We start from the raw sequence: 113,651 nt of genomic DNA on the forward strand, positions 1-113,651 counted from the left end.
TAGGACTGGAACACCATGGCAAGGCCACGGCGGGCGGGCGGCGCCTTGGTCATGTCGACGCCATCGAGCAGGATGGCGCCACCCGTGGTGTCTTCGAGGCCGGCGATCAGGCGCAGCAGGGTGGACTTGCCGCAGCCCGAGGGGCCAACGAAGACGACGAACTCGCCCTCCTTGATGTCGAGCGAGATGTCCGGAATGATCTGGACTTCGCCGAAGGACTTCTTGACGTGGGAGAGGGAGATCGAGCCCATTGGTTTAGTCCTTCTGCTTAAGCGTGGCAGGGCGTTCAAACGCCCACCGAGCGGCACCTCCCCCTTGACGGGGGAGGTTGGGTGGGGGTGTTGGGAGCCACGATATCGAGGGCAAACCTCCCCCCACCCTGACCCTCCCCGCGAGGGGGAGGGAGTCGACTGCGAATTCAGCGGCTAAGGTGTTCATCATTTCACCGCCCCAAAGGTCAAACCACGCACCAGTTGTTTCTGGCTGAACCAGCCCATGATCAAAATTGGAGCGATGGCCATGGTCGAGGCCGCCGAAAGTTTTGCGTAAAACAGTCCCTCGGGGGCTGAAAAGCTGGCGATAAACTGCGTCAGGGGTGCGGCATCCGAAGTGGTCAGTTGCAGCGACCAGAACGCCTCATTCCACGACAGGATGACGTTCAACAGCATGGTCGAGGCGATACCGGGCAGCGCCATCGGCGTCAGCACATAGAGGATTTCAGAACTTAGGCTCGCGCCATCCATCCGGGCCGCCTCAAGGATTTCAACAGGGATTTCCTTAAAGTACGTGTACAGCATCCAGATCACAATCGGCAGGTTGATCAAGGTTCCGATGGCAACTAACCCGGTGCGGGTGTCGAGCAGCCCCGTCACCTTGAAGCCCAGATACAGCGGGATCAACACGCCGACAGCGGGCATCATCTTGGTCGATAGCATCCACATCAGCAGATCTTTGGTCCTTTTGCCGGGAACGAAGGCCATCGACCAAGCCGCCGGGATTCCAATGATCAGAGCCAACACGGTGGAGCCGACCGAGATCACCACCGAGTTCATAAAGAACTTGCCGTAGCTGTTCTGGGTCTGCACCGCCTGATAGGCTTCGGTTGTCCAAGGTGAGGCCAACATCGCGAACGGCGATTTAATCGCATCGCCCTCGGTGTGAAAGCTCATCAGAAAGATCCACAGGATCGGAAAGAAGATCAGAAAGCCAACCAGCCATGCGCCGATTGTGACGATGACTTTGCTCTTGGTCGTTGTGCTGCGTGCCATGATTTTTCCTCACGCGTCCAGGTTCTTGCCAATCATCCGCATCGCGAAGAAGGCAACGATATTGGCCAGAATGACCGCGATAATGCCGCCGGCAGAGCCAGCGCCAACATCGTATTTGACCAGCGACTGCATGTAGACGAGGTAGGAAATCGTCGTCGTCGCCGTGCCGGGGCCACCTGCGGTGGTCACATAGATCTCGGCGAACACGGCCAGCAGGAAGATGGTCTGAATCAAGATCACAACTGTCACGGCGCGGGTCAGATGTGGCACTGTCAGGTAGAAGAACCGGCTCAGCACGCTTGCGCCATCCATCTCGGCGGCCTCTTGCTGCTCGCCATCCAAGGATTGCAGCGAGGTCAGCAGGATCAGCGTCGCAAACGGCAGCCATTGCCACGCCACGATGCCGATGATCGACAGCAGCGGCGCTTGTGACAGAAAATCAAACGGCTGAAACCCCAAACCCTTGGCAATATGAGCAAACATGCCGTTCACCGGGTTCATGAACATGTTCTTCCAGACCAGCGCCGAAACCGTGGGCATCACGAAAAACGGAGCGATCACCAGCACGCGGACGATGCCTTGGCCCCAAAACGGCATGTTCATCAGCAGGGCCAGCAGGATGCCGCCCACCACGGTGATGAACAAAACTCCCAGCACAATCGCCAGCGTGTGCAGAATGGATGCAATAAAGGTGCGGTCGGTCAGGAAGTAGTAATAATTGTCAAATCCGGCCCAGGTTGTTGGCTTCGGCACCAACAGTTTATAATCCAGAAAACTGAAATAGATCGTGGTGACAAGAGGCACGATCATCCACAGAAACAATAGGACGACCGACGGCGCGACCATGAAGCGTGCGGCAATACGCGAATGCTGGGTGGCCATTTTGAACCTCCTCCGTTGCAAAGTTTGGGAAAGGGCGCGGTCGTCTTGAAGCGACTTGTGCGTCAGTCTGCGCAAGAAGCGCGAAAAAGCGGGGCCACCCTTGGGAGATGCAGCCCCGCCTTCGTCGCTGGTTACTTGATGTAACCGGCTTTGGTCATTTCCGTCGTGGTCAGCTCTTGTGCAGCTGCCAAAGCGTCAGCCGCCGTGGTGGTGCCTGCAAGCGCTGCCGAGAACTGCTGGCCCACTTCGGTCGCAATGCCCGCAAACTCTGGGATTGCGACGAATTGCACGCCAACATACGGCACCGGATCGACGGTCGGATGCGTCGGATCAGCCGAGTTGATGCTGTCCAAAGTCATCTTGGCGAACGGCACCTTTTGGTATTCCGCGTTCGCATAAAGCGAGGTGCGGGTTCCCGGAGGCACGTTTGCCCAGCCTTCTTTCGACGCCACCAACTCGGTGTATTCTTTGGAGGTAGCCCAAGCAACGAATGCCTTGGCCGCGTCCACTTTAGCCGTGCCAGCCGGAATGGCCAAAGACCATGCCCACAGCCAGTTGCCGCGCTTGCCCAGACCGTTATCTGGTGCCAAAGCGAAGCCCATTTTGTCAGCCACGGTGCTGTCTTTGCCGGTCACGAACGATGCCGCAACGGTGGCATCAATCCACATACCGCAATGACCTTGCTGCGTCAGAGCGAGGTTTTCGTTAAAGCCGTTGTTCGACGCGCCGGGCGGGCCGTAGTCGTTCATCAGATGCAGATAGAAGGCCAAAGTATCAGCCCAAGGCTTTTGATCGAACTGCGGCTTCCAATCCATATCAAACCACTTGGCGCCGAACGAATTCGACATCGCGGTCAGGAAGGCCATGTTCTCGCCCCAGCCGGCTTTGCCACGCAGACAAATACCATACTGCTCTTTCGACTTGTCGGTCATCGCAGCGGCCGCTTTGTCGATGTCAGCCCAAGTTGGCGCGTCTGGCATGGTCAGGCCAGCGGCTTCCATCAGGTCTTTGCGATACATCACCATCGAAGATTCGCCGTAGAACGGGGCCGCGTAAAGCTGGCCATCCACGGTCAGACCGCCTGCGATAGCGGGCAGCAAGTCGGCTTGATCCCATGCAGCGGGCAGATCGTTCAGCGGGACAAGCCAGCCAGATTTGCCCCAGATCGGAACTTCGTAGGTGCCAATGGTCAGCACGTCGAACTGACCACCTTTGGTGGCGATGTCGGTGGTGACTTTCTGGCGCAGAACGTTTTCTTCCAGCGTGACCCACTCGACTTTGATGTCGGGGTTCTTGGCGTAGAAATCGTCCATCAGCCCTTGCATACGGATCATGTCGCCGTTGTTCACGGTGGCAACGGTGATCGTGGTTTCGGCCGATGCAAGACCCGCAAGGGTAAGCAGAGCCGTCGCGCCAAGCAGCGCGCGAAGCGTCATGTTCATTGGTATCCTCCCAGATCAGCGATTGAGCATTTCATCGCTTAGTGAGTAATTGCTCACAAAAAGGTGTAATCCGTCAAGCCCCTTTTTCCGCCGCATCTGCAAAGATTATAGGCGGTTTAGCAACGCCCTTGCGGTCGGTTCATCTGTAACCAAGCCATTGATAATACGAGACTTCAATGCGCCCGCAATCGCCGGGACCTTCGATGCACCCGCAGCAATTCCGATGGATGGCCTGTCTAACCCCGGCGCGACCCGAACACCGCCTGTGCGTGTGTTGGTGCCAACGTCGAGGTAAATGCCCCTTGAGTCGAACACCCAACCCGCGACTTCCCCCACCGCCCCTGCCGCCTGCATCTCGTCCAGCTCGGCGCGCGTGACGAATCCGTCCTTCAACAGCGGCGCATCATTGCTCATCTGCCCCACGCCAACAAAAATCACATCCGCCGCCCGCGCCAGATCGACCACCTTTTTCACCGGACCCAAAGCATGAAACGCCGCGTTTTCCTGCGGCGTCGGGCTGATCACTGGCACCAGCATCGGGTAGTGCGGCGCGCGCACCTTGTCCGAAATCCGCATCACCACGTCAAAGAATGACGCCGAGCCATCCGGCGCGATGTTACCGATCAGCGACACCAGACGGTGCTGATCGGCATCCATCGGCGAGACCGCATCGACCATGCCACGCATCGCCCGCCCGGTGCCCAAGCCAATCACCGAAGGCTCTGGCATCCGCAAGAACCGCTCCAGTTCCGCCGCCGCCGCTGGCCCGATCGCCCGCACCCCGTCGGCCCCCGGCCCAAGACTGGGCGCCACCCGGCAGCGCAGCAGACCGAAGCGCCGGGTCAGCTCGGCCTCCAGATCCAAGCACGCCCCAATCGGATGGTTCAGCCGCACATGGATCAGCCCTTCCGCCATCGCCCGGCTGACCAAGCGTTGCGCGCGCTGGCGCGACACCCCCAACTCGGTCGCAATCTGGTCCTGCGTAAGCCCGCCGACGTAATACAACCAGCCCGCACGGGCAGCTTCATCGTTCAGCGTCGGTTCTGGTTCGGTCCGGCTCATGTGCGCCCCTTCAGGTCGGGCGCAATGTCGTAGAACGCGGCGAAGGATGCAAACCTCAAGTGCGGGCGCGCATCTTCAGGCTCATCCAACGCCCGATCCTTCAGATGACTGCCGCCGGTAAACCGCCACACCACCATGCCCGCGGCCAGCCCTGCGCGAATACCGGTCAAACTGTCCTCGATCACCAAACAGCGCGCCGGGTCCGCCGCCATCGCACGCGCCGCATATAGGAATAAATCCGGCGCAGGCTTGCCGCGCGCCACAAGCGTCGAGGTGAACAGCTTTGGCCCTGCCAGGTGCCCCAACCCCACCATGTTCAAAGACCGCGCCGCCCGTATCGGGCTGGACGAGGTCGCAATGCAATAGGGCACGCCCATTTGCGCAATCACCTCCGCCACCCCCGGCATGATCTTCAGATCGCGTTCAAACCGCTCTAACAGACGCGCACGATACTGCTCCTCAAAATCCGGCGGTAATGTCAGGTTGAACTCCTCACGGATCGTATTCATCACGGTGGGATAGCTGCGCCCCAGAAAATGCCGCGCCACATAGGCCAGATCAATCTGCACGCCACGCTCGGCCAAAGCATCAATCAACATCTGCGCCGAGATGATCTCGCTATCAATCAGCACCCCATCACAATCAAAGATCACCAGATCAAACATCAAAACAGCGCAGCCAATCTTGCCGTGTCGATGCCCGGCACTGTTTGCCCTGTGGGTTTGACGCTGGCCACATCCTCGCCCGCGACAATGGCATTGATCACCGCCTCCTCCACCGCCTGCACGGCCGCCAGATACAGCGGATCAATCGCCTCGCCGTTGATCTCGGTTTTCGTCAGCACCGCCCCCGCCCGCTGTGGCATCGGGCCGGGGTTCGCCGTGGAAAGCGCCAGAAAAATATCGCCTGAAGAATTGCCGCCCGGAGTGCCGCCGCGCCCAATCCCCAAAGCCGCCCGCTTCGCCACCTGTTTCAACGACAACCCCGACAGCGGTGCATCGGTGATCAGCACCACGATGATCGAGCCCATTTCCTTCTGCGGCAGCCCCCGGTCAAACACCCCCTCCGGCATCAACTGGCCAATCGGCTTGCCCAACACCTGAAAATCCGGCCTGCGCCCGTGATTGGCCTGCACCAGACAGCCCATCGTGTATCCCTGCCCGCCAATCTCAAACACGCGTGAGGCCGTCCCCGTTCCCGCCTTGAACTGATAGGCAATCATCCCATTGCCGCCGCCAACCGAGCCTTCGGCAACCGGCCCACCCTTGGCAGCCCACAAAGCCGCCACAGCGTGATCGGAGGTGACATGCAAGGCGTTGATGTCGTTCAGGATACCGTCATAGGTTTCGGCCACCACTGGCATCGCCCAACCGTGATCTTTGCTGAAAAAATCGACGTAGTGCTCGATCATCCACTGCGTCACTCCATGATGTACCGCCCCCACGCCGTGGGTGTTGGTGATACACACCGGGCCAATCATATAGCCCGCATCATCAATCCAATGCGTGCCGGTCATCTCGCCATTGCCGTTCAGCGCGTAGTGCCCCGCCCAAACTGGAACCGGCACGCCCGCATCAGTCCGAGGCCGGATCGCCGTCACCCCGGTGCGCATCTTCAACGCCGGATCGGTCAAGGTGGTAAACCCCACCGTCACCCCCGCCACATCGGTGATCGCATTCAACGGGCCAGGGGTGCCCGGAAACGGCAGCCCAAGATCACGCGCACGGGGTTTTCTCATCAAAGCCTCCTACTGCAAACCATCAAGCACAGTGTAAACACATTCAACCAACACCTTGCGGCGTGGATCAATCTCGTCATCAAAGCCAAGCATGTGGTTGGTGGTGTACCCCATGCCAAACCCCGCCGCCGGATCAGCAAAGCCAAAACAGCCGCCCCAGCCCGAATGGCCAAAACTGCCATCCCGCGCGCCCTGCTGCATCAAACCAAACCCCGCGCCATAGGCGACCGGAGTTTCCGTCGCCGCATCCATCCCGATACGGCGCAGCTTGGTAGCCTCTGCCAAAGCCCCCGGCGACAGCAGCTTAGACGACCCTGAAACCAGATCGCCATAGATCAGCGCCATCGCCTTAGCCGTGGCCTGCCCATTCGCCCCCGGAATTTCCGCCGCCCGCCAGCTGCGCGTGTTCGGCTCGGTGGGCTGGATCGTCGGATTCTGCCAAGCACTCGGATACTGCCCCGCCAACACCACAGCGATGCCATCCGTCACCCCGTGGCCTTCGATAAGCTCAGCCACACGCGCCTCCTCCACTTCAGGCAGCCCGACAAACATGTCCGCTCTCAACGGCCCCGCAATCTGATCGCGTAAAAATTCCCCAAACCCCTGCCCCGAAACCCGCCGCAGCGGTTCCGCCACCAGCACCCCCAACGAAATCGCATGATAGACCGACCGACTGCGCGGCGGCCACAACGGTGCCATCGCAGCCAGTGCCTGCGCATAGGGTGCCCCCGCATAAAGCCCCGCCAGATCCATCGGCACCGAAAGCCCGTCCAAGCCGCCCTGATGTGACAAAGCCTCACCCACCGTGATGTCGCCCTTCCCATTCGCGGCAAACTCTGGCCAATAGCGCGCCATCGGTTGATCGTAATCCACAAGGCCCCGATCCACCAACATCGCCATCGCCACCGCCGCGATGCCCTTGGTGCAGGACCACACGTTCACCAAAGTATCTTGCTGCCAATCCCGCGTCCCCGCCACATCCGCAGAGCCGCCCCACAACTCGGCCACCAAAGCGCCGCGATGCACCACCGAGACCGAGCCACCATGCTGCCCAAGCGCAAAGCAATCGCGGAATGCCTGTCGTAACGGCGCAAACTCTGCCGTCGTGAAACCGTGAACCTCGACATCCGTCATCGCAGCACCTTCCCATCTGATATGACGACAGCATAAGCAGACAATCCCGCCCGCGCCACTTCACCCTGCGACCCGAAATGTCGGTTTCCTCCGGCGATACGTCGAACAATAAAGCCGATTCCCGCACAACCCGCCCATTTTCTGCACTGCAGCATGTCGGATCGCCCATAAACACAGCACAGCCGCTTGGGCCCGGCAATTATCGGCGGCTTCCCGCGCAAGATCGTTGCCGCAAACGTCACCCCGGCCTTTGCTGCATCTGCTTGGGTCTACTCAAGCAAAGGGTGTGCGGCAGCGATTGGTTTGGACGGCCTCGCCACCGCACGATTGCAACAAAAGCTGCCCTCTCAGTATGGACGTTCTTCCCTTGAATGGAAGCGCCAGAGCGGGCCCAACAGGGGACATAATATGAAACTGACCAGACGCTCGCTTTTGGCCTCGGGCATCGCCGCAATGGCGCTGCCGCGGATGGCCTTCGCTGCCGGTGAAACCATCAAGATCGGAGTTCTGCACTCGCTCTCCGGCACGATGGCGATTTCGGAAACCACGCTGAAAGACACCATGCTGATGCTGATTGAGGCGCAAAACGCCAAAGGTGGTCTGCTGGGCAAGCAGTTGGAAGCCGTGGTGGTCGATCCCGCTTCCGACTGGCCGCTGTTCGCCGAAAAAGCCCGCGAACTGCTGACTGTTTCCAAAGTTGACGTGATGTTCGGCTGCTGGACTTCAGTGTCGCGCAAATCCGTGTTGCCGGTGATCGAAGAACTCAACGGACTGTTGTTCTACCCGGTGCAATACGAAGGCGAGGAATCCTCGAAAAACGTGTTCTACACCGGCGCTGCGCCAAACCAACAGGCGATCCCGGCGGTGGATTACTATCTCGAAGAACTCGGCGTGAAAAAATTCGCGCTGCTCGGCACCGACTATGTCTATCCCCGCACCACCAACAACATTCTTGAGGCCTACCTTGTCTCGAAAGGCATCGCCAAAGAAGATATCTTCGTCAACTACACCCCGTTCGGCCATTCCGATTGGTCGAAAATCGTCGGTGACGTGGTGGCCTTGGGTGCCGATGGTAAAAAGGTCGGCGTGATTTCCACCATCAACGGCGACGCCAACATCGGCTTTTACAAAGAACTCGCAGCAGCAAGCGTCACGGCCGATAAGCTCCCGGTCTGCGCGTTTTCGGTTGGCGAAGAAGAACTCGCGGGTCTGGACACCTCGAACCTCGTCGGCCATCTGGCAGCCTGGAACTACTTCATGTCCGCCGATACCCCGGAAAACAAAGCGTTTATCGAGCAATGGCATGCCTATATCAAAGACGAAAAGCGCCCGACCAACGACCCGATGGAAGCCCATTATATCGGCTTCAACATGTGGGTTGCAGCGGTCACCGCCGCTGGCACCACCGATGTCGATGCAGTCTCGGATGCAATGATCGGCCAGAAATTCCCAAACCTGACCGGCACCGTGGCCGAGATGCTGCCGAACCACCACCTGACCAAACCCGTGCTGATCGGCGAAATCCGCGCCGACGGCCAATTCGACATCATCAGTCAAACCGAGCCAGTTCCGGGCGACGCATGGACCGATTTCCTGCCGGAATCCGCAGTGCTGGAAGCCGATTGGAAAGACCTGAAATGCGGCATGTATAACAAAGAAACTAAAACCTGCGTGCAGTTGAAGTCGAACTACTGATCAAAGCGGAGGGGCCAACAGGCCCCTCCCCTCCTCCCCCAGCGCCCCTGCTGCCAATAGACGGATTACCCATGCGCATCCTGCTGGCTTGCCTTCTGGCACTCCTATTCGCCGCCCCGCTGCGCGCCGAAACCGCCGCCGAAATCCTCTCCGCCAATGCCGCTTTGGTCGAGAAAGCCTCGCGCCAAACCATCGCCCCGGTGATTGACGCCTTGGGCGCCAGCGGCGACCCCACGGCTGCACAAGTGCTCGAAGCATGGGGCAACAAAGCCCTCGGCATCCGCAAATCCGACGGCATCTTCTTTCTGATCACCGCTAATGACGGCGGCTACGCCCTGACTGATCTGATCGGTGCTCCGGCAGGCCAAGCCGCCAAATCCGACATCACCGAGCTGAAACCCAACGCAGGCGTGCGCGGCATGATCGCCACCGCCTTGGTGCAATTCACCCTGTCGGACCCCGACGCACTGAAACGCGCCGCAGCCTTAGAATCCATCGCCAAAGACCCCAAACCCGAGGCTCTAGCTCCCCTCCGCGCCGCCATCACCAACGAATCCGACGCCAAGCTAAAAGCCCAAAAACAGCGATTAGAACGCCTGCTCACCCTGCGCTTTGAACCCGACTCCGCCGCCCGCATCAAAGCCATCGACAGCTTCGGCGCAGACCTCGGCCTTGACCTGCGCGCTGCGCTTAACCCGCTGCTCGCCACCACAAAACTCGCCGCCGCCGAAACGCCCACGACAAACATCGCCCGAGAACTCAAGCCCGGCCGCGACCTGACGGAAATCGAAGCCTACGACCTGCTCGTTTCAGCTAACCTAGCCCCCGCCCGCCTGACGATTGAGGCCGCCCGCACCGCCCTGATCGCCAACCTGGTGAACGGCGCAGTTGCTGGCGTCCCCCTTGCCGATCTCAACACCCAAGCCGCCCGCGACCGCGCCTACACCGCACTTGAGGCCGCAGGCACAGTCCCGCAAGCTGCCACCGATGACGAGGCAGCCGCTGCCCTCAAAGCCCACCACTTCTACGATATCTACACCGAGCCTGACGCCGCCGTCACAACCGCCGCCGCGAGCGCTCTTCAATACATCGGCCACAAAGTCGCAGCCATGCAGGCCGCTGACCTTGCCCTCGACGGCCTTTCCCTCGCCTCGATCTACTTCCTCGCCGCCATCGGCCTTGCAATCACCTTCGGCGTCATGGGTGTGATCAACATGGCCCACGGCGAGTTCATCACCATGGGCGCCTACACCGGCTACGTCGTGCAACTCTACGTCCCCAATTACACCGCCTCGATCCTGATCGCGCTGCCGCTGGCTTTCGCCGTCACCTTCGCCGTGGGTGTGACGATGGAGCGCTTAATCATCCGCCACCTCTACAAACGGCCCTTGGAAACCCTGCTCGCCACTTTCGGCATCTCGATCGCCCTGCAACAAATCCTGAAAAATGTCTTCGGCACCCAAGCCCGCCCGCTGACCTCCCCGGCATGGCTCGACGGCGCGCTCAACCTCAATGACGTGGTGTCGATCAGCTACATCCGCATCGCCATCTTCGTCTTGGCCCTGTTGTTCCTCACCTTCTTCCTTTGGCTGATGAAGCGCACCCGCCTCGGTCTCGAAGTCCGCGCCGTCACCCAAAACCCGACCATGGCCGCAAGCATGGGCATTAACCCCGACCGCATCAACATGCTGACCTTCGGCTTAGGTTCCGGCATCGCAGGCATCGCTGGCGTCGCCATTGGCCTGTTCGCCAAAGTCACCTCCGAACTCGGCACCGACTACATCGTGCAGTCCTTCATGACCGTCGTGGTCGGCGGCGTCGGCAACATCTGGGGTGCGCTTGCCGGAGCCACGATGATCGGCGGGCTGCAAAAGATGATCGAGTTCCTCAACCCCTCGAACACCCTCGCCGCCCAAACCTATATGATCCTGTTCATCATTCTGTTCATCCAATTCCGCCCGAGAGGCATCATCGCCCTCAAAGGCCGCGCGGCAGGAGATTGATCATGCCCCCCTCCCTTACCCATTCATCTTGGCAAAAATACTCCGGGGGTCCGGGGGCTGGCCCCCGGCCTGTGACGAAGGATACCCCATGACCCGCTCTTTCCTCATCCGCACCCCGTCGCTCTTGATCTTCATCGCCTGCCTCGCGCTATTCACTATCGGCGTTACCCTCGCCGCCCACTACGGCCTGATGTCGACCTCCTTCGTGAAAACCCTCGGCAAAACCCTCTGCCTCTGCCTCGCCGCCCTCGCGATGGATTTGATCTGGGGCTACGCAGGCATCCTGTCCCTCGGTCACATGGCGTTTTTCGCCCTCGGCGGCTACATGATCGGCATGTGGCTGATGTATGCCCGCACCGAGGAAATCGTCGTCGCCTCGCTGCTAAACTCCGGCCTCCCCGCCACACCCGAGGAAATCCAGCAAGGCATCGCCTCCCAAATCTTCGGCGTCGTCGGCGCGTCCGATCTGCCAACGATCTGGAGCTTCGCCCACAGCCTCCCCCTGCAACTCGCCCTAGTAGTAGCCCTCCCCGGCCTCTTGGCCCTGATCTTCGGCTGGCTCGCCTTCCGCAGCCGCGTGACTGGCGTTTACCTCTCGATCCTGACCCAAGCGATGACCCTCGCTCTCGCGCTCTACCTGTTCCAAAACGACTCTGGCCTGCGCGGCAACAACGGCCTCTCCGGCCTGCAAAACCTCCCCGGCCTGGATGCCGTCAGCCAAGACAGCATCAGCCTGTGGTTCTTCTGGGCCTCTGCCGCAGCCCTCGCCCTCGCCTACCTTACCCTATCTTGGATCGTCTCTGGAAAATTCGGCTCGGTCATCCGCGCCATCCGCGACGATGAGGCCCGCGTGCGCTTTCTTGGCTACTCAGTTGAGGGCTACAAGCTGTTCGTCTTCACCCTCACCGCCATCATCGTCGCCCTCGCAGGCGCGCTCTACTACCCGCAAGCCGGCATCATCAATCCCGCCGAACTCGCCCCCATCGCCTCAATTTACCTTGCCGTCTGGGTCGCCATCGGCGGGCGCGGCCGCCTTTATGGCGCGGTCATCGGTGCCGCCGTCGTCTCCCTGCTGTCAAGCTGGTTCACCGGCGGCCGCGCCCCCTCGATCCCGCTGGGCTTTATGACAATCAACTGGGTGGATTGGTGGCAAGTCCTGCTCGGCGCCGCCTTCGTCTGCGTCACCCTGTTCGCGCCCAAAGGCATCGGCGGCTTGTTTGACTACTTCACAGGCCTCCACACACCCGACCGCAAAGGCGCTCCCCTCGGTCCCGACCAAGGCTCCTTGCAAGAGAAGGAAGCCATTGAATGAGCCAACTTCTCGAAGTCTCCGGCGTCACCGTCAGCTTTGATGGCTTCCGCGCCATCAACAACCTGACCTTCTCGATTGGCCCCGCCGAACTCCGCGCCATCATCGGCCCCAACGGTGCGGGCAAATCCACCTTCATGGACATCGTGACGGGCAAAACCAAACCCGATAGCGGCACAGTTACCTTTGGCGAGAAATCCGCCTCTCTCCTGAAACTGTCCGAAGCCAAGATCGCCCGCGCAGGCGTAGGTCGCAAATTCCAACGTCCGACCGTGTTTGAAGACCAAACCGTCACCGAAAACCTTACCCTCGCCCTGAAAGCCGCCCGCAGCCCGTGGCGCGTGTTGGGCTGGCGCAGCAAACCCGCCGACCATAGCCGCATCGAAGCCCTCGCGCAGCAAGTCGGCCTCGCCGATCACCTGCCGCGCAAGGCAGGCGAACTCAGCCACGGCCAAAAGCAATGGCTGGAAATCGCCATGCTGCTGGCGCAAGAACCCCGCCTGCTATTGGTCGATGAACCCGCCGCAGGCATGACGCTGGCCGAGCGCGAAAAGACCACCGAACTGCTGGTCGATATCGCCAAGACCCGCGCCGTGGTGGTGGTGGAACACGATATGGAATTTGTCCGCCGCCTGAACTGCCGGGTGACGGTGCTGCACGAAGGCTCGGTTCTGGCCGAAGGCTCACTGGACCATGTGACCAAAAACCAAGACGTGATTGACGTTTATTTAGGGCGCGGATGATGATCAAAACAACTGGCCTCACCCTGCACTACGGCGGCAGCCAAATCCTGCATGGCATCGATTTTGAAGCCAAAGCAGGCGAAGTCACCTGCATCATGGGCACCAATGGCGTCGGCAAAACCAGCTTCCTGAAAGCTCTCGCAGGCACTCATATACGTTCCGCTGGCACCGTTGAACTCGATGGCGAAACCTTGGGCAAACTCCGCCCACAAGACATGGCCCAGCGCGGCCTCGCAGTCGTGCCACAAGGCCGGATGATCTTCCCCCTCCTCACCGTCAAAGAAAACCTGGAAACCGCCTTCGCCCTGCTCCCCAAACCCGACCACAAAATCCCGGCAGAAATCTATGACCTGTTCCCCGTCCTCCGCGATATGACCGCCCGCCGTGGCGGCGACCTGTCCGGTGGCCAACAACAGCAACTCGCCATCGCCCGCGCCATGATCATGCGCCCGAAAGTCCTGCTGCTGGACGAGCCGACCGAGGGTATCCAGCCCAACATCATCCAACAAATCGGCCGGGTGATCGAATACCTGAAAGGCAAAGGCGATATGGCGATCATCCTTGTCGAGCAGTATTTCGACTTCGCCTACAACCTCGCCGACCATTTCTATGTCTTGCGCCGGGGCTCGGTTGCCAAATCCGGTGCCCGCGCCGATTTCAGCCGCGAAGACCTGCGCGCTGAAGTTTCAATCTAGCCGGGAACCAATCCCAACCCCCAGCGTTTTGCCAACAGGCTTGACAACATGCCCGCCAGCCGCCCCTTTGGGCTTGGCCAATTCTGTTCCAAAGGGGCACTTATGTCTGGGGCTGATCTGACGCCACTTCCCTCCCATGCTGGCGGTGCCGCCCGCATCACCATCGGCCAGTTGACCGCCGTTGTCGGCGTCGCGGCTGTGCTGTTCGTTGCTCAAGATGTGTTCGTGCCGCTCGCCATCGCCATGCTGATCACCTTCGCGCTGTCGCCACTTGTCACCACCCTACGCCGTCGCGGCCTGCCCTTGCTGTGGGCGGTGCTGATCGTCGTCGCTTTGGCGTTCAGCCTGATCGCAGTGTTCTCCTTCGTGGTGGCCAGCCAGTTGGCGCAACTGGCGCAAAATCTGCCGATCTTTCAGGCCAACATCATCCATAAGGTTGAGGGCTTAAAGTCCACGGGTGGCGAACACGGCCTCGCCTCGCGCCTCTCCGACATGATCGCCGCGATCAACACCGAAATCGGCGCAGCACTGCCCACTGGCGTCGATAAGCCAATGCCGGTTGAAGTCATCCAATCCTCCAACGCATTGGCTTTCCTTGAAAATCTGGTTATTCCCCTAATCAGCCCAATCGCCACCGTCGGCCTTGTCATAGTCGTGGTGATCTTCATGCTGCTGGAGCGCGAAGCCCTGCGCGACCGCTTTATCAGGCTGGTCGGCACCAATGACCTCTACCGCACCACACAAGTGCTGGAAGAAGCTGGCGGCCGCGTCGCCAATTACCTGCTGGTGCAACTGCTGGTCAACGTGATCTACGCCATTCCCATCGGCGTTGGCCTGTATATCATCGGCGTCCCCAACGCCGCCCTCTGGGGCATGCTGACGCTGATCCTGCGCTTTGTGCCTTATATCGGCTCGGTCCTCGCCGCCGCCTTCCCGCTGTTTCTCGCCTTCGCCGTATCCCCCGACTGGTCCGCCGTGCTGTGGACCGGGGCGCTGTTCGCCAGCATTGAACTCATCACCTCCAACGTCATCGAGCCTTGGCTTTACGGTTCGCGCACCGGGGTCAGCCCACTGGCCATCATCGTCGCGGCCATCTTCTGGACCTTCCTCTGGGGCCCCCTCGGCCTGATCCTCTCAACCCCGCTCACCGTTTGCTTGGTCGTCTTGGGCCGCCACATCCCGCAATTTGCCCTGTTCGACATCCTGTTCGGCGACGAACCCGTGCTGGCCCCCCATGCCAAACTCTACCAACGCATGCTGGCAGGCGACGCGATGGAGGCCACCTTTGGCGCGACCGAAGCCCTCGAAGAACTCGATGTGGTGGATTATCACCAGACCGCGATGATCCCCGCTTTGCTGCTGGCACAAGACGACAGCGAACGCGGCGTGCTGACCCCCGAACAGCAAGACCGCCTCGCCAAAGTGGCGCTAGAGGTGGTGAAAGACCTGCAAGCCGAGATGGAGGCCGAGCGCGACGCGCCCGCAGACACCGCGCTGCCCGGTCTGGGCCTGCGGGTGCGGGTGATCGGCGGGCGGTCCTCGCTGGATGACGTTTCCGCCGCGGTGCTGGCGCAGGTGCTGCAGACCGAAGGTGCGGCCGCGCAGTTCTCACCGCATCTCGATCTTGCCCCCTCCCGGCTGGCAAGCCTCGATACCGAAAACGCCGATTGCCTGCTGCTGTGCTACCTAGATCCGCGCCCCGCCCGCGCCTCGCTGCTGCACATCCGCCGCATCAAACGCACCGCGCCGCATCTGCGCGTCGGGGTGGTGATTTTGCAAATGCCCGCCGATCTGGCCGACAGCGCCTCGGGTCTGCGCCATCTGCACGCGGTGTCCCCGGCAAAGCTAACCGAGGCCGAAGACATCGGTGCCGATTTCGCAGTCACCGGCCTAGAGGCCGCGATGGATGCCATCTGGCTGCGCAAGCCCCCCAAGCCGATCCCTGATGCCAATAAACCCATGCCGCGCGTGGTCGCCCGCCGCCGCCGCCAGACCACAGCCTAAGAGGACGCCATGTCAAAACCCGATCCCGATCAAGACCTTGCCCGGCTCGAATCCCAGATCGCCGCGTTGCGTGACGACATCGCGCATATCGTGACAACCTTGGGCGATCTCAGCCAGACCAGCGCGGAAACCCTCCGCGCCAGCCTCGCCGCCCGTGCTGAGGCTTTGCGGCAAGACGGGGCGGCGCGGCTGGCCGATGTGGGTGGCAGTGCCGAGGCGAAGCTGGCCGAACTCACCGACCACGCCCGCCGCAATCCGTGGCAAGCGCTGGCCGTGGCAGGCGGCATCGGCCTACTACTGGGTCTGCTGTGGGGACGTCGCTAAATGCTGGCCCTCATCAGCCTCGCCGCACGCCTTGCGCTGGCCCACGCCGCACGCCGCATGGCCCAAGCCTCTGCCCTGTTCGCCGCCGCCGTGGTCTTTGCCATTATCGCGCTGATCGGCTTTGCCGCCGCGCTGTGGATATGGCTGGCGCATCTGCTTGGCCCGATCCAAGCGGCTTTGCTGGTCGGAGGCTGTGGCGTTGTGCTGGCGCTGATCTTCGCCCTGCTGGCGCGCGCCAAATTCCGCACCGCCAGCCCGCTGCAATCGCCAGCAGCCCAAGCCCTGCTGGCCGAGCTGAAATCCCACAACGCTGAGGCCAGCCTGTTCACCTTGCTTGGCCCAGCCTTGGGTGCCGCGCTGCTGGGGATGTTTCTGGGTGGGAAGCCGAAGGAATAGCACGTTAGGCATAGGAACCCGAACCGATAGAAAACTCTGCGGGGCAGAGTTTTCCGGTTCGTTGCTCACAAGGCGGAACGCCGTTGAGCAAGGGGTGTCGTGCAACAAACTGGCACGGGAAATCGGGGCGCGCCTGACTGGGCTGGCGCGGAAACGCGCCTGCCGAGGGCAGGCAGGCGCGGCCCGATTTGTTTTCGAACAAATCGGGCAGACCCCTTAAACCGCCAGCGACACCTTGCCCATCGGATGCGAGCAACAGGCCAAGATATAGCCCTCGGCAATATCGTCATCCGAGATACCGCCGTTGTGCACCATATGCACATCGCCGGAAAGCTTCTTCACCTTACAGGTCCCGCACAGCCCGAACGTGCAGCCCGACGGGATGTTCAGCCCCGACCGCTTTGCAACAGCCAATACCGTATCCGTCTCATCACAAGCCGCAACCACACCGCTATCCGCAAAGGTGATTTCAGCCACCGCCCCATCAACCGGAGAGATATCATCCAGCACTGGCGCTTCAGCCTCGGTCAAAACCGCCAGCCCAAAGCTTTCCTGATGATAGCGCGCCATGTCATAGCCAAGGCTCTGCAACATCTCGCGCACCGCCTGCATGAACGGCTCTGGCCCGCAGCAGAACACTTCGCGCTCCAGATAATCCGGCGCCATCAGCCCCAGCATGATCTGGCTCAAGCGCCCCCGGAACCCCGGCCAAGCCCGGAACGGATCAGATTCCTCAACCGTGAAACGCAACTGTAACCCCGGCACGCGGTTGGAAAACTGCTCCAACCGCTCGCGGAAAATGATCTCAGACGGGCGACGGGCGGCATGCACGAACACGATGTCCGGCATCTGCCCCGAATCCCACGCCCAAGTCGTCATCGACATCATCGGCGTGATGCCCGACCCAGCCGAGATCATCAGATATTTCTGCGCCGGATGGCGGTGAAAGCTGAAAATCCCTGCCGGCCCAAATGCCTTGATCTGCATCCCCGGCTTCAGATGATCCAACATCCAGCGCGTGCCGATAGACGTGCTTTGCGCCTTCACCGTGATCGAAATCGACAACGGCCGCGAGGGCGAGGACGAAATCGTATAGGTCCGCTGCACATTGCCCTTGGCCCCCTTCTTCGGGTCCACGGGCAGATCTAACGTGATAAACTGCCCCGGCTGGTAATCAAACCAAGCCCCGTTCGGCGCGCGAAAGGTGAAACTGGCGGTGTCGTCATTCTCTGGCACCACCATCGCACATTCCAGCATCTGGCTGTCATTCCACGGTGCGACTTCCCAGTTCAGGCTTTTCTTCGCCATGATCTACTCCGCCGCCAGCGCGGGTTTGGGCGCCGTCCGCGCGGTCATCGTGTTGCAATACCAATCGACAAACTGAATCACGCCTTCTTCTTGAATCGTCGAATAGGGGCCAGGCTCATAGGCAGGCGACAGAATACCCTTCTGGTTTTCTTCCACCACCTGACGATCCTCGTCATTGGTGTGCATCCACACGTCGGTCAGGCGGGCCAGATCATAATCCACACCCTCAACCGCATCCTTATGCACCAGCCAAGTCGTCGTCACCTGCGTTTGGGTGGCGGAAATCGGCAGCACCCGGAAGGTGATCGCATGATCGCCAAGGAAGTGGTTCCAAGTGTTCGGATAGTGGTAAAACAGCAAACTGCCCGCATCATTGAACGGCATCGTTCCCAAGCGCTTGGCCACCGCCGCCTTGGTGTCCATCGTGTAGCTTTCGGCGTTGTTCAACAACGGCACCCGCGCCAACCGCCACTGCATCGCCGCATCATGAGTGAACCGAGACGGCAACCCCGCCGCCTCACACCGCGTCCAATGCGCCAAAATCTCGGGGCTGGCCTCATTCGGCCCATTCATCGCACCGATCTTCGGATTGTCCGAGAACGTCCGGCACAACGACGGATGCGCACCGCCACAATGATAACACTCGCGGTTGTTCTCGATCACCAGCTTCCAGTTGCCGTTCTCGACGATGGTCGAAGAAAACGCCACTTTGGCATCCTTCAGACCCGACGGTGCCAGATACTTCATCGCGGTCTTGGCCAATTCCGCAATCGGGGGCGGCACCTGTGCAAGGCAGATAAACACCATGCCGCCCAGATCGACGCAATGCAGCTTCTTCAAACCATGCTCGGCCGGGTTAAACCCCTCCTGCATATCCCGCGCATATTGCAACTTTCCGTCCAGATCATAGGTCCACTGGTGATACGGACAGACCAGCTTCGGCCCCGAACCCGTCTCTTTGGCGCACAACCTTTGCCCGCGATGCCGACACACGTTGTGAAACGCCCGGATCATGCCATCATTGCCGCGCGTCAACACCACCGGATAGGCGCCGACCTGCAGGGTCATAAACGCCCCGGCCCTCGGCAAGCCTGCGGCAGGGGTGGCAAACAACCACTCGCGGTAAAAGATCTGCGCCAGATCGGCGTTGTAAACGCCCTCATCGCAATAAAGCGCATGGCTCAGAGCATAATCCTTGCGGCGAGCGCCCAATTCAGCGTGGATTTCGGCGGGGTTCAACATCTGGCACCTCGTAGGTCCACGCCTCCCGCGGGGACAGTTGCATTGGCTGACCGGAGCATTCCGGCCGGGCTGGTCGTCTCGGTGCAAGGCTGGTTTCCGGGCTGCGAAACTGGGCCAAACCGCCCCGCCGTGACACCTTCCCAGAGTATAAACCCCAGTGGCCTCCTGTCACAGCTTAAGTTTCCTCACCGTTGCGGGGGCAGCGCCGGCATTGCACCGGCTTCCCAATTCTCCATCCTTGCGAATGACACCTTGCAAAGCTCATAAATCACGGCCCCGCGTGTCGCGATAGCTTATTTGCGACCCCTGCCGATACGCCAAAGACGCCGCATGTTTTCACCGCGGATGCCAAGCCCAAGCGCCCGATTCGCAGGCAGCCCGCAGATGATCAAACCCGGAAACGACAAAGGCCCAACCGTTTCCGGTCGGGCCTTAAGTTGTGGTGGTGAGCCGGACGGGACTCGAACCTGTGACCCGCTGATTAAAAGTCAGCTGCTCTACCAACTGAGCTACCGGCCCACAACTGTTGCGCTGATTAGGTTGCGGGCCGGATGGGGTCAAGAGACAAAACGCGAGCCTCTGGCAAAAAGCTGCGCTGCGGCGTATATGCAGGCCATGGAAAACGCCGTGAACAGCCCGAAAACCCCAAGTGCCATTGCCTTCATGAAGATGCATGGCGCAGGAAATGATTTTGTGATCATCGACTCGCGGGGCCGCGAGGCTGTGGTCACGAAAGAATTGGCGCAAGCCTTGGGCGACCGTCACCGTGGCACCGGCTTTGACCAACTGGCCGAGATCAGCGATTCGCAAACCGCCGATTTCGCTTTGGATTTCTGGAACAGCGACGGCAGCCGCGCAGGCGCCTGCGGCAACGCCACCCGCTGCGTCTCCGATTACATGATGAATGAACTTGGCCGCGACGCCCTCACCCTGACCACCGAGCGCGGCCTCCTCCACGCGATCCGCCTCGCCGATGGCCGCGTCTCGGTCAATATGGGGTCCCCCCAACTAGACTGGTCAGAAATCCCGCTGTCGCACGCGGTTGACACCCTAAACCTGCCCCTTCCCGGCAATCCCGCCGCCGTGGGCATGGGCAACCCGCATTGCGTGTTCTTCGTCAAAGACGCCGAGGCGATCAACCTGACCATCGAAGGCCCCGGCACCGAGCATCACGAACTTTTCCCGCAGCGAACCAACGTCGAATTCGCCCATCTGATCGCCCCCGACTATCTGCGGGTGCGGGTATGGGAGCGTGGCGCAGGCATCACCCTCGCCTGTGGCTCTGGCACCTGCGCAACCGTGGTTGCAGCTCATCTGCGCGGCCTCACCGGGCGCTCTGTAACGGTCGAGGCTGACGGCGGCACCCTGCACGTCGATTGGCGCGAGGATGGCGTCTGGCTGACCGGCCCCACAGCCCATATCTTCAACGGCACCCTCACCCCCGCCTTTCTGGCAGCCCTATGAACGCCCCGATCTTCGCCACCCTCGGCTGCCGCCTGAATGCCTATGAAACTGAGGCGATGAAAGAACTCGCCGCCGCCGCAGGCATCGAGGGTGCCGTGGTGATCAACACCTGCGCCGTAACCGCCGAGGCCGTGCGCAAAGCCAAACAGGAAATCCGCAAACTCGCCCGCGAAAACCCCGGCGCACAGATCATCGTCACCGGCTGCGCCGCCCAGACCGAGCCCGAAACCTTCGCCGCCATGGCCGAAGTCACCAAGGTCATAGGCAATACCGAGAAGATGCAGGCGGCAACGTGGCAAAGCCTGAAAGCCCCCGACCTGATTGGCATCACCGAAAAAGTGCAAGTCGACGACATCATGTCGGTGAAAGAAACTGCAGGCCACCTGATCGACGGCTTTGGCCGCCACCGCGCCTATGTCCAAGTGCAAAACGGCTGCGACCACCGCTGTACCTTCTGCATCATCCCCTACGGTCGCGGCAATTCGCGTTCCGTCCCCGCTGGCGTGGTGATCGAACAGATCAAACGCTTGGTCGATAAAGGCTTCAACGAAGTCGTCCTGACCGGAGTCGATCTCACCTCATGGGGTGCAGACCTGCCCGCCACCCCGCGCTTGGGCGATCTGGTGATGCGTATCCTGCGCCTTGTCCCAGACCTTCCCCGCCTGCGGATCTCCTCCATCGACAGCATCGAAGCCGATGACGCCCTGATGGGGGCCATCGCCACCGAGCGCCGCCTGATGCCCCACCTGCACCTGTCGCTTCAAGCAGGCGACGACATGATCCTGAAACGCATGAAGCGCCGCCACCTGCGCGACGACGCCATCCGCTTCTGCGAAGATGCCAAAAAACTCCGCCCCGACATGATCTTCGGTGCCGACATCATCGCAGGCTTCCCGACTGAAACCGAAGATATGTTCACCAACTCGCTGAAACTGGTTCAGGATTGCAACCTCACCTTCCTGCACGTCTTCCCATTCAGCCCCCGCAAAGGCACCCCCGCCGCCCGCATGCCGCAACTGCAAGGCCCCGAGATCAAAGCCCGGGCCGCCCGCCTCCGCGCCGCAGGCGATCTAACCCTATCCCGCCACCTCACCGCCCAAGTAGGCCTGACCCACCGCATCCTGCTGGAAGGCCCCCGCCTGGGCCGCACCGAACAATTCACCGAAGTCAGCTTTGAAGCGGATCAACCCGAAGGCCAAATCCTTACCGCCACCATTCGTGGGGTGACGGGGAAGCGTTTGTTGGCCTAAGCGCACGGTGGGTTGAAAACCCACCCTACGCCCTTCCTGACAAGCCGCTTGCGCCGCGGATGTTGTAAGCCTCCGGCGGGGATATTTGAGCAGAGAGGATGACCAAAGAGTTCTCCCTGCTCTAACAATTTCACATTGGCCTAAATATCCCCGCCCGAGGCTTCCCCAGTCGCTGCAAACGCCGCGCCAAAAGTAAACGAAAAGTTAAGGACCACCATCTAACCACTTGATTTCAGATAAATAGAACCTCTGTTCACGCGGGGACACCCCTCAAATTCGAAACCCCTCCGGAATCATGTCTCGCCCCTCCAGCACCAAATCCACCATCACTTCGGCCACTTTCGGCGCCATCCCAAACCCAATCTTAAACCCGCCATTAGCAACAAAATGCCCCGCCCGTCCCGGCCAAGCCCCTAATAAAGGCGCCCGAGTCTTTGCCCGAGGCCGCACCCCCGCCCATCTCTCCACCACCTCCGCCCCCGCCAGCACTGCCAAAGCCGCCACCGCCCGCGCGTGCAACGCCTCGACCTGATGATCCACCCCCAGATCATCCCAGACCACCTCAGACGTAGACCCCACCGCCACCGTTCCATCGACATGTGGCACCACATGCAGCCCATCGACAAACAACTGGGGCAACCCCTGCGCCGGGTAGCGCAGCGAAATCGCCTGTCCCTTCACACCACCGCCGACAACCCGCCCCAAATCCAAGCCCAAAGCCTCCAGCCCCGCCACCCCCGTCGCCCAGACAACAGGCCCAACCTCCGCAGCCTCCCCGACCACAACCTCCCCCCCCGCGCCCTCAATCGCCGCGACCAGCGCAGCGCAGCCCATCCGGGGATGCAACCGCGCGCTCAAATTATCCTCCACCAACCACCCCGACGGGCTAACGGGCTCCCACGCCGCCCCCGTCGCAGGAACCACCCGCCACTCAGCCGCCCCCCGCCACAAAACTTCCGCCGCCTCCCCCCGCGCCCGCGCCAATTCGACCGCCGCCTGATCCACCAGAGGCTGCAATCGCCCAACCCGGCCGTAGCCGGAAACCAACCCCGACGCCGCCTCCACCGCCCTCCACCAGCCCGCCGCCATCAACAAACTGTCCAACTGAAACGCCTTCTTCACATTCCAGTTCTCCGGCACATGCGGGCTCAGCGCGCCCACTACGCCACCCGAAGACCCCGCCCCCACCGCCACAGCCTCGATCACCCGCACCACCGCCCCCCGCCGTGCGGCTTCCCAAGCCACCGACAGCCCGAAAACCCCCGCACCGCGCACCGTCAGATCAACCCTTGCCATTCCGCCCTGCCTTGCCCATGGTCCGCCCGATCAAGGGCATATGACAATGACCACTCCCTCACAATCAGCCCTGACGTGGCAAGACGGCGCAATCCCGGTCTCGACCCGCTTCGACGACCCGTATTTCTCCAAAAACGATGGCCTGTCCGAGACTCGCCATGTATTTCTGCAAGGCAACGACCTGCCCGCCCGGCTGACCCCCGGCTTTCACGTAGCTGAACTCGGCTTTGGCACCGGACTGAACCTGCTCGCCCTGTCGCTGATCACAAAAACCCCCACACGCTTCACCAGCTTTGAAGCCTTCCCTCTCGCCACCGCCGACATTGCCCGCGCCCTTGAGCACTTCCCCGAGGCCCGCGCAATAGCCGACCCTTTCCTCTCCGCCTGGAGCCTTGGCCAGACCCGCTTCCAACTCGGCCCCATCACCGCAGAAATCATTCTCGGCGACGCCCGAGAAACTCTCGCCGCATGGCCCCACAAAGCCGACGCATGGTTTCTCGATGGCTTTTCGCCTGCGAAAAACCCTGAACTCTGGTCGCCCGAAATCCTGACCGAAGTCGCCCGCCACACCGCCCCGCAAGGCACCTTCGCCACCTACACCGCCGCAGGCCATGTCCGCCGCGCCTTGCAAGACGCAGGCTTCCAAGTGGAACGCCGCCCCGGCCATGGCAGCAAAAAACACATGTCCGCAGGAACCCTAAGATGAACAACCGCAAAGGCATCCTGCTGATGATCGCCGCCATCGCGGCCTTCGCCGTGCAAGACGCGTTGTCCCGCTTGCTCGCGGGCAACTACAACACGCTGATGGTGGTGATGATCCGCTATTGGGTGTTTGCCGCCTTCGTGATCACCCTTGCCTTGCGCCGCCCCGAGGGCATCCGCGCCGCGCTGCGCAGCCGCCGCCCCGCAGCCCAAGCCCTCCGCGCCACGCTGCTGGTGGTGGAAATCTGCGTCATGGTCTATGCCTACACCCTGATCGGCCTGATCAACGCCCATGCGGTCTTTGCCGTGTGCCCGCTGATCGTCGTCGCCCTCTCTGGCCCGATCCTTGGCGAGAAGCTCACTTGGCAACGCTGGGCCACCGTCGGCGTCGGCCTGATCGGCGTGTTGATCATCCTGCGCCCCGGCCAAGGCGTGTTCTCTTGGGCCGCGCTGCTCCCCCTCATCACCGCACTGTTCTTCGCCGCCTACAGTGTGCTGACCCGCCTCACCGCACGGGATGAGGCGTTTTTCCCCAGCTTTTTCTGGCCCGCTTTCTTGGGAGCTATCATGATGACCGCTCTCGGCCTGCCGCAGTGGCAACAGATCGAGGCCCAAGACTGGCCGATCTTCGCCACTTATGCCACGATTTCCATCCTGTCGAACTGGCTGTTGCAAAAAACCTACCAAGTCGCCGAGGCCTCTGCCGTGCAACCCTTCGCCTATCTGCATTTCGTGTTCATCGCCTTGCTTGGCATCACCTTCTTTGACGAAGAACTCGCTCTTCCGGTGCTGATCGGCGCGGGCCTCATCATCGCGGCAGGCATCTATTCGCTGTGGCAGACCCGGTCGGCCCCTAAGGTATCCCTATGAAAACCGAACAGAACCTGAAACTTGGCATCTGGCTGATGGTGGCCAGCGCGGTGGTGTTCGCGCTACAAGACGGCATCTCGCGGCATTTGGGCGGCTCTTACAACGTCTATATGGTGGTGATGATCCGGTTCTGGGTGTTCGCCACCTTCGTCGTAGCCCTCGCCGCCCGCAGCCCCGGTGGGATCCGTGCCGCCACCCGTACCCGCTTTGCCCCCCAGCAAATCACCCGAGGCGTGATCTTGGTGGCTGAGGTCTGCGCCATGGTCTTCGCCTTCATCAATCTGGGCCTGATCCAAAGCCACGCGGTCTTCGCCTGCTATCCCTTGCTGGTCGCCGCCCTCTCTGGCCCGGTGCTGGGTGAGAAAGTCGGCTGGCGGCGCTGGACCGCCATCGCCATCGGCTTTGTCGGCGTGCTGATCATTCTAGAGCCCGGCTTTGCCGTGTTTTCACCTTGGGCGCTGATCCCCTTCATCAGCGCCTTCATGTTCGCGCTTTACGCCCTGCTCACCCGCTTTGTCGCCCGCAAAGACCCGGCCTCAGTGTCATTCTTCTGGACAGGCGTGATCGGAGCCGCCGCGATAACCCCGATTGGCCTATGGCACTGGCAACCGATGCTGCTGCAAGATTGGATCTGGATGGGCGCCCTCTGCTGCACCGCGATCATCGGCCACTGGCTGCTGATCAAAGCCTATGCCGTGGCCGAGGCCTCCGCAGTGCAACCCTTCGCCTATCTGCAACTGATGTTCATCGCCCTGCTCGGAGTGTTCCTGTTCGGAGAAACCCTCCGCCCCAATGTGGCCATCGGAGCCTGCGTCGTCGTCGCCGCCGGCCTGTTCACCCTCTGGCGGCAACGGGTGAAACACCAAGAACCGCCGCAGATTTAAAGCGACGCCCCCCCAAACCCACGCCGCCCCGGACCTGATCCGGGGCCTCAAACTTGCGCAACACAAGGTCGCGCCCAATCTCGGGAGGACGCGCCAACAGAGGTTCTAACCGGTTTATCCCTCACCCCCCCGGAATTTCCGCTGGCACAGTCCCAATAGCGCCCTCCTAGCGAGAGTTCGGGCGGGGTTTATTTTTGAATTCGGACAAAAAGGTTTATAAGGTGCGCTCCGGGCTATACCAGACGTGACGATGTGCCTAAAATTGAGTTTCTGGCGTTAGCTTCGCTGAAGGTTCAACATGTGCACCTAATTCGCGCAGATGGTTAACAACCTCCAACACCTCACAAACCACCCCAATCATATGGCCCCTTCCCATACCAAAAATGGCCGCTTTCCGGGTCGTTAGCCTTTCGTAAATCGGCCAATGAACAAAGCGATCTCAACCACTAGGAACTGCCACCTACCGCCCCGTCAATTCCGCCGAAATCCGCACTGGCCCCACCACGCCTTTTAACTTAGCGCGGTAGATCACCACCCCCTCCGCCACCCGCATCACATAGGTGCGGGTCTCGCCAAACGGGATTATTTCAACCCAATCCACCACATCGACGCTATCGTTGCGCGGATCACCAAACTGCTCAATCCATTTGGCTGGCCGCCCCGGCCCGGCATTATAGCCCGAGGCGATCAGCGCCACCGCTGGCCCGAATTTCTCAATCATATGGCTTAGATAAATCGACCCCATCCGCACATTGAACGGCGGATCGCTGATCAACCGCCCCGCAGATGAAGTCTCCCCCAGCCCCTTCGCCACATGCTCTGCCGTCGCAGGCATCACCTGCATCAATCCTCGCGCCCCCGCCCTGCTTTGCGCCGACGGATCAAACTCACTCTCACGCCGCGAAATAGACAACGCCAAGGCACGGCTAACCGCCAGCCCATTCGGCACCATCGCAGGCACCGGATAATAGGCACGCGGCAAGATCACCCCGCGCTCTGCCGCCTGCTTGGCCACCAGCAAAGCGATATGCGGCTCATCCATCCGCAACGCCAAATCTGCAAGCTGTTCCAAGCCCTTAGCATCCAAACCTTCCGCCACTTGCAGGAAAAACCGTTTCGCCAAAGTCCGATCGCCAGCCTCAGCCAACGCCATCCCCGCCGCCAAGACCGAACTGCCCGCAAACCCCGAAGTCCGCCAGCCGGGCGTCGCCTCTCCCACATTCACCAGCGCAGGGTCCAGCGGCAGACCAATCTTCTCTGACGCGAGCATCCCATAATAAGCCGTCTGATTGCGCGCCGCCCGCGCATAGGCCGCATCCGCCCCGGCGTGATCGCCCTTGGCTTCCAACGCCCGGCCCATCCAATATTCCGCCCGCGCGACGGAAATCGGAGTCGCCACAGCTTCCTTTAAATGCTTGAAATGCTTGATCGCCACATCCGGCTCACCCAGCTTCCGCAAAGCTATGAAGCCCGAGAGAAACTCCAGATCAACATAATCATTGCCCTTGCTCATCTGATGGTTCGCCGCCACCCGCAGCGCCAGCTTCGGCTCGCCCTGCCGCAGCAAGACCCGCGCCAAATCCGCCCGTCGTTTGCCCCATGCCTCAGGATCGCCCAAGCCTGCGGCCGTCTTGCTGCGCTCAAGGATCAGCGTCGCGGCATCGTCATAGCGATCCGCCCGCATCCGGTAATCAAACCGCGCAAACGCCAACCCCGGATCACCCAGTACCGCCTTCGGCACCGCCTCGACCAGATCCACCGCAGCCGCACTGTCCGCCTGCAACGCCATCCGCGCCCGCGCCAAAGCCTGCCAGTCTTTTGAGACCCGCGGCAGCATCCGATCGGCCTCAGCCTTGCGCCCGCCGTCCCACAGGATCCGGTCCAGCCGTACCTCATGCGCCACCGCCAAGGGTGCTCCCATGATGGCCAGCATCGCGGTCTCATCCGCCGCCTCAAACTTCAGCGTGGTCCAAGCCCGAAACGCCTCGGCTTCGGCATCACCAGACCGCCCCAAGGCGACCAAAGCCGTGACCAACGCCACCGCCCCCGCCCCGGTCTTAGGCCCCCCCGCCCCAAAATACGCCACCACCCGCGCCGGATCGGTAGAGCGCGCCACCGCGACCTCCCCCTTTTCGCGCAACAGCGGCAGCCCCGGCCAATCCGGGCGGCGCGCGATAAATCCCTCGTAATCCCCCATGCGGCCCTGACCGTCGCGCAGCCATTGCCATAAGATCACATCGCCGCCGATCGCCCCCGCCCCCTGCGCCGCCGTGAGTGCAGCAGGCCAATCCTTGGCCTCCGCCGCTTTCAACGCGACCGTAAAGGACGCGGCCTGATCGGCCCGCGCTATAGGAGACATCACCAGTGAAACGCCGATTATGACCGCTTTTGCGATCTTGCTTATTCTGCTCATCCGCCTATTTTGCCCCAACCCCCGGATTCTAACAACCCAAAACCCCGTGAACCCGGCAAATCGCCGCCCATACTTGGCAAAACGCCGATCCCCGGTTAGGTAGGCAACGCTTACACAATAGCGATTCCAGATCGCCCTTCCAGAGGAGACGCGCACCATGATCACAGGGTCCATTCCCGCACTGGTTACGCCGTTCAAGAACGGTGACCTCGATCTGGTGACGCTGAAGAAGCTGGTCGAGTGGCATATCGCCGAAGGCTCCACGGGCTTGGTTCCGGTCGGCACCACCGGCGAAAGCCCGACGCTTTCCCATGAGGAACACCAGAAAGTCATCGAAGTGGTGGTTCAAACCGCCGCTGGTCGCGTGCCGGTGATCGCAGGGGCGGGCTCAAACAACACCTCGGAAGGCATCTCGCTGATCCGCTTCGCCGAGAAAGTCGGCGCGGATGCAGCCCTGGTGGTGACGCCCTATTACAACCGCCCGACCCAAGCCGGGCTGGTGGCGCATTTTACCGCTTTGCATGATGCGTGCCAACTGCCGATCATCATCTACAACATTCCCGGCCGCTCGGTTGTCGATATGTCGCCCGACACGATGGGCACATTGGCAAAGCTGCCGCGCATCATCGGCGTGAAAGACGCCACCGGCAAGATCGAGCGCGTCTCGATGCAGCGCGCCACCTGTGGTGCCGATTTCATCCAGCTTTCAGGCAATGACGACACCGCCTTGGGCTTCAACGCCCACGGCGGCACGGGCTGCATCAGCGTGACGGCCAACGTCGCCCCCCGTCTGTGTGCAGAATTCCAGGCCGCCACCCTCGCAGGCGACTACACCAAAGCCCTTGCTTACCAAGACAAACTGATGCCGCTGCATGAGGCGATTTTCCTTGAGCCCGGTCTGGTCGGCGCAAAATACGGCCTGTCGCTGCTCGGCCTTTGTGCCGAAGATGTCCGCCTGCCGCTGGTCAGCCTGACCGACCCCACCAAAGCCCGCATCAAAGCCGCGATGCAGCACGCGGGCCTGATCTAACGCTTTCACATTGGCCTAAATACTCCCGCCGGAGGCTCCTGAGGCCAGCCTCGGATGCCTCCGGCGGGAGTATTTCAAAAAGAGCAATTCAGCAGAAAGCCCCAATGACCCCCAACCTGCGCGGCAGCCTTTACATGACCGCTGCGATGGCGGGCTTCGCGGCAGAAGATGCATTCCTGAAGGCCGCCAGCCAGTCCATTCCGGTGGGCGAGGCGATTTTGATCATGGGGCTGATCGGCATTGCGGTGTTCTCAGCCCTCGCGATGCGCGCAGGCAATCCACCCATTCCGCGTGCGATGTTCACTGGCACGATGGCGCTGCGTTCAGGCTTTGAGATCACCGGGCGGCTGTTCTATGCCCTTGCCATTGCCCTGACCCCGATTTCGCTCGCCTCGGCGATCCTGCAAGCCACACCGCTCGTGGTGGTTCTGGGCGCGGCCGTGATCTTTGGCGAAACCGTCGGGCTGAAGCGCTGGCTGCTGATCGTGCTCGGCTTCATCGGCGTGCTCATCATCCTGCGCCCCGGTCTTGACGGCTTCTCGGCACTTTCCCTGCTGGCGCTCGTCGCCATGCTGGGCTTTGCAGGCCGCGATCTTGCCACGCGGGCAGCACCCCCGGCACTGTCGAACGCCCAACTCGGCGTCACCGGGTTCATCATGCTAACCCTTTCCGGCGTGATCATCACCGCCGTCACCGGCAAAGCCGTCCTGCCCAACCCGCCAACCCTGGGCCTGATCGCCGGAGCCGCCACTTTCGGTATCGCCGCTTATGCCGCGCTCACCACCGCCATGCGCTGCGGCGAGATCGCCGTGGTCACACCGTTCCGCTACACCCGGCTGCTGTTTGCGATGATCCTTGGCATCACGGTGTTTGGCGAGCGCCCCGATGCCGCCACCCTCACCGGCGCTGCGATCATCGTGGCATGCGGCGTGATCATCCTTGGCCAGACCCGCCGCCGCGCCTAATTTCAGCGCGCCCGACTGGACTCTGCCAAAGCGAACCCCTATTTCCAGCATATTATGGTAGAAAAATCAGACCCAAACTCTAAACTGATCGCCGAAAATCGGCGCGCCCGCTTCGATTTTGCCATCGAATGGGATTTGGAGGCTGGCATCATGCTGCACGGCTCCGAGGTGAAATCCCTGCGCAAGGGCGGCTCGAATATCGCCGAAAGCTATGCCTCGGTTGAAGGTGGCGAGTTGTGGCTGATCAACGGCTACATTGCGCCCTATCTGCAAGCTGTGATGTTCCCGCATGATGAGCGCCGCCGCCGTAAGCTACTGGTAAACAAAAAGGAATTGTCGCGCCTGTGGAACGCCGTCGGCCGCGAAGGCATGACCATCGTGCCGTTGAAAATGTATTTCAACGAGCGCGGCATGGTGAAGCTGAAGCTTGGCGTCGCAAAGGGCAAAAAGCAGGCCGACAAGCGCGCGACCTCAGCCAAGCGCGATTGGGATCGGCAGAAATCACGCATTATGAAAGAAGGCATGAAGGCTAAGCTTTAGCATTCTGCTGAAAACATTGCCTAAATGCCTAGATTCTGGCATAACTTCCCTTATCCGGTCCTAGACCTCCGGGTCCAGAAATGGCCGGGAAATGTCACGCTCCAACGGCGGGCATCAAGTAGGGAAGGAAGAAGTATCATGGATATGAACTTTATCATCCAGCTGATCGCGGGTGCTTTGGGCGGCAACGCGGCAGGTGCGGTGCTGAAAAACCTGAATCTCGGAACTTTGGGCAACTCGATCGTCGGGATTCTCGGCGGCGGTCTGGGCGGCCAGATTCTTGCCATGGTGGGTGGCGCAGGGGCAACTGTGGCGGCCACGGGGGGCACCGATATGGCTGCGATCATCACCTCGGTGGTTTCAGGCGGCGTGGGTGGTGGTGTGCTGGTGGCGATTGTCGGCGCGGTCAAGAACGCGATGGCGAAAAGCTAATATTCTTGCGCGGGCGTGCCATTGCGCGCCCGCGCTCTCTTGTTTGACAGCCTGCTTGGGTTTAACTGCAGCAACATCCCCGCCGAAATCCCGCAGCCCGAGGCCCCAGATGACCCCATCCCCCGCCGATGATCCGAAAACCCTGGTCAGCACCGCTTGGCTGGCCGCGCACCGCGCCGACCCTGATTTGCGGCTGATCGACGCCAGCTGGTATTTGCCCGACTCAGGCCGCAGCGCGAAGGCCGAGTATCAGACCACCCATATCCCCGGCGCGCGATTCTTCGACATTGATGAGATCACCGATCACCGTTCTGCTCTGCCGCACATGGCGCCGCCGCCCGAGAAATTCATCTCGCGCCTGCGCGCCATGGGCATCGGCGACGGCCATCAGGTGGTGATTTATGACGGCTCCGGGCTGTTCTCTGCCGCCCGCGTCTGGTGGACCTTCCGCCTGATGGGCAAAACCGATGTCGCCGTGCTGGACGGTGGCCTGCCGAAATGGCGCGCCGAGGGGCGTGAGATCGAAGACATGCCCCCCATCGTGCGCGACCGCCACATGACCGTCTCCCGCCAGAACCATCTGGTGAAAGATGTCACCCAAGTGGCCCACGCCGCCAAACTGGGCGAGGCCGAGATTATCGACGCCCGTGGCGCGCCCCGCTTCAAGGGCGAAATCCCCGAGCCCCGCCCCGGCCTGCGCGCGGGCCATATTCCGGGGGCAAAAAATGTGCCCTACAGCACGCTTCTAAACCCCGATGGCACGATGAAATCCCCCGAAGCCCTGCGCGCGGTGTTCGAGGCCGCAGGGGTGAACCTCGCCAAACCCGCGATCACCTCTTGCGGCTCAGGCGTGACGGCGGCGATCCTCAGCCTTGCGCTGGAACGCATCGGCCACCGCAACCATGCGCTCTACGATGGCTCTTGGGCCGAATGGGGCATGTATGACGACCTTGCGGTCGAAAAAGGACCTGCGGGCGTAGGCCTGCAAACTTAGGATAAGCGATGTTAGAGACCCTAAACCCGCAGCCGCAGGACAAAATCCTGCAACTGATCCAGCTGTATAAAGACGATCCCCGCGACACCAAGATTGACCTTGGCGTCGGCGTCTACAAAGACGCCACGGGTCTGACCCCGGTGATGCGCGCGGTCAAAGCCGCCGAGAAAAAGCTGTGGGAGGTGGAGACCACCAAGACCTACACCGGCCTTGCAGGCGAGCCCGCCTATAATGCCGCCATGGTCAAATTGATCCTCGGTGATGGCTACACCGACTGCGCCGCGTCGGTGGCCACCCCCGGCGGCACCGGGGCAATCCGTCAGGCGCTGGAACTGATCAAACTGGCCTTGCCAACCGCGACCGTCTGGCTGTCCAACCCAACTTGGCCGAACCATCCGTCGATCATCAAATACCTCGGCATGAAGATGGCCGAGTACCGCTATTTTGATGCCGCCACCCGTGGCATCGACTTTGCGGGCTTGATGGAAGATTTGGCAAAAGTGCAAGCAGGCGACGCTGTGCTGCTGCACGGCTGCTGCCACAACCCAACGGGGGCGAACCTGAACGCCGATCAATGGGCCGAGGTCGCGAAACTACTGCTGGCAAAGGGCGCTATCCCCTTCGTTGACCTCGCCTACCAAGGCTTCGGCGACGGGCTGGAGCAAGACGCCGCCGCCACAAGGATGATCGCCCAGACCTTCCCCGAAGTGCTGATCGCCGCCTCATGTAGCAAAAATTTCGGCATCTACCGCGAACGCACGGGCATCCTGATCGCCCTAGGCGACCCAGCCCGCCGCGCTGTGACACAAGGCAATCTCGCCTTCCTGAACCGGCAAAACTACAGCTTCCCGCCCGATCACGGTGCGCGGCTGGTGACGATGATCTTGGAAGATGACGCTTTGCGCGCCGACTGGAAAGCGGAGCTGGAAGAAGTCCGCCTCAACATGCTGACCCTGCGCCAAAGCCTCGCGGATGAACTGCGCCGCGCCACCAACTCGGATCGGTTTGATTTCGTCGCCTTCCATCGCGGCATGTTCAGCCGCCTTGGGTTGACCGAAGCGCAGGTCAACACCCTGCGCGATCAGCACGGCATCTATATGGTTGGCGACAGCCGTATCAACATCGCGGGTTTGAACGCCAAAACCGTGCCTATCCTCGCCAAAGCCATCGCCCAACTCACCGCGTAACCGGAAAATCCAATTTTCCGTACATGATTTTCGGCTTCGAAATGAAAACGGCCCGCAGGGGGAGGATCCTGCGGGCCGTTCTTCTATCAACCCCCTTCGGGGAGGAACCGCCGGCGGTTGCCGTTCTTAGCCGTGATAAGCCGCTTCGCCATGCGCGGCCAAATCAAGGCCCTGACGCTCGGTATCCGCATCCACGCGCAGACCGATGGTCATGTCGATCAGCTTGTAGATGATGAACGAGATCACGCCGGACCACACCAGAGTGATCGCAACCGCTTCGATCTGGATCAAGACCTGTGCGCCGATGGAATAGTCGTCACCTTTGACGCCACCCAACGAACCCGCCGAGAACACCCCGGTGAGCACCGCACCGATGATCCCGCCGACGCCGTGGATGCCAAACACGTCCAAGCTGTCGTCATACTGGAACTTGTTCTTCACCACGGTGACGAAGAAATAGCAGCCCAGCACTGCAAGCACGCCCAGTGCAATCGCGCCCATCGGGCCCACCGTGCCACAAGCCGGGGTGATTGCGACCAGACCGGCCACCATACCCGAAGCCGCACCCAGCATCGACGCTTTTCCGCGCTGAATGCCTTCCAACAACGACCAAGCCAGCGTCGCCGCAGCGGTGGCCACAAAGGTGTTGATCATCGCCAGCGTCGCACCGCCATTGGCTTCCAGATTTGAGCCCACGTTGAAGCCAAACCAGCCAAACCACAGCATCGACGCGCCGATCATCGTCATCACCATCGAATGCGGTGCCATGTTTTCTTTGCCATAGCCAACCCGCTTGCCGATCACAAGGCAACCAACCAAAGCCGCGATGCCTGCGTTGATATGCACAACCGTGCCGCCCGCAAAGTCAATCGCACCCATCACAAACAACAGGCCGGACGCATCCCAAACCATGTGCGCGATCGGAAAGTACACAAAGGTCACCCACAAAGCGCAGAACGCCAGCACGGCGGTGAACTTCACCCGCTCGGCAAAGGCGCCGATGATCAGGCCGGGGGTGATTGCGGCGAAGGTCATCTGGAAGGCGATGAACACGTATTCCGGAATAACATACCCCGCCGAGAACGTGGCTGACATGCTTTCCGCCGTGACACCCGACAAGAACACCTTGCCGAAACCACCCCAATAGGGCGAGGTGCCGCCGCCGAAGGTCACCGAATAGCCGTACAGCACCCAGATCACCATCACCATGCAGGCGATCAGCGTGGTCTGCATCAGGATCGACAGCATGTTCTTGCTGCGCACCAAGCCGCCATAAAACAACGCAAGGCCGGGGATCGTCATGAACAGCACCAACGCGGTCGAGGTCATCATCCACGACACATCGCCCTTGTCCATCACTGGGGCTGCGGCAACAGCCACCGCCTCAATCACCGGCGCCGTGGCATCCGTTGCAGTCTGCGCCAAAGCGGGCAAGGCCGCCATGATCGCCGCTGCGCTCAGTCCTAATTTCTTCAGCATGTTCTGTCCCCTCTCACAGCGCATCGTCATCGACATCGCCGGTGCGCACCCGCAGGGCGCTTTCCACATTCAACACGAAAATCTTGCCGTCGCCGATCTTGCCGGTGCGGGCGGTCTTGGTGATCGCTTCCACCACCGCATCGGCCAGCGCATCGGTCACTACGATTTCCAGCCGCATTTTCGGCACGAAGTTCACCGCATATTCTGCACCGCGGTAGATTTCGGTATGGCCCGACTGCATGCCGAAACCCTTGATTTCTGTCACCATCATCCCCTGCACGCCGATCGCGGTCAGCGCTTCGCGGACCTCGTCCAGCTTGTAGGGCTTGATGGCAGCTATGATCATTTTCACGGTGCACCCCTTTGTTTCCCAAGGCCCTTAAAGGCCCTCACCCGTGATCAGGCGGCCTTCGCACCTGCAGCACAAGTTTCAGATGGCGTAAAAATTGGGCGCAAGGGGCGATTGCCTAAAATTTAATCCCTCACCCCTGCCTGCGATGTAAATTTAAGCGGCAAGGAACCGCGAATCGGCAGCGCCGCCGCTTCGCATTTCCGGGTGAACCGAGTAGACTGGCAAAAACCGCTTAAAAAGGCAAAATCAGGCATGGCGACATCGGGCAAAGGCGGCAAATCGCTGGTGGCAGACCGGCGGTACATCGCGCAGAAAGCGGCGACCACAGGCGGGCGCGGCACCCCGCCGCCGCGCAAACCAGCGCCACGCAAGGCAGCCCCCGAGCGTTCAGGCAATCTGCTGACCCGCTTCATCTTGGGCATCTGGCGGATCATCTGGGGCACATTCTGGCGGGTTGGCGCGGTCTGCGGCATGGTGCTGGCGGGCATCGTGTTCTACTTCTACCAGCAACTTCCCCCGGTGAACGCGCTGCTCGACGATCGGGCCAAGGGCTCGGTCACGCTGCTGGATCGCAACGATACCGTGTTTGCATGGCGCGGAGAAACCTTCGGCGGTCAGATCACCGCTGACACCGTCTCGCCCCATCTGCTGCACGCCGTGATCGCGACCGAGGACAAGCGGTTTTACCAGCATTTCGGCGTGAGTCCGCGCGGCATCGCCAGCGCGATCAGCATCAACTTGGCCGCTGGCCGTGGTCCGTTGGAGGGCAATGGCGGCTCGACCATCACACAACAGGTGGCCAAACTGCTCTGCCTCGGCGTGCCCTATGACCCCAAGCAGTGGAAATCTGAGGCCGACTATGAAGCAGACTGTCGCGGCGGTGGCGTAAAACGCAAGCTGAAAGAAATCCCTTATGCCCTTGCGATGGAATCAAAATACTCCAAATCCGAAATCCTGACGATCTACTTCAACCGCGTCTACTTAGGTGCTGGCGCGCGGGGCTTTGAGGCCGCAGCCCAGCGGTATTTCGGCACCTCTGCCAATGACCTGACCCCGGCCCAAGCCGCAATGCTGGCGGGTTTGTTGAAAGCGCCATCGAAATACGCCCCCACCAATAACCTCAAACGCGCGCAAGACCGTGCCAATGTCATCATCGACCTGATGTTGGAACAAGACTATCTCACCACCGAAGAAGCCGCCGAGGCCCATGCGCACCCGGCACAGCTTTCTGACGCGGCGCAGACCAAATCCGGCGGTTTCTTCGCCGATTGGGTGATGGAATCCGCACCTGATTTCCTGACCTCGACCACCACCGAAGACGTGATCATGCGCACCACGCTGGATCAAAAGCTGCAAAAGGATGCCGAAGACGCCCTCGCATGGGTGTTTGACAACAAGGTCGCCAAAGGCTCGAAAGCCCAAGCCGCGATTGTGGTGATGAGCGCGGACGGCGCCGTGCGCGCCATGGTCGGCGGCCGCAAAACCGAAAACGCAGGCGCCTTCAACCGCGCGACACAGGCCCTGCGCCAGACCGGGTCCTCGTTCAAACCCTTCGTCTATGCAGCCGCACTTGATCTCGGCTGGTCACCTTCGGATTATGTAGAAGACGCGCCGCTAACCCTGAATATCCCCGGCTCTGGCGCTTGGACGCCTGACAACTATGACAAAAAATTCAAAGGCTTGATCACCCTGACCCAAGCCTTGGAAGAAAGCCGTAACATCCCCGCCGTCCGCGTCTCAGAGGTGGTCGGGCGTGAGGCGGTCGCAAGGGTCGCCAAAGGCTTTGGCATCCTGAACGACATCGCCCCCGGTCCGGCGCTGGCGCTCGGGGCCTCGGAATCCACCCTGATTGAGATGACAGGCGCTTATGCCGGTATCCTGAACGGCGGCTCTTCGGTGACGCCTTATGGCCTTGTCGAACTTAAACTGAAAGGCGAAGCAGACAGCCTGATGGGCGCAGGCGGCGGTATTGGCGAGCGGGTGATTTCAGAAAACGCCGCCAAACTGCTTACCTTCATGATGTCCAAAGTTGTCGAAAGCGGCACCGGCACCAAGGCCCGCCTTGAGGGCCGCCCCGCCGCGGGCAAAACCGGCACCACCTCTGCTGCGCGCGATGCGTGGTTCATCGGCTTCACCGCCGATTATGTCACCGGCGTCTGGATCGGCTATGATGACAACACGCCCTTGAAAGGTGTCACCGGCGGCGGCCTACCCGCTGAAATCTGGCACGAGGTGATGACGCGCGTTGAAGATGGCGTGCCCGTCACCGAACTGCCGCTGATCGTGCCCGAATACCGCAAGCCACCAAATGCTGGCAATGCCTCGAACCAGCCGGTGGATCCGAACGCTGAATTCCCGCAAGATCCCGCGATGCAGCAACAACCTGCGGAACCCTCGGTGCCGCTGATGAATCCCAGCGATGATCAGGTCGAGGCTTTGCTGAAAGACATCCTGAAAAGCGGGAATTAAAGCATTGCCGCTTTCTGACACGTGAGCTGGGCCGCAAAAATCATTCCCCGCGGGGAATGACTTGTGTTTTCGGCGACATTTTACAGTATTTTCCACAACATGTTGTGGTTGTGTGGCTGCGCGTTTTCCCTCGACTTGGCAGATCAGACTGTGGCCTGCTGAAAGACAGGTTGAAAAATGGCCATGAACCATCCCACGCCGCCCCGGATCAAGTCCGGGGCGGCGTGGGATGGTTGGGCGGGTAAAAGCATCAAACGATGGCAGCGCAATGAAAAGAGCGCCCTCGACAACCGGGGCGCTCTTTATTCTTTGCAAAAACTATCCGATCAGGTGGTTTTCAGAGCAGCGGTCAGTTTGTCGACATCACCGCCGCGCTTGTCCAGCATCGCGCCAATCTCAGTGCGCTCGGACGCCAGCATGTTCACACCTTCGATGATGATGTTGAAGAACAGATTACGGCCCGATTTATCCGAGACATGCCAACGCAGATCGAATGGCGCTTGCCCCTTCAGATGGGCGACCGAGATCACCTCGTAATAGCTTTTGATCGGGCGCGCGTCAGTGACTTCAATCGAGCCGCCAATGAACTCGCGGAAGCGCGCGCCATATTTGCGGCTGATATAGCCCTGAAACGCTTTGGTGAAGCTGGCCATCTGCGCGGCAGAAGCCTTTTTGGCAGCCACGCCCAAAGCCGAGCGGGCAATCGTCGGAACGTCAGCGTAACGGCTGAATATCCGCTCAAAATCGCCATACATCGCAGTCTGCGATTTACCGCTGGCGATCGTGGTGTTGATCTCAGCCACCGCTTTGCCGATCATGTCCTTGGCATCACCCACCGTCAAAGCCAGCGACGGCAGCGGCAAAGCCAGCGCCACCGAACCCAAGGCAAAGCCAGCCGCAAAGCGGCGACGCGACATCATGGAATGGTTACTGTGCATAGGGATCCTCAAAGCTGTCATCCGTTGGGGCTTGTCCCAGCGTGTAGTGTCGGTTTTGCAGATACAGCAGGCGGGCCTGCGCATAGGGGTCTGCACTGTCATATAGGATCGAATCCACCGTATCGCTATGGCGCGCGCGTGATCCAATCTTATCAATCACCTTTGCGCCCGTCACATAGTCACTTTCCGGTGATTTGATCAGGAATCGCAGCGGATTGATCGCATAATCCACCGCGATGCCGACGGTGTCACGCGCGGTCGACGGGCCAAGGATCGGCAACATCTGATAATTGCCCTCGGCCACACCCCAGACATACAGCGTCTCGCCAAAGTCGGTTTCCTGCGCAGGCAGTCCCAAAGCCGTCGAGGGGTCAAACAACCCACCGATCCCCGCCGTGGTGTTCACACCAAACCGCAAGGTATTGCGTGCCGCCCGCATCAACCGGCCTTGCAGCACGTTGTTCACAATATCGCCGGGGGTATCCAAGTTTGCCGCGAAATTGTGCACTCCGGTCAGAATAGGCCCACGCCCGCTGCCCGCCACACCCGAAATCGGCTGCAACACCGCCTTATCGACCCCAACGTTGAACGCGAACACCTTGCGATTGAACGCCTCACCAGGATCACCGACCTCACTCGAAACCGGCGCTTTGGCACAGCCCGCCACCGCGAGCGTTAATGCAATCCCAACACAACCAGCGCTAAATCGGCTGATTGTTTTAGAAAGAGATGGAATCACTTGCGCCATACTTCTACATTCCCGCCGAGGTTCACGCGTCACACATAGATTTTGCTACTGAAAGACAAGCGATAAGCGGCCCGGCGATTTAAGACAACGGCCAAACGTGGCCAAGGGGTGACGCTGGATGATTTCCGCCGAACCTTTTGGCAATAAAAACAGGCTGCGGCACAAAACAGGCAGCGGGCAGAAACGGAGATGGCGATGAGCCAAACAGACAACCGTCGTGGCGAAGCAGAGCTTCGCGCGGCACGGGCAGATCAACGTGGCCTATTATGGGCCGTCGCTTTGTTCTCGGTCTTCGCAAACGCCCTGCAACTTACCGGCTCGCTTTACATGCTACAGGTCTACGACCGTGTGCTGGGGTCGCGCTCTGTGGCCACCCTTGTCGCGCTTTCGGTGCTGGTGACCTTCCTGTTCCTCGCCCTTGGCATCCTTGACAACGTCCGCGCCCGCGTCATGGCCCGCATTGGCGCCAAAATGCAGGATCGCTTGGATCGCCGGGTGTTCTCCGCCGCGATGCGCCGCCTGACCCTGCAACCGAACGAGCCCACCGCCATCGCCGCCCAGCGCGATCTTGAGGCAATCCAGCGGCTTTGGGCCTCGCCTGTCCTGCTCGCCCTGTTCGACCTGCCGTTCATGCCGCTGTTTTTCATCGCGATTTACATTTTTCACCCCTATCTGTTCCTGCTTTCGCTTGTCGGCGGCATCATCTTGGTGATCGTCACCATCCTGAACCAACGCCTCACCCTTGCGCCCCTGACCCGCACCAACAACCTTACCCTCGGGGCCGAGCGGATGTCCGACCTGATCAAGGGCGAATCTGAAACCGTGCAAGCCTTGGGCATGACCACCGCCACCTTTGATCGCTGGCAAAAAGCCCGCGGCGCGGCGCTCGCCGCCAGCATCAAGGCGGGTGACCTTGCGGGCAGCTTCGGCGGCATCAGCAAAACCTTCCGCGTCTTCCTGCAATCGGCGATGCTGGGCCTTGGCGCATACCTTGTGCTGCAAGGCGAGCTTTCCTCGGGTGCGATGATCGCAGGCTCCATCCTAATGGGCCGCGCTTTGTCGCCGATCGAACAAGTCATCGGTCAATGGGCCATCATCACCCGCGCGCAGGAAGCCAACCGCCGCCTGTCCGACCTGTTGACCAAAATGCCCGAAGAACCGCCGCGCACCGCTTTGCCGCACCCTAAGGCCATTCTCGAAGCACAAAACCTCACCGTCATTCCGCCGGGCGAACAACAAGCCGTGCTGCGCGCCATCAACTTCCGGCTGGAACCCGGCCAAGCCCTTGGCGTGATCGGCCCGTCAGGCGCCGGCAAATCCACCCTCGCCCGCGCGTTGATTGGCGTGTGGAAGCCCGCAGGCGGCAAAGTCCGCCTCGATGGCGCAACGCTGGATCAATACGACCCCGACATCCTTGGCAGCTACATCGGCTACCTGCCGCAGCGCATCACTCTGTTTGACGGCACGATTGCCGAGAACATCGCCCGCCTGCAAGACCACGCCGATGCCGCCAAAATCGTCGATGCCGCCAAACGCGCCGCCGCGCATGAGATGATCATCAAACTGCCCGAGGGCTACGACACCCGCATCAGCCAGATCGGCGGTCGGCTGTCTGGTGGCCAAATCCAACGCATCGGCCTAGCGCGTGCTTTGTACAACAACCCGGTGATCCTTGTGCTGGACGAGCCGAACTCGAACCTCGACAATGACGGCACCGTGGCATTGAACACCGCGATCCGCACCACCAAAGAGGCAGGCGGTGCGGTGCTGATCATGGCCCACCGCCCCGCTGCCATTCAGGAATGTGAACTGCTTTTGGTGCTGGAAGACGGCATGCGCCGCGCCTTCGGCCCCCGCGATGCCGTGCTGCGTGAAATGGTGAAAAACCACAGCCAGATCACCCAAGCGACAGCACCCGGAGGCGTATCATGACCCACCTTCCCGCTGAACGCCCGCATGGCACAGAATTGCAAAAAATCGACGCGAAAAACCCGCCCTCCAGCCTCGCCCCGGCTTGGTCCGCCCGCCGCCCGGTGATCATCGGTCTGACCACCGTGGCGCTGTTGGTGTTCGGCTTTGGTGGCTGGTCACTGACCACCGAAATCGACGGTGCCATCGTCGCCAATGGCCAGCTAGAGGTTGAAAAGAACAAACAGATCGTCAACCACCCCGATGGCGGCGTGGTCGCCGAAATCGCGGTGAAAGAGGCGCAAGCCGTGAAAGCGGGCGATCTTCTGATCCGCCTCGACGGCAGCCTCCTGCAATCCGAACTCGCCATCGTCGAAGGTCAGTTGTTTGAAATGCTGGCGCGCAAAGCCCGTCTGGAAGCCGAGCGTGACGACAAAGACGCGCCCAGCTTTGCGGGTGAAATCTTCGAACTTGCCAAAACCCGCGCCGATGTCGCCGAGCAGATCGAAGGCCAGCGCAACCTGTTTTTCGCCCGCAAAGAAAGCCTCGCGCGGCAAGGCGATCAATTGGTCAAGCGCGGCGGTCAAATCGCCTCGCAGATCGAAGGCATCAATGCCCAGATTGACGCGTTGAAACAACAGCTTGCCCTGATCGAACAAGAACTGATCGCGCAGCAAACCCTGCTTGACAAGGGCCTCGCGCAATCCAGCCGCGTGCTGGAATTGCAGCGCAACAAGGCTTCGCTGCAAGGCAGCATGGGTGAGTTGATCGCCTCCAAAGCCCAAGCCGAAGGCCGGGGCACCGAAATTGATCTGGAAGTGTTGCGCTTGGCCGCCGTGCGCCGCGAAGAAGCCAGCACCCAGCTGCGCGACTTAGGCCCACAAGCGCTGGAACTGGTCGAACGCCGCCGCGCTTTGATCGAACGCATCGCCCGGTTGGACATTCGCGCCCCGGTGTCGGGTCTGGTTTTGGGCCTGCAGGTCACTTCGCCGCGCTCGGTTCTGCGCGCAGCGGAACCCGTGCTTTACATCATCCCGCAAGACCGCCCCTTGGTGATCACCGCGCAAATCCAGCCTATTCACATCGACGAAGTCCATGTCGGCCAACGCGTGCGATTGGCTTTCCCGGCGTTTTCGGCCCGCACCACGCCCGAAATTTTCGGCCATGTCGCCACGATCTCGGCGGATGCTTTGATCGATCAGCGCACCCAAGCCGGCTATTTCCGCGCCGAGATCCTGCTGGATGCCGGTGAGCTGGCCAAGCTGAAAACCCAAACCCTGCTGCCCGGCATGCCGGTAGAAGCCTTTATCGAAACCGGCGCGCGCTCGCCGATGAGCTACCTTTTGAAGCCGTTCACCGATTACTTCAAACTGGCGTTCCGCGAGGGCTGAGTTATTGCAAGCTGTCGCTGTGCTGCATCAAAGCCGGGGGTTTCACACCCCCGGACCCCGGTGGGATATTTGAGCACAGAGGATGACCGAAAGACTGGGATTTGCGCTGAATATACGGTAAATCGTTAAAGATCCCTTAACGGCACCATATCAACGCATTGATATAAAACACATAAAAAAGGTCCCGAGTTGGGACCAAGCAAGCCTTGCCCCCGCCCCCGCCCACAGGTAGCCTGCCGCAAAACCCGTCAGGAGCCGAAAATGTCCAGCATCGAATCCCGCCTCGCCGAGCTTAACGTCACCCTCCCCGACGCCCCCGCCCCGGCTGCGAACTATGTCCCCTTCGTGCAGGTCGGAAACCTCGTCCATATCTCGGGCCAGATCAGCCAAACTTCGGCTGGCCTGATCAAAGGCAAACTTGGCGCCGATGTGACGGTTGAGGCTGGGGCCGAAGCCGCCAAAGCCTGCGCGATCTCGCTGCTGGCGCAGCTGAAGAAAGCCTGCGGCGGCGATCTTTCCCGCGTCGTCCGGGCGGTGAAACTGGTCGGCTTCGTCAACTCCACCGCCGATTTCACCGACCAACCCAAGGTGATCAACGGCGCATCCGATTTCCTCGTCGCAGCCTTGGGTGACGCAGGCCGCCACGCCCGCTCCGCCGTTTCAGCCGCCTCGCTCCCCTTCGGCGTCGCGGTGGAAATCGAAGGCATCTTCGAGATCAACTGATGCGCGTCCCCCTGCCTGCGGCCTTCCTGACCGCCCCCCTCGCTCACCGCGCCTATCATGACCGTGGTTTGGGTCGCCCCGAGAATTCTCGCGGCGCGATCATGGCTGCGATCACGGCAGGCTACGGCATCGAGATTGATCTGCAACTCTCCAGCGATGGGGTCGCACTGGTGTTCCATGATGAGGCGCTGGATCGCCTCACCACCCGCACCGGCCTGATCAAACACCACACCGCCGCCGAACTTACCCAGATCAAACTGCGCGACAGCGAAGAAACCATCCCGACCCTAGCCGAAATCCTCGCCCTTGTCGCAGGCCGCACCACCCTGCTGATCGAGATCAAAGACCAGACCGACACCATGTCCGACACTGATGGCCGACTTGAGGCTGCAACTGCCGTGCAGCTTGCACCCTACCAAGGCCCCGCAGCCGTGATGTCGTTCAACCCGCATTCCATCGCCCATATCGCCCGCCTCGCGCCACAAATCCCGCGCGGCCTGACCACCTCGGCCTATGATCCCACCGACTGGGCACCCCTCGCCCCCGCAACCTGCGACCGCCTGCGCGACATCCCCGATTACGACCGTACCCTCTCCAGCTTCATCAGCCACCAAGCTGCCGACCTGAGCCGCCCCCGCGTGGCTGAGCTAAAATCCCAAGGTGCCGCAATTTTATGCTGGACGATCCGCAGCCCCGCGGCTGAGGCCGAAGCCCGCAAAATCGCGCAGAATATCACCTTTGAAACCTACGCCGCCGCCCTGCCCGCTTGACGAAATCGACCCCCAACCCATCTTCTCAGCAGCAGAAATACCCATCGGGTCTGGGGGCAAACGGTCCCCATCCTTAGCGTGAACACAGGCGAATGATGCAAGCAGAGCTTCTCAACGGCATGTCTGACGTGACGGCGGCAGAGTGGGATGCGCTCGCCTGCCCCGAACCCGGTCGCCCGCTTGACCCTTTCACCACCCATCGGTTTTTATCCGCGCTGGATCGCTCGCATTCCACCGGCAAAGGCACCGGCTGGCAACCGCGCCCGCTGATCCTGCGCGATCAAGCCCCCGTCGCCGCGCTGCCGCTTTACGTCAAGTCCCACAGTCAGGGTGAGTACATCTTCGATCACGGTTGGGCGCAGGCACTGGAACGCGCCGGCGGCAGCTATTACCCGAAACTGCAAGCCGCCGTGCCGTTTACCCCCGCCTCTGGCCGACGGTTTCTGGGCGATCCGGCCCTGCGCGAGACCTTGCTGGAAACCGCCATCGGCATCACCGATCAAAACAATCTATCCTCCCTGCACATCACCTTCTGTACGCCGGATGAGGCGGAGTCTCTGGCGGGCAAGCACGGCATGCTGCACCGGATCACCCAACAGTTTCATTGGGAAAATCGTGGTTACGCGGGCTTCGATGATTTCCTCGCCGATCTCTCCAGCCGCAAGCGCAAGATGATCCGCAAGGAACGCGAAACCGCCCGCGCCAGCGGTCTGGCCATCCGCAGCCTGACCGGAGATCAGATCGAACCCAAGCATTGGGATGCGTTCTGGATTTTCTACCAAGACACTGGCAGCCGCAAATGGGGCACGCCCTATCTAACCCGCGCGTTTTTCGATGAAATCCAAGCCAACATGCGCGACGATGTGCTGCTGGTGCTGGCCTTTAACGGCGAAACCCCGGTCGCTGGGGCGCTGAACTTCATTGGTCGTGACACGCTGTATGGCCGCTATTGGGGCTGCACCGAAGACCACCCCTGTCTGCATTTTGAACTTTGTTACTACCAAGCCATCGACTGGGCGATCAGCCACGGCCTATCGCGGGTAGAGGCGGGCGCGCAGGGCGAACATAAACTGGCGCGCGGCTATCTGCCGATGCCGGTGCATTCGCTGCACTATATTGCGGATCGGTCTTTCCGTGATGCCGTGGCGCGGTATCTTGTGGAAGAACGCCGCGCGGTGGACGAGGAAATTGAAGTGCTGACCGCTTACGGCCCGTTCCGCCGGGTAAACTCGGAAGATTGAAAGGAAAAGCACCATGGCTGAACTCTTAAGCACCGAAGACCGCGTCGCTTTGCCCGCTTTGGGTGAAACCGGATGGGGGGCGGTTCCAGACCGCGATGCGATCCGCAAGGTATGGAAATTCAAGAACTTTTCTGAAGCTTGGGGTTTTATGACCCGCGCTGCTTTGGCGGCAGAAAAGCTGAACCATCACCCGGAATGGTCAAACAAATACAACATCGTCGATGTCACGCTTGTCACCCATGACTGCAAGGGTCTGTCAGCTTTGGATATCACCTTGGCCAAGCAGATGGACAAAATTGCCGGCGAAGCAGAGGTGGTTCACAATCATTCCGAGCCGATTTCCTGCCTGTGCGAAACCCACGCAAACCGGATCGTATAGAGTTTGTGACTTTGCATTCACGTCAATACGAATGCAAAGTCACATATCATATCAGATTGCCGCCAACATTGCTTCGCCGCCGGAGATATCGCATTGACCGGCATTTTCTTCGGCGTGCAGCACCTTCACCACACCATCAACTGCATACAAAGCGTAACGCTTGGAGCGGTCAAAAAAGCCAATGGCGGGCACCGAAAACTCCATGCCAATCGCTTTGGTGAAGCCCGCATCAACATCACCGGCCATGGTGATCCCTGCGGCATTAGCCCCGGTCGAATCACCCCAAGCCTTCATCACAAACGCATCGTTGACCGAGAGACAGATCACCTCATCCACACCTTTGGCCGCCAATTTTTCCTTGGTGCGGATGAAACTGGGCACATGTGCTGTGGTGCAGGTGCCGGTGTACGCGCCGGGAAGCCCGAAGATCACCACGTTGCGCCCGGCCAGCCTTGACGCCAGTGACACCGCCTCCGGCCCATTTCCGCCCATAACTTGCACAGAAACATCCGGCAGTTTGGTCCCAACAGAAATCGTCATAATCTATCCCTCTCGCGTTGCGTTACCTGTCCTGCCGGATATAGGGTCCGCGCGAACATTCGACCAGAGGGAGCGCACATGACGGACGTCGTTGTAATCGGGGCCGGACAGGCCGGGGCCGCCTTGGTGGCCAAACTGCGCGCATTAGGGCATCAGGGCAGCATCACTTTGATCGGGGATGAAACCGCACCACCCTATCAGCGCCCGCCTTTGTCGAAGGCCTATCTGCTGGGCGAGATGGAGGAAGAACGCCTGTGGCTGCGTGGCCCGGATTTCTACACCGAACACAACATCACCTTGAAATTAGGTGATAAAGTCTCGGCGATTGAACCGATCACCCGCAAGGTGATGATCGGCAATGATGTGATCTCCTATGACGAGTTGGTGCTGACCACCGGATCCTATCCGCGGCGTTTGCCCAGCAATATCGGCGGCGATCTGGCCGGAATTTACACCGTGCGCAGTCTGGCGGACGTGGATGCGATGAAGCCCGAATTCGCAGCCGGACGGCGTTTGGTGGTGATTGGCGGCGGCTATATTGGGCTTGAAGCGGCAGCGGTTGGCGCGAAACTTGGCCTTGATGTGACCGTGGTCGAGATGGCACCGCGAATCCTGCAACGGGTGGCGGCACCGGAAACCAGCGATTATTTCCGGGCTTTGCATACCGCACATGGGGTGAAAGTGCTTGAATCCACCGGATTGGAGAAGATTTTGGGCGAAGACCGCGTCTCGGGCGTGCGGCTGAGCGATGGCACGGAACTCCCCGCCGATTTCATCATCGCGGGTGTTGGGATTCTTCCCGGCTCGGGGCTAGCGGAAGCAGCAGGTCTGGCGATTGAGAACGGCATCAAAACCGATGAATTCGGCCGCACCTCGGACCCGCATATCTGGTCAGCGGGCGATTGCGCCAGCTTTCCACACAAGGGAGGTCGTTGGCGGCTGGAATCGGTGGGCAACGCGATCCATCAGGCCGAAACCGTGGCCGAAAACATCATGGGCGCGGGCGTGGTTTATGAAGCCCAACCATGGTTTTGGTCGGATCAATACGATTGCAAACTGCAGATTGCGGGCCTGAATGTCGGCTATGACAACATCGTCACGCGTGGGCCGGATGGCGACTGCGTCAGCTTCTGGTATTTTCAGGGCGATACTCTGCTTGCTGTCGATGCGATGAACGATCCGCGCGCTTATATGGTGGGCAAGCGATTGATCGAGAGCGGGAAATCGCCATCTAAGGCGGCAATAGAAAACCCTGCAACCGAACTGAAAGCCCTCCTGAAAGCATGAGAATCATCGGCGGCAGCGCGCGGGGCCTGCATCTGACTCGGGTGGGGGTCGGTGACGCACAAGCGCATCTGCGCCCCACCTCAGACCGCGTGCGCGAGTCGATTTTCAACCTGCTGATCAATGGTGGTTATGGCAATCCGTTGCAAAATGCCCGCGTGCTGGACGTGTTTGCGGGTACCGGCGCGCTGGGGCTAGAGGCGCTGTCGCGGGGGGCATCCTCGGCGACATTTCTCGAAAACGGGGCGGCGGCTGCCCCCCTGCTAAAGCGCAACATCGCGCTGATGCGGACGGAAGATCGCTGTGAAATCCTGCGCCGCGATGCCACCAAGCCCGGCCTGAACCCCGGCGCGGCTTTTGAGGTGATTTTCCTTGACCCACCCTATGGCAAGGCGATGGGAGAGTTGGCATTAACCGCCCTGACTCTATGGCTCGCCCCAGAAGCCCTTGTTATCTGGGAGGAAAGCACCAAGCCCGTCCCTCCTGCCGGATTTGAATTCCTGGATCAACGCAAATACGGCGACACCCTTGTCACTATCTTGAAAGCCCCGGCATGACCCCCAAAGCGGTGATTTTCGACTGTGACGGCGTGGTCGTTGACAGTGAACCGATGCTGTTTGATCTGCTGTCTGCCGACCTTGCGCGGCACGGTTTGCCAATGCCGGTCGCAACCCTGCATCACATCTTCCTTGGCATGACCCTGCAAGGCCTGCGCGAGAAAGCCAATGTGATGGGCGCAAAGCTGCCCGCCGATTGGTGCGACGTTTTCTACACCCGGCTTTATGCGCAACTGCGGCTGGGCACGCCGCTGGTGCCGGGGATTTTGGCCGTGCTGGATGCGCTGGACGCGGCGGGGATTCCCTATGCGATGGGCTCGAATGGGTCAGCGGAAAAGATGCAGATCACCTTGGGGCAGCACGGATTGATCGCGCGCTTTAAGGGGTTGTTTTCGGGGCAAACTTTGGGAAAACCCAAGCCCGCGCCCGACCTATACCTGCATGCCGCAGTGGCTTTAGGCGTTGATCCCAGCGACTGCGTTGTGATCGAAGACAGCCCAACCGGGGCGCGTGCGGCCCAAGCCGCCGGGATGCGCTGCATGGGCTACGCGCCGGATGGCAACGCGGCACTGGCCACAGTGGGGGCCGTGCTTTTCAACGATATGAAAGACTTACCCGTCTTGCTGGGGCTTTAATCCGGCGATCAACCCCAAGTCGGGTGAAACTTGCCTGCCGGGGACAAAGTGAAAATCTCGCATCCCGTCGCGGTCACCCCAACCGAATGTTCAAACTGCGCCGACAAAGATTTGTCACGCGTCACCGCCGTCCAGTCATCGGCCAGCACTTTGGTTTCGGGGCGGCCCAGATTAACCATCGGCTCAATGGTGAAAATCATGCCTTCCTCCAGCACCGCCCCGCTGCCCGGACGCCCGTAATGCAGCACATTCGGCGGCGCGTGGAACACCCGACCCAGCCCATGGCCACAGAAATCGCGCACCACCGACATGCGGTTCAGTTCGACAAAGCTTTGAATCGCATAGCCAATATCGCCAAAGGTATTGCCCGGCTTCACCGCCGCGATGCCCCGCATCAGCGACTCGTGGGTGATCTCAATCAGCCGTTCAGCTTTGCGCGGAACTGCGCCTGCGACATACATTCGGCTGGTATCGCCGAACCAACCGTCAACGATCACCGTGACATCAACGTTCAGAATATCGCCATCCGCCAACACCTTAGCGCCCGGAATGCCGTGGCAGACCACATGATTGACGCTGATGCAGGAGGCATGCTGATAGCCTTTGTAGCCGATCGTCGCGGAAATCACCCCACGGCGCTCAATCTCCTCGCGGATGAAATCGTCAATAATCGCCGTCGTCGCACCCGGCTTGACATATTCTGCAACCATATCAAGAATTTCAGCGGCGCATCGGCCAGCCGCGTGCATGCCTGCGAAATCCGCATCTTCATAGATGCGGATGCCATTCTTGGTGACGCGACCACGGATATCTTCCACGGGTAATCCTCCAGTTTGGCCCTAAATAGGCGATGCACGGCGGTTTTGCCAGAGGTGGAGTGCGCGGCATTGGCCCGCGTGGCCGATCTGTGAAGGTCCCCAATCTGTGAAGACAGCCCTCTGGCCTGTTGCCCCAGCTTTGGCCTATGGTTCCGCATGAAAGAAGGAGCGCCCACATGCCCAACCCCACAGCCGCGATGCTGGTGATCGGCGATGAAATTCTGTCGGGCCGCACCCGCGATTCCAACCTGCATCACATCGCCTGCGAGCTGACCAAGCACGGCATCACTCTGGCCGAAGCGCGGGTGGTGGCGGATGATCATGCCGAGATCGTGGCTGCGGTGAACGCGTTGCGCGGCAAATATGACCATCTGTTCACATCGGGCGGCATTGGTCCAACGCATGACGACATCACCGCCGATGCCGTTGCAGCCGCGTTTCAGACCCCGATCAGCCACCGCGACGATGCGATGGCGCTGATGTCTGCGCATTATGAACGCCAAGGCCTGCCGTTCAACGAGGCGCGGCAGCGCATGGCGCGGATCCCCGACGGCGCGGTGCTGATCGAAAATCCGGTCTCGATTGCGCCAGGCTTCACGCTGCAAAACGTGCATGTGATGGCCGGGGTGCCAAAGATATTCGAATCCATGCTGGCCTCGGTTCTGCCCACCCTCACCGGCGGCCCGCCACTGCTAAGCCAAAACCTGCGAGTCTTGCGTGGTGAGGGCGAAATTGCCGCCGATTTCGGCGCTTTGGCTGCCGCATTTCCCGATTTGTCGATGGGCTCATATCCCTTCACCCAGAACGGCGCGTATGGCACCAATTTGGTGATCCGGGGCACCGATCCCGGCCGGGTCAGCGCCGCGATGCTGCGGTTGACGGAGTTGTTTGGATGACGCCTGAGTTGCTTTTGGCGGTGATGGAAGCCACTTGGGGGCCAGCCTCTGCCACGCGGCAGGGGCCATGGACCATTCGCAACGGCTTGGGCGGCGGCAAACGCGTCTCTGCCGCCACAGCCGAGGGCGATTGGCAAGACACCGATATTTCGCAGGCCGAAACCGCGATGGCGGCACTGGATCAACCCGCGCTGTTTTTGATCCGCGACGGCGATGGCTTGCTTGATCAGGCGTTGATGGCACGCGGCTATCGCATCGTTGATCCGGTGGTGGCCTATGCGGCCCCGCTTGCGACGTTGCCGCAGGCACCCGATGCTATAACCACTTTTCCGCATTGGCCGCCGATGGCGATTGCCGCTGATCTGTGGGCCGAGGGCGGCATTGGCCCGGCGCGACTGGCGGTGATGGAAAGGGTGCAGGGTCCGAAAACCACCATCCTTGCCCGCGCACAGGATCGCGCAGCCGGTACCGCGTTTGTGGCGATCCATGACAATATCGCCATGCTGCACGCGTTAGAGGTCACGCCCAGCCAACGTCGGCAGGGTTCCGCGCACAACATCTTGCGGGCAGCGGCGGCTTGGGCGCAAAATAATGGAGCAGATACGCTGTCTTTGGTGGTGACCGTCGCCAATGACCCGGCCCGCAGGCTTTATGCTTCCTTGGGGATGCAGGCTGTGGGACAGTATCACTATCGACAGAAATGAGCCCAGCTGAGGCCAGACCTATGAAAACGTACCCACGCCGAGTGGCGTTTTGCCTTGCCGCCGTCCTATCAGCCACATCGACACAGGCGGCACCGCTGTTAAACCTGCAATTCCCCGGCCCCTCCGAGACAACCTTGCAACGCACAGAGGCTTTAGCCTCGTTCCGCCTTGCCGTGGGGCCCTATCAAAGCGGTGCGATTGCCACCGAACTGACCGAAGGCAACCTAGATCAAACCGCGTGGCGTATCGCCGTGCCGGGGGCTTCGACGTTGGAGCTGATCCAGACCCTGCGCGCGCAGATCGCGGCGGCGGGCTTCAAGGTGGTCTTTGAATGTGAGACCGAAGCCTGCGGCGGCTATGATTTTCGCTATGGCACCGAGGTGGCGGCCGAACCTGACATGCATGTCGATCTGGGCGATTTTCGCTATCTGGCGGCGGAACGCGGCGGGCAACACGGCAAAGAATACCTCGGCCTGATGGTCAGCAAATCGCCCGAAAACGGCTTTGTGCAACTGACCCGGATTGGCGGCGCGGCGGTGGCGCAACTGGCAACCTCGACCAAATCGACCGAACTACCGAAGCCCGCCACCTTCGCGCTGAAACCCACCGCGCCCGAAACCAGCCCCGATCTGGCCAAAACACTCGATCTTGGCCAGTCGCTGGTGCTGGAGGATCTGGTGTTCGCCTCGGGGTCATCTACGCTCGCCGACGGCACTTATGCGTCGCTTACCGCACTGGCGGGTTGGTTGCAGGCCAATCCGACCAAAGGTGTCATGCTGGTCGGTCATACCGATGCTTCGGGCGGGCTTGCCAGCAACATCGCACTGTCGAAAAAACGCGCGGCCAGCGTGCGGCAAAACCTGATCGCGCAATATGGCGTAGCGGCGGGCCAAGTCAGCGCCAATGGCGTCGGCCCGCTTGCGCCGCGATCCAGCAACCTGAGCCCCGAGGGCCAGCAACAAAACCGAAGGGTCGAGGTGGTGCTCACCTCGACCCCAGAGTAACCATCGCACCATTTACAAACCTGTGTTGGCGCTTGAAGCCGGATCTCACCAGATATCCGGACCCTTATCCAGATAGCGGCGCGCCAGGAAGTCGATGAAAGCGCGTACTTTCGGCTGAGTGAAGCGCCCCGGCGGATAGACCGCATAGATGCCAAGGGTTTCCACCGGCAGGCCGGGAATGGCTTCTTCGACCTGACCGTTTTTCATCGCATCGGCGTACAGAAAGCTGGGCAGATAAGCGATGCCCAGCCCGGAAATCGCCGCATTCAGCAGGCTTTGGCCATCGTTCACCGTCAGCCATCCCGCCGTGCGCACTTGCCGCTTTTCACCCGAGGGGGCGCTGACTTTCCACACATTGCCGTTGGCTTGGTTGGAATAATGCAGCAGCTTGTGATCGTTCAGATCGTCAATTTTCAACGGTCGGCCATATTTCTGGAAATACGACGGGCTGCCGATCATGCGTTTCGTGGTGTCGGTCAGCTTGCGGGCGCGCAGACTGCTGTCCTCTAGGTCGCCAACCCGAATGGCCATATCAAAGCCCTCAGAAATCAGCTCCACATAGCGGTTGTTCAGCACCATGTTGACGGTAATGTCAGGGTATTCCAGCAGGAAATCCCCCAAAATCGGCGACAGCAAGTTGACGCCAAAATCCGTGGCAACCGAGATCCGCAGCAGGCCCGAAGGTGCCGATTGCATCGAGGTCACCAAAGCATCGGCCTCGCCCGCATCGTTCAAAACCCGCCGGGCGCGGTCGTAATAAGCCAGGCCGATCTCTGTTGGAGAGACACGGCGGGTGGTGCGGTTCAGAAGCCGCGCACCAAGGCGGGCCTCCAGCGCAGAGACGTGTTTCGAAACGGCAGATTTCGAAATCCCCATCTTCTTTGCAGCATCAGTAAAGCCGCCTTGGTCTACGACCGTGGCAAAAGCTTCCATTTCAGTGAGTCGGTCCATTGTTTTCCCCAAGCGAGCAGAGTGGGCAGATGTGACCTGATTGATCGCCAAATCGGGCAGGATCGGGGCGCACTTGCGTTCTATCCGGGGTATTACTGCGCATCGTTGATGGAGAGGAAACAGCGGAACAAGGGATTGACAGCGTTAAGCTGCCTTAATTCTCAAACTGTAGCCGCGAAATGACTCCGCCATTGGGCGCATTGAACAGGCTCAACTTGCCCGACAACTGCAAGGCAAACTGCCGCGCAATGCTGATCCCTAGGCTTTTCGAGGTTTCCACATCAAAGCCCTCGGGCACGCCTTTGCCAGAATCATGCACATCTAGCGTCACCAGATGCGTTTCGGTCTCGGTCGGTTCTTGCGACAGTAAGATCGTTATCACCACCGTCTCTGAGGCGCTGTCCTGCGCTGCCGTACTATGCTCTGCCGCATTCATCAGAAACTCGCTGACGATCAACCCCAGCGGAATCGCCTTTTCATGCGCTACCTGCACCGGTGTTAGCTGAAATTTCAGCGTTACATTTGCCCCCGCACCAGCCGAATCGATGGTGTCGGCGGCCATATCGCGGATGAAATCCGCCACAGCAACCGATTGAAGGTTCGGTGAATGCAGTCGCCGTTGCAGCCGCGCGATCGTATCAATCCGCACCTGCGCCACCGAGAGCACCTGCTTGGCCGCGGCATCGCTGGTCTGCCCCGCCTGAAGCCGCAACAGCGCCGCCACCGTCGCCAGATTATTCGACACCCGATGCTGCAATTCTGAAAACATCAGCGCACTGGATGTTGCCAGATCAGCGCTACGCTGTTGTGCCGCCCTTAGCCGCAGCAATGCCTGCTTCACCGCACTGATCAGCAAAATCTCGGTCAGCACAACCAACGCGTAAAACCCCATCGCCACCGCAGATGCGCCGTTCAGGCTGAGGCTCTCGACAGGAGCGATAAAGAAATAGCGCGCGGCCAAACCACTGGCCACCGCCACCACGACCCCGGCCCGCACCGAAGCGAAAGCCGAACTCAGCAACACCGCTGGAAAGAAGGTCAGAAACGGAAAGCCGGGTGGCAGCATCGGATCAGAGATAAAACGAATATACAAAGCCAGTGCAAAAGCGCTGCCCGAGAAAACAATCTCATACCACAGGCTGCGCTTGGCCAGCGTCATCTCGGTGACCCGCGCCAACATACCCTGCGGCGCATCGCCTTGGGTCGGCCAAACCTGTGAGGGGGTTTCGATCAAATCCATTGCCCGATTACCTCGTATCTACCGCCGCGTCACATACGCGTCCTGCCGCATAAATGGGATAAAATCTGCCACTTGAAAATACCCTATATTTGCTTTGGAAACGGTTCACGTGAACTGTTGGCGGAGTCATGTGTGCAGGCCACACTTCGCTGAAATACTCTGAAATACGCAAAAAAAGACCGCAGGGCGAACCTGCGGTCTGAGGTGGCCTTCAGGGAGAAGAAGGCAGGGAGGGTCGGAAACCCCGTCAGAGTCGCGATTTGCCGTTCAACAGCCGCGCAATCAGCGAAATCACGAACAAGGCAATGAAGATGAAGAACAGGATCTTAGCGATACCGGCAGAGGTGCCTGCGATGCCACCAAAGCCCAAAGCGGCTGCAATCAATGCGACGACAAGGAAAGTCAGGGCCCAGCTCAGCATGGTGTTTCTCCTGTAAGATTTGGCAGCTCTACAATTAAACGGCACGTTGCAGGGACTGTCGTGGATATCATGGTGAACCAACCCGCGCCGCAGCTTCTGGTTCCCGGCTGGCTTACGATCCCGCAAAATGGACAAACTGCAGCATTTTCATCTGACCGATTTTTTCGGGAACCAAGCTCAGGCCACCTGCGTTGTTCCGGCAGAGATGCGATGACGGCACAGCTATGGGTTTCGCGCCCAGACCTGAGCCAACCCGTATCCCGGCGGCAGGGCTGGTCTTGCTGCTGAGATTTAAAACTGGATCTGCTGCCTGACAATCTGGGGCCTCCAGACGCCCGGCCGCTATGAGACAAAGGACAGATGATGAACGCGAACACCCTGAAAGACACCGTCTCGCACGCAAAAAACGCCGCAGATGAGGCTGTCGACAATGCGACCGATAAAGTATCGCAGATGAGCCGCAAGGCGCGCGACACGGCGACCGAGGCTTTGAATGACACGAAAGACCTTGGCCAAACCGCCGCGCGCAAGCTGAAAGCGCAGGCCGCCGAGGCTGCCGCCGCTGCCGAAGATCGTCTGGATGATCTCAGCGATGCAGCGCAATCGGGTCTTCGTTCGGCCAAATCCAAGCTGTCGGATGGCAGTGATCGCCTGGCCAAGGCGCTGCATGATGCGGCGGATGGCACACGGGCCGCGTCGGGCCGAGTGGTTGAGGCTGTGACGGATGCAGCCGATCATCTGCGCGCAGGCTCGATCAGCGATCTGGTCACCAGCACCAAAGCTTACGCGCGCCGTCATCCCGGCACCGTCGTCGCTGGGGCAGCGGTGCTTGGCTTTGCGTTCGCGCATTTGATCCAATCGCAGGCCCGCAATCGCAACCGCCGCGGATGAGTCCGCACAGAATAGGCCCAACGAAATAGGAGAGCCTGATGCGAATGGACAATCTTGAACCCGACCTGATCGAGCGCCAGCTTCAGAAAGATCGCGCGGCGCTGAAAGCCTCGCTGACAGCCCTTGGCGATCGTTTCACCTCGCAAGGCATTGGCGGTGATCTGCTGACCCATGCGCAAACGCTTGGCAATGTCGCCCGCGCCAACCCGGTGCTTGTCTCGGTGGCTGGGGCGGGTCTGGCATGGTATCTGCTGCGCCGCACCCCTGCCGCCCCCGAGACGGATGGCCTCAGTGGCACCGCTTATGAAGCGCAATCCCGGTGGGAAGACGAAGGCGGCCCGACCCAACCACTGGAAGATGACGATTTCGACTGGATTGCCGAGGCCGAAGCTTTGCGCGCGCAAGCCAATGTCAGCCTGCATGGGCTAGAGGCGCTGGCACTGGATGGTCTTGAATACGCCAAACAGCGTGCCGCCGTGATGGCCGATCTGGCGCGTGATGTGCGCAAAGCCATGCGAAGGGGCTTGGATCAACTGTCAACCGCCGCACAAGATCGTATTCTGGCAGCGCGCGAAGCGGCCTATGAGGCGCAACTTTCCGTGCGCACCTCGACCGCAAAGGCGATCAACGATCACCCGTTTGCCATCACTGGCGCCGCTTTGGCGCTGGGGGTCGCAGTTTCGGCGGCCTTCTTACGTCGCCCAGCGCAAGACCGCAAACTGGCGCAAGAACGCGACCGGTTGCTGGAAGAAACCCGGCGTCTGCTTGCGCATGAACGCCGCCGCGCCAACGATGCGATGGACATTCTGGCCGGAAGCCGCAGCCTGCGTAACTCCTCGTAGCGCAGGTTGAGCCTTTCAGGCCCGAAAAGGCGTCGCTGTCGCAAGACAGCGACGTTTCTTTTTGTCAGCCGTCAACGGAGCAAAGCCTAAGGCTCAAAGCCTTCGCGGATCGGAAAATCCACCGTCACATCCACCGCTTCCGGTGTGTTGGCGACACTCACCGCCCCACCAATCTGCTGGGCAAAACCGCGCACCAACTGGGTACCAATCGCGGTAGGCGTTGGTTGATCCGAGGCAGCCGTGCCCAAACTCGCCGGACCTTTGATATGCAGCCGCGCCTTTTGCTCACCGTCTAGCAGCCGCAGCGACACCTCAACCTGCCCCACCTGCGTCTCACTCGCGGGCATCCCGGCCAGCAATTCGGTCAACAACAGCGCAAGCGGCACAGCCTGATCCGGGATCAGTTGAATCGGCTCAAAATCTGTGGCGATCTGTGGCTTCTTGCTGCTTTGCTTGCCCATACCGCTGATCTGCCGGATCACCCCGGAAAACAGAGAGTCCATCTGGACGTCTTTCTGCCCGGCGGTCTCATACAGCCCCATATGCACCGTCGCCAACGCCATCACCCGGTCATGCAGCCCTTCCAGAATACTGCGCACTGCGTCAGATTTCTCCTGCCGGATGTGAATCCGCATGATCGAAGCGATCAGCTGCAAACTGTTGCCGGTGCGGTGATGCACCTCGCGCAGCAGAATTTCCTTTTGCCGCAGCATGTTTTCCAGCTCGGCTTCATCATGCAGGATAGTCTCGGTCAAAACCGCATAGGACCGCCCAAGTTCGATGATCTCCGCCGGGCTGCCCGACAGATCCAGCGCCACCCGCTTGCGATCCCCGCCCGCAAATGCGGTCATAGCGCTGCCCAAATGCCGCATGTGGCGCGCCACCAACGTCTCGGCACCCAGCAGGGCCACACACATCGCCGCCAGCCACATCAACAGCGGAAACACATAGGGGCTGATGTTATAGCCCAGCACGACCACGCTTTCGGCTTGGCTCCATGACCCCAGCACAAACAACCCTTCGGCCATCTGCACCACCGAGAAAATCCGCGGCTCGCCGCCCACCGTACGCGCCATGAACGTCTGCGCCCCGCCTTCGGCCAGATCCTTCAGCGTTTTATCAAGCGGCACACTGAAAGGCGCACTCGTCAGCCCGACAGACGAGGTCAGCACCGTGCCATCACTATCAAAGGTCAGCAGTGCCAACGGGTCACGCGGGCTGGCATCCGCCACCAAAATTCCAACATCCTCAAGCGCCTTATGCGGCATCGACGCCGAAATAAACCCAATCCGCGCGCCAGTGCCATCATAGACCGGATGCGACACCCCCAGCACCGAAACCCCCGAAACCGGCCCCTTCGGGTTGACCGAAAAGCCAGGGTGATCCAGCTTGACCACCTGTTGAAACCGCGGATTGGTGGAGAAATCAAAGTCTTTCATGGTCGAGGCGCAGGTCATTTTGCCTGACAGCGGCACATAGCCCACCAAGGACAGCGCAGGCTGTTGCGCCGCCACCGCCGCCATCAGACGTCGACAGGCGGCAGTATCGGCCAGAACCGGCCCCACACTCTGCGCCAAAGTCGCCACCATCACCTGAGTCGATTGGATCAGCCGGATTTCCGGCGCCGCCGCCCGGGTGGTTTCATCCATAACCGCCATATTGGCCCGCTGTTCGGATTCGCTGTTGGCGGCCTGCGATTGCACCAGACCCAAAAACCCCAGCGGCAGCATCGCCACCGCCGCCATCAACGCCAAGCGCGCGCCAAGCCGTTGATAAAACGGCGGGCGCGCGTCAGAACACCGCGGTAGTGTGGCGGGGTCTGTCATTCCATCGCGGCCGCAGCCCGCCCGATCACCGCATCGGTCACGGCATCAATCCCCGAGAACATGCCCTCGCCCTCTGCCAGACCCAGCAAATGCGCCAACCGCTTGCGCGCTCGGCTGGCACGGCTTTTCACCGTGCCCGCCGCCACACCCATCATCGCGGCGGCTTCGTCTGTGGTAAACCCCGAGGCCCCGACCAGAATCAACACCTCACGGTGTTCATCCGACAACGCATCAAAAGCGCGCAAGAAATCGGTGAATGCCATGCGCCCGTCGTGGTCAGGCTTGACGCTAAGGGTGGCGGCATGGACACCATCCGGGTCGGCAACCTCGCGACGGGATTTGCGCAAGGACGAATAATAGGTGTTGCGCAGGATGGTGAACAACCATGCCTGCAAATTGCTGCCGCGCTGGAATTTGTCGATACCGGCCCAAGCCTTCAGAATGGTTTCCTGCACCAAATCGTCCGCCGCCGTCACATTGCGCGTCAGGCTGATCGCAAAGGCCCGCAAGGGGCGCAGATGCTCGACCAACTGGTCGCGTGGGTCAATATCCGCGGCCACAGCGAGGTTCATCTCTGCACCTCGTCCCGCAGTGCCTCTTTGTCTTTCAACTGCTGCAACAACAGCTTAAAGCGGTCCGGCACCTCTTCAACCAGAGCCGACTGGTACACCCGCTTAAGGTTTTCTTCGATTTGAGCCTTGATCTGATCCACTTGACCATCCTGCTCAGGTTTCGATCCCTGATTTCGCATTTTTACAATTTCCTGTACCACTCAGGGAACCAAACGCGCGGCCATGCGTTTGGTTCCCAAGAAAATACATGAGGGAATAAAAAAATGAACACTGACGCCAGCGCAAATCTTTCCGATCTGGTCGCCCTGCATTTGCCAAGCCTGCGCCGCTATGCGCGCGCTTTGACAGGCAATCAAACCAGCGGCGATCAGTATGCATTGGCCGCTTTGGAGACAGTTTTGGCTGAACCTGCCCTGATTGCAAATGCAAGCGATGCCAAAGTGGCGCTGTTCAACGTGTTCCACATGGTTTGGGCCAGTTCCGGCGCACCTGTAGCACAAGCCGACAGCCGCCTGTCTGCGGCAGCCCAAGCACATATGGCCGAATTGACCCCGAACAGCCGCGAGGCGTTGTTGCTGCATTTCATTGAAGTCTTCAGCTTGGACCAAATCGGCGCGATCATGCAAATCGATGCCGAAGAAGCCCAAGGCCTGATCACGCGCGCCCTGCATGAGATGACCGGCACCGTCAGCGGCCGCGTTATGGTGATCGAGGATGAAGCCATCATCGCGATGGACATCATCGCCATCGTCGAGGCGATGGGCCACCAGATCACTGGCGTTGCCCGCACGCGCAAAGAAGCCGTGGCTTTGGCGAAAGCGGATATGCCCGACCTGATCCTCGCCGATATCCACTTGGCCGATGCCTCCTCTGGCATCGACGCGGTGAACGAAATCCTTGGCGGGTTTGAGCAGATCCCGGTGATCTTCATCACCGCCTTCCCCGAACGCCTACTGACCGGGCACCGTCCCGAGCCTGCGTTCTTGATCAACAAACCCTACACCGAAGAACAGGTGCGCTCGGCGGTCAGTCAGGCAATGTTCTTCGCCTCGACCGAAACTCTGATGACCAAGGAAAACGCCTGATCCTCACCTGACTCTGAAGGCCGCCACGATACGTCGTAGCGGCCTTTTTGGTTACCCCAAAGGCCCCAGCAACACATTGCGGTTCATCTTGAAAAACCGCCCCTCGACCAGCACACCGTAACCCAGCCCCGCCGCCCAAGCGGTCAGCGCGTCATTGTTTTTATGATCGACCTCCAGAAAAATCGGCGGACGCGAGGCGGCGATGCTGTGCTCAAAGCCGCGCAGCACCTCCATTTCCATCCCTTCCACATCCACCTTCAGAAAATCAATCCGCGCGCCATCCAGCAGCGCATCGCCCGAGGCCATGCTGATCTTCCCTTCGTCCGACGCCACCAGCCGCGTCGCCCCCAGATTTTTCTCGCGCGCCTCAAGACTCATCGAAGGCGCATCGCTGCGGTCAGATAAGCCATAGCCCAGCGTCGACAGGTTCACCTGATCCAGCACGCCATTCAGGATCATATTTGACAGGAACAATTCATAAGCCACCGGGTTCGGTTCAAACGGGATGCTCACCGAGGCCCCCAGAAGCTTCAGCGCATAGATCGAATGGTTGCCAATATTCGCCCCCGCATCGCAAAACACCCCACCGCGCGGGAAATGCTGCGCGATCAGCTTCAGCTCTTCCGGCTCATAAAACCGCCCCTTGGCGTGGCGCGCCTGAATCCGGTCCTTGCGATCAGCCACGGTGAAGAAAATAGGCTCACCGTCATAGACCGAGCGCGTCACCTGCGTGCGGCGCGGATTGGTGAAGATATCGGGGCTTGCGATCATCGCCAAAGCCGTCGCAGACAGATGAGCGGGCGGGCGGGTCATGTCCATGGCCAAGGGTCCATTCGGTCAAAGCGGGCAATCGTTGCGGCCAGCATCACCCGCAGCGCGCCAAGCGTCAACGGCCCGCGACGCTCCAGTAGATTTGCTGTTCCCTTTCGCAGCCCTTTACCCTATAGGCCTGCGGTACATGCGTGTGAGCCCGCTCTAGGCAGAATCATCCCTTCATCTCTGAGGGGGCCTTGGGGCTTTTGCGCGACATAATTAAGTTGACCCCAAGGATACCATACCGATGGCAAACACTGCCCAGTCCAAAAAACGCGCACGCCAAGCTGATGCCCGTCAAGACATCAACAAAGCCCGCCGCTCGCGCATCCGCACCTTCCTGCGCAAAGTTGAAGAAGCGCTGGCTTCCGGCAACCAAGACGCCGCCGCTCTGGCGCTGAAAAACGCTCAGCCTGAACTGGCGCGTGGCGTCTCCAAGGGTGTCATGCACAAGAACACCGTGTCGCGCAAAATCTCGCGTTTGGCCTCGCGCGTCAAAGCGCTGGCAACGCCGGCTGCGTAAGTCGCGCGGCTGACCAGCCAAGCTGACCCGACGTCACGATAGGGCGCGCGCCGAAAGGCCGCGCCCTATCGCATTTTCACACAGAAACCCCGACACAGAATCGGTCACCCCCGCTGTCCAGATTTTCGAAAACACAAGCAGCTTGCCGATTCCAACTGCAGATTTTCCAACCATTCCGCCCGCAGCGTTGCCGAATTGCAAGCTCCGGGAGATTCGCGAAAGCAAACTCCTGTCAAGCAACAAGATCGGTTGCGGGGGCCTGCGGCGGCTTGCTAACTTGACCAAGCGATTCACTTCGTCTGGGGGACATGACGCCGTCAAAGTAGAACAATCAGGGGCGCAGCTGCCAAGCCAAGCGTACAACAACCTGAAATTATCCTTTGTCGTCCGAATGTTACACTGCTTGCGCCGAGATTCGGCCATCAGAGACATAAAACACCGCCACCGGGTCACCCGGTTGCGGCTGTCACAATTTTGTCCCCGCCACCGGGCCGGGACACTCAAGCAGGCATGGTGTTTCACCTGCCGAACCTGAGTGTTTTTCCGGGGGAAACAGTCGTGCTGAACCGCGTGGGTACGTGGGACAACTAGAAAGCGCCATCGGGTCTCCGAAAGGCGCTTGGGGAAGACAAGACAATGACGCAAGAGGCCTGGGGCAAGGTACGTGAGACGCTGGCAAAGCGGATCGGCAAGAACAATTTCACCAGTTGGATCGAGCCCTTGCGCTGGGCTGGTCTGATCAATGGCATCGCACGGTTCGAAGTGCCGACAACGTTTTTCGGCGACTGGGTGTCGCGCAACTATTCCGATCATATCCTTGGCTTGCTGAACGCCGAAGGCCATGCCGCAGGTCGGACCGAGTTTTTCGTGCCGGTGCAAGCGCAGGCCGCCAATGCGCCCGCGGCCCCGCTGGCCGCCGACAGACCCGCCCGCGCGGTCAAGCCCAGCCGTTACCGCTCGGATGATGAACTTCCGGGTGCGACCTTGGACAGCCGCTTTACCTTCGACAGCTTCGTTGTCGGCAAGCCAAATGAGTTGGCCCATGCCGCTGCCCGCCGCGTTGCCGAAGGGGGTCCGGTCACCTTCAACCCGTTGTTCCTCTATGGCGGCGTCGGTTTGGGTAAAACCCACCTGATGCACGCCATTGCGCATGAATTGCAATCGCGTCAGCCGCAACTGCGCGTGCTGTATCTCTCGGCCGAGCAATTTATGTATCGCTTCGTGCAGGCCCTGCGTGACAAACAGATCATGGATTTCAAAGAGCTGTTCCGCTCGGTTGACGTGCTGATGGTCGATGATGTGCAGTTTATCGCGGGCAAGGATTCGACCCAAGAAGAATTCTTCCACACTTTCAACGCCTTGATTGATCAGAACAAACAGATCGTGATTTCAGCAGACCGCGCGCCGGGCGAAATCAAAGATCTGGAAGACCGCATCAAATCCCGCCTGCAATGCGGTTTGGTGGTGGACCTTCACCCCACAGATTACGAACTTCGCCTCGGCATCCTGCAACAAAAGGCCGAGTATTACCGCCAGCAATACAAAGGCTTGGCGATCTCAACCGGGGTGCTGGAATTCCTTGCCCACCGCATCACCACCAACGTCCGCGTGCTGGAAGGCGCTTTGACCCGCCTGTTCGCCTTCGCCTCATTGGTGGGCCGCGAGATCACGCTGGAACTGGCACAAGATTGCCTCGCCGACATCCTGCGCGCCTCGGATCGCAAGCTGACCATCGAAGAAATCCAGCGCAAGGTTGCCGAGCATTACAACATCCGCCTGTCGGATATGATCGGCCCGAAACGCCTGCGCAACATCGCACGGCCGCGTCAGGTGGCGATGTATTTCGCCAAGCAATTGACCTCGCGCAGCCTGCCGGAAATTGGGCGCCGCTTTGGCGGCCGCGATCACACCACGATCATGCACGGCGTGCGTAAAATCGAAGAACTGATGACCACCGATTCGCAGCTTTCCGACGATCTGCAACTGTTGCGGCGTCAGTTGCAGACCTAATCGAGGATCGCAGGCTTGACGGCCTGCATATTCAACCGCAAAGTCCCGAAAATGCTTGTGAACCGGCCAAAACCGGGTAGTTTTGGCGTCCCTGCAAAGGGGCGTCGCCAAGGGGAACGAAATGAAGATCAGCATCGAACGCGCAACTCTGCTTAAGGCGCTGGCACAAGCGCAATCGGTGGTCGAGCGCCGCAACACCATTCCGATCCTCGCCAACGTGCTGATTGAAGCCGAGGGCGATACGGTGTCGTTCCGCGCCACCGATCTGGATATCGAAGTGGTTGACCGCGCGCCTGCGATGGTCGAACGCGCCGGGGCCACCACGGTTTCGGCGGTGATGCTGCACGAGATCATCCGCAAGCTGCCCGATGGCGCTTTGGTGGCTTTGACCGAAGACGCAGCCACCGGCCGTCTGACCATTGCCGCAGGCCGTTCCACTTTCAGCCTTGCCACCCTACCGCGCGAAGATTTCCCGGTGATGGCGACCTCGGAATATTCTTCGAATTTCTCGGCCCCGGCCCCGGTGCTGCGCCGCCTGTTCGACAAGGCGAAGTTTGCGATTTCCACCGAGGAAACCCGCTACTACCTGAACGGCGTCTACATGCATGTCTCGACCGGCGATGTCGGCGCCGTCCTGCGTTGTGTTGCGACCGATGGCCACCGCCTGGCCCGCATCGACGCCCCGCTGCCCGAAGGTGCGCAGGGCATGCCCGGCGTGATCGTGCCGCGCAAGACCGTGAACGAGTTGAAGAAACTGCTCGACGATGATTCCGCGATCATCGCCGTGTCGGTGTCGGAAACCAAAGTCCGTTTTGCCACGCCCTTGATCACTCTGACCTCCAAAGTCATCGACGGCACCTTCCCCGACTACACCCGCGTCATCCCCACCGGCAACACCCGGCGGCTGGAAGTCGACGCGAGCGAATTCGCCAAAGCGGTGGACCGCGTGGCCACTGTATCCTCGGAACGCTCCCGCGCCGTGAAGCTGTCGCTGGATGAAGACCGCTTGATCCTTTCGGTCAACGCGCCCGATTCCGGTGCTGCCGAGGAAGAACTTGCCGTGGCTTATTCCGATGAACGGCTGGAAATCGGCTTCAACGCCAAATACCTGCTGGAAATCGCGTCGCAGGTAGACCGTGAAAACGCGGTGTTCCTGTTCAACTCCTCCGGCGATCCGACCCTGATGCGCGAAGGCAATGACATGTCGGCGGTCTATGTCGTCATGCCGATGCGCGTGTAAGCTGCGCTTGGGGGCTAGCCCCCAAACCCCCAGAGTATTTAGGCCAAGATGAAAGGGATCAGCGTGAGCGGGCTTGCTATCACCGCGCTGAGCCTCTCGCATTTCCGCAGCCATAAAACCGCGCGGCTGTGCTTTGATGGTCGCCCGGTGGCGATTGTCGGCCCCAATGGTGCGGGCAAAACCAATATCCTTGAAGCGGCATCCCTGCTTTCCCCCGGCCGGGGCCTGCGGCGCGCGAGCGCGGATGAAATCGCCCGCAAGCCTGAAAGCCTTGGCTGGAAAGTCACCGCCGATCTGCGCGGCTTTGGCGCCGATCATCAGGTCGAAACCTGGGCCGAGGGGGGCGATACGCGGTCTGTCCGCATCGACGGCAAAGCCGCCACCCAAACCGCCTTAGGCCGCATTGCCCGCGTGCTGTGGTTGGTGCCCGCGATGGACCGGCTGTGGATCGAGGCCGCAGAAGGCCGTCGCCGCTTCCTTGACCGCATGACGCTGTCTTTCGCCCCCGATCATGCCGACGCAGTGCTGGCCTATGAAAAAGCCATGCGCGATCGCAACCGTTTGCTGAAGGATCAGATCACCGATCCGCATTGGTACGGGGCTTTGGAAGCGCAGATGGCCGTTGCTGGCGCGCAGATCACCGCCAACCGCCAGGCCGCCCTGACCCGCCTGCGCCAAGCCCAACAGAATGCCGAAACCGCCTTCCCGCGCGCCGATCTGACCTTGACCACCACCGCTGATGCCGATGATCTGGTCGCAGCCCTGTCCGACAACCGCCGCCGCGATATGGCCGCTGGCCGCAGCCTGATCGGCCCGCACCGCGGCGATATGTCGGCGATTTACGCGGCCAAATCCGTGCCCGCCGAGCAATGCTCCACCGGAGAGCAAAAGGCGCTGCTGATCAGCCTGATTCTTGCCAATGCCCGCGCGCTGGCGGCCGATCTGGGTGCCGCCCCGATCCTGCTGCTGGATGAGGTCGCGGCCCACCTAGACACCGACCGCCGTGCAGCCCTTTATGACGAACTCTGCGCCTTGGGCGCGCAAGCCCTGATGACCGGCACCGAAGCCGCGCTGTTTGATAGCCTTGGCGCGCGCGCGCAGTGCTTTACCGTGACCGAGACGAGTGGCATATCGCAGGTCTTAGGCGCGCCTCCCGCTGCCCCGCATTAGCCCCCAGAAAGCCCGCACCATGACCGTTTCACTGTACGAACTGATGCTTTATGCAGGTGGCATGGCGCTGTTGTGGGTGATCCCCGGCCCGGTCTGGGTGGCGCTGACCGCGCGCGCTTTGTCGGGTGGTTTTGCCAGCGCTTGGCCCTTGGCGATAGGTGTCGCCTTGGGTGATCTGATCTGGCCGATGGCGGGGATCTTTGGCCTGACATGGATCGTTTCGGTCTACGCCGATTTCCTGCACGCCCTGCGCTGGGTCGCCGTCGGAGTGTTCGTCGTGATGGGCATCCTGCTGATCCGCAAGCCTGCCACAGCCCCCAACACCAATGGCCGCATGACCAAACCCGGCATGTGGGCGGGCTTTGCGGTGGGGGTGGCGGCGGTGATCGGCAACCCGAAAGCCATCCTGTTCTACATGGGCGTGCTGCCGGGGTTCTTCGATCTCGCGCGCGTCAAAGCCCCCGACATCGCCGCTATTCTGCTGATCTCTGCGCTGGTGCCAATGCTCGGCAACCTCGGCCTTGCTCTGTTTCTCGACCGCGCCCGCAAACTGCTCTCCAGCCCGGAAAGTATCCGCAAACTCAATCTGATCTCAGGCATTTTGCTGATCGGCGTCGGCCTGGTGATTGCGGCGTCAAACCGCTAAATCTTGTGCCCAAGGCGTGACATCCCCCCCCCAAGCCGCTATAAGTCGGGCACAATTCAAGGGGTGAAAACCACATGGCCGATGAGCCGAAAAAGCCGGATTCCTACGGGGCCGATTCTATCAAAGTTCTCAAAGGCTTAGAGGCTGTTCGCAAGCGTCCGGGCATGTATATTGGCGACACCGACGATGGCTCGGGCCTGCATCATATGGTCTATGAAGTCGTCGACAACGGCATTGACGAAGCCTTGGCCGGACATGCCACGGCGGTGACGGTAAAAATCCACGCCGACAGTTCCGTTTCGGTGCGCGACAATGGCCGCGGCATCCCGGTCGACATCCACAAGGAAGAGGGCGTTTCGGCAGCCGAGGTCATCATGACCCAGTTGCACGCCGGCGGCAAATTCAACAACACCGACGATAGCGGCAATGCCTATAAGGTTTCCGGCGGCTTGCACGGCGTTGGCGTCTCTGTGGTCAATGCGCTGTCGGAATGGCTGGAACTGACCGTCTGGCGCAACGACACCGAATACCGCGCCCGTTTTGAGCATGGCGAATGCGTCGTGCATGTCTACGAGGTTGGCCCTGCGCCGGGGATGCGCGGCACTGAAGTCCGCTTTCTCGCCGCCGCCAAAACCAACATCCCTGACGGCACGTTTTCGAATCTGGAATACAGCTTCAAAACGCTGGAGCATCGCCTGCGCGAGTTGGCCTTCCTGAACTCGGGCGTACGGATCATCATCGAAGATGAACGGCCTGCCGAACCTTTGCGCACCGAGCTGTACTATGACGGCGGCGTCAAAGAATTCGTGAAATACCTCGACCGTTCCAAGACCTCGATCATGGCTGAACCGATCTATATGATTGGCGAGCGCAATGGCATCGTGATCGAAGTCGCGATGTGGTGGAACGACAGCTACAATGAAATGGTGCTGCCGTTCACCAACAACATTCCGCAGCGCGACGGCGGCACCCATATGGCGGGCTTTCGCGGCGCGCTGACCCGCACCATCAACGCCTATGCGCAATCCTCCGGCATCGCCAAACGTGAGAAGATCGACTTCACCGGCGATGACGCCCGCGAAGGCTTGACCTGCGTGTTGTCGGTGAAAGCGCCCGATCCGAAATTTTCCAGCCAAACCAAAGACAAACTGGTCTCGTCCGAGGTGCGTCCGGCGGTCGAAAGCATGGTCAACGAAAAGCTGTCTGAGTGGTTTGAAGAAAACCCGCAGAATGCCAAGATCATCGTCGGCAAGATCATCGAGGCCGCAATGGCCCGCGAAGCCGCCCGCAAGGCGCGTGAATTGACCCGACGTAAGAGCGCGTTGGACATCTCCAACCTGCCCGGCAAACTCGCCGATTGTCAGGAAAAAGACGCCTCGAAGGCCGAGATTTTCCTCGTCGAGGGAGATTCGGCTGGTGGTTCCGCCAAGCAAGGCCGCTCGCGCGCCAATCAGGCGGTTCTGCCGCTGAAAGGTAAGATCCTGAACGTCGAGCGCGCCCGGTTTGACCGGATGCTGGCCAGCCAAGAAATCGGCACGCTGATCACAGCACTCGGCACCGGCATTGGCCGCGATGAGTTTGATATCAAGAAGTTGCGCTACCACAAGGTCGTCATCATGACCGATGCTGACGTGGATGGCGCGCATATCCGCACCCTGATCCTGACTTTTTTCTTCCGGCAAATGCCGCAGCTGATCGAAGGCGGCTTCCTCTATATTGCCCAACCGCCGCTGTATAAAGTCGCGCGCGGTAAGTCTGAGGTCTACATCAAAGACCAAGCCGCCCTTGAAGATTACCTGATCGACATGGGCGTCGAAGGCGCCGTCTTGGCCCTGCCGACGGGTGAAGAAATCGCGGGTGCAGACTTGCGCCGCGTCATCGACGGCGCGCGCCAGTTCCGCCGCGTTTTGGACAGCTTCCCCACCAACTACCCGCGCGGTATTCTGGAACAAGCCGCCCTCGCAGGTGCTTTCGATCAGGGCCAAGCCGACGCCGATCTGCAAGCCGTCGCCACCACAGTCGCCAACCGCCTGAACCTGATCGCCCCGGAGTATGAAAAGGGATGGAGTGGTCGGATCACCCAAGACCACGGCATCCGCCTATCGCGCGTGCTGCGCGGCGTCGAAGAACTGCGCACGTTGGATGGTGCGGTTCTGCGCTCTGGCGAAGCCCGCCGTCTGGCGGCGATCTCGCGCGAGACCCGCGACCACTACCGCGACCCAGCGCGCCTGGCCCGCAAAGACCGCGAACAACTGGTGCACGGCCCGATTGATCTGCTGAAGTCGATCTTGGCGGAAGGCGAAAAAGGCCTAACCCTGCAACGCTATAAAGGTCTGGGCGAGATGAACCCCGAACAACTTTGGGAAACCACGCTGGACCCAGAGGCGCGCACCCTGCTGCAAGTCAAAGTCGATGATTTGGCCGAAGCCGACGACATCTTCACCAAACTGATGGGCGATGTCGTCGAACCCCGGCGTGAGTTCATCCAGGCCAACGCTCTGAACGTTGAACATCTGGACGCGTAACCAAAATCGGCTGCCGTGTCGCAATTGCGCGGCAGCCGTCCCGTGCCGTCAACGCAAATGCACCGGTCAGTCGATACCCTCATCCGGAATCGCCAGCAGATTGCCGCAAGCCTTGCAATGCACCGCGTCCCGGTCGTGGCGACTAAGTCTGCAATGGGGGCAAGTGTAATCGACCTTCATAGGCCGCAACGTCATCTGCACCAACCGCAAGAACAGTGACACGCCAAAAATCATGATCGCAATCGAGATCAGCTTGCCGAACGGCCCCATCAGCGTCACATCGCCAAACCCAGTCGTGGTCAGCGTCGCAATGGTGAAATAGGCCGCATCCACATAGTTGCGGATACCCGGATTTATGCCGTACTGAGTTTCAAACACCAGCGCCGTGGTGAAAAAGATAAAACAGGTCAGATTGATCGCAGCCTTGATCGTGCCTTCACGGCCACGGAAAAACTGGAAATCGCGGCGCAACTGTTTCAAAATCTGATGCGACTGCAACAGCCGCAGCATCCGAACCACCCGCATGAAGGCAAACGCCTCACCGGTCAACGGCATGATCAGCGAGATCACCACAAGCATGTCGATCACGTTAAAAAAGCGTAACATTTCGCGCAGGGGACGCTTGCTCAGCCACAGCCGCACGACAAGGTCTGCCAAAATAATCACGCCAAACAATGCGTCCACCAGTTTGACATAAAACCCATAGCTGGAAAACGACGAGGCGATCAGAAACACAATCGTGGTCAGATCGAACGCAAGCAACATGTAGCGAAATCGTACCGCCACCACTGAACGCCCAAAGTAAAGCTCTCTCAGTCGTGCTCTTGCCCGTATCTCCGCCATTGCCCCGCCATGCTGCCTATCTAATTTGGTGACCCCGGCGTGATTCGAACACGCGGCCTACGGTTTAGGAAACCGTCGCTCTATCCGGCTGAGCTACGGAGTCACGCAGCCCTACATGCGAAAAAACCTGCGCAGATGCAACAGGCTTGGCGCAGTGAAACAAGGGGAATTTAAGGGGGAGTGACTTTTGGCCCACCACTCCCCCTCGGATCCGTCGCGCCTAGGTTGAGAGCTTGCAGGACACGCCGAATATCGCCAGCACGCATGCTGTTACCGCTAACATATCGCAGCCCCACCCACAGAACAAGCATTATCTTGCAGGTATCTGCCGCGCAGCCCCGCCCATCGGCGGAGTGTTCTGCCAAGGATTTGGACGGGGGCTTGGACATAGGCGGAATAGACGATAACAAGGAAGAAACCATTTCACAGGCCATTCCCCTTGAGCAAACCCCCGACCCTCGAACCACGCCGCACTCTGACCCTCCGCGATGTGTCCGAGGCCTCCGGCGTCAGCGAAATGACCGTCAGCCGCGTGCTGCGCAATCGTGGTGATGTCTCCGACAGCACCCGCGAGCGCGTGCAAGAGGCCGCCCGCCGCTTGGGCTATGTGCCGAACAAAATCGCCGGTGCTTTGGCCAGCCAACGCGTCAATCTGGTGGCGGTGATCATCCCGTCGCTGTCCAACATGGTCTTCCCCGAAGTGATGACGGGAATTTCCGATACGCTGGAAGACACCGGCCTGCAACCCGTTGTCGGCGTTACCAATTATTCGCCAGACCGCGAAGAATCCGTGCTGTACGAGATGCTGTCCTGGCGGCCCTCGGGCGTGATTATCGCCGGGTTAGAGCATACCGATGCTGCCCGAGCCATGCTGGCACAAGCCGGGATTCCGATCGTCGAGATCATGGATATCGACGGCACTCCGGTCGATTCGGCCGTCGGCATCTCGCACCGCCGCGCGGGCCGTCAGATGGCCGAGGCGATCATCGCCGCAGGCTACCGCAACATCGCCTTCCTTGGTACGATGATGCCGCACGATCACCGCGCCCGCAAACGCCTCGAAGGTTTTGAAGACGCGCTGGCGAAGGCTGGTCTCAGCCTTGTGGACCGTGAATTTTACTCTGGCGGCTCTGCCCTGCTGAAAGGCCGCGAGATGACCGAGGCCGTGCTGACCCGCAGCCCACAGGTCGATTTCTTGTATTATTCCAATGACATGATCGGCGCGGGTGGCTTGCTGTATTGCCTGCACAAGGGCCTCGACGTGCCGGGGCAGATTGGCCTTGCGGGCTTTAACGGCGTTGAATTGCTCGACGGTCTGCCGCGCAAACTGGCCACCATGGATGCCTGTCGCTTGGAAATTGGCCGCGTTGCCGCCGAAATCATCGCAGGCAAGCACTCGTCTGGCACCATCGGCGGCGAGGTGATCGAGCTGTTCCCAACCCTGCAAAAAGGCGACACGATTCGCGGCTGAGGCTGGGTTTGTTCAGGGCCGACGCCTTAAGTATCAGACCAAATACGGCAAAAATCGCGGAAATTCCGCCTAAAATTGCACTGATCGTCCGCTGAGCGCGCCCAATGTCGTAGCCCGACCCATCTTCTGCGCTCAAATATCCAAATACGACGCCATCCAAGCCAAGTCTCTCTGCAAAACTGATCCAACCTTCAAACTGATCCAATGCATCGCTACGCGCGTATTCTGATAAATCTACATCGGAGGCCCGCATGATGCCGCAACGCCCATTTGTAATCTTCACCGTTTTGGCTGCAGCCTTGCTACTGTCGCAACCCGGAGCTTCCCAAATGGCCCAAGCCGCCGATCCCGCCCCAAGCTTCCAGTTCACTTCGATTGACGGCGGAAAATACGACACCGCAACATGGCGCGGCAAGCCGGTGCTGGTCGTCAACACCGCCTCGATGTGCGGCTACACCCCACAATACACTGACTTGCAGGCACTTTCCGACTATTACGGCGACAAGGCCGTGGTGCTGGCTGTGCCCTCGGACGATTTCAACCAAGAATTCGCTTCAAACTCCGAAGTGAAAGACTTCTGCGAGCTGAATTACGCCCTGACCCTGCCGATGACCACAATCGCCCATGTCGCGGCAGGCGAGGTCGATCCGTTCTACGCTTGGGTCAGCGACACGCAGGGTTTCGTGCCGGGATGGAATTTCAACAAAGTGCTGATCGGGCCGGATGGCAATTTCGTGCAGGCTTGGGGGTCCAACACCAAGCCAATGGGCGCTGTGAAAGACGCGATGGATGCGGTTCTTGCCGGGACTAAGTCTTAACAAACTTTGAACATGGCTATTTAAGCTACTGAAAAATAACAATGTTGTTTTGGTCCCGCGTTGGGACCTACAATTTTGCTGCCAATCTTGCCCCCTGATCAATCGCCCGCTTGGCATCCAATTCCGCCGCAACATCTGCCCCCCCGATCACATGAGCGGTCATTCCCGCCTCGGCAAGCTGATCCGCCAGCCCACGCTCTGGCACCTGCCCCGCACAAAGCACCACCTGATCCACCGCCAAGATTTCCTCGACCCCATCCCTCGAAATCCGCAAACCCCCGGCCTCGATCCCGAGATAACTCACCCCGCCCCACATCTTCACGCCCTTCATCTGCAAAGCCGCGCGATGAATCCACCCCGTGGTCTTGCCCAACCCCCGCCCCGGTTTCTCGGCCTTCCGCTGCAACAACCAAACCTCCCGGGCGGGCGCGTCGGGCGCAGGCTCCGCCAGCCCGCCAGCCGTCACCGCCGGGTCCCCCACCCCCCACTCCCGCCGCCATTGCTCGGGATGGGTTGTCACCGAATGTTCCCCCGCCACCAAAAACTCCGCGACATCAAAGCCAATCCCCCCGGCCCCGATCACCGCAACCCGTCGCCCCACCGGCGCACCCCGCAGCACCTCCCTATAACTCAGCCCACGCTCTTGCCCCGCAATCCCCGGATCACGCGGACGCACCCCGGTAGCGACCACCACCTCATCAAAGCCGCCCAAATCCTCCACCCCAACGTCCTTTCCCAGCCGAGTCTCAATCCCAGCCTCAGCGACACTCGCTGCAAACCAGTCGACCAGCCCGTTGAACTCCTCTTTCCCCGGCACCAACCGAGCCAGATTCAACTGCCCGCCCAACTGATCAGCCCGGTCAAACAACACCACTCGATGCCCCCGCTGTGCCGCCACCAGCGCCGCCATCATCCCCGCAGGCCCAGCCCCCACCACCGCCACCCGCTTGAAAACCAAGGCAGGATCATAGCTCAGCACAGTCTCATGGCAGGCCCGCGGGTTCACCAGGCACGAGGTCAGCTTGCCGGAAAAGGTGTGGTCCAAGCAGGCCTGATTGCAGGCAATACAGGGCGCGATCTGATCCGCCCGCCCTGCCGCCGCCTTGGCGACGAAATTCGGATCAGCCAGGAAAGGCCGTGCCATCGACACCATATCGGCGGCACCAGATGCCAGCAAAGTCTCGGCCACTTCGGGGGTGTTGATCCGGTTTGAGGTGATCACCGGGATGGAAACTTCGGGCCGCAGCCGGGCGGTCAAATGGGCAAAAGCGGCGCGGGGGACCGAGGTGGCGATGGTCGGGACGCGGGCCTCGTGCCAGCCGATCCCGGTGTTCAGAATGCTCGCTCCGGCGGACTCAATCGCGCGGGCCAACAAGACAACCTCGTCCCAAGTCGAGCCATTCGGGATCAGGTCGATCAAACTGATGCGATAGATCAGGATGAAATCCGGCCCCACTGCGGCGCGCACCCGGCGGACCACCTCGACGGGCAGGCGCATGCGGTTCTCAAAGCTGCCGCCCCAGCGATCGGCGCGATGGTTGGTGTGGGTGACGAGGAATTGGTTCAGAAAGTACCCCTCCGAGCCCATCACCTCGACCCCGTCATAACCGGCCTCACGGGCGCGGGTGGCGGCGGTCACGATGTCGGCAATTTGTGTCTCGATGCCGGCCTCATCCAGCGCGCGCGGCGGGAACGGCGAGATTGGGGATTTGACCGAGGATGCCGAGACGCAGTCTTTCGAATAGGCGTACCTTCCGGCGTGCAGGATTTGCATCGCGATCAGGCCGCCTGCGGCGTGGACCCGATCCGTGACGATGCGGTGGTTCTGAACATCCTGCGGGGTGAACAAGCCCGCCGCCCCTGGGAAAACGCCGCCTTCGCGGTTGGGGGCCATGCCGCCCGTCACCATCAATCCGACCCCGCCGCGCGCCCGCGTCGCATAGAATTCCGCGACGCGGTTCCAGTCGCCGGTCTCCTCCAGCCCGGTGTGCATCGAGCCCATCAGCACCCGGTTTTTCAGGGTGACATGGCCCAGATCAAGCGGGGCGAGCAGGTGGGGATAGGGCATCATAGTCCTCCGGGTTTGGCGCAGGATGGCTGTGATTTGGCGGTTTGTCATTGAAAACGCGGCGTCACGCCGGGGGATGTCCATGTGCGGACAGATTTCCCGCTAAACAAAATCAATATGTTAGCAAGGGTGCATTTACACTTTCTTCACGCCTTGCCACTGCGCCGCACAATCACGTTGCAACCCCGCATCCTCGGCTGCAATCCTGAGGCATGCAACCCGGAGGATAGGATGACCCAGATCGCCCGCATCACCAATCTTGTCGATGCCATGACGCTGGCCGAGCAGGTCAGCCTGCTGTCGGGCGCGGATTTCTGGAGCCTTCCGGCCATCAAGCGGCTGAACATCCCGAAGCTGCGGGTCACCGATGGGCCGAATGGCGCGCGGGGGGGTGGCAGTCTGATTGGCGGGGTGAAATCGGCGGCGTTTCCGGTGGGCATCGCGCTGGGGGCAACGTGGAACCCGGATTTGCTGTGCGAAATCGGCGGTGCTTTGGCCGAGGAAGTGAAGTCGAAAGGCGCGCATGTGCTGCTGGCGCCGACGGTGAACATCCAGCGCAGCCAGACCAATGGCCGGAATTTTGAGTGTTATTCGGAAGATCCGATCCTGACGGCAGAGCTTGCGGTCGGGTATATCACCGGGCTGCAAGCGCAGGGGGTGGCCGCGACGATCAAGCATTTTGTCGGCAATGAATCAGAGATCGAGCGCACCTCAATCTCGTCCGAAATTGATGAACGTAGCCTGCGCGAGGCTTATCTGGTGCCATTTGAAGCGGCGGTAAAGCGGGCGAACACTTGGGCGGTGATGAGCAGTTACAACCGCTTGGGCGGAATTTTCACCAGCGAACATGCATGGCTTCTGAACGACGTGCTGCGTGGCGATTGGGGCTTTGACGGAGTGGTGATGTCAGATTGGTTTGGCAGCCATTCCACCGTTGAAACGGTCAAAGCGGGTTTGGATTTAGAGATGCCGGGGCCGTCGCGTGACCGCGGGGAAAAGTTGATTGCAGCGGTAGAGGCGGGCGAGGTTTCGGCAGAGCTGGTGCGTGAACGCGCGCTGAACGTGCTGCGCTTGATGGCGCGGACGGGGGCGTTGGAAGATCATTCCGAATGGGCGGAGCGCGCCGATGATCGCCCCGAACACCGGGCTTTGATCCGGCGTGCCGGGGCGGAAGCGGCAGTTTTGTTGAAGAATGAGGGGGTGTTGCCGCTTGTCGGGGGCAAGCTGGCGGTGATTGGGCCGAATGCCAAGCTGGCGCAGATTATGGGCGGCGGATCGGCGCAGTTGAACGCGCATTACCGGGTATCGCCCTATGACGGGCTGATCGCTGCCGGGGTCGCGGTGGACTATGCTTATGGCTGCGACAATGGTAAATTCCAGCCGACCTTGCCGGGCCCATTAAGAATGGAAATGTTTTTCAATCGTGAACTTGCGGGCCAGCCTGCGGCGATCGATGAACTGCCCGAGGCGACTGGATTCTGGTTCGGTCCGTTGAAGGGCGGCGTCGATGCCGCACATTTCTCGGCACGGATTTCGACGCGGTTTGAGGCGACGGCGACAGGGGTGTGGCGGTTGGGCTTGCGCGCAGCGGGACTGGCGCGGGTGTTTGTCGACGGGGTTGAAGTGGTTGAGGCTTGGCAAAGCTGGACGCGTGGCACGACGTTTTTCGAGGAAGGCTGCGACGAGGTTCTGACCGATCTGCCGATGCTGGCGGGGCAAAGCTATGACATCGTAATCGAGTTTGCCTCGAAAGCCTCGGGCTCTTTGGCATTTTCGGCCTTGGCGGTGGGTCTGGGTCTGCCCTCTGGCGATGCCGAGATTGCCGAGGCGGTTGCGGTGGCGGCGCGTGCAGATGTGGCGGTGCTGTTCGTCGGGCGCGATGCGTCTTGGGATACCGAGGGCGCCGATCTGCCGGGGATCGCTTTGCCGGGGCGGCAGGCGGAACTGATCGCGGCGGTGGCGGCGGTGAACCCGAACACCGTGGTGGTGTTGCAGACCGGAGGGCCAGTCGAGATGCCTTGGCTGGGCGAAGTCGCTGCCGTTTTGCAGGCGTGGTATCCCGGACAAGAGGCGGGCAATGCGATTGCCGATGTGCTGTTGGGCGCGGAACCCGGCGGACGGTTGCCGCAGACATTCCCCGCCCGTTGGTCGGATGGCGTGACGCAGACACAGGACCCCGAGATCTATCCGGGGCTGGAGGGCCGGGTGCGCTATGAGGAGGGCGTGTTTATTGGCTATCGCCATGCCGACTTGATCGGGGTGCCGCCGCTGTTCCCGTTTGGCTTCGGGCTGTCCTACACGCGGTTTGATCTGGCGGATTTGACGGTGGACGGGACAGAGGTTTCAGTGACGGTGCGCAATGTCGGGGCGCAGGCAGGCAGTACGGTGGTGCAGCTTTATGTGACCCCGGCGGCCAGTGCTGTGGCGCGGCCTGCGCGCGAGTTGAAAGCATTTGTCAAGGTTGCACTGGCGGCTGGCGCGGAACGGCGGCTGGTGCTGGGATTGACGGCGCGCGACTTTGCGTGGTTCTGCGTGAAGCGGCGGGCTTGGGTGGTGGAAGCCGGGCGCTATGGCGTCGAGGTTGGGCAATCTGCGGTGGATTTGCCGTTGAAGGGCGCGGTGACGGTTGCGGCGGCGGTGCTGGCGGTGTGATCTTGCTGCGCAGCGAAGCGGTGATAATGCTGCGGTTTTGCTGCGCAGCAATCTTTCAAAATCAGATGGTTGGCCTACACCGTGGTTTCCAGACAATGCCTGCGGAACGCCCGCTTCAGCATGTCCAACTCGGCGCGCAGCAGGTCTAACTCGGCGCGGACATCGTCTTCCATCGCCACCCCGGTGATGATGGTGAAATGTGCCAAGGTTTGCCCGGTGCCGCGGTTGCGGATCAGGAAGGTTTGCACGCCTTCGCTGAGCAGTTCCGCCGGGATCGGCACTTGCACGGCAAATTCACCGGGGCGTTCAGGGATGGCCGCCACGGTGACGCCCGCGATGGCTTGCTCAAGGTGCTGCACGTCCAAAACGGGGATGCCAGAGGTGCCGGTCAGCACGCCTTCCCAGATGCCAGCGCGGATGCGGGTTTTGGTGAGTGTGGTGTCGGGCATCAAAACCTCAGAGTTCGGCGTGGGTCAAAGTTCGGCACGGGGGCGGCGCGAGAATGTCACATCGCGCAGGATGATCTGGTTCATCTCGGGACCTTCGAAGATCAGATCAACCCAGAGCTTTTCCACCCGCTTTTCGTTGATCTTGGAATAGGCGAGGTCGAATTCAACCATCACCTCCTCCTCGTTCAGCGGCAATTCGCGGACGATTTGTTCAATGTTGGGGCCGTGTTTGATGTTCAGCCGGGCGAAGATTTCCAGCGGCTTTTCCATCTCGACGATCACATCCATGCGGATGATGTGGTTCTGCTTCAAGCCGCGCGCGGCGTCTTCCGGCAGATCAACCACCAGCGACAGGAACGAGCCGTCAAAGCGGAACACATCCATGCGAAAGCCAAAGGGGGCAATGTCGGCCTCGCGGGTGTTGCGAATCTGGCGGACGGTGAGTTCCGAGCGGCGGCAGTCGTGGAAAATCGTCGCCCCGTCGTAGATCGGGGCCTTGCCGGGCACAGAAGCGAACCCCGGCACCGGGATCGAGCCCTTCCACAACTCGGGCCGCCACGCCCAATCGGTGCCCAGCAATTTGCGGATGATGTTGGAGCCGATCACCGGCAAAGCAAGGCGGTGGTCGGCCTCGTGGATCACCCGATCCAGATTGCGGCGCAGAGCACGGGCGCGGCTGCGCATCCCGCGCAAGCCGTCAAGATCGGTGGCCGGCGCTTTGTCGGCAGCATCACCCCAGCGGCGCAACGCGCGCTTGTGCAACAGCCGATCAACCAACCCTGACATTCGCCCCGCCATGAAACCGTCCTGTGCTTTCCCTTGCGGGTGCCATTGTTGAATATATGGAAACTATGCTGTTATCGCTGCAAAAATCTTAATACTCCACCCTAAAGCAGGACGATTTGCCAAGAACTGTCGCGTTCTGCGGCGGGTAAGGCTTTATACCGGCGCTTTGTTGGCAGTACGCAGGGCATCCAAGGCTTTTTCAAGGATTTTGCGGCCCTCTACAGGGTCAAGCCGCACTTCATCGGTGCCGGTCGCCGACAGGGTGACCAATCGCGCCTTCACCCCGATCACCGCGCGCCAATATTCGCCGACATTGCGATCTTGCAGATGCAGCAAAAACGCATCGCCCGCGCTCAAAGCGGCGATGATTTTGACATCCCCCGCGCGCCCCGAACGTGCCAGCGTGGCGCGGCCTTGCTGTGAGGCAAAGAACGCCGCCAGCGCCTGACCGCCAGCGGTCATCACCCCCGCCGAGCCGCCCTGCCCGATGGACACCGTGATCAGCGCCGGGATAGCCTTCATCGCATCACTACACCGCCCCATCAGAATAACGGCAGTGTCGCGGGACTCGCGGCTGGCCTTGCCGTCGATGCAATAGCTGGGCGGCACGCCGATTTGCAGCGCTCCCCCCAGCACCGGGGCTGCGCGCGATGAGGTAAAGCCAGAGCCGACCTGACAATTGGCCAGCGCCAACGCTATCGCCAGCACAGCGGAAAGGCGGATCAGGGTCTGCATCGGGTCAGGCTCCGGTCTGGCAGCGGGGGGGGGTGTGGATGTGAGAAGATGTTGTGCAAAGCGATAAAGCCGCGATAGCTTTGACACAAGCCGGATATGTTGCCAGCCCAGAACGGCACCTTCGACTGCGGGGCGCACACACCATATGACCAGCATTCGCGACATCGCCAAACAGGCCGGGGCCTCGGTGATGACGGTATCGCGGGTGATTAATAACAGCGGCTATGTCAGTGCGGCGATGCGAGCGCGGGTGAAGCGGGCGGTTGCAGCCCTTGCCTTCACGCCGAACGCCAACGCGCGGCGGATGCGCAGCGGCAGCAGTCAGATGGTGGGGGTGGTGTTGCCGGCGCTGGACGTGCCGTTCTTTGGCATCTTGGCGCAGGTGATCGAGCAAGAACTGTTCCGGTGCGGCCTGCAAGCGCTGATCTGCTGCACCAATGAAAGCGCCGATCAAGAAGCGCGCTACGTCTCGATGCTGCTGTCGCAGCAGGTCGATGGTGTGCTCGTGGCTAGCGTGCAGGAAGACAGCACGCCGTATCAGCGGCTGGTCGATGCAAAGATAACGATCGTGGCGGTCGACCGGGCTTTGCCGGGCTTGGCGGTGCAGAGCGTGGCCTCAGATCATCTGGCTGGCGGCCGGATGATGGCCGAGCATTTGCTAAGCGTGGGGCATCGCCACTTTGCGGTGATTGGCGCGCCACAGCACAGCCCCCCGGTGCAAGCGCGGGTGCAGGGCGCGACGCAGCGTCTGGCCGAGGCAGGCTTGACCGCGCAGGTGGTTTTGGGGCCAACGCATGATTTCGATGCCTGCCGCGAATTGGCGGTGGCGGTTCTGCGGCAGGGCAGCGTGGCAAACCGGCCCACAGCGGTGATCGGCACCACCGATATTGCGGCGATTGGCGCGATTCATGCTGCGATTGGCTTGGGGCTCTCGGTGCCGGATGATGTCTCGGTGATCGGGTTCGATGATCTGCCAGAGGCGCGCTATGTTCTGCCGGCTTTGACCACGGTGGCGCAACCGCTGCGGCAGATTGGTCTGCAGGCGGTGACGCAACTGGTGGCACTGATGGCGGGACAGGTGGCAGAGCTTGCGGCGTTGCCCCTTAAGTTGATGCTGCGCGACACCACGGCACCGCCGCGTTAGCGCAGACTTGCGCATTGCGGATACTTTGACTGTCCGCCCATTATTTGCGCCATATGACTATATTATGGGCATATTGGCTTATGGATGCGCAGTTTGTCGGCACATCGACGGCCTGCTTATGTTCGCAGTGCAGAGGTGGTGGTGTAGTCGCAGCCAAGGAGACTGTGATGCTTGCCACCCCCGCCCTTCCAATGCAGCGCAGCCATGGTGCGGCTTTCGCCAGCTTTCGCGGTCTGGACGGTCGTGCACGTCTGGTGGATCTGGCGCAAAGTGGATCGGCCAAGGCGATGCTGCCACGGGTGTCGGGCATGCCAGAGGTGGTGTTTCTGAACACCTCGGGCGGGCTGACCGATGGCGATGCGTTATCTTATCGGCTGGACTTGGCGGCGGGCTGTCGGGTGACGGCGACGACACAGACCGCCGAGCGGATATATGCCAGCCGGGGTGCGCCCGCGCGGGCTGTGGTGCAGATGCAGGTCGGTGCGGGGGGGCATCTCGATTGGCTGCCACAAGAGACGATCTTGTTTGAGGCCAGTCATTTGGCGCGCGACACGCAGGTCGATCTGGCGGCGGATGCCAGTTGTTTGCTGTCAGAGACGGTGATCCTTGGCCGTCACGCGATGGGCGAAACGCTGTCAAATGCACGGCTGACCGATGCCCGCATGGTGCGGCGGATGGGGCGCCCGATTTGGGCCGAAACTGTGCGGATGGATGCGTCCGTGTTGGCAGATGCCAGCGCCGCGCTGCTGGGCCAAGCGCGCGGTTTTGCGGTGATCGCGCTGATCGCGCAGGGGGCAGAGGATGCCCTGCCACGGCTGCGCGCTGCCCTGACCCATCCGGGATGCGAGGCCGCCGCCTCGGCTTGGGATGGCAAATGCATCGCCCGGATTGTGGCCCGCGACGGCTGGCCACTGAGACAACAAATAGCCCAAGCGCTGGCGGCTTTGCGGACAGGTCCGCTGCCCCGCGTCTGGCAGATGTAGGAGTACGCAATGAACCTGACCCCGCGAGAGCGTGAGAAACTGCTGATCTCGGTCGCCGCTATGGTCGCCCGTGGCCGTCTGGCGCGCGGCGTCAAGCTGAACCACCCCGAGGCGATTGCCCTGATCACCGATTTCGTGGTCGAGGGTGCCCGCGATGGCCGCACCGTGGCCGATCTGATGCAGGCAGGCGCGCATGTGATTTCTGCCGATCAATGCATGGATGGCATCCCAACGATGATCCCTTCGGTGCAGGTCGAGGCCACCTTCCCCGATGGCACCAAGCTGGTGACTGTCCACCACCCCATTCGTTAAGAGGTTCATATGAAACGTATTCTGATTGCGCTGCCCCTGCTGTTGATCCCCACGGTGGCCTTGGCGCATCCGGGGCATGGCTTTGGGTTTGAGGCCGGATTTCTGCACCCTTTCACCGGAACCGATCACCTGCTGGCGATGATTGGCGTTGGCCTTTGGGCGGCAATCTTGGGCGGCCGGGCGCGTTGGGCGCTGCCCGGGGGGTTTTTGGCGGCGATGGCCTTGGGCGGGGCTTTTGCGATGAACCTTGGCCTAGGCGCTGCTGCGGCGGCGGTGGAGCCTGCAATCATCGCTTCGGTTATTATGCTGGGCGCAGTGGCGGCCTTGGCTTTGCGCGCGCCGCTGGCTGCGGCTTTGCCACTGGTCGGCCTGTTCGGTCTCGCACATGGCGCGGCGCATGGCGCGGAAATGGTCGGCAATGGGCTGGCGTTTGGCGCAGTTATGCTGACGGCAACCGCCCTGCTGCACGGCGCGGGTCTGGCTTTGGGCATGACGCTGAACAGCAAACTCGCCCGCGCTTTGGGTGGAGCAACTGTACTGGCGGGCTTCGCGCTCGCCTTCGCGTAAGGGGGCCGCGATGATCCCCGGAGAAGTCTTTCCCGCCGAAGGCACGATTGAGCTGAACGCAGGCCAACCCAGCATCACCCTGATGGTCGCCAACACCGGGGATCGTCCTGTGCAGGTCGGCAGCCACTACCACTTTGCCGAAACCAACCCCGGCCTGTCGTTCGACCGCACAGCCGCACACGGCATGCGCCTGGATATCGCCGCAGGCACCGCTGTGCGGTTCGAGCCCGGCCAATCCCGCGAAGTCCGCCTGACCCCCTACGGCGGCCTGCGCCGGGTGTTCGGGTTTAATGCTGCCGTGATGGGAGATCTTTGATGGCCACACGCATCGCCCGCGCCGATTATGCCGCCATGTATGGCCCTACGACGGGCGACCGTATCCGGCTTGGCGACACTGACTTGATCATCGAGGTTGAACGCGATCTGACCACCTATGGCGAGGAGGTTAAATTCGGCGGCGGCAAGGTGATCCGCGATGGCATGGGGCAAAGCCAAATTCCGCGCGCGGGCGGCGCGGTGGATACCGTGATCACCAATGCGCTGATCCTTGATCACTCTGGCATCTACAAAGCCGACGTCGGCCTGCGTGACGGCCTGATCCACAAGATCGGCAAGGCGGGCAACCCGGACACCCAATCGGGCGTCGATATCATCATCGGGCCTTCCACCGAGATCATCGCCGGTGAAGGCCGCATTCTGACCCCCGGCGGCATGGATGCGCATATTCATTTCATCTGCCCGCAGCAGGCCGAGGATGCCCTTCATTCCGGCGTGACCACCCTGTTCGGTGGCGGCACTGGCCCCGCGCATGGCACTTTGGCCACCACCTGCACCCCCGGCCCGTGGCATATCGGGCGGATGCTGATGGCGCTGGACTCTATCCCGATGAACTTCGGGATTTCCGGCAAGGGCAATGCGAGCCAGCCTGCAGGTCTGGTGGAAATGGTCAAGGCCGGGGCAAGCGCGCTGAAGCTGCATGAAGATTGGGGCACCACCCCCGCCGCCATCGACTGCTGCCTTTCGGTCGCAGACGATATGGACGTGCAGGTGATGATCCACACCGACACGCTGAACGAATCCGGCTTTGTTGAGAACACCTTGGCGGCGATCAAGGGCCGCACCATCCACGCCTTTCATACCGAGGGCGCGGGCGGCGGTCATGCCCCCGATATCCTGCGCGTGGTCGGTCACGCCAACATCATCCCGTCATCCACCAACCCGACGATGCCCTACACCCGCAACACGGTGGAGGAACATCTGGATATGCTGATGGTCTGCCATCACCTCGACAAATCCATCCCCGAGGATGTTGCCTTCGCTGAATCCCGCATCCGGCGCGAGACGATTGCGGCGGAAGACATCCTGCACGACATGGGGGCCTTGTCGATCCTGTCGTCGGACAGCCAAGCCATGGGCCGGATTGGCGAGGTGATCATCCGCACCTGGCAAACGGCCCACAAGATGAAAGTCCAGCGGGGCCGATTGGCCGATGAAACCGGAGCCAACGACAACCTGCGCGCCCGCCGCTATGTCGCGAAATACACCATCAACCCGGCGATCACCCATGGGGTTTCGGCGCATATCGGCAGCATCGCGCCCGGCAAACGGGCGGACCTCGTGCTGTGGAACCCGGCGTTTTTCGGAGCCAAGCCCGAGATGGTGCTGATGGGCGGCATGATCGCGATGGCGCAGATGGGCGACCCCAACGGATCAATCCCGGTGCAGCCGATGTATTCCCGCCCCATGTTCGGCGCTTTGGGCAAAGCGATGCACGCCAGCACCGCCACATTCGTCAGCCAAGCAGCTTTGGCCGATGATGTGGGCGGCAAACTCGGCCTCGGCAAGACCATTCTGGCGGTGAAAAACACCCGCACGATTGGCAAGGGCGATATGATCCTGAACCACGCCCGCCCCGAGATCACCGTCAACGCCGAAACCTACGAAGTTCGCGCCGATGGCGAACTGCTCACCTGCGAACCCGCCAGCGAACTGCCGCTGGCGCAGCGCTATTTCCTGTTTTAACGGTTTTGGGATGAGGCATCTTCGCCCAACGCAGTATAACAACCTCAGATCAACAGTGAGGTTGCCATGCTGACCCTGACCCGCGCGCTAGCGCTTTGCCTTAGCCTGTCCAGCCCCGCGCTGGCCGAATGTGTGACGCCCGCCAGCCTTGCAAATGGCGTCAGCTTCACGCGTCAGGATGGCCGCCAAGGCCTTATCCACACCGAAGGCAAACGCTTTGCCATTGATTATGCAGTGAATTCCAACACCGCTTGGCAGGATAAGCGCGAGTCGTGGCTGGGGATTTACGATGCCGAATGGACATGGGTGCCGACTGACACCTATCAAGCCGAGGGCGGGCCCGGCGGGACGTTCAGCTATAGGTTTGCCACCCAACCGCCAATGCCGCAGGCTGGCACGACATGGGACACCACCGTAACCGAGCGTGGCGCGCAGGCCGTTCGGTTCAAACTTGGCCCGGTTGCGATCTCGCAACGCGACCGCACCAGTTACAGCGTCAACTACCGCTTCATGGCGGAAGCCACCGCCAAGCTGTCCGGCTGCAGCTATCGCGTACAAACCGTCGAGGCGGTGTTTCGCAACAAAACCACCGACCTGACCCGCCGTTGGGTTTACTTTCCCGACCTCGGCTTTGGGCTGGAAACTCAAGTGGTTGACCGCAACGGCGACGCCAGCCGCGACCTTGGCCTGATCTCACTGACCCCGAAAGGCTAACCCATGCTGCCCGCCCGATCCTTGCTGCGAAATGCCACCGATGGCGCGATAGATCGGGTGATCCTGTCCTATGACGAACGTTTCCTGCGCCGCAAACGCCTGACCTGCGTCAGTGGCGACAGCTTCATGGTTGATCTGGCCGAAACGATTTCGGTGGAAGATGGCGATGCCTTTCTGCTTGACGATGGCCGCAAGGTCGCCGTGGTTGCGGCCGAGGAACCCGTGGTGCGGGTGACGGGCAATCTGGCCCGTCTCGCATGGCATATTGGCAACCGCCACACACCCTGTCAGGTGATGGGCGACCATCTGGTGATCCGCCGTGATCCGGTGATTGAAGCAATGCTAAAGGGCCTCGGTGCAACCCTCACCCTGCACATCGCCGCCTTCCGCCCCGAAGGTGGTGCCTATGGTCATGGCCGCACGATGGGCCATGATCACGGCCCCGCTGGTCATTTCGCACTGAACTTCGGGGCCGCGCATGGCTGATGCAACCGACCGCCTCCGCCTTGTGCAGTGGCTTTCCCCCGCCTTCCCGATCGGGGCATTCGCCTATTCCCAAGGGCTTGAGGTCGCCATCACCGACGGCGACATCAAAACCGCCGCCGATCTGGAAGCGTGGATCGCCGCTATCTTGCGCCACGGCTCGGGCCGGATTGACGCGATCATGCTCGCCCATGCCCGCAAACCGGTTGCCGATCTGGCAGGGCTGACCGATCTGATTCTCGCCCTCGCCCCCAGCGCCGAGCGTGTCACCGAGCTGCAAGAACAAGGCCGCGCCTTCGCCCTCGCCATCAGCGCCATCACAGTCACCAATCACCCCGCCCGACCCTACCCCATCGCCGTGGGTGCCGCGACCGCCGCGCTCAACGTCAGCACCACCGAAGTCCTCACCCTCTGGCTGCAAGGCTTGGCCGCCCAACTCACCTCCGCCGCCGTGCGCTTTGTGCCGCTGGGTCAGACCGACGGCCAAAAAGTGCTGGCCCGCCTCGCGCCCCGCATCATCGCCCTCGCCACCGAATATGTCAAAGCGCCGCTGTCGGCGCTGCATTCCAGCGCCCTCCGCGCCGATATCGCGGCAATGCGCCACGAAACTTTACCTGTTAGGATCTTCCGCACATGAGCAACCCAAACGGTCCTCTCCGTGTCGGCATCGGCGGCCCGGTGGGCGCGGGCAAAACCACGCTGACCGAACATCTCTGCCGCGCCCTCGCCAAGCGCTGCTCGATGGCCGCGATCACCAATGACATTTATACCCGCGAAGACGCCGATTACCTGACCCGCGCCCAAGTCCTTCCCGCTGCCCGCATCCGCGGGGTTGAGACCGGCGGCTGCCCACATACCGCGATCCGCGAGGATGCCAGCATCAATCTCGCCGCCATCGCAGATCTGCGCCAGAATTTCCCCGACCTTGACCTGATCCTGATCGAGAGCGGCGGGGATAACCTTGCCGCCACCTTCTCGCCGGAACTCGCCGACATCACCATCTACGTCATCGACACCGCCGCAGGCCAAGACATTCCGCGCAAACGTGGTCCCGGCCTCACCCGCTCTGACCTGCTGGTGGTCAACAAAACCGACCTCGCGCCTTACGTTGGCGTCGATCTGGCGCTGCTGGAATCCGACACCAAAACCGCCCGCGCCCATCGCCCCTATGTGCTGGCGCAGTTGCGCAATGGCATGGGCATCGACGATGTGGTGGCCTTTCTGGAACGCGAAGGCGGCTTGATCCTAACCTGACCGCCAAATTGCTCTTTTCGAAATACTCAAACGCCAACCTTACCGCCAGCACACCCCCAGCAGACCTAGCGCCCCGGCACCATCCGCGTCAGCACACCATCCATCGCCTCATCCCAAGCAGCCAGTGCCCCGCGCGCCTCCAGCACCCCCACCAACTGTTCCGTAATCCCACCCTTGGTCGTGACCCCCACCGCGATCTCATCCAAACCCGCCTCGGCCTGCAACAACACCTCGGCATTGCCCCGAAAGGTCTCAGCCACCAAGGCCCGCGCCGTCACCGCATCCAACCCCTGCCGTTCATACCAGCGCACCAGATGCCGCAACAGGAAGATCGACGCGCCGGACATTGCGCCAAACACCGCCGCTGTCTCAAACGCTTGCGGGTCGGCAAAGCGGTGCACTGGGCCAAGCAGCGCCAAAAACGCCTCCCAGTCCGCATCGCCGGGATAGAGCAACGACGGTCCCGACGAAAACGCATTGGCAAACCCCGGCATCATTGCACAGAACGCCTCAGCCGGGGCCACCGCTGCCGTCAGATCGGCCAAAGACGCCCCCGCCATCGCCGAACATACCGACTGTCCGTCGCGAAACTGCAAAGCCTCCAGCACCACAAGCCCGGTCGCCGCAGGCAGACAGACCAGCACCATCTCGCACTGATCGACCACAGCCTGATTGCTTTCCGCCACGCTGCACCGATACGTCTCCGCCAGCCGCGCCGCCTTGTCACCCGAGCGCGGGCTGAGCACAAACTCCACGCCCCCAGACTGCGCCCTGTTCGCCCCACGCACCAGATATTCCGCCAGATGCCCAATGCCTAAGATGCCGATCTTCATGGCATTTCTTCCAACACCTGCGCCATCGCCGCACTGGTGGCCGAAATATCCGCCTCGGTATGCACCACCGACGACAGCGAATGCAGCGTCGCCGAGGGGTTCATATAGATGCCCTTATCCATTAGCCGCAGCGCAAAATCCCTAAACTTCGCCCGATCCACATGGCCACAGAAATCACGGTAATCCGTCACCGCCTCCAGATCGGTGAAGAAGATCTGGAACATCGAATTCACCCCCTGCACCACGATCTTGTGCCGGTTCGAATGTTTGGCGACCTTGCGCACCTCATCCGCCATCGCTTTGCCCAAATTCTTGATGCGGCGAAATCCCGACTGATCATCCGCCAGCATGGTCTGCAACATCACCTTGGTGACATGCAGCGCCAACCGCCCGGCGTTATGGGTGCCAAAATGCAGCACTTTTCCCCATTCGAGGCCCGCCATCACTTCCGCCCGCCCGCCGATCATCGCCATTGGCAAACCGCCCCCCAAGGCCTTGCCATAGGTGACGATATCGGGCGTCAGCCCGTAGAGTTCCGCACACCCCCCGGCCGCCAGGCGAAACCCCGTCACCGTCTCATCCAGGTAAAACAGCGCGCCATGCTGCTGGCACAGCTCCTGCATCCGCATGAGGTATCCCGGTTTCGGCGGGATCACCCCCATATTCGACATGACACCTTCGGTGACAACGCAGGCCGTCTGAGCCCCGTGCAAAGCCATCGCCCGCTCCAGCGCTTCCACGTCATTCCAGCGCACCACAATGGTGTCCGCCTGCGCCTCGGGCGGTATCCCCGAGCTGTCACAAATCCGGATCGGATCATTCGGATGCCCCAATGCCGCCAAAGGCATCGGGTTGGTATTGAGCAAGACGTTATCCGCCCAGCCGTGATAATGCCCCTCAAACTTGATAATCTTGCGCCGCCCGGTATGGCCGCGCGCCAACCGAAACGCCGCCATGCAGGCTTCCGTCCCGGTATTGGCAAAGCGCACCTTATCGACATGCGGCAGCATCCCGACAAGGATCTCCGCCACCTCAACCTCAACCTCCAACGCGGTGGCGAAATGACTGCCGCGCAGGATCTCGCGGCTGACAACCTCGACAATCGCCGGATGCGCATGGCCCAAAGGCAACGCGCCAAATGCCATCATCCAATCAATATATTCCCGCCCATCGACGTCATAAAGCCGCGCCCCCGCGCCGTGGCTCATATAGCGCGGCGCCCCGCCAAAGGTCGCAGGCCCGCGTGAGGCCGAAGACACCCCCTCGACCAGCACCTTCATCCCACGTTCAAACAATGTCTGCGATGTATTGGCCATCTGCGATCCTCCCGAAACTGCCAAACTATCGCGCGCAATCTCCACGGCGCGCAACACCAGCACCGACACGCATCGGCGCATTTTTGCCAATGCATTTTGCCTCATCTGCAAGCCCGGTTTGCTTGCCCCTTTCACATTGCCCAAATATCCCGGGGTCCAACCGCTTTGGCGCGCAAATGCGGTTTGGGCAGCGCCCCGGGGCATCAACAGGCGCAATCGTTAAAAATCCGTTAAAACACCCACCCCAAGCCACTGTTATAAAACAACAATAAAAGGTCCCGAGTTGGGACCCGTTATGGCATCACCTCAAACCGATCCACATCGACCATGCCATGATCGGTGATTTTAAGATGCGGGATCACTGGCAGGCACAGGAAAGCCAGCTGCAAGAACGGCTCCTCCAGCGTCACCCCCAACGATACCGCCGCCGCCCGCAGGGCCACTAAATCCGCCCGCACAGCCTCGAACGAATTCAAACTCATCAACCCCGCCACAGGCAGCGCCAATTCCGCCAGAACCCGCCCCGCCTCCACCACCACAAACCCGCCCTCAATCTCGCCCAGGCGTTTCACCGCCAGCGCCATATCATCGTAATCCGCCCCCACCACCGCGATATTGTGGTGATCGTGGCAGACCGTCGAGCCAATCGCGCCGCGCTTTAACCCGAACCCCTTCACGAACCCAGTGGCCTTGTTCCCATTCGCCCCGTGCCGCTCTATCACCGCGATCTTCACCAGATCGCGGGCAATATCAGGCCGCTTGTCGCCATCCTGGGGGGCGATATCAAAGGTCAGATGCTCGGTGATGATCTTGCCCGGCAAAATCCCGATCACCGGCGTTTCCACCCGATTACCGCCGGTGCGGAAGTGATGCGCTTCAATCAACGGTGCCTTCACTGAATGGCGCGCCACCTCGGGGATCAGATCCCGCGCGGCAAAGGCCGCGTCGGTGATTTCAACGCCGCCCGTAAACACCCGCGCCACGCAGCAGCTTTCCAGACTGTCGATCACCGCAATATCCGCGCGTTTTCCCGGAGCGATCAAACCGCGATCCTTCAGCCCGAACGCCTCTGCCGCCGACAGGCTCGCCGCCCGATACACCGCCAAAGGTGGTGCCCCCAAAGCAATCGCAGTGCGGATGATGTAATCCAGATGGCCATGCTCGCCGATATCCAAAGGGTTGCGGTCATCGGTGCAAAAGCACAGATACGGCGCATGGCGCTCGGTCAAAAGCCCCACCAACGCGTGCAGATCCTTCGACACCGAGCCTTCCCGGATCAGCACCCGCATCCCCTTGCGCAGCTTTTCCAGCCCCTCGTCATAAGACGTCGCCTCGTGTTCCGTCCTGATCCCTGCCGCGATATAGCCGTTCAGGTCGAGGCCTGACAGCAAAGGCGCGTGGCCATCGATGTGGCGGCCTTGGAACGCCTCTAGCTTGGCCATGCAGCCGGGGTCTTTGAACAAAACGCCGGGGTAGTTCATGAATTCCGCCAACCCAATCACCCTCGGGTGATCCATCAGCGGCAGCAGATCAGCAGCGTCCAACCGCGCGCCCGTCGTCTCCATATGGGTCGAAGGCACGCAGGACGACAGGTTGACGCGGATATCGATCAGGGTGCGGGAGGAAGCTTCAAGGAAGTAATTGATCCCGATCAACCCACAGACATTGGCGATTTCGTGCGGGTCACAAATGGCGGTGGTGACGCCGTGTGGACTTACGCAGCGGTCGAATTCAAACGGCGTCACCAGCGAGGATTCGATGTGCAGATGCGTGTCGATGAAGCCCGGCACCAAGATTTGACCCGAAACATCAATCTCGACCTTGCCCGAATAGTCACCGAACACCCCGACGATGCAATCACCGCAGATCGCCACGTCAGAGGCCACCAATGCGCCGCTGATCAGATCATAGACGCGGCCACCTTTCAGCACGATATCGGCGGGCACCACCCCGCGGCCCTGATCAATTCGGTCGGACAATGCTGCTTTTGGCATGGTAATCTCCTTTTGAATAGGGAAGCTTATGCCAGAGACTTCGTCCAGTGCGGAATTGCTGGAATGTCCTTCATGCCGAGGTTGCCATGCAAGACCCCACTCATCCCGCAGGCCATCCTCCCGCCCGCCCGTTGCGCGGCATTGGCCTGAAACTCGGCTCGGTGGTGGTGTTCATTGTGATGGCCTCGCTGATCAAGGTGACATCCCAGCATGTGCCGCCGGGGCAGACGGTGTTTTTTCGCTCGTTCTTTGCGATCCCGGTCATCGTGATCTGGCTGGCAATGCGGCAAGAACTCGCCACTGGGTTTCGCGCCCATAATCTGTTCGGGCATTTCTGGCGCGGGTTGATGGGGACGATGGCGATGGGCCTCGGCTTTGCCGGGCTGGCCTATCTGCCGCTGCCCGAGGTCACCGCGATTGGCTATGCCTCGCCGCTGCTGGTTGTGGTGTTCGCCGCGATGTTTCTGGGCGAGGATGTGCGGCTGTTCCGCATCGCCTCGGTCGCTTTGGGGCTGGCCGGGGTGATGGTGGTGTTGTCGCCGCGCTTGACCATCGTGTCGGGTGATACGGCCTCCACGCGAGAGGCGTTTGGCGCGATGCTGGTGCTGTGTGGGGCGTTTTGCGCGGCCTTGGCGCAGGTGTTCGTGCGCAAACTGGTGCATAATGAGAAGACCGCCGCAATTGTGTTCTACTTCTCGCTGACCTCGACTTTGCTGTCGCTGACCACGCTGCCGTTTGGCTGGGTGGTGCCGACGCCGCTGGAAACCGCGCTGCTGGTGTCTTGCGGGCTGTTGGGCGGGGTCGGTCAGATTTTGCTGACCTCCAGCTACCGTGAGGCCGATGCGTCTTTGGTCGCACCGTTCGATTATGCCTCGATGCTGTTCGCGCTGCTGATCGGCTATTTCGCGTTTGACGAGGTGCCAACGCAGACCATGCTGATCGGCGCGGGGCTGGTGATTACGGCAGGCATCCTGATCATTTGGCGCGAGCGCAAGTTGGGGTTGGAGCGTGCCAAGGGTCGTAAAGCGATGACGCCGCAGGGCTAGCGCCACGATTTTCGCGGTGAAAATCGTCTGGTTAGCCCCAGTGTATCACCACGTCGGCGGGGCGGCTGTTTTGCGTCACCCGGCGGATGTTGGGCAAATCATTGTTGTCGATCCAAGCCCGCGCCTCGGCGGGCGTTTTGCCATAATGCGCCCAGCGGGCTTGCAGGCGGCGGTCGAGTTCTGCTTCCGACACGTCAATCCACACGGTCAGATCGAACAAAGGGGCGGCTTGGGGCCAAGGCGCCTCGTTCAGCAACAGGTAGTTGCCTTCGACCACCAGCAGGCGATCCGCAGCAGTCACAATATCAGCCCCGGCGCGGGAAATCTCCAGATCGCGGTCAAACAGCGGGATGGCGATTTCATCCTCGACCCGCAACCGACGCAAAAGGTGGAAGAAACCTTGCGCGTCGAAGGTATCGGGCGCGCCTTTGCGATCCCGCGCACCGCGCGCGATCAACACCGCGTCATCGTAGTGAAAGCCATCCATTGGTACGGCCTTTGCACCCTGACCCAAGGCGCTTACCAATTCCGCCGCCAAGGTGGATTTGCCCGCCCCCGGAGGGCCAGCAAGGGCGGTCAAAAACCGCCCTTGGCCTTGGGCGCGTCCCCGGATGATCTCCGCAAGTTCTGCCGGCGTCATGCCTGTTCCACAACACCTTCGGGCAGTTTCGCCCCGGTCATAAAGGCCACCGCGTCGGACATCGAATAGTCCTTCGGGTTGATCTCACACAACCGCCGCCCCAAACGGTGGATGTGGATGCGGTCGGCGACCTCGAACACATGCGGCATGTTGTGGCTGATCAGGATGATCGGGATGCCACGCGCCCGCACGTCGCGGATCAGCTCCAGCACCCGGCGGCTTTCTTTGACGCCCAAGGCTGCGGTCGGCTCATCCAAGATCACAACCTTAGAGCCAAACGCCGCCGCGCGTGCCACGGCCACGCCCTGACGCTGACCACCGGACAGCGTTTCCACCGCCTGATGGATGTTCTGAATCGTCATCAGGCCGAGTTCTGACAGCTTGTCACGGGCGAACTGCTCCATCCGTGGACGGTCCATCTGGCGCAAAACCGATCCCATGAAACCCGGCTTACGCCATTCGCGCCCCAGAAACATGTTGTCGGCAATCGACAACGCCGGTGACATCGCAAGGTTCTGGTACACCGTCTCAATGCCCTCGGCCCGCGCATCTTCTGGGCCTCGGAAATGCACAGGGCGGCCGTCCAACTCAATCGTGCCGTGGTCAGGGGTCACAGCCCCCGACAGCGCCTTGATGAGGGTAGATTTACCAGCCCCGTTGTCGCCGATCACCGCGACAATCTCGCCCGCGTTCAGATCGAAATCAGCGCCGTTCATGGCGACAACCGTGCCATAACGTTTCATCAATCCGCGTGCGCGCAGAATAGGAATTACAGCGGTCATTGCGAAGCCCTCCGCAGCCATTGATCCAAAGCAACGGCGATGATCACCAGGCACCCTGCCGCGAACATCTGCCAGTAGTCATCGACGCCCGCCAGCGACAGGCCCGTGTTGAACACGCCGACGATAAACGCCCCCAGCACCGATCCGATGATCGACCCGCGCCCGCCGAACAGCGAGGTGCCGCCAATCACCACGGCGGTGATCGAGCCTAGGTTCACCGTGTCAAACGCAATCGGTGATACCGAGCCCACCCGGCCAATCGCGATCCATGCCGCAAAGCCACAGATCAGACCTGCCACGGCATAGACCGAAATCAGCGTGTTGCTGACCTTGATGCCGGACAGCATCGCCGCATCCGGGTCGTCACCAATCGCATGCACATGCCGGCCCCAAGAGGTCTGGTTCAGCACATACCACAGCACAGCTGCCAGCAGGATCAAGGTGATACCGCCGAAGGAAATCGACGCACCGCCCATGTTAAAGCCCTTGCCGAACCACAGCAAAGCCGGGGCTTTGGCATCTATATCGACGTTACGGATCGATTCCGACTGCGAATACCACAACTTCAGCGCGTTGAAGATCGACAGCGTGCCCAAGGTAACAATGAACGGCGGCAGTTTGACCTTGGCAACCAGTACCCCGTTGATGAACCCCATCAGCCCGCCAAAGAACAACCCGATCAAGATCGCCAGCCCCACCGGCAAGCCGGTGACCACTGCCAGATTGCCCATGATCAAGGAGCTGACCACAAGGATCGCGCCAACCGACAGATCAATCCCCGCCGTCAGGATCACCAGTGTCTGTGCCAATGCGACAAAACCCGTGACGGTGACTTGTTTCAGCACCGTCGACAAAGCCCCAATACCCAAAAAGCGCGGCGCGATGATGCTGAAACAGATCACCGAGATCAGCAGCACAAGCGCCGGGATCATCGTGGGGTAGTTGCGCAGATAGCCGCGCAACACGGGTATGAAAGACTTATCGTCCCGCTCAAAGGCCGCGACAGCCGTATCGGCTTTGGTCAGCGTCGCCTCAAAGTCGGAAATGGTTTTGGTTGGTGCTGGTTCTGTGCTCATCGCTTCGGCTTCCCCTCCGGTGATGATCTCCGAAACCCATAGCGTCAGGTTTCGCTTAAAAAGAAGGGCGACTGTAAAGCCGCCCTTCTGTTAATCAAGCCACTTGATCAAGCGGCCTTGGGCTTAGCCCCAGCAGAGCTCGGTGCCTTTGGTGCTGTCAATCGACTCGACACCAGCGGCGGGCTTGTCGGTGACAAGATTGACGCCAGTGTTGAAGAAGGTCAGCCCATCGGTTGCCGACGGTTTGGTGCCGTCTTTGGCGAACGCCGCGATGGCTTCCACGCCCTTGGACGCCATCAGCAGCGGGTATTGCTGCGAGGTGGCACCGATCACGCCGGATTTGACCGAAGCCACGCCGGGGCAGCCGCCGTCAACCGAAACGATGATCGCTTGGCCTTCTTTGCCTGCGTTTTTCAGCGCCTGGTAAGCGCCTTCAGCTGCCGGTTCGTTGATGGTGTAGACCACGTTGATATCCGGGTCTTTTGCCAGCAGGGTTTCCATCGCGCGCAGACCGCCCTCGGGGTTTGCATCCGACGATTCATGGCCGATGACGCGCGGATCGGTCTCAGACCCCATCACGCTCAGATCCGGCACTTCGATGCCAAAGCCTTTCAGGAAGCCGGTGTCGCGCTGCACATCAACCGAGATGTTGTCTTTGTTGATGTCGAGCATCGCGATCTTGGCCTTCGAGGTGTCGCCCATCGTGGCGGCAGCCCACTGACCGATCAGCAGGCCAGCCTGGAAGTTGTCGGTCGCGAAGGTCATGTCCTGTGCTTCGGCATCAGCCAAAGCGGTGTCGAGCGCGATCACCAGAATGCCAGCGGCGCGCGCGTCTTTCAGGGCTGGGCCAACCGAGTCGTTCGACGGGGTGATCAAGATGCCCTTTGCGCCAGCCGCGACACAGTTTTCAATCGCGGTGATCTGCGGGGCCGCGTCGCCGTCTTTCTCACCGGCATAGGCCTGGAAATCCATGCCCGCCGCTTTGGCCGCAGCCTCAGCGCCCTCTTTCATCTTCACGAAGAACGGGTTGGTGTTGTTTTTGGTGATCAGGCAAGCCAGATCAGCCGCCGAAGCAGAGCCCGCCATCAGCGCAATAGCAGCAGCACCCAGCAGAGCTTTGGTGGTGAATTTCATTGGTCGTCCTCCCAAGGATTTCGGGGTTTATTCCCCTGTCGAAAGTCTTTCGCCACAGCTCTCCTGCCCGGCGATGCCGATACATCGCCTGATTCCCTCCCTTGCGTCAAGATAAATAAATCAGAGTGATTTATTATTGACAGCACCGCCGTCAAGCCGCAGTCTGCCGTCCAATGCGGGCGAAAACAGCCTGTGGAATCGTCGATTTTCCTCGGGGGGAGGCTGTTATTCATGCTGATCGGAATCTCGCCTTTGCTGGGGCCAGACCTGCTGCACGCGCTGCGGGCGATGGGGCATGGCGATGAGATCGCCTTGGTCGATGGCAATTATCCCGCCGCCGAACACGCCCGCCGCCTGATCCGCGCCGATGGTATCCTGCTGATGCCGATGCTGCGCGCTATCCTGAAAATCCTGCCCGTGGAAGCCGCCTTTCGCGCCAGCCTGCACAACGATCCTGCCCAGCGCGGGGTCATCCATCACGGCGTGGATGATTTGTGCCATACCTGCGGCCAGCATTTCGCCCTGACCCCACTTGGCGGAGATCAGCTTTACCCGCGCATCAAAGCGGCCTATGCCGTTGTTGCGACGTCAGAATCCGAACTTTTCGCCAATGTCATCTTGCGCAAGGCAGCCCTGCCTGCCTTTGCCACACAATAGGTCGCCATATGCCCTTGGGCGCTGAACTCCTTCCAGAGCGACCAAGCGACGACCTCGGGTTGCGCGGCTCGAACCAATCGGGGATGCGCGACCACAATGAACGGTTGGTGCTGTCATTGGTGCGCCAACAGGGTGGGCTTGCGAAATCTGACATTGCCCGCAAGACCGGGCTTTCGGCGCAGACGGTATCCGTGATCATGCGTGCGCTGGAACAAGACGGGCTGTTGTTGCGTGGCGAACCCCAGCGCGGTCGCATTGGCCAGCCGTCGGTGCCGATGTATCTGAACCCCGAAGGCGCGTTCTTTCTGGGGCTGAAAATCGGGCGCCGCTCGGCGGATCTGACGCTGGTGGATTTCATGGGCCGGGTGCGGGCGACCAAGCGGCAAGTTTACCGCTACCCATCGCCCAGCGCCGTTGTGGCCTTTGTTGCGGCGAGCATGCACGAGGTTATAGCCATGCTTACCCCAGCCGAGCGCCCGCGCATCAGCGGCATGGGTGTGGCGATGCCGTTTCAGCTGTGGTCATGGGTGCAACTGATCGGCGCGCCGAAGGCGGATATGGAGGCATGGCGGCACGCCGATATTCAGGCCGAACTTGCCGCCGTGACCGGATTGCCGGTCTATGTGCAAAACGATGCAACCTCGGCCTGCGGGGCGGAACTGGTGTTCGGCACCGGCGAGAAGCCAAAGGATTTCCTGTATTTCTACTTCGGTTATTTCGTTGGCGGCGGGCTGGTGCTGAATGGCCAGTTGTTTCTGGGCCGCTCGGGCAATGCCGCAGGCGTCGGCCCGATGCCGGTGCCGGGACGCGACGGCAAGATGGACCGTTTGATTTCAGCGGCCTCAATGTCCACCCTTGCGGCAGCAATGGAGGCGGCGGGCGAATCCTCTGACCATTTGTTTGAACAGCATGCGCATTGGACTGTCTCGCCACAGATCCTGTCCGATTGGATGGATCAGGCCGCCTATGGTCTGGCTTGGGCCGCGCTGAGCGCCGCCTCGCTGTTGGAGATTGAGGCGGTGATGATCGACGGCTGGATGCCCAACGAGATTCGCGCCGAAATCACCCGCCGCACCCATGCGGCTTTGCACGCGCTGGACCTTGACGGCATCGATCCGCCCGTGATCCGCGAAGGCAGTCTTGGCGCGCAGGCCCGTGCCTTGGGGGCCGCCGCGATCCCGCTGTCGCAGCGCTATTTGATCGACCAGAACGCGGCGGGGCGTGAGGGTTAAGCCGCCCTTGCGTGATTTGAAGATTGGCTCAAATGGCCCGGCTCTGCGGAAGGATTGCCAACACAGGCAGCCGAAAGTCATTTTGTTTGATCTGATCCGCACTTGTCCAAGCCGTGAAAATCCTTCCCCGCGGGGAATCACTTGTGTTTTCAGCGTGATATCACTGCATTTTCCACAACATGTTGTGGTGCGGCGTCATGACCTGCGGTTTGCCCTGCACGGGTCAGACCGGAGCGGCGTAAAATTCCGGGTCTGACGGACCTAAGACAGGGTTCGCCCCGCCCATCGCCCGCTTTGTCCCAGTTTGACCTTGATCCACCTGCGAAAGTCCTTATCTTTGAAGCAGATAGGCTTGGCCGCCTAGAATGGTCATGCCAACGACACAAATATCCCATGGGGAAGGCTGGATTTGCGCTTCGCAGATCAGGCCGTGCGGGTGTAAAACCCCAATCTTCGTAGTCCAGCAAACTGCGGTTTGCCATCCAACGCCGGAAGGGCAAACTTATGTCGCTTGCCTTGATCGCAGCCTTGCCCTTTCTTGGGGCTCTCACGCCCGCCCTTACGCAACGATTTGGCCGCAGCATTGCGACGGTGACGATCGCCGTGTTCACCGCCACGGCGCTGGCGCTGATCTTGCAGCATTTACCTGCGATCATGGCGGGGCAGGCCGTCACCACCCAGATCGCTTGGCTGCCCAGCCTTGGCCTGAACGCCAATTTCCGGCTGGACGGGTTGTCGCTGTTGTTTTCGTTGCTGATCCTTGGCATCGGGTTGTTGATCCAAGCCTATGCCTGCTTTTACCTTGATGCATCCGAGCCCTACGCCCGCTTCCTGACCTATCTGATGCTGTTCCAAGGCGCGATGCTGGGCATCGTGCTGTCCGACAACATCCTGCTTTTGCTGGTGTTCTGGGAGCTGACCTCGCTTTCGTCGTTCCTGTTGATCGGATTCTGGAGCCACCTGCCGCAAGCCCGCCAAGGTGCCCGGATGGCGCTTGCCACCACTGGTGCGGGCGGTCTTGCGATGATCGCAGGGCTGATGATCCTTGGCCATATCGTCGGCAGCTATGACCTTTCAGCGATCCTAAGCCAGAAAGCCGCGATTCAAGCCAGCCCGCTGTATCTGCCCGCCCTGATCTTGATCCTGCTCGGCGCCTTCACCAAATCCGCGCAATTTCCGTTCCATTTCTGGCTGCCACACGCGATGGCCGCCCCCACCCCGGTTTCGGCCTATCTGCATTCGGCCACGATGGTGAAAGCCGGGTTGTTCCTGATGGCCCGGCTGTGGCCTGTGCTGTCCGGCACCCCGGAATGGTTCTGGATCGTCACCGGCGCGGGGCTGATCACCATGGCCTTCGCCGCCAAGGTTGCGCTGTTCAAGGACGACTTAAAGGCCATCCTGGCCTATTCGACCGTCAGCCACCTGGGCTTGATCACCTTCCTGCTGGGCCTTGGCACCAAAACCGCCGCCACCGCCGCGATCTTCCACATCATCTGCCACGCTACATTCAAAGCCGCTTTGTTCATGCTGGCGGGCATCGTCGACCACGCCACCCATATCCGCGACATCCGCGCTTTGGGTGGGTTGCGCCGTGCCATGCCGATCAGCTTTGGCCTTGCGACCATCGCGACGCTGGCAATGGCTGGAATTCCGCCGCTGAACGGCTTTTTGTCGAAAGAGATGATGCTGGAAGAGGCCGCGCATACTGCCCCGTGGATCATCCCGGCACTGGCCACAATCGCCGCCCTTTTGTCGGTTGCCTATGCGCTGCGCTTCCTGACTTACACTTTCCTCGGCCCCACCCCCGCCTATGCCCACGCCCCCCACGACCCCACCCCCGGCCTGTGGCTGCCCCCCGCAATCCTCGTTGTGCTTGTGGTGGCCACGGGCCTTGCCCCAATGCCGCTTACTGCTTGGCTGGTCGATGTGGCCACCGCTGCCACCACAGGCGCGCCGATCCACGCCAACATCGCGCTTTGGCACGGGCTGGACCCCCCCGCGCTGTGGATGTCGCTTGCGGTGATCGGCGGAGCCATCGTCACCCTCGGCCTCTACCCCGCGCTGCGCCGGATCTGGGATGCGACGCCAAAACCGCAGGCCAAAGCGATCTTCGATGCAAGCCTTACCGGGCTGACACAAACCGCCGCCACCTTGATCGAAAAGCTGCACAACGGCAGCCTGTCGCGCGCCTTCAGCCTTGCGCTGCTGACCATCCTGACGCTTGGCTTTTACGCCTACCACTCTGCTGAAAGCCTGCCCGGCACCCGCGCCCTTACCCCAATCGCGCTTGCCCCTGCCGTGGGGGTTGCGTTGCTGATCACCGCCGCCATTGCCGCCACCACCCTGCACCGCAAACGCCTGCTGGCGCTGCTGCTGGTGGGCATCGTGGGCCTGATCCTGTCGGCGGGTTTCGCGTATCTCTCGGCCCCCGACCTTGCGTTGACCCAGATCGCGGTTGAGGTCGTCACCATCGCCCTGATGTTGCTGGCGCTGAATTTCTTGCCCAAAACCACCCCGCGCAAGACCGCGGCCTTGCGCAAAGCCCGCGACGCCGCCCTCGCCGTCACCACAGGGGTGGCCACCGCCGCCCTCGCCTATGCGCTGATGATGCGCGAAGCGATCTTCCCGCCGATCTCTGCCTTCCACCTTGCGCAATCGGTGCCGGGCGCGGGCGGGCATAACGCCGTCAACACCATCATCGTCGATTTCCGGGGGTATGACACTTATGGCGAGATCATTGTCCTCGGCATCGCCGCCCTGTTGATCTTCGCTTTGACCGAAAACCTGCTTGGCACGAAATGGGCCACCCGCCCGCACCAAACCGCAGGTGATGCCGGCGATCCGCACCCGATCCTGCTGCAAACCGCCACAAGGCTGATCCTGCCGATGGCGATGCTGGTCGGCTGCTATCTGTTCCTGCGGGGCCACAACCAACCTGGCGGCGGCTTTGTCGCAGGGCTGGTCTTCGCCATCGGATTTGTTCTGCAATATATCGCCTCTGGCCAAGACTGGACCGCCGCCCGCCGCCGCATCCCGTATCACGCGATGATCGGCGCGGGCGTGTTGGTGGCCAGCGCCACCGGAGTTGGGTCGTTCCTGGCCGGACGCCCGTTCCTGACCTCGAACTACACCCACATCCAGTTGCCACCGTTGCAGGATTTCGAACTTGCCACCGCAGCCCTGTTCGACCTTGGCGTGTTCCTTTGCGTGTTGGGCGCGGTGATGCTGGCTTTGGATGCCCTCGCCCGGCTTGCAAAACCGCAGGAGGGCCGCTGATGGAGATCCTGATTGCCAGCGCCATCGGCACCCTGACCACCTGCGGCATCTACCTGATGCTGCGCGCCCGCACCTTTCCGGTGATCTTGGGCCTGTCGCTGCTGTCCTATGCGGTCAATCTGTTCTTGTTCATCTCGGGCCGGATCAAACTGAATGCCCCACCGATCATCGGCAGTGGTGCTTATACCGATCCGCTGCCGCAAGCCTTGGTGCTGACCGCCATCGTGATTTCCTTCGGGATGACGGCGGTGCTGGTGATCATGGCACTGGGGGCTTACCTGACCGCAGGCCACGACCGGATCGACCTTTATGCTGACAAGGAGAAGGCCATCAAAGCCAGTGCGCGGATCAGGGGACATGAAAGCGACTCGCGGGCAGAGGATCAGCCATGAGCCCGTTGCTGATTCTGCCGATCATCCTGCCCGCCGTCCTCGCAGGCGGCATCATCCTCTTCGCCAGCAACGCCCTGAACCTGCAACGCGCCATATCTGTGCTTGGCACACTCGCCCTGCTGGGCCTTGCCATCAGCCTGAGCCAAGCCCCAACCCAAGCCTATTTCCTAGGGAATTGGCCCGCCCCCTTTGGCATTGCGCTGGTGCTTGATGGGTTGTCAGCCCTGATGCTGCTGCTGACCGCCAGCCTTGCGCTGATCATCCTGATCCACACGATCCGCACCGGATGGGACGCATGTGGCCGCCACTTCCACGCGCTTTATCTGTTCCAACTGATGGGCCTGAACGGTGCCTTCCTGACCGGCGACGCCTTCAACCTGTTCGTGTTCTTTGAGGTGCTACTGATCGCCTCTTACGGGTTGATGGTGCATGGCAGCGGAGAGGCCCGCATCCGCGCGGGCGTGCAATATGTAGCGTTCAACCTGCTGGGCTCGACGCTGTTTTTGTTCGCGCTGGCTGTGATCTACAGCACCACGGGCACGCTTAACATGGCCGACCTTGCGCAGAAACTGCCGCAGATCGCGGCCAATGACACCGGCTTGATCCGCGTGGCCGCCGTACTGTTGATGTTGGTCTTTGCGGTCAAAGCCGCGCTTGTGCCCCTGCAATTCTGGCTGCCCGGCACCTATGCCAATGCCCCCGGCCCAGTCGCCGCCCTGTTCGCGGTGATGACCAAAGTCGGTGCCTATGCCCTGATCCGCTTTGGCACCTTGGTGTTCCCCACCGACCTGCCCGCCACCACCACCCTGCTGGCAGGCCTGCTCTACCCCGCCGCCCTTGCCACCATTGCCATCGGAGCCTTAGGCACCCTCGCCACCCGGACCCTGCCGCGCCAGATCGCCTTCGCTGCCATCGGTTCGATGGGCACCCTGTTGTTGACAGTGTCGGCCTTCACCCCGCAAGCCACCGCCGCCGCGCTTTACTACACGGTCCACTCCACCTTTGCTGCCGCAGCGCTGTTCTTGATCGCCGACGTATGCCGCACACGCCGAGACGGCCTGACCGCCGCGCTTTACATGGCCGCCGCGATTGCCATGGCCGGGATGCCGCCGCTTTCGGGGTTTGTCGGTAAGCTGCTGGTCCTCGACGCCTTGCGCGACGACGCAATCGCATGGACCGCCATTCTGCTGGCCTCCCTGCTGACCATGATCGGCTTCGCACGACAAGGCTCTGACCTGTTCTGGAAATCCCCCAGCGCTGAGGCCCCCGCGCAAAGCAAAGCCGCCATTTTGCTTTGCCTTACAGCCCTTGCAGCCCTGACAATCGCCGCAGGCCCGATCACCGACCAACTTACCCTGACCGCCGAAGCCCTACACCAACCTGCCGCCTATATCGCCGCCAACCACCTTGGGGGCCCCAAATGAGCCGCCTGTTCCCCCACCCGATGCTTTCCGCCACCCTGTGCCTCGCGTGGTTGCTGCTCGCGGGCAGCATCGCGCTGAACTCGCTGCTGATGGCCGCCTGCCTTGCCACACTCATCCCGCTTGCCACCCAAGCCTACTGGCCCAGCCGCCCGAAAATCCGCCACCCTTTGCGGCTGATCAGCTACATCGCCCTCGTCCTTTACGACGTGATCCTCGCCAACATCCAAGTCGCCCGCATCATCCTGTTCATGCCTGCCGACCAGATCAAATCGGCATGGATCACCGTGCCCGTCGATCTGCCTTGCCCCGAGGCCATTGCCCTTCTGGCAGGCACCATCACCCTGACCCCGGGCACGCTGACCGCCGAATTTTCCGCCGATAACAAGGCGCTGCTGATCCACGCCCTGCACGCGCCTGACCCCGACGCCACCCGCGCCGAGATCAAATCCCGCTATGAGACCCGGTTGCAAAGGATTTTCCGCTGATGCTGACCTATGCGCTTCCCTTCGCCATCACCTGCTTTGCGCTTGCGCTGATCCTGAACCTGATCCGCCTCGCCACCGCGCCCTCTATGCCAGACCGCATCCTGACGGTGGACACCATGGTGATCAACGTCATCGCCCTGATCGTGCTTTATGGCGTACAAACCCACGCCACCGTTGTGTTCGACGCCGCCCTGCTGCTGGCAATGACCGGTTTCATCTCGACCATCGCCTTTTGTAAATTCCTATTGCGTGGAGGCATTATCGAATGAGCCTTGCCGTTGAGATCCTGATCTCGGCGCTGCTGATCATCGGCGGCAGTTTCGGCCTGATCGGCAGCTTTGGCCTGCTGAAACTGCGCGAGCCGATGCAACGCCTGCATGCCCCCACCAAGGCCACCACGGTCGGCGTCGGCGCAAGCCTGATCGCCGCCGCCCTCACCCTGCTGTGGCAAACTGGCTCCGCAAGCTGGCAAGGCGTGATGGTCGCGGCCTTCCTGTTCCTCACCGCGCCGCTGTCTGGCCTGATGCTGGCCAAAGCCCACCGCCACCTCTCCCGCCCCGACCTGCCGCCGACGGGCACCAAAGCCCCGTGGGCGGGCGAGACTCCGCCCAAGCCTTAACCCGCCCCGAATTTAACCTATCGGTCAAATCTTGCTGAAACCGTGCAACAGCCCCCTTGCCACCCCGGCCTTGCCCGCGCACTCTGTGCACAACCCTTAAGGTGAGGCTCTGATGCAAACCCTGACCGAAACCAAAACCCAACTGCCGACGCTGACCCACACCCGCAATCCCGGCATGGCGCTGGATCTGGATTGGGTGGCGGGCGTGCAAGCCAACACTTCCGCCATCGAGCGCCGCGCGGGCACCATCGGCGGCAGACGTTCGGTTAAAAAAGAGTTTCAAGCCGCGTGGCTCTTGAAAGCCATCAGCCTGATCGACCTCACCACCCTGTCGGGCGACGACACCGAAGGCCGCGTCAAACGCCTCTGCGCCAAGGCCCGCCAACCCGTCGCGCCATGGATGCTGGATAAGCTCGGCCTGCAAGGCCTGACCACCGGGGCGGTCTGCGTCTATCACGAGATGGTCGAAACCGCCGTGCGCGCCTTGGAAGGCACCAATATCCCGGTCGCCGCCGTCTCCACAGGCTTCCCCGCTGGCCTCTCCCCCTACCATCTGCGCATCGCCGAAATCGGCGAAAGCATCCGCGCGGGCGCGAAAGAAATCGACATCGTGATCTCACGCCGCCATGTGCTGACCGGAAACTGGCAGGCGCTTTACGATGAGATGCGCGAGATGCGCGCCGCCTGTGGCGAGGCGCATGTCAAAGCCATCCTCGCCACCGGAGAACTCGCCACCCTGCGCAACGTCGCCCGCGCCAGCCTTGTCTGCATGATGGCCGGGGCCGATTTCATCAAAACCTCCACCGGCAAGGAAGCCGTCAACGCCACCTTGCCCGTCAGCTTGACGATGATCCGCTGCATCCGCGATTACCAAGACCGCACCGGCATCAAGGTCGGCTACAAACCCGCAGGCGGCATTGCCAAGGCCAAAGACGCGCTGCTGTATCTGGCGCTGATGAAAGACGAACTCGGCCACCCGTGGCTGCAACCCGACCTGTTCCGCTTCGGCGCCTCGTCGTTGCTCGGCGACATCGAACGCCAACTCGAACACCACCTGACCGGCCAATACTCCGCCTCCAACCGCCACGCGATGGGGTAACCTGATGCGCTCCCTAGCCATTTCATCTTGGCAAAAATACTCCCGCCGGAGGCGCACGCCCGCCCCAACCGCTCCCGCCCAAAGCCTGCCGCCCCGCCAAAGGACAACGCCATGACCAACCCCACCGTCCGCGAGATTTTCGACAGCATGGCATATGGCCCCGCCCCTGAAAGCAATGCCGAGGGGCTGGCTTGGCTGGCCAAACACAAGACCTTCGGCCACTGGATCGACGGTGGGTTCACCAAGCCCGGCGAGACGTTTCAGACAAAGAACCCCGCCACCGCCAAACCACTGGCCCTTGTCACCCAAGGCAGCTCTGCTGACGTGGATGCGGCGGTCAAGGCCGCCCGCCATGCGCAGCCGAAATGGGCGAAGCTGCCCGGCCATGCCCGTGCAAAAGTCCTCTACGCCCTCGCACGGCTGGTGCAGAAACACGCCCGTCTGCTCGCCGTGCTGGAAACCATGGACAATGGCAAACCGATCCGCGAATCGCGCGACATCGACATCCCCCTCGTCGCCCGGCATTTCTACTACCACGCGGGCCTTGCGCAGCTGATCGATGCCGAACTCCCCGGCCAACAGGCCTTGGGCGTCTGCGGCGCGGTGATCCCGTGGAACTTCCCGCTGCTGATGCTGGCATGGAAAGTTGCCCCGGCGCTGGCCGCAGGCAACACGGTCGTGTTGAAACCCGCCGAATACACCCCGCTGACCGCTTTGCTGTTCGCCGAACTCAGCCGTGAAGCTGGCCTGCCGAAAGGTGTCTTGAACATCGTCACCGGAGACGGCGACACTGGCGCGGCCCTCGTCAACCACCCCGATGTGAACAAGATCGCCTTCACCGGATCGACCGCCGTGGGCCGCAAAATCCGCGAGGCCACCGCAGGCTCTGGCAAGGCCCTGACGCTGGAATTGGGCGGAAAATCCCCCTACATCGTCTTCGATGACGCCGATATCGACTCAGCCATCGAAGGACTCGTCGATGCGATCTGGTTCAACCAAGGCCAAGTCTGCTGCGCCGGATCGCGCCTGCTGATCCAAGAGGGCATCGCCGAGCGCTTCTACGAAAAGCTGAAACGCCGGATGGACGGGTTGCGCTTGGGCGATCCGCTCGACAAATGCATCGACGTTGGTGCCATCGTCGACCCCGTGCAACTTGCCACGATCAAGGGTCTGGTGGACACCAACAAAGACGGCGAAACCTACCACGCCGCCTGCGCTGTGCCCGAGGGTTGCTTCTACCCGCCGACCCTGATCACCGGGCTGTCCGCCGCGTCCACGCTGATGCAGGAAGAAATCTTCGGCCCGGTTCTGGTCGCCATGACTTTCCGCACCCCGTCTGAGGCGGTCGATCTTGCCAACAACACCAAATACGGCCTTGCCGCGACGATCTGGTCGGAAAACATCAACCTCGCGCTCGACGTGGCCCCAAAAATCAAGGCCGGCGTGGTTTGGGTCAACGCCACCAACCTGTTCGACGCCGCGGCCGGTTTCGGCGGCGTGCGCGAAAGCGGCTTTGGCCGTGAGGGCGGATGGGAGGGCTTGATGGCCTATCTCAAACCCATCCGTGCAACCAAACCGCTCAGCCCAGTAAAATCCTTCGAGCCCCCCGCCGTCATCGAAGCCTCCAGCATCGACCGCACCGCCAAACTTTACATCGCAGGCAAACAAGCCCGCCCCGATGGCGGCTATTCACAACCGATCTGGTCGCCGAAAGGCAAGCTTTTGGGCCACGCAGGCTTGGGCAACCGCAAAGACATCCGCAACGCCGTTGAGGCCGCCCATGCCGCGAAATCTTGGGCCAAAACCACCGCCCACGCCCGCGCGCAGATCCTGTTCTACATCGCCGAAAACCTCTCCGCCCGTGCGACCGAGTTCGCGGGCCGCCTGCGCGATCTGACCGGGCGCTCTGGCGAGGCCGAAGTCGATGCCTGCATCGCCCGCCTGTTCAGCTATGCCGCTTGGGCCGATAAATTTGACGGCGCGGTGAAATCCGTCCCCCTGCGCGGCGTCGCGCTTGCGATGAATGAACCCTGCGGTGTGATCGGCGCGCTCTGCCCCGACGATACGCCGCTGCTCGGCCTGATTTCCCTGATGGCCCCCGCCATCGCGATGGGCAACACCTGCATCCTTGTGCCGTCCGAGCCGTTCCCGCTGGCCGCCACCGACTTTTACCAAGTGCTTGACACCTCTGATCTGCCCGCAGGCGTCGTCAACATTGTCACCGGGAACCACACCGAACTCGCCAAACCCCTCGCAGGCCACCGCGACATTGACGCGGTGTGGAGCTTTTCGTCCACCAACCTCTCCATCCTGATCGAGAAAGAATCCGCCGGAAACATCAAGCGCACTTGGGTCAATAATGGCCAATCCCGCGACTGGATCACCGAAGGCGAAGGCCGCACTTTCCTGCGCGCCGCCACCGAAGTGAAAACCATTTGGGTGCCCTACGGCGAATGATTGCAGCCGAACTCGGGTCTAAACCCGCCAGATTCGGCCCAAATTGTTCACATGGCGGGAAAAATTCCCCCTGATCAGGTGCTAAAACCTGTGGCATAATCCCCATGCCATGCGCCATCGCAGGCATCCAATCACGCCGAAGGGGCGGAACCAGACAAGGGACACCAAAATGATCAATGAATTTAAAGCCTTCATCATGAAGGGCAATGTGATGGACCTCGCCGTGGGTATCATCATCGGGGCTGCCTTCACCGCCATCGTCAGCAGCCTTGTCGGCGATCTGATCAACCCGGTGATCGGCCTGATCTTGGGCGGCGTGAACTTCTCGGACATGTTCATCGACCTCTCGGGCACAAACCCGGCAACCATGGCCGCAGCCAAAGAATCTGGCGCTGCGGTCTTCGCTTACGGTGCATTCATCACCGCGCTGATCAACTTCCTGATCATCGCATTCGTGGTGTTCATGCTGGTGAAAGCGATGAACAAAATCATGCCGAAAAAAGCGGAAGCGCCCGCTGCCCCCGCTGGCCCGACCGAACTGGACGTGCTGCAACAGATTCTGGCTGCTGTTAAGAAGTAAGCCGATCCCAGGTTTGGATCACAAAGGCTCCCATCACTCCGAGGGTCTTTTCTATGCGTCCAAACCGATAGAGCAAACCCGGCAGCGCGTTTGCGGCGGGCTCGATGCCCGCCGCAAACGCACCTGTTTTCAGATTGCCAAAGCCTCTGCCCCGGTGATCACCGGCAAGCCCAATGCCGCCCCGACCGCCGCGTAAGTCAACTTGCCCGCATGCACGTTCAACCCGGCCAGCAGGTGCTTGTCTTCGGCACAAGCCCGCTTCCAGCCTTTGTTCGCCAACGCCAGCAGGAACGGCATCGTCGCATTGCCCAAAGCCAGCGTCGAGGTCCGCGCCACAGCGCCCGGCATATTCGCCACGCAGTAATGCATGATGCCATCGACCTCGTAGATTGGGTCTTGATGGGTCGTGGCGCGCGAGGTCTCGAAACACCCGCCCTGATCAATCGCCACATCCACCAAGGCCGCCCCCGGCTTCAACTCGGCCAGTTGCGCGCGCGAAATCAGCTTCGGAGCAGCCGCACCGGGGATCAAAACCGCGCCGATGATCAGATCGGCTTGCCGCGCCAGTTCAATCGTCGTCGCCGCATCGGCGTAGCCGCATTTGAACTGCCCGCCGAACACATCATCCAGATAGCGCAAGCGATTGACCGAGCGATCCAGCACTGTCACATCCGCGCCCATCCCGGCGCTGATTTTCGCCGCATGGGTACCCACCACCCCGCCGCCAATCACCAGCACCTTGGCAGGCAACACGCCCGGAACGCCGCCCATCAACACGCCGCGTCCGCCATTGGCTTTCTGCAAGGTCCAGGCGCCAACCTGAGGCGCCAACCGCCCCGCCACTTCCGACATCGGCGCCAGCAGCGGCAAACCACCGCGATCATCCGTCACCGTCTCATAGGCAATCGCGGTGACACCGCTTGCCAGCAAATCGCGCGTCTGATCGGGGTCCGGGGCCAGATGCAGATAGGTGAACAACACCTGCCCCGCACGCAGCCGTGCCCGTTCAATCGGCTGGGGTTCTTTCACTTTCACGATCATATCAGCGGCTGCAAAGACTTCCTCTGCGGTGCCGATGATAGCCGCCCCCGCTGCGATATAATCCGCATCGGTAAAGCCAGCGCCATTGCCGGCACCGGTTTCGATCATCACGGCATGACCCGCATTCACCGCTTCGCGCGCGGCGTTCGGCGTCATGCCGACGCGAAATTCTTGCGGTTTGATTTCCTTCGGACATCCGATTTTCATAAGCTCTCTCCCTGATGGACTCTGCGTCCCTGCCCCTCAGCTTGAACCTGATCCGTTGCAAATGTTTTGAAACTTTAGTGACGCCAAGCTTCATCCGTGATAGATTCTGCGAAGAATTACCATCAATAGAAAGATTTTGACCATGGCCGCTGATCTGGATGCCACCGACCGCCGCATCCTTGGGGTCTTGCAAAAAGACGGTCGCATCACCAATGCCGATCTGTCCGAACGGGTGAACCTGTCGCCTTCGGCCTGTCACCGCCGCGTGCAACTGCTAGAGGAAGCGGGCTATATCGACGGCTACGTCGCTTTGCTGAACACCCGCCGCATGGGTAAACCGACCACGGTGTTTGTCGAGATCACCCTGCAATCTCAGGCCGAAGACCTGCTCGACGCTTTTGAGCGCGAGGTCGCCCGCGTGCCCGACATCCTGGAATGTCACCTGATGGCAGGAACCGCCGATTACCTGATCAAGATCATGGCGGAAGATACCGAGGATTTCGCCCGCATCCACCGCCAACACCTGTCGCGGCTGCCCGGCGTGCGCCAGATGCAATCCAGCTTCGCGTTGCGCACCGTGGTCAAGACGACGGCGCTGGCTGTCTGAGCTCGGAACGTTCACCAAACTGGCGCGCATCACCCGCGCGTTACACGCCCGCGCTAGCCTCGGTCTGCACAGCCAGAGGAGACTGCAGTTATGAACAAGACCCCTGAAAACCTGCACAGCCGCGCCACCAACAAACCGATGCGCGATATCATTGCCGACCGCTCGCGGCGCAGCTTTCTGAAAAGTGCCGGGGCCACGCTTGGGGCCGTCGCCGCGCAAGGCTTTGTCGGCTCATTATTTTCCACCCAAGCCTATGCAAAATCCGCACAATCCAGCCTGCAATTCACCGAACTGACCCGCATCTATGACAAGATGCACCATGTCGCCGACGGCTATAAAGCCGATGTCGTGGTCGCTTGGGGCGATGCGATGAAGGCCGGGCAAGAGGCTTTTGACCCCGCCAAGATAGACGCCGCAGCGCAGGCTGACCGATTCGGCTATAACTGCGATTTCATCGCCTTCATGCCGCTGCCGCGCGGCTCGCAAACCTCGGATCATGGCTTGCTCTGTGTGAACAACGAATATGTCTCGCCGAACGTGATGTTCGCGGACATGATCGAAGATGACGCCGGGGCGAAGATGACCGAAGCGCAGGTTGCGCTGTGCAATATGGCGATTGGCCATTCCATCGTGGAAATCATCCGCAAAGACGGCGTGTGGTCGGTTGTGCAAGACAGCCCGCTGAACCGCCGCATCACGCTGGACACCCCGATGACGATTTCCGGCCCTGCGGCTGGCAACGCGCATCTGAAAACCTCTTATGATCCAACCGGCACGATGGCCAAAGGCACGACCTACAACTGTTCTGGCGGCGTGACGCCGTGGGGCACCGTGCTGACCTGTGAGGAAGGCGCGTCGGATACATTTGGCGGTTCGACCGAGGGCAACCCAGAGGCGGCGGCGCTGGAACGTTATGGCTATGACGGGTCGGATTATTATGGCCGCGCCCGCTTCGACGCCCGCTTTGATATGGGCCAGGAACCCAACGAGCCGAACCGGTTTGACTGGGTGGTTGAAATCGACCCCTATGACCCCACATCTACCCCCGTCAAGCGCACCGCTTTGGGCCGGATGTCGCATGAAGCCTCGACCGTCGTGCTGAACAAGGACGGTCGCGTTGTGGTCTACATGGGCGATGACGATTACTTTGAATACGTCTTCCGCTTTGTCACCGAAGCGAAATATGATCCGGCCAATCCGGCCTCGGGCAAAGATGTGCTGGATGCGGGCACGCTTTCGGTCGCGCGCTATGATGCCGATGGCAGCATGACATGGCTGCCACTAACCCACGGCACCGCAGGGTTGACCGCCGAGGCTGGCTTTGCCGATCAGGCGGATGTGGTGCGCAAGGCACGGCTGGCGGCTGATCTGCTGGGGGCCACACCGATGGACCGCCCGGAAGATATCGAGACCAACCCGATGACGGGCCGGGTCTATGCCGTGATGACCAAAAACAAAAAGATCACCCAAGACAAGCTGAACCCCGCCAACACCCGCCCGGAAAACCTCTGGGGCCATATTGTCGAGATGATCCCACCGGGCGGCGCTGGCATTGATGCCGACCATACCGCCGAAAAATACGGCTGGGATCTGTTCGTTCTGGCGGGCAACCCGAAAGACCCTGCGACCGGGTCCACCTTTAGCCCGGATACCTCTGAGAACGGCTGGTTCGTCAACCCCGACAACCTGACCTTCGACCCCAAAGGCCGGATGTTCGTGTCCACCGATGGCGCCAATGATTTCGATATCGCTGATGGCGTGTACGGGGTCGATACCGAAGGCCCGGCACGCGGCCTGCCGAAACTGCTGTTCGCCTGCCCGATTGGGGCCGAAGCCTCTGGCCCCTGCTTCACCCCGGATGGCACCACCTTGTTCATCTCGGTGCAGCACCCCGCCGAGAACGCCGAAACGCTGGACAAGGCCGAAACGCTTTGGCCCGATTTTAAGGAAGGTGGCTTGCCGCGTCCGGCAGTTGTGGCGATCCAGCGCAACGACGGTGCCGAAGTCGCAAGCTAAACCAAGCCGCCCACCTGCAGTGCGGGTGGGCGGTTCTCTTTCAGCCCTAAGCCGTTGCCTCTTCCGCCCAAACCGTAAACTTCTGCAATACATGTGGCCCAAACGAGTGGATCAGCGGCACATCCGCCGCATCGCGGCCATAAGCCACCTCCACCCGGCCAATCCGCGGCACGTTGTTGCGCGGATCAAACGTATGCCAGCCGCCATCCAGATAAACCTGCAGCCACGCCGCGAAATCCATCGGCCCGGTCACCGGCACGCCGATATCCGGGATAAAGCCGTTCACATAGCGCGTCGGGATGTTCATGCAGCGGCAGAGCGTAATCGCCAGATGCGCGAAATCACGGCACACCCCGGTGCCCTCTTGCCAGCCCTCATAGGCCGTCCGCGTCACCCGCGCGTTCATGTAATCAAACCGAATATGGCGATGCACATAATCACAAATCGCCTGCACCTGCGCATAACCGGGCGCGATATGACCAAACATGTCCCACGCGATCTGGCTCAGCTTATCCGTCTCGCAATAGCGGCTACCGACCAGATAGATCAAAACCTCATCCGGCAATTCCGCAAGGGGAGTCGCCCGCAACCACGGCATCACCGGATCGGGCAACCCGCCAAGCTCAATCGTGCAATCGCTGCGCAAGCTGAACAGCCCAGGCTGCGCCACCATCCGCCGACAGGTGTTGCCAAACAAATCGCGATAGACCGAGGTCGGCACCGCAGGCGTCGTCACCATCGCCGATTGTACGCGCAAAGCTTCGCGCAACTCATCGCGCACCGACATCATACAGATCATCGGCGTTTCGTGGGCACAGGACACAGAGATGTCGTAGCCAAACTTCACAAGCATAGACAGCCCTTTCGCTGTGATCGTTTCCAGCTAAACGCCACTGCCCGCTTTCGGTTGCCACATTGTTGCGAATAGACGGGCTTCTGGGTGAATAGGTCGAAGATGCACGCAAAACGGGCGATATGCTTTAAATATAATCGTAATGAAAAACCCCCGACCTGTGAAGGGCGGGGGTCAATCGGGGTGAGGATCGCTCCTCCAGTGTCGCTAACGTTTGGCAATCTTCGGAAACCCGAAAATTACATCCCGCCTTCGCGCTGAAGCTTCTTCCGCGCGAGCTTGCGCGCACGGCGCACGGCTTCGGCGGATTCGCGAGCTTTCTTGACGGAGGGTTTCTCGAAATGTTGCTTAAGCTTCATTTCGCGGAACACGCCTTCGCGCTGGAGCTTTTTCTTGAGGGCCCGAAGGGCTTGCTCAACGTTATTGTCGCGGACGCTGACCTGCATGTGGTTGTCACCACCTTCCTAAGTTAGAGTTGCACTGAATGTGCAGGCTTGGCGCGCATAGCAAAGTGCGCTGGCTTTGTCTACCGTGTGCAGGGAAGGGGACCAAAATGGACGATAAAAACACCGCGGAACACAGCATGGAGGCCGCCAAAAGCCTTATTCTGCAAGCCGCCCTGCCGCATGCCGCCTTTGATGGCTGGTCAGAAACCACGCTGCAAGCGGCCTTGACCGATTCGGGTGTGGCCCCCGGCTTGGCCCGCGCCTTGTTCCCGCGCGGCGGTATCGACCTGGCGGTCGCCTATCATCAACTGGGCGACCGCGCGATGACCGAAACCCTTGCCGCCTCTGATCTGACCGCTTTGCGCTACACGGGCCGCGTGGCTCTGGCGATCAAACTGCGCTTGTCGGGGGCCGACAAAGAACTCGTCCGCCGCGGCACCACTTTGTTCAGCCTGCCACACCACGCCCCCGAAGCTGCCAAGCTGATCTGGGGCACCGCCGACGCGGTCTGGCGCGCGCTTGGCGACACTTCGAACGATCTGAACTGGTATTCTAAACGCGCCACACTCTCAGCCGTCTATTCCGCCACGGTGCTGTTCTGGCTGGGCGATCAATCGGATGACAATGCCGACACTTGGGCGTTCTTGGACCGCCGCCTTGCCAATGTCACCGCGTTTGAGAAAACCAAGACCGCGATCGGCAATAACCCCGTCGCCAAAGCCCTGCTGGCGGGCCCACTGAAACTGCTGGAAAAAATCCGCGCCCCGCAACCGCATGACTTGCCCGGCCATCACAATCCATAAGAGGCTCTCTGAATGACGCTCCCCTCAAGTTTGGCCTCCTCGATGCTGGCCATGGAAATCTCGGCCCCCGGCGGCCCGGATGTGCTGACCCCGGCATCTGTCCCGGTTCCAGTCCCCGGTCACGGCCAGATCATTATCCACCTCGCCTATGCCGGGGTGAATCGCCCCGACGCGCTGCAACGCGCCGGTTCCTATGCGCCACCCGCCTCTGCCTCGGCGCTGCCGGGGTTGGAGGGGGCCGGCACCGTCGTCGCCATGGGCCCCGGCGTCACCCGCTGGCAGATCGGTGACAAGGTTTGCGCGCTGCTGCCCGGCGGCGGTTACGCAGAATACGCCGCCTGCAACGAATCGCACGCCCTACCGATCCCCGAGGGCCTGTCCTTACGCGAAGCCGCCTGCCTTCCCGAAACCTGTTTTACCGTCTGGTCGAACATGGTGATGCGCGGCAGGCTGAAAGCAGGCGAGCGTTTCC

Annotated in this window: 110 protein-coding genes, 2 tRNA genes and 1 riboswitch (1 of these 113 running past the window's edge); of the genes, 70 read left to right on the top strand and 42 right to left on the bottom strand. The window is 60.9% G+C overall.

All coding sequences use genetic code 11. The features are described from left to right. The 8 genes from Q7V03_RS15435 to Q7V03_RS15470 form a co-directional block, all read right to left on the bottom strand. On the bottom strand, window positions 1-251 hold a 251-nt coding region (locus tag Q7V03_RS15435), incomplete at its 3' end, for an ATP-binding cassette domain-containing protein (protein WP_304926490.1). Window positions 252-437: 186 nt separating this feature from the next. Further along, window positions 438-1,268, bottom strand: a complete 831-nt coding sequence (locus Q7V03_RS15440; protein WP_304926491.1) for a carbohydrate ABC transporter permease — start codon at window positions 1,266-1,268, stop codon at window positions 438-440. Between the two features lie 9 nt (window positions 1,269-1,277). Further along, entirely contained in the window at window positions 1,278-2,150 is an 873-nt protein-coding gene (locus tag Q7V03_RS15445) for a carbohydrate ABC transporter permease (RefSeq protein WP_304926492.1), read from the bottom strand. Window positions 2,151-2,281: 131 nt separating this feature from the next. After that, window positions 2,282-3,592 (bottom strand): sugar ABC transporter substrate-binding protein, encoded by a 1,311-nt coding sequence (locus Q7V03_RS15450; RefSeq protein WP_304926493.1) that lies wholly within the window; start codon window positions 3,590-3,592, stop codon window positions 2,282-2,284. A 105-nt stretch (window positions 3,593-3,697) separates the two neighbouring features. Next, window positions 3,698-4,654, bottom strand: coding sequence for a sugar-binding transcriptional regulator (locus Q7V03_RS15455; RefSeq protein ID WP_304926494.1), 957 nt, complete (start codon window positions 4,652-4,654; stop codon window positions 3,698-3,700). Continuing rightward, a complete protein-coding gene (locus Q7V03_RS15460; RefSeq protein WP_304926495.1) occupies window positions 4,651-5,319 on the bottom strand; it encodes an HAD family hydrolase in 669 nt (222 codons plus the stop codon). Before Q7V03_RS15460 ends, Q7V03_RS15455 begins: the two co-directional genes overlap by 4 nt. Beyond that, a complete protein-coding gene (locus Q7V03_RS15465) occupies window positions 5,319-6,392 on the bottom strand; it encodes a P1 family peptidase (RefSeq protein ID WP_304926496.1) in 1,074 nt (357 codons plus the stop codon). Before Q7V03_RS15465 ends, Q7V03_RS15460 begins: the two co-directional genes overlap by 1 nt. 9 nt (window positions 6,393-6,401) lie before the next feature. Beyond that, complete coding sequence (locus tag Q7V03_RS15470; RefSeq protein ID WP_304926497.1) at window positions 6,402-7,526, bottom strand: serine hydrolase domain-containing protein; 1,125 nt, start codon at window positions 7,524-7,526, stop codon at window positions 6,402-6,404. Between the two features lie 453 nt (window positions 7,527-7,979). Between Q7V03_RS15470 and urtA the strand changes: the two genes are divergently transcribed. The 8 genes from urtA (at window position 7,980) to Q7V03_RS15510 (ending at window position 16,695) form a co-directional block, all read left to right on the top strand. Continuing rightward, the gene (urtA, locus tag Q7V03_RS15475; RefSeq protein ID WP_370651150.1) at window positions 7,980-9,221 is read left to right on the top strand and encodes an urea ABC transporter substrate-binding protein; all 1,242 of its coding nucleotides are present in this window, start codon (window positions 7,980-7,982) and stop codon (window positions 9,219-9,221) included. A gap of 71 nt (window positions 9,222-9,292) precedes the next feature. Further along, on the top strand, window positions 9,293-11,224 hold the full coding sequence (urtB, locus tag Q7V03_RS15480) for an urea ABC transporter permease subunit UrtB (RefSeq protein WP_304926499.1): 1,932 nt from the start codon (window positions 9,293-9,295) through the stop codon (window positions 11,222-11,224). 88 nt (window positions 11,225-11,312) lie between these two features. Continuing rightward, window positions 11,313-12,536, top strand: coding sequence for an urea ABC transporter permease subunit UrtC (gene urtC / locus Q7V03_RS15485; RefSeq protein ID WP_304926500.1), 1,224 nt, complete (start codon window positions 11,313-11,315; stop codon window positions 12,534-12,536). Next, a complete protein-coding gene (urtD, locus tag Q7V03_RS15490) occupies window positions 12,533-13,276 on the top strand; it encodes an urea ABC transporter ATP-binding protein UrtD (protein ID WP_299481450.1) in 744 nt (247 codons plus the stop codon). Before urtC ends, urtD begins: the two co-directional genes overlap by 4 nt. Beyond that, the gene (gene urtE / locus Q7V03_RS15495; protein WP_304926501.1) at window positions 13,273-13,971 is read left to right on the top strand and encodes an urea ABC transporter ATP-binding subunit UrtE; all 699 of its coding nucleotides are present in this window, start codon (window positions 13,273-13,275) and stop codon (window positions 13,969-13,971) included. The genes urtD and urtE overlap by 4 nt, the downstream gene beginning before the upstream one ends. A 102-nt stretch (window positions 13,972-14,073) precedes the next feature. Continuing rightward, window positions 14,074-15,975 (top strand): AI-2E family transporter, encoded by a 1,902-nt coding sequence (locus Q7V03_RS15500; RefSeq protein ID WP_304926502.1) that lies wholly within the window; start codon window positions 14,074-14,076, stop codon window positions 15,973-15,975. A 9-nt stretch (window positions 15,976-15,984) separates the two neighbouring features. Next, entirely contained in the window at window positions 15,985-16,299 is a 315-nt protein-coding gene (locus tag Q7V03_RS15505; RefSeq protein WP_304926503.1) for a hypothetical protein, read from the top strand. Beyond that, on the top strand, window positions 16,300-16,695 hold the full coding sequence (locus Q7V03_RS15510) for a phage holin family protein (protein WP_304926504.1): 396 nt from the start codon (window positions 16,300-16,302) through the stop codon (window positions 16,693-16,695). Window positions 16,696-16,911: 216 nt separating this feature from the next. Here the strand turns inward: Q7V03_RS15510 and Q7V03_RS15515 are convergent, their stop codons facing one another. The 3 genes from Q7V03_RS15515 to Q7V03_RS15525 form a co-directional block, all read right to left on the bottom strand. Further along, window positions 16,912-18,003 carry a hybrid-cluster NAD(P)-dependent oxidoreductase gene (locus Q7V03_RS15515; RefSeq protein ID WP_304926505.1) on the bottom strand — a complete coding sequence of 364 codons (1,092 nt, stop codon included), beginning with the start codon at window positions 18,001-18,003 and terminating at the stop codon, window positions 16,912-16,914. Between the two features lie 3 nt (window positions 18,004-18,006). Continuing rightward, on the bottom strand, window positions 18,007-19,245 hold the full coding sequence (locus tag Q7V03_RS15520) for an aromatic ring-hydroxylating dioxygenase subunit alpha (protein WP_304926506.1): 1,239 nt from the start codon (window positions 19,243-19,245) through the stop codon (window positions 18,007-18,009). Window positions 19,246-19,314: 69 nt separating this feature from the next. Further along, a riboswitch (cobalamin riboswitch) is annotated at window positions 19,315-19,515 on the bottom strand. Between the two features lie 173 nt (window positions 19,516-19,688). Then, a tRNA-Lys gene (locus tag Q7V03_RS15525) sits at window positions 19,689-19,764 on the bottom strand. 108 nt (window positions 19,765-19,872) lie between these two features. Here Q7V03_RS15525 and dapF point away from each other — a divergent pair. After that, window positions 19,873-20,709, top strand: coding sequence for a diaminopimelate epimerase (gene dapF, locus Q7V03_RS15530; RefSeq protein WP_304926507.1), 837 nt, complete (start codon window positions 19,873-19,875; stop codon window positions 20,707-20,709). Beyond that, window positions 20,706-21,959 carry a tRNA (N(6)-L-threonylcarbamoyladenosine(37)-C(2))-methylthiotransferase MtaB gene (mtaB, locus tag Q7V03_RS15535; protein WP_304926508.1) on the top strand — a complete coding sequence of 418 codons (1,254 nt, stop codon included), beginning with the start codon at window positions 20,706-20,708 and terminating at the stop codon, window positions 21,957-21,959. Before dapF ends, mtaB begins: the two co-directional genes overlap by 4 nt. A gap of 270 nt (window positions 21,960-22,229) precedes the next feature. Here the strand turns inward: mtaB and Q7V03_RS15540 are convergent, their stop codons facing one another. Continuing rightward, complete coding sequence (locus tag Q7V03_RS15540; protein WP_304926509.1) at window positions 22,230-23,255, bottom strand: FAD-binding oxidoreductase; 1,026 nt, start codon at window positions 23,253-23,255, stop codon at window positions 22,230-22,232. Between the two features lie 46 nt (window positions 23,256-23,301). On the opposite strand from Q7V03_RS15540, the gene mnmD reads away from it, so the two are divergent. Genes mnmD through Q7V03_RS15555 form a run of 3 tightly spaced genes read left to right on the top strand, consistent with a single transcriptional unit; the run spans window position 23,302 to window position 25,711 of the window. Continuing rightward, the gene (gene mnmD, locus Q7V03_RS15545) at window positions 23,302-23,961 is read left to right on the top strand and encodes a tRNA (5-methylaminomethyl-2-thiouridine)(34)-methyltransferase MnmD (protein ID WP_304926510.1); all 660 of its coding nucleotides are present in this window, start codon (window positions 23,302-23,304) and stop codon (window positions 23,959-23,961) included. Then, entirely contained in the window at window positions 23,958-24,827 is an 870-nt protein-coding gene (locus Q7V03_RS15550) for a DMT family transporter (protein ID WP_304926511.1), read from the top strand. The genes mnmD and Q7V03_RS15550 overlap by 4 nt, the downstream gene beginning before the upstream one ends. Then, window positions 24,824-25,711, top strand: coding sequence for a DMT family transporter (locus Q7V03_RS15555; RefSeq protein WP_304926512.1), 888 nt, complete (start codon window positions 24,824-24,826; stop codon window positions 25,709-25,711). Before Q7V03_RS15550 ends, Q7V03_RS15555 begins: the two co-directional genes overlap by 4 nt. A 460-nt stretch (window positions 25,712-26,171) precedes the next feature. Here Q7V03_RS15555 and Q7V03_RS15560 read toward each other — a convergent pair whose 3' ends face one another. Continuing rightward, window positions 26,172-28,124, bottom strand: a complete 1,953-nt coding sequence (locus tag Q7V03_RS15560) for a lytic transglycosylase domain-containing protein (protein WP_304926513.1) — start codon at window positions 28,122-28,124, stop codon at window positions 26,172-26,174. A 157-nt stretch (window positions 28,125-28,281) separates the two neighbouring features. Between Q7V03_RS15560 and dapA the strand changes: the two genes are divergently transcribed. From dapA to Q7V03_RS15590, 6 genes are all read left to right on the top strand, one after another. Beyond that, window positions 28,282-29,154 (top strand): 4-hydroxy-tetrahydrodipicolinate synthase, encoded by an 873-nt coding sequence (gene dapA / locus Q7V03_RS15565; RefSeq protein ID WP_304926514.1) that lies wholly within the window; start codon window positions 28,282-28,284, stop codon window positions 29,152-29,154. Between the two features lie 104 nt (window positions 29,155-29,258). Further along, window positions 29,259-30,119, top strand: a complete 861-nt coding sequence (locus Q7V03_RS15570; RefSeq protein WP_304926515.1) for a DMT family transporter — start codon at window positions 29,259-29,261, stop codon at window positions 30,117-30,119. Window positions 30,120-30,173: 54 nt separating this feature from the next. Then, window positions 30,174-30,659: an SsrA-binding protein SmpB gene (gene smpB / locus Q7V03_RS15575; protein WP_304926516.1), complete on the top strand. Its 486-nt coding sequence runs from the start codon at window positions 30,174-30,176 to the stop codon at window positions 30,657-30,659. Window positions 30,660-30,797: 138 nt separating this feature from the next. Continuing rightward, window positions 30,798-31,091 (top strand): hypothetical protein, encoded by a 294-nt coding sequence (locus Q7V03_RS15580; protein ID WP_370651141.1) that lies wholly within the window; start codon window positions 30,798-30,800, stop codon window positions 31,089-31,091. Between the two features lie 109 nt (window positions 31,092-31,200). Continuing rightward, the gene (gene sseA / locus Q7V03_RS15585) at window positions 31,201-32,085 is read left to right on the top strand and encodes a 3-mercaptopyruvate sulfurtransferase (RefSeq protein ID WP_304926517.1); all 885 of its coding nucleotides are present in this window, start codon (window positions 31,201-31,203) and stop codon (window positions 32,083-32,085) included. Window positions 32,086-32,093: 8 nt separating this feature from the next. After that, entirely contained in the window at window positions 32,094-33,272 is a 1,179-nt protein-coding gene (locus Q7V03_RS15590; RefSeq protein ID WP_304926518.1) for an amino acid aminotransferase, read from the top strand. 126 nt (window positions 33,273-33,398) lie between these two features. Here the strand turns inward: Q7V03_RS15590 and Q7V03_RS15595 are convergent, their stop codons facing one another. Together Q7V03_RS15595 and Q7V03_RS15600 are read right to left on the bottom strand one after the other, a co-directional pair. Next, a complete protein-coding gene (locus Q7V03_RS15595) occupies window positions 33,399-34,751 on the bottom strand; it encodes an ammonium transporter (protein WP_304926519.1) in 1,353 nt (450 codons plus the stop codon). Window positions 34,752-34,764: 13 nt separating this feature from the next. Beyond that, window positions 34,765-35,103 (bottom strand): P-II family nitrogen regulator, encoded by a 339-nt coding sequence (locus tag Q7V03_RS15600; RefSeq protein WP_054008213.1) that lies wholly within the window; start codon window positions 35,101-35,103, stop codon window positions 34,765-34,767. A 252-nt stretch (window positions 35,104-35,355) separates the two neighbouring features. Between Q7V03_RS15600 and Q7V03_RS15605 the strand changes: the two genes are divergently transcribed. Then, window positions 35,356-37,572, top strand: coding sequence for a transglycosylase domain-containing protein (locus Q7V03_RS15605; protein WP_304926520.1), 2,217 nt, complete (start codon window positions 35,356-35,358; stop codon window positions 37,570-37,572). 326 nt (window positions 37,573-37,898) lie between these two features. Here Q7V03_RS15605 and Q7V03_RS15610 read toward each other — a convergent pair whose 3' ends face one another. Both Q7V03_RS15610 and Q7V03_RS15615 read right to left on the bottom strand, forming a co-directional pair. Then, window positions 37,899-38,510: a phospholipid-binding protein MlaC gene (locus Q7V03_RS15610; RefSeq protein ID WP_370651142.1), complete on the bottom strand. Its 612-nt coding sequence runs from the start codon at window positions 38,508-38,510 to the stop codon at window positions 37,899-37,901. After that, the gene (locus Q7V03_RS15615; RefSeq protein ID WP_304926521.1) at window positions 38,500-39,177 is read right to left on the bottom strand and encodes a VacJ family lipoprotein; all 678 of its coding nucleotides are present in this window, start codon (window positions 39,175-39,177) and stop codon (window positions 38,500-38,502) included. The genes Q7V03_RS15610 and Q7V03_RS15615 overlap by 11 nt, the downstream gene beginning before the upstream one ends. Window positions 39,178-39,453: 276 nt before the next feature. On the opposite strand from Q7V03_RS15615, the gene Q7V03_RS15620 reads away from it, so the two are divergent. From Q7V03_RS15620 to Q7V03_RS15645, 6 genes are all read left to right on the top strand, one after another. Further along, on the top strand, window positions 39,454-41,190 hold the full coding sequence (locus tag Q7V03_RS15620; RefSeq protein WP_304926522.1) for a type I secretion system permease/ATPase: 1,737 nt from the start codon (window positions 39,454-39,456) through the stop codon (window positions 41,188-41,190). Then, window positions 41,187-42,557 carry an HlyD family type I secretion periplasmic adaptor subunit gene (locus tag Q7V03_RS15625; RefSeq protein WP_304926523.1) on the top strand — a complete coding sequence of 457 codons (1,371 nt, stop codon included), beginning with the start codon at window positions 41,187-41,189 and terminating at the stop codon, window positions 42,555-42,557. The genes Q7V03_RS15620 and Q7V03_RS15625 overlap by 4 nt, the downstream gene beginning before the upstream one ends. A 261-nt stretch (window positions 42,558-42,818) precedes the next feature. Continuing rightward, window positions 42,819-43,280: a RidA family protein gene (locus tag Q7V03_RS15630; RefSeq protein ID WP_304926524.1), complete on the top strand. Its 462-nt coding sequence runs from the start codon at window positions 42,819-42,821 to the stop codon at window positions 43,278-43,280. Continuing rightward, a complete protein-coding gene (locus Q7V03_RS15635) occupies window positions 43,280-44,050 on the top strand; it encodes a glycerophosphodiester phosphodiesterase family protein (protein WP_304926525.1) in 771 nt (256 codons plus the stop codon). Before Q7V03_RS15630 ends, Q7V03_RS15635 begins: the two co-directional genes overlap by 1 nt. A 95-nt stretch (window positions 44,051-44,145) precedes the next feature. After that, a complete protein-coding gene (locus Q7V03_RS15640) occupies window positions 44,146-45,291 on the top strand; it encodes a GNAT family N-acetyltransferase (RefSeq protein WP_304926526.1) in 1,146 nt (381 codons plus the stop codon). Between the two features lie 13 nt (window positions 45,292-45,304). Further along, window positions 45,305-45,670, top strand: a complete 366-nt coding sequence (locus tag Q7V03_RS15645) for a 4a-hydroxytetrahydrobiopterin dehydratase (protein WP_370651143.1) — start codon at window positions 45,305-45,307, stop codon at window positions 45,668-45,670. 51 nt (window positions 45,671-45,721) lie between these two features. On the opposite strand, the gene Q7V03_RS15650 is transcribed toward Q7V03_RS15645, so the two are convergent. Beyond that, a complete protein-coding gene (locus Q7V03_RS15650; protein WP_304926527.1) occupies window positions 45,722-46,210 on the bottom strand; it encodes a peroxiredoxin in 489 nt (162 codons plus the stop codon). A gap of 78 nt (window positions 46,211-46,288) precedes the next feature. Between Q7V03_RS15650 and Q7V03_RS15655 the strand changes: the two genes are divergently transcribed. From Q7V03_RS15655 to Q7V03_RS15665, 3 genes are read left to right on the top strand one after another with little or no spacing between them, the layout of a single operon-like run. Next, a complete protein-coding gene (locus tag Q7V03_RS15655) occupies window positions 46,289-47,497 on the top strand; it encodes an NAD(P)/FAD-dependent oxidoreductase (protein WP_304926528.1) in 1,209 nt (402 codons plus the stop codon). Continuing rightward, a complete protein-coding gene (gene rsmD, locus Q7V03_RS15660; RefSeq protein WP_304926529.1) occupies window positions 47,494-48,051 on the top strand; it encodes a 16S rRNA (guanine(966)-N(2))-methyltransferase RsmD in 558 nt (185 codons plus the stop codon). The genes Q7V03_RS15655 and rsmD overlap by 4 nt, the downstream gene beginning before the upstream one ends. Further along, window positions 48,048-48,686, top strand: a complete 639-nt coding sequence (locus Q7V03_RS15665) for an HAD family phosphatase (protein WP_304926530.1) — start codon at window positions 48,048-48,050, stop codon at window positions 48,684-48,686. The genes rsmD and Q7V03_RS15665 overlap by 4 nt, the downstream gene beginning before the upstream one ends. An 8-nt stretch (window positions 48,687-48,694) precedes the next feature. Here the strand turns inward: Q7V03_RS15665 and map are convergent, their stop codons facing one another. Continuing rightward, entirely contained in the window at window positions 48,695-49,504 is an 810-nt protein-coding gene (gene map / locus Q7V03_RS15670) for a type I methionyl aminopeptidase (RefSeq protein ID WP_304926531.1), read from the bottom strand. A gap of 176 nt (window positions 49,505-49,680) precedes the next feature. Between map and Q7V03_RS15675 the strand changes: the two genes are divergently transcribed. The 3 genes from Q7V03_RS15675 to Q7V03_RS15685 are packed head-to-tail and all read left to right on the top strand — an operon-like array spanning window position 49,681 to window position 52,108. Then, window positions 49,681-50,400 (top strand): molybdopterin-binding protein, encoded by a 720-nt coding sequence (locus Q7V03_RS15675; protein ID WP_304926532.1) that lies wholly within the window; start codon window positions 49,681-49,683, stop codon window positions 50,398-50,400. Next, window positions 50,397-51,104, top strand: a complete 708-nt coding sequence (locus tag Q7V03_RS15680; RefSeq protein ID WP_304926533.1) for a GNAT family N-acetyltransferase — start codon at window positions 50,397-50,399, stop codon at window positions 51,102-51,104. The genes Q7V03_RS15675 and Q7V03_RS15680 overlap by 4 nt, the downstream gene beginning before the upstream one ends. Before the next feature lie 20 nt (window positions 51,105-51,124). Further along, window positions 51,125-52,108 (top strand): OmpA family protein, encoded by a 984-nt coding sequence (locus tag Q7V03_RS15685; RefSeq protein ID WP_304926534.1) that lies wholly within the window; start codon window positions 51,125-51,127, stop codon window positions 52,106-52,108. A gap of 45 nt (window positions 52,109-52,153) precedes the next feature. On the opposite strand, the gene Q7V03_RS15690 is transcribed toward Q7V03_RS15685, so the two are convergent. The 3 genes from Q7V03_RS15690 to Q7V03_RS15700 all read right to left on the bottom strand — a co-directional run bounded on the left by Q7V03_RS15690 (window position 52,154) and on the right by Q7V03_RS15700 (window position 54,720). After that, window positions 52,154-53,059 carry a LysR family transcriptional regulator gene (locus Q7V03_RS15690; RefSeq protein WP_304926535.1) on the bottom strand — a complete coding sequence of 302 codons (906 nt, stop codon included), beginning with the start codon at window positions 53,057-53,059 and terminating at the stop codon, window positions 52,154-52,156. Between the two features lie 154 nt (window positions 53,060-53,213). After that, window positions 53,214-54,299 carry a sensor histidine kinase gene (locus tag Q7V03_RS15695; protein WP_304926536.1) on the bottom strand — a complete coding sequence of 362 codons (1,086 nt, stop codon included), beginning with the start codon at window positions 54,297-54,299 and terminating at the stop codon, window positions 53,214-53,216. A 247-nt stretch (window positions 54,300-54,546) separates the two neighbouring features. After that, window positions 54,547-54,720 carry a DUF1328 domain-containing protein gene (locus tag Q7V03_RS15700; protein ID WP_304926537.1) on the bottom strand — a complete coding sequence of 58 codons (174 nt, stop codon included), beginning with the start codon at window positions 54,718-54,720 and terminating at the stop codon, window positions 54,547-54,549. A gap of 363 nt (window positions 54,721-55,083) precedes the next feature. Here Q7V03_RS15700 and Q7V03_RS15705 point away from each other — a divergent pair, with 363 nt between their 5' ends. Together Q7V03_RS15705 and Q7V03_RS15710 are read left to right on the top strand one after the other, a co-directional pair. Continuing rightward, window positions 55,084-55,611, top strand: a complete 528-nt coding sequence (locus tag Q7V03_RS15705) for a hypothetical protein (protein WP_304926538.1) — start codon at window positions 55,084-55,086, stop codon at window positions 55,609-55,611. A 38-nt stretch (window positions 55,612-55,649) separates the two neighbouring features. Beyond that, window positions 55,650-56,453, top strand: coding sequence for a hypothetical protein (locus tag Q7V03_RS15710; protein ID WP_304926539.1), 804 nt, complete (start codon window positions 55,650-55,652; stop codon window positions 56,451-56,453). Window positions 56,454-56,539: 86 nt separating this feature from the next. On the opposite strand, the gene Q7V03_RS15715 is transcribed toward Q7V03_RS15710, so the two are convergent. The 3 genes from Q7V03_RS15715 to Q7V03_RS15725 are packed head-to-tail and all read right to left on the bottom strand — an operon-like array spanning window position 56,540 to window position 58,991. After that, window positions 56,540-58,279, bottom strand: coding sequence for a sensor histidine kinase (locus Q7V03_RS15715; RefSeq protein ID WP_304926540.1), 1,740 nt, complete (start codon window positions 58,277-58,279; stop codon window positions 56,540-56,542). Next, window positions 58,276-58,851, bottom strand: coding sequence for an RNA polymerase sigma factor (locus tag Q7V03_RS15720; protein WP_304926541.1), 576 nt, complete (start codon window positions 58,849-58,851; stop codon window positions 58,276-58,278). Before Q7V03_RS15720 ends, Q7V03_RS15715 begins: the two co-directional genes overlap by 4 nt. Further along, the gene (locus Q7V03_RS15725; RefSeq protein WP_304926542.1) at window positions 58,848-58,991 is read right to left on the bottom strand and encodes a NepR family anti-sigma factor; all 144 of its coding nucleotides are present in this window, start codon (window positions 58,989-58,991) and stop codon (window positions 58,848-58,850) included. Before Q7V03_RS15725 ends, Q7V03_RS15720 begins: the two co-directional genes overlap by 4 nt. 123 nt (window positions 58,992-59,114) lie before the next feature. Here Q7V03_RS15725 and Q7V03_RS15730 point away from each other — a divergent pair, with 123 nt between their 5' ends. Continuing rightward, complete coding sequence (locus Q7V03_RS15730) at window positions 59,115-59,936, top strand: response regulator (protein WP_304926543.1); 822 nt, start codon at window positions 59,115-59,117, stop codon at window positions 59,934-59,936. 51 nt (window positions 59,937-59,987) lie between these two features. Here the strand turns inward: Q7V03_RS15730 and Q7V03_RS15735 are convergent, their stop codons facing one another. Further along, window positions 59,988-60,755 carry an FkbM family methyltransferase gene (locus Q7V03_RS15735; RefSeq protein WP_304926544.1) on the bottom strand — a complete coding sequence of 256 codons (768 nt, stop codon included), beginning with the start codon at window positions 60,753-60,755 and terminating at the stop codon, window positions 59,988-59,990. 241 nt (window positions 60,756-60,996) lie between these two features. Here Q7V03_RS15735 and rpsT point away from each other — a divergent pair, with 241 nt between their 5' ends. The 6 genes from rpsT to gyrB all read left to right on the top strand — a co-directional run bounded on the left by rpsT (window position 60,997) and on the right by gyrB (window position 68,863). Next, window positions 60,997-61,272, top strand: coding sequence for a 30S ribosomal protein S20 (gene rpsT, locus Q7V03_RS15740; protein WP_054008238.1), 276 nt, complete (start codon window positions 60,997-60,999; stop codon window positions 61,270-61,272). Between the two features lie 636 nt (window positions 61,273-61,908). After that, entirely contained in the window at window positions 61,909-63,282 is a 1,374-nt protein-coding gene (dnaA, locus tag Q7V03_RS15745; protein WP_304926545.1) for a chromosomal replication initiator protein DnaA, read from the top strand. 121 nt (window positions 63,283-63,403) lie between these two features. Continuing rightward, window positions 63,404-64,522, top strand: coding sequence for a DNA polymerase III subunit beta (gene dnaN / locus Q7V03_RS15750; RefSeq protein ID WP_304926546.1), 1,119 nt, complete (start codon window positions 63,404-63,406; stop codon window positions 64,520-64,522). Window positions 64,523-64,585: 63 nt separating this feature from the next. Next, a complete protein-coding gene (gene recF, locus Q7V03_RS15755; protein WP_304926547.1) occupies window positions 64,586-65,692 on the top strand; it encodes a DNA replication/repair protein RecF in 1,107 nt (368 codons plus the stop codon). 19 nt (window positions 65,693-65,711) lie between these two features. Next, entirely contained in the window at window positions 65,712-66,338 is a 627-nt protein-coding gene (locus Q7V03_RS15760) for a LysE family translocator (protein ID WP_304926548.1), read from the top strand. Between the two features lie 74 nt (window positions 66,339-66,412). Further along, complete coding sequence (gene gyrB, locus Q7V03_RS15765) at window positions 66,413-68,863, top strand: DNA topoisomerase (ATP-hydrolyzing) subunit B (RefSeq protein WP_304926549.1); 2,451 nt, start codon at window positions 66,413-66,415, stop codon at window positions 68,861-68,863. 66 nt (window positions 68,864-68,929) lie between these two features. Here gyrB and Q7V03_RS15770 read toward each other — a convergent pair whose 3' ends face one another. Together Q7V03_RS15770 and Q7V03_RS15775 are read right to left on the bottom strand one after the other, a co-directional pair. Then, on the bottom strand, window positions 68,930-69,628 hold the full coding sequence (locus tag Q7V03_RS15770; RefSeq protein WP_304926550.1) for a potassium channel family protein: 699 nt from the start codon (window positions 69,626-69,628) through the stop codon (window positions 68,930-68,932). Window positions 69,629-69,732: 104 nt separating this feature from the next. Beyond that, window positions 69,733-69,809, bottom strand: a tRNA-Arg gene (locus Q7V03_RS15775). 336 nt (window positions 69,810-70,145) lie between these two features. On the opposite strand from Q7V03_RS15775, the gene Q7V03_RS15780 reads away from it, so the two are divergent. Next, the gene (locus Q7V03_RS15780; RefSeq protein ID WP_304926551.1) at window positions 70,146-71,177 is read left to right on the top strand and encodes a LacI family DNA-binding transcriptional regulator; all 1,032 of its coding nucleotides are present in this window, start codon (window positions 70,146-70,148) and stop codon (window positions 71,175-71,177) included. A gap of 251 nt (window positions 71,178-71,428) precedes the next feature. Then, complete coding sequence (locus Q7V03_RS15785) at window positions 71,429-71,995, top strand: glutathione peroxidase (RefSeq protein ID WP_370651144.1); 567 nt, start codon at window positions 71,429-71,431, stop codon at window positions 71,993-71,995. Between the two features lie 67 nt (window positions 71,996-72,062). Here Q7V03_RS15785 and Q7V03_RS15790 read toward each other — a convergent pair whose 3' ends face one another. Beyond that, window positions 72,063-74,066: an NADPH-dependent 2,4-dienoyl-CoA reductase gene (locus Q7V03_RS15790; protein ID WP_304926552.1), complete on the bottom strand. Its 2,004-nt coding sequence runs from the start codon at window positions 74,064-74,066 to the stop codon at window positions 72,063-72,065. Window positions 74,067-74,294: 228 nt separating this feature from the next. On the opposite strand from Q7V03_RS15790, the gene Q7V03_RS15795 reads away from it, so the two are divergent. Next, entirely contained in the window at window positions 74,295-76,715 is a 2,421-nt protein-coding gene (locus Q7V03_RS15795) for a glycoside hydrolase family 3 protein (RefSeq protein WP_304926553.1), read from the top strand. A gap of 74 nt (window positions 76,716-76,789) precedes the next feature. On the opposite strand, the gene Q7V03_RS15800 is transcribed toward Q7V03_RS15795, so the two are convergent. From Q7V03_RS15800 to Q7V03_RS15810, 3 genes are all read right to left on the bottom strand, one after another. Beyond that, complete coding sequence (locus Q7V03_RS15800) at window positions 76,790-77,164, bottom strand: hypothetical protein (RefSeq protein WP_304926554.1); 375 nt, start codon at window positions 77,162-77,164, stop codon at window positions 76,790-76,792. Between the two features lie 24 nt (window positions 77,165-77,188). Then, window positions 77,189-77,950 (bottom strand): DUF6478 family protein, encoded by a 762-nt coding sequence (locus Q7V03_RS15805; RefSeq protein ID WP_304926555.1) that lies wholly within the window; start codon window positions 77,948-77,950, stop codon window positions 77,189-77,191. A gap of 153 nt (window positions 77,951-78,103) precedes the next feature. Further along, window positions 78,104-78,685, bottom strand: a complete 582-nt coding sequence (locus Q7V03_RS15810; RefSeq protein ID WP_304926556.1) for a hypothetical protein — start codon at window positions 78,683-78,685, stop codon at window positions 78,104-78,106. Window positions 78,686-78,830: 145 nt separating this feature from the next. On the opposite strand from Q7V03_RS15810, the gene Q7V03_RS15815 reads away from it, so the two are divergent. The 10 genes from Q7V03_RS15815 (at window position 78,831) to ureG (ending at window position 86,164) form a co-directional block, all read left to right on the top strand. Next, window positions 78,831-79,829 (top strand): LacI family DNA-binding transcriptional regulator, encoded by a 999-nt coding sequence (locus Q7V03_RS15815; RefSeq protein WP_304926557.1) that lies wholly within the window; start codon window positions 78,831-78,833, stop codon window positions 79,827-79,829. Window positions 79,830-79,996: 167 nt separating this feature from the next. After that, window positions 79,997-80,812, top strand: coding sequence for an urease accessory protein UreD (locus tag Q7V03_RS15820; protein WP_304926558.1), 816 nt, complete (start codon window positions 79,997-79,999; stop codon window positions 80,810-80,812). A gap of 9 nt (window positions 80,813-80,821) precedes the next feature. Then, window positions 80,822-81,124, top strand: coding sequence for an urease subunit gamma (locus Q7V03_RS15825; protein ID WP_304926559.1), 303 nt, complete (start codon window positions 80,822-80,824; stop codon window positions 81,122-81,124). A 9-nt stretch (window positions 81,125-81,133) separates the two neighbouring features. Then, on the top strand, window positions 81,134-81,691 hold the full coding sequence (locus Q7V03_RS15830; protein ID WP_304926560.1) for a HupE/UreJ family protein: 558 nt from the start codon (window positions 81,134-81,136) through the stop codon (window positions 81,689-81,691). 10 nt (window positions 81,692-81,701) lie between these two features. Beyond that, entirely contained in the window at window positions 81,702-82,007 is a 306-nt protein-coding gene (locus Q7V03_RS15835; RefSeq protein ID WP_304926561.1) for an urease subunit beta, read from the top strand. Beyond that, window positions 82,007-83,713 (top strand): urease subunit alpha, encoded by a 1,707-nt coding sequence (gene ureC, locus Q7V03_RS15840; RefSeq protein WP_304926562.1) that lies wholly within the window; start codon window positions 82,007-82,009, stop codon window positions 83,711-83,713. Before Q7V03_RS15835 ends, ureC begins: the two co-directional genes overlap by 1 nt. Before the next feature lie 66 nt (window positions 83,714-83,779). Further along, a complete protein-coding gene (locus Q7V03_RS15845) occupies window positions 83,780-84,427 on the top strand; it encodes a hypothetical protein (protein WP_304926563.1) in 648 nt (215 codons plus the stop codon). 3 nt (window positions 84,428-84,430) lie between these two features. Continuing rightward, window positions 84,431-84,913 (top strand): urease accessory protein UreE, encoded by a 483-nt coding sequence (locus Q7V03_RS15850; protein WP_304926564.1) that lies wholly within the window; start codon window positions 84,431-84,433, stop codon window positions 84,911-84,913. Then, on the top strand, window positions 84,906-85,547 hold the full coding sequence (locus Q7V03_RS15855; RefSeq protein WP_304926565.1) for an urease accessory protein UreF: 642 nt from the start codon (window positions 84,906-84,908) through the stop codon (window positions 85,545-85,547). Before Q7V03_RS15850 ends, Q7V03_RS15855 begins: the two co-directional genes overlap by 8 nt. Beyond that, window positions 85,544-86,164: an urease accessory protein UreG gene (ureG, locus tag Q7V03_RS15860; protein WP_304926566.1), complete on the top strand. Its 621-nt coding sequence runs from the start codon at window positions 85,544-85,546 to the stop codon at window positions 86,162-86,164. Before Q7V03_RS15855 ends, ureG begins: the two co-directional genes overlap by 4 nt. Window positions 86,165-86,229: 65 nt before the next feature. Here the strand turns inward: ureG and Q7V03_RS15865 are convergent, their stop codons facing one another. From Q7V03_RS15865 to ade, 3 genes are all read right to left on the bottom strand, one after another. After that, window positions 86,230-86,997 carry a pyrroline-5-carboxylate reductase dimerization domain-containing protein gene (locus tag Q7V03_RS15865; RefSeq protein ID WP_304926567.1) on the bottom strand — a complete coding sequence of 256 codons (768 nt, stop codon included), beginning with the start codon at window positions 86,995-86,997 and terminating at the stop codon, window positions 86,230-86,232. Continuing rightward, entirely contained in the window at window positions 86,994-88,313 is a 1,320-nt protein-coding gene (locus Q7V03_RS15870) for an aspartate aminotransferase family protein (RefSeq protein ID WP_304926568.1), read from the bottom strand. The genes Q7V03_RS15865 and Q7V03_RS15870 overlap by 4 nt, the downstream gene beginning before the upstream one ends. 293 nt (window positions 88,314-88,606) lie before the next feature. Then, window positions 88,607-90,307, bottom strand: coding sequence for an adenine deaminase (gene ade, locus Q7V03_RS15875; protein WP_304926569.1), 1,701 nt, complete (start codon window positions 90,305-90,307; stop codon window positions 88,607-88,609). A gap of 86 nt (window positions 90,308-90,393) precedes the next feature. On the opposite strand from ade, the gene Q7V03_RS15880 reads away from it, so the two are divergent. Beyond that, on the top strand, window positions 90,394-91,353 hold the full coding sequence (locus Q7V03_RS15880) for a DMT family transporter (RefSeq protein ID WP_304926570.1): 960 nt from the start codon (window positions 90,394-90,396) through the stop codon (window positions 91,351-91,353). Between the two features lie 31 nt (window positions 91,354-91,384). Here Q7V03_RS15880 and Q7V03_RS15885 read toward each other — a convergent pair whose 3' ends face one another. From Q7V03_RS15885 to Q7V03_RS15900, 4 genes are all read right to left on the bottom strand, one after another. Then, window positions 91,385-91,993 (bottom strand): nucleoside triphosphate hydrolase, encoded by a 609-nt coding sequence (locus Q7V03_RS15885; RefSeq protein WP_304926571.1) that lies wholly within the window; start codon window positions 91,991-91,993, stop codon window positions 91,385-91,387. Beyond that, window positions 91,990-92,775: an ATP-binding cassette domain-containing protein gene (locus Q7V03_RS15890; RefSeq protein ID WP_304926572.1), complete on the bottom strand. Its 786-nt coding sequence runs from the start codon at window positions 92,773-92,775 to the stop codon at window positions 91,990-91,992. Before Q7V03_RS15890 ends, Q7V03_RS15885 begins: the two co-directional genes overlap by 4 nt. Further along, window positions 92,772-93,851: an ABC transporter permease gene (locus Q7V03_RS15895; RefSeq protein ID WP_304926573.1), complete on the bottom strand. Its 1,080-nt coding sequence runs from the start codon at window positions 93,849-93,851 to the stop codon at window positions 92,772-92,774. The genes Q7V03_RS15890 and Q7V03_RS15895 overlap by 4 nt, the downstream gene beginning before the upstream one ends. A 123-nt stretch (window positions 93,852-93,974) precedes the next feature. Further along, entirely contained in the window at window positions 93,975-94,985 is a 1,011-nt protein-coding gene (locus Q7V03_RS15900) for a substrate-binding domain-containing protein (protein WP_304926574.1), read from the bottom strand. 231 nt (window positions 94,986-95,216) lie between these two features. Between Q7V03_RS15900 and Q7V03_RS15905 the strand changes: the two genes are divergently transcribed. The 11 genes from Q7V03_RS15905 (at window position 95,217) to mscL (ending at window position 107,206) form a co-directional block, all read left to right on the top strand. Then, window positions 95,217-95,642: an RbsD/FucU family protein gene (locus Q7V03_RS15905; protein ID WP_304926575.1), complete on the top strand. Its 426-nt coding sequence runs from the start codon at window positions 95,217-95,219 to the stop codon at window positions 95,640-95,642. Between the two features lie 8 nt (window positions 95,643-95,650). Further along, window positions 95,651-96,874 (top strand): ROK family transcriptional regulator, encoded by a 1,224-nt coding sequence (locus Q7V03_RS15910; protein ID WP_304926576.1) that lies wholly within the window; start codon window positions 95,651-95,653, stop codon window positions 96,872-96,874. Between the two features lie 504 nt (window positions 96,875-97,378). Beyond that, window positions 97,379-100,150, top strand: a complete 2,772-nt coding sequence (locus Q7V03_RS15915) for a monovalent cation/H+ antiporter subunit A (RefSeq protein ID WP_304926577.1) — start codon at window positions 97,379-97,381, stop codon at window positions 100,148-100,150. Next, window positions 100,150-100,542 carry a Na+/H+ antiporter subunit C gene (locus Q7V03_RS15920; RefSeq protein ID WP_304926578.1) on the top strand — a complete coding sequence of 131 codons (393 nt, stop codon included), beginning with the start codon at window positions 100,150-100,152 and terminating at the stop codon, window positions 100,540-100,542. Before Q7V03_RS15915 ends, Q7V03_RS15920 begins: the two co-directional genes overlap by 1 nt. Continuing rightward, the gene (locus Q7V03_RS15925) at window positions 100,539-101,966 is read left to right on the top strand and encodes a monovalent cation/H+ antiporter subunit D (RefSeq protein ID WP_304926579.1); all 1,428 of its coding nucleotides are present in this window, start codon (window positions 100,539-100,541) and stop codon (window positions 101,964-101,966) included. Before Q7V03_RS15920 ends, Q7V03_RS15925 begins: the two co-directional genes overlap by 4 nt. Beyond that, window positions 101,963-102,451 carry a Na+/H+ antiporter subunit E gene (locus Q7V03_RS15930; RefSeq protein WP_304926580.1) on the top strand — a complete coding sequence of 163 codons (489 nt, stop codon included), beginning with the start codon at window positions 101,963-101,965 and terminating at the stop codon, window positions 102,449-102,451. Before Q7V03_RS15925 ends, Q7V03_RS15930 begins: the two co-directional genes overlap by 4 nt. Then, entirely contained in the window at window positions 102,451-102,720 is a 270-nt protein-coding gene (locus Q7V03_RS15935; RefSeq protein ID WP_304926581.1) for a K+/H+ antiporter subunit F, read from the top strand. The genes Q7V03_RS15930 and Q7V03_RS15935 overlap by 1 nt, the downstream gene beginning before the upstream one ends. Next, window positions 102,717-103,070 carry a monovalent cation/H(+) antiporter subunit G gene (locus tag Q7V03_RS15940; protein WP_304926582.1) on the top strand — a complete coding sequence of 118 codons (354 nt, stop codon included), beginning with the start codon at window positions 102,717-102,719 and terminating at the stop codon, window positions 103,068-103,070. The genes Q7V03_RS15935 and Q7V03_RS15940 overlap by 4 nt, the downstream gene beginning before the upstream one ends. Window positions 103,071-103,182: 112 nt before the next feature. After that, on the top strand, window positions 103,183-104,169 hold the full coding sequence (gene deoC / locus Q7V03_RS15945) for a deoxyribose-phosphate aldolase (RefSeq protein WP_304926583.1): 987 nt from the start codon (window positions 103,183-103,185) through the stop codon (window positions 104,167-104,169). A gap of 111 nt (window positions 104,170-104,280) precedes the next feature. Next, window positions 104,281-106,626 (top strand): aldehyde dehydrogenase family protein, encoded by a 2,346-nt coding sequence (locus tag Q7V03_RS15950; protein ID WP_304926584.1) that lies wholly within the window; start codon window positions 104,281-104,283, stop codon window positions 106,624-106,626. A 169-nt stretch (window positions 106,627-106,795) separates the two neighbouring features. Then, a complete protein-coding gene (gene mscL / locus Q7V03_RS15955; protein WP_304926585.1) occupies window positions 106,796-107,206 on the top strand; it encodes a large conductance mechanosensitive channel protein MscL in 411 nt (136 codons plus the stop codon). A 129-nt stretch (window positions 107,207-107,335) separates the two neighbouring features. Here mscL and ald read toward each other — a convergent pair whose 3' ends face one another. Beyond that, window positions 107,336-108,454 (bottom strand): alanine dehydrogenase, encoded by a 1,119-nt coding sequence (gene ald, locus Q7V03_RS15960; protein WP_304926586.1) that lies wholly within the window; start codon window positions 108,452-108,454, stop codon window positions 107,336-107,338. Window positions 108,455-108,596: 142 nt separating this feature from the next. On the opposite strand from ald, the gene Q7V03_RS15965 reads away from it, so the two are divergent. Further along, on the top strand, window positions 108,597-109,061 hold the full coding sequence (locus tag Q7V03_RS15965; protein WP_304926587.1) for an Lrp/AsnC family transcriptional regulator: 465 nt from the start codon (window positions 108,597-108,599) through the stop codon (window positions 109,059-109,061). 90 nt (window positions 109,062-109,151) lie between these two features. Next, window positions 109,152-111,077 (top strand): PhoX family phosphatase, encoded by a 1,926-nt coding sequence (locus tag Q7V03_RS15970; protein ID WP_304926588.1) that lies wholly within the window; start codon window positions 109,152-109,154, stop codon window positions 111,075-111,077. 46 nt (window positions 111,078-111,123) lie between these two features. Here the strand turns inward: Q7V03_RS15970 and Q7V03_RS15975 are convergent, their stop codons facing one another. Both Q7V03_RS15975 and rpsU read right to left on the bottom strand, forming a co-directional pair. After that, window positions 111,124-111,930, bottom strand: a complete 807-nt coding sequence (locus Q7V03_RS15975; RefSeq protein ID WP_304926589.1) for a transglutaminase family protein — start codon at window positions 111,928-111,930, stop codon at window positions 111,124-111,126. A gap of 239 nt (window positions 111,931-112,169) precedes the next feature. Continuing rightward, window positions 112,170-112,376, bottom strand: a complete 207-nt coding sequence (gene rpsU / locus Q7V03_RS15980) for a 30S ribosomal protein S21 (RefSeq protein ID WP_054008279.1) — start codon at window positions 112,374-112,376, stop codon at window positions 112,170-112,172. A 107-nt stretch (window positions 112,377-112,483) separates the two neighbouring features. Between rpsU and Q7V03_RS15985 the strand changes: the two genes are divergently transcribed. Next, complete coding sequence (locus tag Q7V03_RS15985) at window positions 112,484-113,179, top strand: COQ9 family protein (protein WP_304926590.1); 696 nt, start codon at window positions 112,484-112,486, stop codon at window positions 113,177-113,179. Between the two features lie 12 nt (window positions 113,180-113,191). Then, a protein-coding gene (locus Q7V03_RS15990) for an NAD(P)H-quinone oxidoreductase (RefSeq protein ID WP_304926591.1) crosses the window boundary here: on the top strand, window positions 113,192-113,651 show its beginning. Its footprint extends 545 nt past the window's final position; 460 of the gene's 1,005 nt are visible here — the first part of the coding sequence; it begins with the start codon at window positions 113,192-113,194; its stop codon lies beyond the right edge, outside the window.

Origin of the sequence: Cypionkella sp. (assembly GCF_030652235.1) — a bacterium.
GTDB lineage: Bacteria > Pseudomonadota > Alphaproteobacteria > Rhodobacterales > Rhodobacteraceae > Cypionkella.

Coding starts and splice junctions, on each gene's coding strand:
- Q7V03_RS15440 (WP_304926491.1), bottom strand. CDS start 1,268: ATGGCACGCAGCACAACGACCAAGAGCAAAGTCATCGTCACAATCGGC.
- Q7V03_RS15445 (WP_304926492.1), bottom strand. CDS start 2,150: ATGGCCACCCAGCATTCGCGTATTGCCGCACGCTTCATGGTCGCGCCG.
- Q7V03_RS15450 (WP_304926493.1), bottom strand. CDS start 3,592: ATGAACATGACGCTTCGCGCGCTGCTTGGCGCGACGGCTCTGCTTACC.
- Q7V03_RS15455 (WP_304926494.1), bottom strand. CDS start 4,654: ATGAGCCGGACCGAACCAGAACCGACGCTGAACGATGAAGCTGCCCGT.
- Q7V03_RS15460 (WP_304926495.1), bottom strand. CDS start 5,319: ATGTTTGATCTGGTGATCTTTGATTGTGATGGGGTGCTGATTGATAGC.
- Q7V03_RS15465 (WP_304926496.1), bottom strand. CDS start 6,392: ATGAGAAAACCCCGTGCGCGTGATCTTGGGCTGCCGTTTCCGGGCACC.
- Q7V03_RS15470 (WP_304926497.1), bottom strand. CDS start 7,526: ATGACGGATGTCGAGGTTCACGGTTTCACGACGGCAGAGTTTGCGCCG.
- urtA (WP_370651150.1), top strand. CDS start 7,980: ATGGCGCTGCCGCGGATGGCCTTCGCTGCCGGTGAAACCATCAAGATC.
- urtB (WP_304926499.1), top strand. CDS start 9,293: ATGCGCATCCTGCTGGCTTGCCTTCTGGCACTCCTATTCGCCGCCCCG.
- urtC (WP_304926500.1), top strand. CDS start 11,313: ATGACCCGCTCTTTCCTCATCCGCACCCCGTCGCTCTTGATCTTCATC.
- urtD (WP_299481450.1), top strand. CDS start 12,533: ATGAGCCAACTTCTCGAAGTCTCCGGCGTCACCGTCAGCTTTGATGGC.
- urtE (WP_304926501.1), top strand. CDS start 13,273: ATGATGATCAAAACAACTGGCCTCACCCTGCACTACGGCGGCAGCCAA.
- Q7V03_RS15500 (WP_304926502.1), top strand. CDS start 14,074: ATGTCTGGGGCTGATCTGACGCCACTTCCCTCCCATGCTGGCGGTGCC.
- Q7V03_RS15505 (WP_304926503.1), top strand. CDS start 15,985: ATGTCAAAACCCGATCCCGATCAAGACCTTGCCCGGCTCGAATCCCAG.
- Q7V03_RS15510 (WP_304926504.1), top strand. CDS start 16,300: ATGCTGGCCCTCATCAGCCTCGCCGCACGCCTTGCGCTGGCCCACGCC.
- Q7V03_RS15515 (WP_304926505.1), bottom strand. CDS start 18,003: ATGGCGAAGAAAAGCCTGAACTGGGAAGTCGCACCGTGGAATGACAGC.
- Q7V03_RS15520 (WP_304926506.1), bottom strand. CDS start 19,245: ATGTTGAACCCCGCCGAAATCCACGCTGAATTGGGCGCTCGCCGCAAG.
- mtaB (WP_304926508.1), top strand. CDS start 20,706: ATGAACGCCCCGATCTTCGCCACCCTCGGCTGCCGCCTGAATGCCTAT.
- Q7V03_RS15540 (WP_304926509.1), bottom strand. CDS start 23,255: ATGGCAAGGGTTGATCTGACGGTGCGCGGTGCGGGGGTTTTCGGGCTG.
- mnmD (WP_304926510.1), top strand. CDS start 23,302: ATGACCACTCCCTCACAATCAGCCCTGACGTGGCAAGACGGCGCAATC.
- Q7V03_RS15550 (WP_304926511.1), top strand. CDS start 23,958: ATGAACAACCGCAAAGGCATCCTGCTGATGATCGCCGCCATCGCGGCC.
- Q7V03_RS15555 (WP_304926512.1), top strand. CDS start 24,824: ATGAAAACCGAACAGAACCTGAAACTTGGCATCTGGCTGATGGTGGCC.
- Q7V03_RS15560 (WP_304926513.1), bottom strand. CDS start 28,124: ATGAGCAGAATAAGCAAGATCGCAAAAGCGGTCATAATCGGCGTTTCA.
- dapA (WP_304926514.1), top strand. CDS start 28,282: ATGATCACAGGGTCCATTCCCGCACTGGTTACGCCGTTCAAGAACGGT.
- Q7V03_RS15570 (WP_304926515.1), top strand. CDS start 29,259: ATGACCCCCAACCTGCGCGGCAGCCTTTACATGACCGCTGCGATGGCG.
- smpB (WP_304926516.1), top strand. CDS start 30,174: ATGGTAGAAAAATCAGACCCAAACTCTAAACTGATCGCCGAAAATCGG.
- Q7V03_RS15580 (WP_370651141.1), top strand. CDS start 30,798: ATGGATATGAACTTTATCATCCAGCTGATCGCGGGTGCTTTGGGCGGC.
- sseA (WP_304926517.1), top strand. CDS start 31,201: ATGACCCCATCCCCCGCCGATGATCCGAAAACCCTGGTCAGCACCGCT.
- Q7V03_RS15590 (WP_304926518.1), top strand. CDS start 32,094: ATGTTAGAGACCCTAAACCCGCAGCCGCAGGACAAAATCCTGCAACTG.
- Q7V03_RS15595 (WP_304926519.1), bottom strand. CDS start 34,751: ATGCTGAAGAAATTAGGACTGAGCGCAGCGGCGATCATGGCGGCCTTG.
- Q7V03_RS15605 (WP_304926520.1), top strand. CDS start 35,356: ATGGCGACATCGGGCAAAGGCGGCAAATCGCTGGTGGCAGACCGGCGG.
- Q7V03_RS15610 (WP_370651142.1), bottom strand. CDS start 38,510: ATGCACAGTAACCATTCCATGATGTCGCGTCGCCGCTTTGCGGCTGGC.
- Q7V03_RS15620 (WP_304926522.1), top strand. CDS start 39,454: ATGAGCCAAACAGACAACCGTCGTGGCGAAGCAGAGCTTCGCGCGGCA.
- Q7V03_RS15625 (WP_304926523.1), top strand. CDS start 41,187: ATGACCCACCTTCCCGCTGAACGCCCGCATGGCACAGAATTGCAAAAA.
- Q7V03_RS15630 (WP_304926524.1), top strand. CDS start 42,819: ATGTCCAGCATCGAATCCCGCCTCGCCGAGCTTAACGTCACCCTCCCC.
- Q7V03_RS15635 (WP_304926525.1), top strand. CDS start 43,280: ATGCGCGTCCCCCTGCCTGCGGCCTTCCTGACCGCCCCCCTCGCTCAC.
- Q7V03_RS15640 (WP_304926526.1), top strand. CDS start 44,146: ATGCAAGCAGAGCTTCTCAACGGCATGTCTGACGTGACGGCGGCAGAG.
- Q7V03_RS15645 (WP_370651143.1), top strand. CDS start 45,305: ATGGCTGAACTCTTAAGCACCGAAGACCGCGTCGCTTTGCCCGCTTTG.
- Q7V03_RS15650 (WP_304926527.1), bottom strand. CDS start 46,210: ATGACGATTTCTGTTGGGACCAAACTGCCGGATGTTTCTGTGCAAGTT.
- Q7V03_RS15655 (WP_304926528.1), top strand. CDS start 46,289: ATGACGGACGTCGTTGTAATCGGGGCCGGACAGGCCGGGGCCGCCTTG.
- rsmD (WP_304926529.1), top strand. CDS start 47,494: ATGAGAATCATCGGCGGCAGCGCGCGGGGCCTGCATCTGACTCGGGTG.
- Q7V03_RS15665 (WP_304926530.1), top strand. CDS start 48,048: ATGACCCCCAAAGCGGTGATTTTCGACTGTGACGGCGTGGTCGTTGAC.
- Q7V03_RS15675 (WP_304926532.1), top strand. CDS start 49,681: ATGCCCAACCCCACAGCCGCGATGCTGGTGATCGGCGATGAAATTCTG.
- Q7V03_RS15680 (WP_304926533.1), top strand. CDS start 50,397: ATGACGCCTGAGTTGCTTTTGGCGGTGATGGAAGCCACTTGGGGGCCA.
- Q7V03_RS15685 (WP_304926534.1), top strand. CDS start 51,125: ATGAAAACGTACCCACGCCGAGTGGCGTTTTGCCTTGCCGCCGTCCTA.
- Q7V03_RS15690 (WP_304926535.1), bottom strand. CDS start 53,059: ATGGACCGACTCACTGAAATGGAAGCTTTTGCCACGGTCGTAGACCAA.
- Q7V03_RS15695 (WP_304926536.1), bottom strand. CDS start 54,299: ATGGATTTGATCGAAACCCCCTCACAGGTTTGGCCGACCCAAGGCGAT.
- Q7V03_RS15700 (WP_304926537.1), bottom strand. CDS start 54,720: ATGCTGAGCTGGGCCCTGACTTTCCTTGTCGTCGCATTGATTGCAGCC.
- Q7V03_RS15705 (WP_304926538.1), top strand. CDS start 55,084: ATGAACGCGAACACCCTGAAAGACACCGTCTCGCACGCAAAAAACGCC.
- Q7V03_RS15710 (WP_304926539.1), top strand. CDS start 55,650: ATGCGAATGGACAATCTTGAACCCGACCTGATCGAGCGCCAGCTTCAG.
- Q7V03_RS15715 (WP_304926540.1), bottom strand. CDS start 58,279: ATGACAGACCCCGCCACACTACCGCGGTGTTCTGACGCGCGCCCGCCG.
- Q7V03_RS15720 (WP_304926541.1), bottom strand. CDS start 58,851: ATGAACCTCGCTGTGGCCGCGGATATTGACCCACGCGACCAGTTGGTC.
- Q7V03_RS15730 (WP_304926543.1), top strand. CDS start 59,115: ATGAACACTGACGCCAGCGCAAATCTTTCCGATCTGGTCGCCCTGCAT.
- Q7V03_RS15735 (WP_304926544.1), bottom strand. CDS start 60,755: ATGGACATGACCCGCCCGCCCGCTCATCTGTCTGCGACGGCTTTGGCG.
- rpsT (WP_054008238.1), top strand. CDS start 60,997: ATGGCAAACACTGCCCAGTCCAAAAAACGCGCACGCCAAGCTGATGCC.
- dnaA (WP_304926545.1), top strand. CDS start 61,909: ATGACGCAAGAGGCCTGGGGCAAGGTACGTGAGACGCTGGCAAAGCGG.
- dnaN (WP_304926546.1), top strand. CDS start 63,404: ATGAAGATCAGCATCGAACGCGCAACTCTGCTTAAGGCGCTGGCACAA.
- Q7V03_RS15760 (WP_304926548.1), top strand. CDS start 65,712: ATGACCGTTTCACTGTACGAACTGATGCTTTATGCAGGTGGCATGGCG.
- gyrB (WP_304926549.1), top strand. CDS start 66,413: ATGGCCGATGAGCCGAAAAAGCCGGATTCCTACGGGGCCGATTCTATC.
- Q7V03_RS15770 (WP_304926550.1), bottom strand. CDS start 69,628: ATGTTGCTTGCGTTCGATCTGACCACGATTGTGTTTCTGATCGCCTCG.
- Q7V03_RS15785 (WP_370651144.1), top strand. CDS start 71,429: ATGATGCCGCAACGCCCATTTGTAATCTTCACCGTTTTGGCTGCAGCC.
- Q7V03_RS15790 (WP_304926552.1), bottom strand. CDS start 74,066: ATGATGCCCTATCCCCACCTGCTCGCCCCGCTTGATCTGGGCCATGTC.
- Q7V03_RS15795 (WP_304926553.1), top strand. CDS start 74,295: ATGACCCAGATCGCCCGCATCACCAATCTTGTCGATGCCATGACGCTG.
- Q7V03_RS15800 (WP_304926554.1), bottom strand. CDS start 77,164: ATGCCCGACACCACACTCACCAAAACCCGCATCCGCGCTGGCATCTGG.
- Q7V03_RS15805 (WP_304926555.1), bottom strand. CDS start 77,950: ATGTCAGGGTTGGTTGATCGGCTGTTGCACAAGCGCGCGTTGCGCCGC.
- Q7V03_RS15810 (WP_304926556.1), bottom strand. CDS start 78,685: ATGCAGACCCTGATCCGCCTTTCCGCTGTGCTGGCGATAGCGTTGGCG.
- Q7V03_RS15815 (WP_304926557.1), top strand. CDS start 78,831: ATGACCAGCATTCGCGACATCGCCAAACAGGCCGGGGCCTCGGTGATG.
- Q7V03_RS15820 (WP_304926558.1), top strand. CDS start 79,997: ATGCTTGCCACCCCCGCCCTTCCAATGCAGCGCAGCCATGGTGCGGCT.
- Q7V03_RS15825 (WP_304926559.1), top strand. CDS start 80,822: ATGAACCTGACCCCGCGAGAGCGTGAGAAACTGCTGATCTCGGTCGCC.
- Q7V03_RS15830 (WP_304926560.1), top strand. CDS start 81,134: ATGAAACGTATTCTGATTGCGCTGCCCCTGCTGTTGATCCCCACGGTG.
- Q7V03_RS15835 (WP_304926561.1), top strand. CDS start 81,702: ATGATCCCCGGAGAAGTCTTTCCCGCCGAAGGCACGATTGAGCTGAAC.
- ureC (WP_304926562.1), top strand. CDS start 82,007: ATGGCCACACGCATCGCCCGCGCCGATTATGCCGCCATGTATGGCCCT.
- Q7V03_RS15845 (WP_304926563.1), top strand. CDS start 83,780: ATGCTGACCCTGACCCGCGCGCTAGCGCTTTGCCTTAGCCTGTCCAGC.
- Q7V03_RS15850 (WP_304926564.1), top strand. CDS start 84,431: ATGCTGCCCGCCCGATCCTTGCTGCGAAATGCCACCGATGGCGCGATA.
- Q7V03_RS15855 (WP_304926565.1), top strand. CDS start 84,906: ATGGCTGATGCAACCGACCGCCTCCGCCTTGTGCAGTGGCTTTCCCCC.
- ureG (WP_304926566.1), top strand. CDS start 85,544: ATGAGCAACCCAAACGGTCCTCTCCGTGTCGGCATCGGCGGCCCGGTG.
- Q7V03_RS15865 (WP_304926567.1), bottom strand. CDS start 86,997: ATGAAGATCGGCATCTTAGGCATTGGGCATCTGGCGGAATATCTGGTG.
- Q7V03_RS15870 (WP_304926568.1), bottom strand. CDS start 88,313: ATGGCCAATACATCGCAGACATTGTTTGAACGTGGGATGAAGGTGCTG.
- ade (WP_304926569.1), bottom strand. CDS start 90,307: ATGCCAAAAGCAGCATTGTCCGACCGAATTGATCAGGGCCGCGGGGTG.
- Q7V03_RS15880 (WP_304926570.1), top strand. CDS start 90,394: ATGCAAGACCCCACTCATCCCGCAGGCCATCCTCCCGCCCGCCCGTTG.
- Q7V03_RS15885 (WP_304926571.1), bottom strand. CDS start 91,993: ATGACGCCGGCAGAACTTGCGGAGATCATCCGGGGACGCGCCCAAGGC.
- Q7V03_RS15890 (WP_304926572.1), bottom strand. CDS start 92,775: ATGACCGCTGTAATTCCTATTCTGCGCGCACGCGGATTGATGAAACGT.
- Q7V03_RS15895 (WP_304926573.1), bottom strand. CDS start 93,851: ATGAGCACAGAACCAGCACCAACCAAAACCATTTCCGACTTTGAGGCG.
- Q7V03_RS15900 (WP_304926574.1), bottom strand. CDS start 94,985: ATGAAATTCACCACCAAAGCTCTGCTGGGTGCTGCTGCTATTGCGCTG.
- Q7V03_RS15905 (WP_304926575.1), top strand. CDS start 95,217: ATGCTGATCGGAATCTCGCCTTTGCTGGGGCCAGACCTGCTGCACGCG.
- Q7V03_RS15910 (WP_304926576.1), top strand. CDS start 95,651: ATGCCCTTGGGCGCTGAACTCCTTCCAGAGCGACCAAGCGACGACCTC.
- Q7V03_RS15915 (WP_304926577.1), top strand. CDS start 97,379: ATGTCGCTTGCCTTGATCGCAGCCTTGCCCTTTCTTGGGGCTCTCACG.
- Q7V03_RS15920 (WP_304926578.1), top strand. CDS start 100,150: ATGGAGATCCTGATTGCCAGCGCCATCGGCACCCTGACCACCTGCGGC.
- Q7V03_RS15925 (WP_304926579.1), top strand. CDS start 100,539: ATGAGCCCGTTGCTGATTCTGCCGATCATCCTGCCCGCCGTCCTCGCA.
- Q7V03_RS15930 (WP_304926580.1), top strand. CDS start 101,963: ATGAGCCGCCTGTTCCCCCACCCGATGCTTTCCGCCACCCTGTGCCTC.
- Q7V03_RS15935 (WP_304926581.1), top strand. CDS start 102,451: ATGCTGACCTATGCGCTTCCCTTCGCCATCACCTGCTTTGCGCTTGCG.
- Q7V03_RS15940 (WP_304926582.1), top strand. CDS start 102,717: ATGAGCCTTGCCGTTGAGATCCTGATCTCGGCGCTGCTGATCATCGGC.
- deoC (WP_304926583.1), top strand. CDS start 103,183: ATGCAAACCCTGACCGAAACCAAAACCCAACTGCCGACGCTGACCCAC.
- Q7V03_RS15950 (WP_304926584.1), top strand. CDS start 104,281: ATGACCAACCCCACCGTCCGCGAGATTTTCGACAGCATGGCATATGGC.
- mscL (WP_304926585.1), top strand. CDS start 106,796: ATGATCAATGAATTTAAAGCCTTCATCATGAAGGGCAATGTGATGGAC.
- ald (WP_304926586.1), bottom strand. CDS start 108,454: ATGAAAATCGGATGTCCGAAGGAAATCAAACCGCAAGAATTTCGCGTC.
- Q7V03_RS15965 (WP_304926587.1), top strand. CDS start 108,597: ATGGCCGCTGATCTGGATGCCACCGACCGCCGCATCCTTGGGGTCTTG.
- Q7V03_RS15970 (WP_304926588.1), top strand. CDS start 109,152: ATGAACAAGACCCCTGAAAACCTGCACAGCCGCGCCACCAACAAACCG.
- Q7V03_RS15975 (WP_304926589.1), bottom strand. CDS start 111,930: ATGCTTGTGAAGTTTGGCTACGACATCTCTGTGTCCTGTGCCCACGAA.
- rpsU (WP_054008279.1), bottom strand. CDS start 112,376: ATGCAGGTCAGCGTCCGCGACAATAACGTTGAGCAAGCCCTTCGGGCC.
- Q7V03_RS15985 (WP_304926590.1), top strand. CDS start 112,484: ATGGACGATAAAAACACCGCGGAACACAGCATGGAGGCCGCCAAAAGC.